Raw genomic sequence first — 115,343 nt, 5'->3', positions numbered from 1 at the left:
CGAGAAAATCTTCGCCATCCTGGATCACGAATGGCATGCGATCCGGGGCATCAGTCCCGGATGACGGGCCATGCTTTGTGATGCTTCAACTGCTCCGTCAGTTCCGCCTCCGGCAGTGGCCTGCTGAAGTAGTAGCCCTGCCCGCTGGTGCAGCCGATGCCCAGCAGGTACTCGGCTTGCTGGGCGGTTTCGATGCCCTCCCACACGGCGTTCAATCCGCACGCGCGGATCAGCTGCAGCACAGCGGCCAGCAGGGCGGGCTGTGACGGGTCGCTGCCCAGCGCGGCCAGCAGTGTGCGGTCAACTTTGACGGTGTCCACGGGCAAGCGGCGCAGGTAGCTGATGGACGAATACCCGGTGCCGAAATCGTCAATTTCCAAGCCGACGCCCAGCCTGCGCAGGCTGTTGAGCGTGTAGCGGTCCAGATCGTTTCCCTGGATGACGGCGGATTCCGTCAGCTCGAGGACCAGCAACGACGGATCCAGGCCGGAGGCTGTCAACGCCTCACGCACATCTTCAACAAATTCAAGGCGTTGCAGGTCAGCGGCTGAGACGTTGATGCGCATGCTGAAGTCGTGGCTCGCCGTCAGCGGGTCGCTGCGCCATTGCTTCAACTGCTCGACGGCGGTGCGGAGCACCCAGCCGCCAAGCTCGGAGATGATTCCTGTTTCTTCGGCGAGGGGAATGAACTGATCCGGCATGACGAGGCCGCGGGTGGGGTGGTTCCACCGGACCAAGGCCTCCACGCCTTCGATTCCCCGGGTGTCCAGCCGGATGATCGGCTGGTAAAAAAGCACCAGTTGTGAGCCGCTGATGGCCTCTTTGAGCTCCTCCACCAACTGGTTACGCATCTGGCGGGCGTGCAGCATCGCGGGTTCAAAAATCTTGAGCTTCCCGCGGCCGTCCGCCTTGGATTCGTACATGGCCACGTCGGCTTCAATCATCAGCTGCTCTGCCGTGTGGCCGGCATCTGTCATCCGGAGTCCCATGCTGGCGCCGCACCGCAGGTTCTGGCCTTCAATGGTTATTTGTTCCACAACGGCAGTGAGGATTCGGTTGCCTATGGCGGCAGCCTCGGCGGGGGTGGCCTCCGGGATGAGCACCGCGAATTCGTCGCCGCCCATGCGGGCCACCAAGTCCTGTTTGCGCACGGCTCCGCTGATCCTTGCAGCCACGGTTTCCAGCACTTTGTCGCCGATGGTGTGGCCCAGGGAGTCGTTGATGGCCTTGAAACCGTCCATGTCCAGCAGCAGGATGGCCGATCGCTGACCCTTGGCTGCGGTGGCCTGCGCTTCGCCCAGGGCGGTGGCAAAGGCAGAGCGGTTGTTCAAACCAGTCAAAGGATCGGTCATGGCCATGTGCTTCATGGCCTGGTGTGCCTCGTGGAGCTGCCGGGTCCGTGCTTCCACCCGCTGTTCGAGTTCTCCGTAAATGATCTCCAGGTCTTCGGCCAGGAGGTTGGTGCCCATGATCACGGCGTCAATTTCGTCGCGCGCGTCGGATACCTCGATCCTGGTGTCGAGGTCACCAGCTGCCAGGCGCACAATGCCATCCAGGAGGAGCCCCAAGCGGGGATCTTTATTCACTGAGTGTTCTTCCTCGGACATTTTCACCCCCCGTGTGGCTGGCCCCGGCGCTCATTTTCAAGCCGCAGGTGTTCGCGAACTGCCGCGCTGCGTTCGGGCAGGTTTGCTTGTTCGAACAGGGCAGCAGCTTGATCGAAGTTTTCCAATGCGTCCTCAAACCGGCCGGATTCGGTCAAACTCCGAGCCAGCAGAAAGTGTGCCTCGGCAGCGGTTTGAGTTGCCAAAATTGAGGACCTTTCGCAGAGTGGTCCCAGAATGGCTGTGGCTTGGTGCAAATCACCGCTGAGGAAATACCAATGGGCGCGGACCAAGGACATCTCCAGATGGTCGCGTTCCGAGCCGCCCACAATGTCGGTGGCAAGCTCCGCCCTTTCAATGCAGCGGAGCGTGGCAGCATCACTGACCTTGGCCTGCAGCCGCATTTCTGCCGACGCCCTGTTGAACCGCGCCCATAGATCCACGTCCTTGGAAGGGGACAGTCTTTCGGACGCCAGATCGTGGTAGCGCCCGCCGTCGACCACGCGGTCGGCAAGGAAAGCCACGTTGCCAATCACCCAGTAGCCTTTGCCCGCCGTATCCTCATCCACGTCGTCGGTCAGGAGGGTTTCCAGGACCAGGCACTCCTGCCAGGCTTCGTCCAGCAGACGGCTTTCAGCCAATGCGGCAATCAGGGCCCGCTGGGCAAGAATCCGGACATACAGCAGGTCAGGGTTCCACGCTGCGAGGTTTGCGGCCTCGTCCGCCGTCTCGGCAGCTTCCTGAAGCCGGCCCAATCCTTGGTAAGCCACCGCAAGCATGGTGCCGGCCTTTGCCCCCAGTTCGGGCGATGCCGCCGTGAGGGGGTGCTCCTTCAAGTCGATGGCAAGATCCAGGTACTCCTCAATCAGGCCCTGGTCCCGGAGGCATTCCGCTTGCAGGTAGCGCATGTCCCACCAAGCCTCGTCATCACCGGCTTCGGCGGCCTGCCGGGCAGCATCGTCCGCCAACCGGAAGGCTTCCTCGAAGTCGCGGTCCTTCCATTTTGAGCGGGCGTTCAGCCCGGCTACCAGGTGGGAGGCAAGGTGGGGGCTTTGCATAACCTCATTATCCATGTCATTGCAGAAGAAAAGCTCGTATAGTTTGCCTCGTGACTTTATTCAAGTCACACTCAACAAATTCGCATCAGTATGAAAGGGCATGGCGGATGAAAAAATTTGCGGCAACCCTGCTCATGGCGGCGGTTCTGGCAGTGACGGGATTCGCTGCTCCTGCAAACGCTGACTCCAAGCAGGACAGCACGGCTATCGGATGGTGGCCAAACAGCATCACCACGACGAAGACGAACACCACCAGCATCGGATGGTGGCCAAACTAAAATTGGGGGAGCGCCTCTCAAGGCCATATGACGTAAATTGATGCCCCGGGCCGTAGCCCGGGGCATCTCTTTTGTTTCTGAACATGTCGAGCATTTGTGACCGTCAGGCTCAAGGGTGGCTCCCGGCCGTGACACGTATGTCATATTCCGGGGAGGTCAGGGACCGCCCACCGGCAGCTCCACGGACACCGTGGTTCCGGCCCCCAGTGTGGAGTCCAAGTGGAGCCTGCCCATGTGCCGGCTGATGATGTCGTGGGCGATCGCCAGTCCAAGGCCACTGCCGGGAACCGCGGCCGAGGTGGCATTGGAGGCCCTGTAGAACCGGGTGAAGATGTGGGGAAGATCGTGCTCCGGAATGCCCAGGCCGGTGTCCGCGATCTTCACGGTGGCTGCGGGCCTGCCGTCCTCCGAGGCGGAAACGGAACTGGTGATCCCCACGCGTCCGCCCTCCGGGGTGAACTTGATGGCGTTGGCCACGATGTTGGTGAAAACCTGCTCCAGCTTGGCCTCGTCAGCCGTCACCTCGATGTCTTCGCCGCCCTCGGTGAAGGAGACGGACACGTGCCGTGATTCCGCCAGTGGCTGGAGTGTCGCCACCACCACTTGGAGCAGTGCGGCAATATCCACGGGTTTGAGGTCCAGGTTGCTGGCGTCCTGCATGGACACGGTGAGCATGTCCTCGATCAAGCGCCGGAGCCGATCGGAGTTCCGGGCTATGACCACCAGCATCTTGTTGATGCTGTCCGGGACCGGGCCTGCTGAACCGTCCTGGATCATGTCCAGGTAGGCGGTGATGGAGGTCAGGGGCGTCCGTAGCTCGTGGTTGACCGTGGCCAGGAAGTCGGTCTTGGCCTTATCCAGTTGCCGGAGCTGGTGCAGGACCCGTTGCTGGGCGCTGATGAGGTGTCCTTGGATGAGGCCGTGTGCCACGTTGCCGGCCACGTGTTGCATCAAGGCAACCTCGGCGCGGGTCCAGTGGTGCTCTTCTTCCACAGTGGACAACATGATGATGCCCATGGCGCTGTTTCCCTCGCCTACGGGAAGCAGCACCGTGGAAACGGGCCGGAGGCCACAGGACCATCCTCGTAGTGCTGTGGCAATCTCGGAGTCCGGGTCCTTGCGGTGATCGGAAACTGCCAGCACGTCGGCTTCAGCCCACAGCCTGTTGGTGGTGGCGGTGATCGCGGCTTCGCCTTCGCCCATCTTGTCCGGAAGCGGCGGTACGCCCTCACGGCTCCACTGGGCGCGGATGCTGGGAACCCTTTCGTCCTTGAAGGTGGCGAACCAGACGTGGTCAAGATTCATGGCCTCGCCGAAGCCCCGCACCACGTGATCGGCGATGCGTTGGGGATCGTTGGTTTCCCTTATGGCCGAGGAGACGTTCCGCAGGCTCTCGCGGAGGGCCTCGATCTCGCCGCGCGCCCGCGCCCGTTCGGTGGAGCGGCCAATCAGGGTCTGGACGCGGTGCACAACCTCATGGCCGCGCACCGGGGCCATGACGTAGTCCGCAACCCGCCACGATTCCATGTCGGCAAAATCAACGGAACGGTCACCGTCCAGAATGAGCAGAACGGGGACACCGGGGCTTACCAAGCCGTGCGCCACGCTGCTTTCGGCCACAATCACGACGGGCTGATGGGCGGGGAGTGAGCTGGCCAACGCGGCGGCATCGCTGACCGCAAGAACGTCAAAGCCGGCAGTGGTGAGAGCAGTCCGGACCGTGTCCAAACGCTCTGCATCCGGGTCCGCCACCACGGCCGCAAGGCCCTGCATTGCATCGGCAACGGTCTCGCCCACGGAGCCCCTTCCGTTCCAACGTTTCACCCATGGAAATTCCTGATGTGGCAACACCCTATCAGCGGCACCCAGACTCACAGCGTGCCAATGCCAAATGGTCCGGATGAGTCGTGGGCTGTCCCTTTACATTGCGTCCGGAATTGGACAATCTTGGGGAAAACGGGCCAATCAGGCGGCTTCAGAAGATATGGGGGAGGGCTGTGGATCAGCACGCGACATCACAGGACAACCAATCACAGGACAACCAACCACAGGACGGTCAGGAGACCGGCTTTGATCTGGTGTTGGAGGAGCGGGGCTTTCTCCGGCTGACCTGGCCCAGGGGCGCGCGGATTACGGAATCCGATGCCCAGCGCGCCATGGACAGGGTCAACGTGCTGTGCGGCGAGGACCGCCATCCCATGATTGTGGATATGGCCACCACGGATGATGTGACCCGCGGCGCCCGTTCCGTCTTCGCCAAGCCATGCCAAGCCAACCGGATTGCGTTGTGGGGATCGTCCCCGGTGGACCGGGTGATCGCCAATTTCTTCCTTGGAATCATGAAGCCGCCGTGCCCCACCAAGTTCTTCACGTCTGAAACCGAAGCTTTGGATTGGCTGGTGGAACGCTGAATCGCCTTATATTTAGAGGATGTTATCCAGCCTGGGAAAGTATTTGCTGATTCCGCGACTCATCAAGCTCTCCTCTGCTGCCCCCAAGGATCCGCTGACGGCGTGGGACCGGTACTGGGGTGACATCCGCTCCACCGGGGCTACGGGGGATGTCCTGTGGGACTCCGGCAGCGACCATGAGTTGAACAGTTACATCTCCAAGCTCAAACTGTTGGACCCTGCCCTTCCCATTGTTGATGTAGGTTGCGGCAACGGCAGTTTCACCCGGCTGCTTGCCCGGCACTTCCCCTTGGCCGTGGGGCTGGACTATTCCGCCAATGCCGTTGAACGGGCCCGCCGGGAAGCGGAGGGAATTCCGACGGCGTCCTTCGCCGTCTGCGATGGAACGGCACCGGATGCTGCGGCTACTATCGCTTCTGCCTTGGCCGTCGCCGGCTGGCACGGTGACGCGAATGTGTTCATCCGGGGTGTGCTGCATGTCCTGGATGCCAAGGGTCGTGCGGCATTGGCGGCCAATATGCTGCCGGTGGTTGGTGAACGCGGCGCAGTCTTCCTGGCCGAAACCAATTTCCCTGGCACCCCTGTTGACTACGTCAGCCACCTTGGAGCCACCCGGAAATCCATACCGGCTCCCTTGGAGTGGGCCATCAGGGGCTTGCCCATGCCTGGCCGCTTCGGCGCCAAGCAGCGGTCGGCCGCGTTTACGACGTCGGACTGGAACCTTGTGGAGGACGGCTCAGCGGGCATTGAAACCCGCCCGCTGAGCAATCCCGAAACCCCGGACGTGATTCCCGGGTACTTCGCGGTACTCCGCGCCCGCTGAACCGGCCTCCGGGGCCCAAGAACGCAGGGCCCCGGAAACCGGCAGCCCGGAATTACTTCAGGCCAGCGCCGGGAAGCAGTTCCGTGGCACCCAGTGAGTCGGCAATGAACGCATAGTCCCAAGCCCGTTCCCGCCATTGGACGTAACGTCCGGAAGCCCCGCCGTGTCCGCCGTCCATCTCGATCTTCATGACGATCGGCTGGGATCCCGTGGATACCGCGCGCAGGGCTTGCACCCATTTGGCCGGCTCAACGTACAGCACGCGCGTGTCGTTGAAGGACGTCACTGCTGCGATCTTGGGGTAGTCAACAGCTGCCACGTTTTCGTAGGGCGTGTAGGACTTCATATAGGCATAGGCCTCCGGGTCCGTGATGGGGTTGCCCCACTCTTCCCACTCCAGCGCCGACAGGGGAAGCTCGGGATCCAGGATGGTGGTGAGCGCGTCCACGAACGGTACCTGTGCCACCACGGCGGCGTACTTTTCGGGGGCCATGTTGGTAATGGCGCCCATGAGCAGGCCTCCGGCTGAGCCACCCATCGCGGCAATGCGTCCGGGAGCAACCCAGCCGGACTCCGCCAGCCAGTCAGTGGCGGCAATGAAGTCCGTGAAGGTGTTCTTCTTGGTGAGTTTCTTGCCGTCCTCGTACCACCGGCGTCCCAGCTCGCCGCCGCCACGGATGTGCGCAATGACCATCACGATCCCGCGGTCCAGCAGCGACAACCGGGCTACGCCGAATCCGGGGTCCATGCTCATTTCGTAGGAGCCATAGCCGTAGACCAAGCCAGCGGCGGTGCTGTCCTGCTGGACCGAGGCGTGACGCAGCACGGACAGCGGAACCCGGGTGCCGTCGTCGGCTGTCGCCCATTCGCGGGTGGCCACGTAGTCGGAAGGGGTGTAGCCGCCCAGCACCGGGCTTTCCTTGCGGAGCAGCAGCTCTCCACCGGGTGCAGAATCGGTGGGCAGCACAAAGTCGTACACGCGGGACGGCGTGAAGTAGGAGGTATAGCCCATGCGGATCACGGGTGCCTCATAGTCGGAACCAGCCACCCCGGCGGTGAAGAGCTCTTCCTCGAAGGCCGGTTCCACGGGCTGGCCCTGCCCAGGGGTGCCAAGGCCCGCCAGCGGGATGACTTGCACACGCTCAATGGTGTCCTGGCGGACGGAAAGCACCAGGTGCGTCGACGTAACGCCGGCGCCGTTGACGCGCACTTTGTCTGAGTGTTCGACGACGGTGCGCCAGTTCTGCCCGGACAGCGGCTTGGTAAGTTCTTCCGGATCCACCAGGCTCACCATGGAGTTGATGGCGTCCTTGTTGTGGGTGAGCAGCAAAGTTTCACGGCCGTCCAGCAGGAAGGGCTCGGCCTCGTAGAGAAGGTGCTCGTCGCGGGAGATGACGGTGCGCAGGCCGGCGTCGTAGCTGTCAAAGCTTAAGAGCCTGGTCTCGCTGAACTCGGAGCAGCCGATGCTGAGCACCAGGTGGCGGCGGTCCGAGGACAGGTCGAAGCCCAGCCACATGGCGACGTCGTCTTCCTGGTAGATGACCTGGTCCTCGCTGACGGGAGTGCCAAGGACGTGCGCCTTGACCTGGTAGGGGCGCCAGGAGTCGTCCACCACTGTGTAGAAGATGCGTGTGCCGTCCGGGGAGAAGGCCACTCCGTAGAAGATGTCCTCGATTACGTCGGGCAGGAGCTGGCCGGTGCGGAGGTCCTTGATGCGGAGGGTGAAGCGCTCATCGCCGGAGTTGTCCACAGCGTAGGCATAGAGGGTACCGTCCACAGTGACGGCGGCGCCGCCCACGCTGAAGAAGGGTTGTCCTTCCGCTTCCACGTTTCCGTCCAGCAGCACCTCTTCCCCGGGAAGTTCCACGCCTGCTTCCACGGCGGGCGGCGTCCAGTCCGCCACAGGATCCCCGGTGTTCCGGGCCGGGACGCGGCATTGGATGGTGTACTCCTTGCCCTCCACCGAGCGGCTGTGGTACCACCAGCCATCCTTGCGGTTGGGGACGGAGAGGTCCGTTTCCTGGGTGCGTCCCTTGATTTCCTGGAACATGGCTTCCCGCAGAGGTTCCTGATGGGCCGTTACAGCCTCCTGGTAGGCATTCTCCGACTTGAGGTGGTCCACCACTTCAGCGGATTCCTTGTCCCGGAGCCACTCATAGTTGTCTACAAAGACATCTCCATGGTGCTCGCGGCGCGTCGGCACCTGCTTGGCAACGGGTGGCTCAACTGCGGATTCAGGCGCGGAGGAAGGGGCTGAAGATATGTGGCTCATGGGGCCACTCTATAGACGGGGTGTGACAGGCAACCAGCAATTTCGCTCAGAGCGGCCCGCCCGGAAAGCTTGACTGAAATCGCCGCTTCCACATATCCTGAACGAACGGTCGGTAATTTATTAGGAGCAACCATGGCATCTCAGAATCTGCAGTCAGTGCCCGCTGAGCTGTCCCCGGAGGAGCAGGAGCGGGAGGCGGCTGGTCAGGCGTATTTTGATCGCATCATTTCAGAGGACTCACGCATCGAGCCCCGCGACTGGATGCCGGCGGCATACCGCAAGACTTTGCTGCGTCAGATCTCGCAGCACGCCCACTCGGAAATCATCGGCATGCAGCCGGAAGCCAACTGGATCACCCGCGCTCCCAGCCTGAAGCGCAAGTCCATCCTGATGGCCAAGGTCCAGGATGAAGCCGGCCACGGTCTGTACCTGTACTCCGCAGCAGAGACGCTGGGGCAGAGCAGGGACCAGATGATGGAAGACCTCATTGCCGGCAAGGCCCGGTACTCCTCCATTTTCAACTACCCCACGATTTCCTGGGCGGACATGGGAGCAATTGGCTGGCTTGTTGATGGCGCGGCCATTTGCAACCAGGTGCCCCTGTGCCGTGCCTCGTACGGACCCTACGGACGCGCAATGGTGCGCATCTGCAAGGAAGAGTCCTTCCATCAGCGCCAGGGTTTCGAAATCCTGCTTGAGCTCGCCAACGGGACGCCCGCCCAGAAGCAGATGGCCCAGGACGCAGTGAACCGCTGGTACGCGCCGTCGCTGATGATGTTCGGCCCGCCGGACGAGGATTCACCCAACTCCAAGCAGTCCATGGCCTGGAACATCAAGCGCTTCAGCAATGACGAGCTCCGCAGCCGCTTTGTGGGCATGATGGTGGAGCAGGTCCGGGTGCTGGGGCTGACCCTTCCGGATGAGGACATCCGTTTCAACGAAGAAACCAAAAAGTGGGAGCACGGACCCCTGGACTGGAACGAGTTCAAGGAAGTCCTGGCTGGCCGCGGCCCTTGCAACTCGCAGCGCGTTGAGCGCCGCCGCGAGGCGCACGAAAACGGTGCCTGGGTGCGAGAAGCCGCAGTGGCGTACGCCCGCAAGCAAGCAGAGAAAGTGAATGCAGCATAATGGCTCCCCACGGTAACCCCGACGCCCCGGCAAGCGCCGCCAGCGAGATCAACCGGGAGGCCCCCAAGGTTGCGGCCACCACGGAAGAGCACCAGGAAAGCCCCTGGTCCTTGTGGGAAGTGTTTGTGCGTTCCAGCCGTGGTTTGTCCCACGTGCACGCAGGCTCCCTGCACGCCCCGGATGCCGCCATGGCCTTGCGGAATGCCCGTGACCTCTACACCCGCCGCAACGAGGGCGTTTCCATTTGGGTGGTCCCGGCGGAGGCCATCTCGGCCAGCGATCCGGACTCCAAGGGTTCCTTCTTTGAATCCCCCCAGGGCAAGGATTACCGCCACGCCACGTATTACACCAAGAGCGAAGGCGTGAAGCACCTGTGACCTCCCACGAAACTGCCCACAACACGGACTTCGCCATTGACGGCCACGGTGATATCTCCGTAGGCGTCCATGGCGCAGGCGCATCAGGCGATGGCTCGGCCAGCGCCACGCGCATCACTCCAGGCAATGCACTGCGCCCCGAGGATATTGCCTTGGAGATCAAGCGCGGCGAAGTGAAGCCAAGCGAGGACATTGCAGAGTTTGCACTCCGCATTGGCGACGACGGCCTGATCCTCGCCCAGCGTTTGGGGCACTGGATTTCCCGTGCTCCGGAGCTCGAAGAGGACATTGCGCTCGGCAACATCGCCCTGGACCAGCTGGGCCATGCCCGCTCCTTCCTGACCTACGCCGGCGCTGCCTGGGGCAAGTCCGAGGATGACCTGGCCTACTTCCGCCGCGAGCACGAGTTCCGCTCTGCGCACCTCTTTGAACAGCCCAATGGGGACTTTGCCGTCACCATCGCACGGCAGTTCATTGTGAGCTTCTACCAGTACCAGCTCTACACCGCCCTCATGGAATCCAGCGACCCCACCCTTGCGGCCATCTCCGCCAAGGCTGTCAAGGAAGTGGATTACCACCGCGACCACAGCGCCCAGTGGGTGCTGCGACTGGCTGGTGGCACGGAGGAATCCAGGAAGCGGATCATCCAAGGCTTCAAGCTGGTGTGGCCGTACGTGGATGAGATCTTCGAAGACGACCAGCTCACCACGCGCTTGGCCGAGGCCAGGGTTGCCGTGCAGCCCTCCAGCCTCCGGGCAGCTTTTGATCGCCTCACCGGCGAGATCATGGAGCAGGCACAGCTGGACATCCCCAACGTTCCGCAGTCCCTGGGCGGCGGCCGCCGCGGGAAGCACTCGGAATTCCTGGGATACATCCTGGCTGAGATGCAGGTACTGGCCCGTGAGCATCCCGGCGCAAGCTGGTGACAACCGTGTCCATGGAGTCGCCAACACAGGCACCAACACAGGCATCAACACAGGTGCTGACCGCCGCGGAGCAGCAGGCCTGGGACCTCGCGTCCACGGTCTGTGATCCGGAGATCCCCGTGCTCACCATCGCGGATCTGGGGATCCTGCGCGGCGTGAACGTCAGCCAAGCACCTCCGGCAGACGGAACGCACGACGGCGGCAAGGCAAGTACCGCCGTCGAGGTCACCATCACGCCCACCTACTCGGGTTGCCCGGCCATGGACGCCATTGGCGATGACCTGCGGACCGCCTTTCGCAATGCCGGCTATGCCAGCGTGCACGTCAACCTGGTGTTGTCCCCTGCCTGGACCACGGACTGGATGACGGATTCGGGCAAGGCCAAGCTGGAGGAGTACGGCATTGCCCCGCCCACGGGAATGGCTGCGGCAGGGGGGCACTCGGGGCCGGTCCGTTTGAGCCTGGCCGTCAAGTGCCCGCAGTGCAACTCGCTGAACACCAAGGAACTCACCCGTTTTGGTTCCACGTCCTGCAAGGCGTTGTTCGTCTGCCAGGACTGCAAGGAACCGTTCGACTACTTCAAAGTCCTCTAAGGAATTCCATGACCACCGAAACCCAGACGGCCAGCCGCCGTCGTGCGTCTTTCCACAACCTGACCGTCGCGGAAGTCCGGCGCCTCACGGACGATGCCATTGAGGTCACGTTCGGTGTTCCAGCCGAGTTGGCCGGCCAGTACGATTACCTTCCCGGCCAGTATGTGGCCTTGCGCACCACGCTCCCTGATGAGCAGGGCGAGCCTCATGAAGTCCGCCGCAGCTACTCGATCTGCGCAGAGCCGCGCAGCTTCGAGGACGGCAGCAGCGAGATCCGGGTAGCCATCAAGAAGGACCTGGGTGGCCTCTTCTCCACGTGGGCCAATGCTGAGCTGAAGGCCGGTGACGTCCTTGATGTCATGAGCCCCATGGGTGCCTTCATATCCCGGCACGGCAAAGATGGTGCTTCCGTCCAGCACAACGTCATGAACTCCATGAACCACCCCGAGGAACTGGCGGGGGAGCCGGGCAACTTTGTGGCGATCGCTGCGGGCTCGGGCATCACCCCGGTGATCGCGATTGCCCGCACGCTGCTGGCAGCCAACCCGGAAACCACTTTTGACCTGGTGTACGCCAACAAGGCAGCCATGGACGTCATGTTCCTGGAGGAACTGGCGGACCTGAAGGACAAGTACCCCACGCGCCTGGCGCTGCACCACGTGCTGTCCCGCGAGCAACGGATCGCGCCGCTGATGACAGGCCGCATCGACTCTGAAAAGCTGCAGGCACTGCTCAGCAGCGCCATCCGGGCCGAGGATGTGGACGAATGGTTCCTGTGCGGTCCGTTCGAGCTGGTGCAGTTGTGCCGGGACACCTTGGCCGCGCGCGGGGTGGAACCGGATCACGTCCGCTTCGAGCTGTTCACCACCGGCCGCCCGGACCGTCCCGAAGGCAACGCAGGCCGTCCCGTGGTGGCGGACGAATCGCAGGATACCTACAAGATCACGTTCACGCTCGATGGCCTCACAGGTGACGTCACAAGCCCCACCCATGCACGCGAATCCATCCTCAACGCAGCTCTCCGCGTCCGTCCCGACGTGCCGTTCGCATGCGCCGGCGGCGTGTGCGGTACCTGCCGCGCCAAGGTGGTCACCGGTTCGGTGACCATGGATGAGAACTACGCCCTGGAGCAGGACGAGTTGGACAAGGGCTACGTCCTGACCTGTCAGTCCCACCCCACCAGCGAAGAAGTCACCGTCGATTTCGACGTCTAAGGAGTCCCCATGATCGAGCTCTCCATTGAAAACGGCATTGCCGAGATTGTCCTGGATGCCCCCCACAAGCTGAACTCCCTCAACGAGGACGCGCTGGTTGAGTTGGGCAAAGCGTACGACGACGCTGCTGCCGCCGCCTCGCGCGGCGAGGTGCGGGCGCTGCTGCTTCGCGGCAACGGACGTGCCTTCTGCGCCGGGCGTGACATCGCGGAAGTGACGCCCGAAACCGATGACGTCCAGGGTTACCTCGGCGGCCTCGTGGAACCACTGCTCAAGAAGATGGCGGCTTTCCCGGCACCCACTTTCGCAGCAGCCCACGGTGCGTGCCTGGGCGTGGGGCTGGGCTTGCTCCTGGCCACGGACGTTGTTTACGTTGCGGAGAACGCCAAGTTTGGTTCACCGTTCGCCAAGCTGGGTGCAACCCTTGATTCCGGCGGGCACTGGTACTTTACGGAGCGGCTCGGCATGCACCGCACGCTGGATCTGATCTACACCGCGGAGCTCATGTCCGGCACCGAGGCCGTGGCACAGGGGATGTTCAGCCGGGCCATGCCCGCTGAGACCTTGCTTGATTCCACCCGCGAAATTGTTGCCCGCGTTGCTTCCGGGGCCACGCAGGCCTTCACTGCGTCCAAGGAACTGGTGGCGCACATCCGCGATCAACGGGTGGGGCTGTGGGCGTCCATGGCTGAGGAAAACTCCGAGCAGGCGCGTTTGTGCGGCACGGAGGACTATTCGGAGGGGTTCCTTGCATTCCAGGAGAAGCGGACTCCGGTCTTCAAGGGGTAGGGGCTGCGGGCAGCCGCTTAAGTGAGGGCTTTCAGCAGTTGGAAACCTGCGATGCTTTTCTCGGATGAGATCACGGCCATCCCGTTGTCCACAGTGTCCACGTCAGTCAATGCGGCGTAGGTGTAACCCGTTGCTCGTGAGCCACTTTTGAGGCAAGGGAAAGCAATGCGCGATCCAGCCGACACGGCATCCTCGGGGAGGTCCGGGAAGGGGCCATTCGGGGGAGCGGTGTACGAGGTGTCTTTCCAACATACGAAGCCATCCAGGAAGCTCGCTCCGCGGAATTTTCCTGTGCGGGTATCCAAGAGAGTTGATTCCGCATAGAAGCCCGAGATCACCAGATCACCCCGGGATGCCATGGGGATAATTCCGGACGCGGTCCAAGCCCGTACTTCAATGGGATCCCCTTCCCATGCCGTCTCACCAGTGGTGGGATCGTAACCCACTACTTTCGAGTGGGCGCCGCGATACGTTCCCGTGGGGAACTGGATGAAGCCGTCCACGTACTCACAGCGGACCGGAAAGGCTTCCCCTCCCTCCAATTTGGTTTTAGCGGTTCCAACTGTTTTGGCGCACTCCAGTTCTGATCCCTCGGCTGTCCACAGGACGCGCGCGCTGGATGCCCGGAACCCCACGGCCTTGGTTGTCTCGCGCAGGTTCAACTGGAAATCGTGATCCGTGTACGTCCTGGGCTCAAAGTCCTTGGGATTGATACGGACTGAGCCCACAAACAGATCCAGTTTCCTTGAGTAGGTGAAGTGGCTGCCCATATCCGCGATGGCGCCCTTGCCGAACAATTTTTCGATCTCCACCACCCAGCGGACCACTCCGTGGTCCACCCGTGCCAGCGACTCCTTGGTGCCGTTGACCACCGAGTACAGTCCCTTTCCTACAGGCCGAAAGTTGCCCTCAAGGGGATTGACGTCGGCGCCGGACTCCTCATCGCCGGATTCAAGATCAACCCAGTGCTCCACAGAGTTCCACGACTCGTCATAAGCAATGAAGCACATGTCCAGTACTTCGTCGCAGGCAAAGGGGCGTGTTGTGACCATCTGGGCCTTGCCGCGGTGGATTTCCTTGCCTGTCTTCAAATCCACGGCCACGGGAGCCGTCCACCAAGCCATCCCACGGTTGTCGGCCGGCGGAGTGGCTGCCTGCAGGAAAATCGCAGCGCTTCTGCCGCTGGCCGTTTTAGTGACGGCGGGTTCCAGGGGGCTGACGAAGGAATCCATTCCGGGGTGGACTGGCTGGGTCCAGAGCTCCTTACCCGTAGCCACGGTGAAAGCGTGGGCAGCCACACCTGTTGCCGATTTCGCGTAAACCAGCGCCACGCCGTCCGCCACCACCGGCTGTCCGATGGGTTCCAGCGGTACTTCCCAGACCGCCGTCGCAACCTCTGTGTTTCTTTCAACTGCAGCGGCCGAGGGCGCTGGGGGAGTGGCTGTTGGCGTCCCGGGGACGGCAGTCGACGTGCAGGCTGACAGGAGTATTGCGACAGTCAGGACCGCGAGAGCGCGCAGGGCTGAACGGCGGTGTTTCAAGATTCCCCCAAGAACGTGACAGGCCCATCAACCGTTACGGGGTCTCTTGAACCGGACGGCCACTGCATGTGGCTCACCTAGAGGATACAACCATCGGAGCATTCACCAGCCGAAGGTTCTTGTGATGGCCCGGTCCGTCCTGAAGTCGGCTGCGTCCGGGTATGCCCAGCGCAGGATCTTGTAGGAATCGCCCCGCCGCACTGATTCCACGGCGACGAACTCCTGTTTGCCGGCGCGGTTGTATTCAATGACGATGCCGAGCATTTGGTCCTTGCCCGGGACCATTTGATAGATCTTGGGGCTCCACGGGATGGGCTCCGGGTTGGTTTTCAGCTGCAGTGCCTGCCGGGCTTCATCTTCCTTGCACCGTGCTGCATCGTCTGCTTTTGAGGTATCCAGAAGATCGCAGAATTTGCCGTCATGGCCAGCCAGCGAGTAGATGAAGCTGATTCCCAGATCCCGGGCTTTGGCCTCGTCATGTTCCTGGGAGCACGCGCTCAGTACCACTGCAACCAGGGCGACGACGGCAGCGACCACCGCCCGTGCTTGCTGTTTGCGTTTCAAGAATCCCCCATAGAGCCGTGACGAGCCCGCCGGTGGTTTCGGGGCGGCCATCCAGCTTGAGCCTACCCGTTGGAGCTGACACAGGCTGTTAACGAAAGCGTCCCGCCTGATGGGGGATCAGGCGGGACATTTCAATTGTAGGACTGTTAGCTGGCAATTGACCGGGTATGGGTCCATCTGTTCCATGCCCGACTTTCTTGGGCCGGGATTTGGATGGGTCACCTAGGCTTGATCCATGTTTGCCTTCGCCACCTTCACCAAAGTCCACAGGCGATGGCTTCAGGCGGCATTTGCTGTCTACCTGGTGGCTTTGGCCTTGGTGGTGTTCCTACCCTCGCAACAGGCCGGCACCGTGACAGGTTTTGTCGGTGTGATCGCGGGCTGGCTTTACTTCCTGGGCGTGCCGCGGAGCGATGCGGCCGTAGCAGTGGAGTTCGTGTCCAACATTGTCATGTTCATACCGTTTGGTGCGTTGCTGCGGTGCCTCTGGCCGGCCACCTGGAATTGGTGGCGCACTCTGCTTCTTTCCGCAGTGACGTCAACAGCCATTGAGCTGACACAACTCCTGGTCCCGGGGCGTGTGACAGCCCTTTCGGACGTCATAGCCAACTCAGCTGGTGGACTGATCGGCGTTGCGGCGGTCGCCTGGCTGGTCAGCCGTCGCAGCCGTTAGAGGTGGTGGCTCAAAACCGCAACGATGTCCTGGCTGTACCCGTTGATCCGTTGGGCCACATCGCGATGGACGGCCTCGTCGGCGTTGATGGGGTCTGGAATATCGTCTGCTGACGTCAACCCGGCGGTTGAACGGACCGCGGCCGTGCGCCGGACAAGCTCAGCTACCGGACTGCCCGTTGCCGTTCCTGTGACGGAAGCCCAACTGGGCGCTGCGGTCACTGCTGCGGCCTGAGCCAGGGGCAGCCCCTGACCCGCCCGGGCGAACTCGGCCATGGTGAACGTCCGTTGGGCGGCACCGGGAAACTTCTTGACCAGCTCATCCCGCTGCTTCAACGTCATGGTCAACACCAGCTCGGCTGATTCGATCGCTTCCAGTGTGATCTGCTTGCCATGGGAACCAGTGGGGTCTCCGCCCAGCTCCCGGGACAGCATGGCCGGGAGCGGCTCCATGGGGGCGTTGACTGCAGCGTGAAGGCCCGCGCTTGCAACCGTGAAACCGGCCACGCCGGATTGCTGTAAACGGTGCCGGATGACTTGTTCCGCCAGTGGCGACCGGCAAATGTTGCCGGTGCATACGGTCAGAATGGACGACGGCGACTTCCCACCTGTGTGGCTCAACGGCATCACAGTGCGTGCGTGCGTTCGCGACGGCGGCCGCGGCGCTGTTCGCCCAGTGGCTCCAGTGCCGTGGCTTCTACCGCCTTGGATTCGCCGACAGGAACGTGGGAGGCGCGTGCACTGTCCTCGCCTGATTCTTTCCGGTTGTAATACGTGTAGTACTGGTAACCGTAGTCCTCGCCCTTGGTGGACTTGCGGGACACGCCATTGATGATCAAGCCCAGTGGGCGTCCCTTGACGCGTTCAAGGTTCTGCAGGGCCCGCTTGAGCTGGTCGTACGTGGTTTTACCGGCGCGGCTGACCACCAACGCCCCGTCCGTGCGGGCCGTCAGAATGGCGGCATCCGTCACGGGAAGCAGCGGAGGAGCATCCACCAGCACGATTGCGTGCTTGGCGATGTCTTCCAGCATGGAATGCATGGCGTTGGATCCCAGGAGCTCGCTGGGGTTCGGAGGTACCGAGCCTGCACCCAGTACAAACAAATCGCCGCTCTCACCCCACGGCTGGAGGACATCATTGAGCGTGGCCCTGCCAATCAGGACATCGGTGAGGCCCACGTTGGTCAGCAAACCGAATGTCTTGGCTACGGTGGGCCTGCGGAGATCGCCGTCCACCACCACAACCCTTTGCCCGGACGCTGCTATGGTCTGGGCCAGGTTGGCCACCACCGTGGTTTTGCCTTCGCCGGGGAGCGCGGAGGTGACCACAATGATCCGGGGAGGCGCATCCACGTCCATGAACTGGAGGTTGGTGCGGAGCTCACGGATTGCTTCCGCCACGGCGTAGTCCTGGTGGTTCTTGTTCTCCAGATCGTTGCCGCCACGGGAGAGCACCAAGCGATTGACGCCGTCGAAGTTGGTGTGGAACGGCACGGTGCCGATTACTGCGACGCCGGTCTCGGACTCGAGCTGGGCTGCGGAGCGGACGCGGCGGTCGAAGATGTTGCGGAGGAGGGCGTAGCCGATTGCAAGCAGCAAGCCGGCTACGATGCCGATCATCAAAGCGAGTCTGGTGTTTGGGGACGTGGGGGACGTCGGCAGCTGGGCGGCGTCGAGGGATACGAAGCTGACAATCGACGTTTCGCCTGCTTTAGCGCCGCCTCTTTCGAGCTGGTCCACCTGCTGGCCTACGGCCCGCACCCATGCTTCAGCCAGGTCCCGTGCGGACTCCGGAGTGCTCGCTTGGGCGGTGAACTTCAGGGTCGCGGTGTCCTGTGGGTTCTGGGCGGAAATCCGGGAGATCAATTGCTCGGGGGTGGTGCCTTGGAGCTTAAGGTCATCAATGACGGTCTCCGCCACAGAACGCGATTTCGCAACGTCAAGGTAGGACTTGGCCCGGGACTTGGAGTAGCTTTCGCCGGCCATTGCCGTGCCGAGGTCCTTGTTGACCCCCACGGAGATGATGCCGGAGGCATCGGCGCTGTAAACCTTGGTTTGCGTCAGCGTCCAGCCGAAGGCAGCTATGCCGCCCACCAGGGTTATGGCGATGACCGAAACCCAATGTGCGCGGAGGACTTTCCAATAGTCCGTAAGCTCCATGAAATTGTCCCCCTGCTGCTGTGTTGCGTCGACACAAAAGAACGCAGCTGTTGCACTGCGTCCTTTATATCGTAACGTGCTGTTCTAAAGGGGCTACCCACCTTGAGGTGGGATGGGGGGAAATATGACAATGCAGGATACTGACCATCTCAGGTCTATCGAAGATAATTCGCCAGACGTTTCGGCCTTGGTGGAGGAACAAAAAGACTGCGTAATTGGTGCTGTTTCATTGAGCAGGCTTTCCGGTCCGTTGGGGGTCTTGGATGCCGTGGGACCACGCGAGAGCGTGGACATTTATTTTGTGAACTCAGGGTTTCTTCGTGATCCGTCCGGTGCGCTGGTTCCGGCCGCAGAAGCAGTGGTGGTGGTCCCTGGCGGACAAGGCCTCCCCATGCCTTTCGCAGGTGATGGTACTGCCCTCCGCATCCGCATCCAGAGGGCCACCGCGGAGACGTTTGTTCCCCACGCCCTCGACAGTCTGACGGTGAGCCTTGTTCCCTCCCGGTTGGATTCTGCAGCGGCTGCCTTTGTGGCTGCCATCATCGGTCAGCCGTCCCTTGACGGTTCAGCGATCGAGTCCTATGCCACTGAGCAGATTCTTCTTGAGCTGACCGGAAGCCTCCTCCTGGATCACTGCGGGATCTCGTGGAGTTCCAACACCCTGACCTCCGTCCTGAGGGATGAGGCAATGGCAGTCATTGCCCAGCGCTGCGCTGACCGGGAGCTGAATCCTGAGGCTGTAGCCAAGGCAGTGCAGTCTTCCCTAAGGCGGGTCCAGGCGGCCTTCGCTGAGGTGGGAAACTCCATCGCCGCTGAGATTCGCCGGCAGCGCGGGCGACTCGCCAAGAACCTCCTCAAGGATGCGCGCTACGACGTTTTGAGCGTGCAACAGATCGCGGAGCAGACCGGTTTCGGGACAACCGCGGCGCTACGCAGGGCCTTGGATGAGCTATATGGATGTGGACCCAAGGACCTCCGCGAGCGACGCGCGAAGCAGTGAATATTGCGTTGTTCCCTCCGGAATCGGTCAAATCGTGCAGACCTTGAATCATTCAGCGACAAACTCGGCGTTCGGGGCCTGATCTGGACTTTTGCCCCAAAATGCATGGGTAGTGTCTATGCCTGATGGGGGAACTCGGCATGTGCTGGATTCCAACCGATGGCATTCAACCTGAGTCGAAAGAAGAACATGAGCGACGAAATCAACGTTTCCAGGCCGCACTCCCGCCGCGCGGTCGTCAAGGGCGCAGCATGGTCCGTGCCCGTGATCGCCGCTGCTGTGGCAGCACCTGCAGCTGTTGCCTCAGTCAACACCCTGGGCCTCGCTTTCACGGCTTCGCAGACCGCGCTCCTTTCCCTGAACCTCCTTGACGGTGGTGGCGTCCTCACTGCACAGGCGCTGGTCACCGTGCCCACCACGGTGACCTTCACCAACGGTCCTGGTGCCGTCACTGAGAACGCAACAGTGACGGTCTCCGTTGCCCGCCCGGCCGGTATCAACCTTCCCGTTGGACGTGCGCGCGGCTTCGGCGTGTACTCATTCAACGGGGTCCCCACAACATCGGGCCAGCGCACCGCGGTCTACCAGAGCGCACCGATTGTTGGTCAGTTCGGTTTCCCGGCCACCACCTGGACCGGCACCAACGTCCCTGTCACTGTTGCAAGCAACGGCGCCCTGAACCTGCCGATCGTTTTCGGTCTGGCCGGCACAAGCACCGGTGTGACCATCAGCGCGTTGTCCAGCTTCGCCGTAACCATCCAGGTTGTTATCGGTGGCCGTACCCTGACAGCCACCACCAGCATTTCGGTACCAGTAGGCGCAGGCATTCTTTAGTTTCTACTCGTCGGTATTTGCGGAAACGCGTTGGTCCTTGTGGCCGACGCGTTTTCGTGTCTCCGGAACCCTGAATTAGTGTTTGAAGAGGGCCGTCAGTGGTTGCTTTTTTGGCATGGCGTCCATCTGAACAAAGGTAGGAACATGCAGGCAAATGACATCCTGGTAGATGCCCTGGGCAGTGTGGTGCGGGTTCGTTTTGATTATTCCTGCAATGGATACGATCCTGATTTATTCAGTAAGCTGACAACCCCTTGGTCCGACGCAGTTGTTGCACCTTCCGGTCTTAATGGGCCCGCCGGAGACAATGAAGCCGAAGTCCTGTGGCCCTTTCCTGACAGCAGCGGCCTGTCCGGATCCGTGGCCGAACTGTCCACCCACACCACGCTGGCTGCCATTGAGGCGCAGCGGGGACGCCTGCTGATGCTGCATGCGGCAGGTCTAACTGATGATGCCGGGCGGGTGCTGGTTCTGATTGGACCATCCGGACGCGGAAAAACCACCTTGGCTCGAACTCTGGGGACCAGCCTTGGCTATGTCACCGATGAAACTGTGGGCATCGAAGCCAACGGCATGATCCACCCCTACCGGAAGCCCCTCTCCGTTATCCGTTCGGGTGAGGCGTACAAAGAGCAACTTGCACCCTCATCATTGGGGCTGAGGGAACTGCCTCAGGAGCCCCTGCATCTGGGGGCCCTGGTGCTGGTGTCCCGCACGAATGACCATGCCGGAAAGCCCCGGATAACTGCCGTGGGCCTGTGTGCTGCCCTTGCCGCTTTGGTTCCGGAGGCCAGCTATCTTTCAGACATGGACCGTCCATTGCAGACCTTGGCCAGGCATGTTGATCGCTGCGGTGCCATCAAGGAAGTCATCTACGCTGAAGCCTCAGACCTGGTGCCGCTGGTGGAGGCCATGTTCAGCCGGGAAGAACCTGACCCCTGGGTGGCTGTCCTGCCGCAGGAGTCAGCGTACGGCACCGAGCACTCCTTGTCCGGAACACGGTACGTTCCAGCACCCGTTCTGGATGCTGTGGAGGCCGCTGGCCAGACCGCGATCCTCGACGCCAACCGAGTGGTAACAGTCCTTGATGGTGTTGCTCCGTTGGTGTGGAGTGGCTTGTGCCACGGCCTGGATTTCGCAGCGTTGACCCGCCACGTGGAGGCCCGGTTTGGCGCTCCACCGCACCAGGAACTGGATGACGCAGTGGCGGGGGTTCTGGAAGCCTTGGCGGAGGCTGGACTGGCACTGCGCGAAACCACTCTGCAGTCGTGACGCCCATGGCAACAAAAGAGCCTGTCCGTCGCCGTCGTTTCCTGCGTTCGCCGTGGTTCCACGCGCTCTTGGCGTTGGTAGTTGTTGCCTTGGTTCAGGGATTCCTGGTGAAGGTTTATCAGGTCCCTTCAGGTTCAATGGAGCAGACCTTGAACGTTGGGGACCGTGTGCTGGTCAACCGCATTGGGTACTCACTGGGAACACCCCAACGCGGGGACGTGGTGGTGTTCCGAAAGCCAGCCACGTGGGGAAAGCCGCCGGAACGTGGTTTTGTCCGTACCGCCGTCGGATGGTTTGGCGAGGTGACCGGCATCGGACCTGGCAACACCGAGTACCTGGTCAAACGGGCCATCGGGCTGCCCGGAGATACCGTGGAATGTTGTGACATCGACGGGAAGGTCTCGGTGAACGGCGAGGCCGTTGACGAACCTTACGTCTTTCAGGACCTGCCGTTTACGGCGGGTTCGCTTGATTGCACGACGGCGGTCAAGTCACCTCGCTGCTTTCTCCCACTGCACCTCGGCGCAGATGAATACCTGTTCATGGGCGATCACAGATCCAACTCAGAGGACTCCGTGGCAGGTTGCCGGTTCCCTGCCGCCACCGCGGAGTGCGTCAGGACTGTGCCGGCGTCGGACTTGGTGGGCAAGGTTGACTGGTTTATTTATCCGTTCAACAAGTGGGGCAGCAACGCTGACTTGACCGGTGTGCACTAGGCGGGACTTGGTTCCAGGATCTGGTGGGCCTTGGCCACGGAGCGGTATTTCGCGAAGAGCAACAGGCCGGTCACTGTTTCCACCACGGCCAGGCCCAGGAAGAGCAGCGCAAGCGAATCGCTGACGGTCAGGAGCGCCACGCTAACTGCCAGGTAGAGCAGGGAAGAAGCAACCCGGATCCAGAAGACCTGACCAACCAATCCAGCCCGGCGCAGGTAGGTGAAGGGCAGCGTGCTGGGGATGGTGATGAGCTTCCAGAGGCATGCCAGGGACAGCGCGCTCATGGTGACCACATTCCAGGCGGTGCCGAAGAGCGCGTTGAACACGCCAAGGACTTCGAGGAGCAGGATCGCAGCGATGGCCAGCACGCTCAGGCCGGACATTCCCAGAACCAGACTCCTGGAATGCGCACCCAACAGCCTGGTCCGCATGTATCCAAGAATGGGTTGGAGCGCTCCCAGGACTGTGATGGTTGCTTTGAGAGCCACTGCCTCGTCATTGCGCTGAAGCAGGTAGACCGTGGCTACGATGCCCAGCGGCACCAAAGCCACCATGGCAGTCTCCAGCGTGATCCAGGCGGTGGGGGCCAGTCGCGGCCGGCCGGAAGCCTTGTAGGGAGCCTTGATTGCACGGATCAGGATGGCCACGATCATAGCCAGTCCCAGGACGGAGACCGCCCAGGGTGACTTCTGCCCGGCCAACACCAGTGCACCTCCTGCCCCCAGCACCAACGCGGAGGCAGTGAGGGCCTCCATCCTCCATCCTGCCGTGAATGCTGCATGCATCCGGCCTATTTGGAGCGCCAGCATTGCGCATGGCAAACCTACGGCCATGGCTGCAACGGAGCCCGGGAAAATGACCATCCCCAGGGTGCCCGCCACGCCCAAAGCCGTTGCCCATAAAGGTATGTAGGTCTTCTCCATCAACGAGGTGTCAGCCATGCGCGGTTCCAGCAGCCCGGCTGCCAGGACTCCGGCAATGAAGGACCCGAAGCTGAGGAACAGTGCTATGTGGGCTTGGTCGTCAAGGGCAAAGAGACGGGCTGCCACGCCCTGGACGGCGGCCGGAACAATGGCTGTCACTGCTCCCGAGGCAACCATGATCAGTGACTGAAAAGCACCGCGGCCTGTAGCGGTAGCAGCGGTCATACTCTCACAGTCCGGGCTGCGGATTGGAGGCTTTGGGTCAGGGACTCCAGCGTGGCGTGACTGTTCGTTACGGCCTGGTTGATCGCGGCGTCGTAGTCAACCCGCGCATTCTCATCGGACAGAAGCCGTGTGAGCTGGCTGCTGACGGCGTGCGGGTCGAAGGAAAAGGCGTTGTGAACGTACTCCTGAAGCCCCAGGTCCGCGAAAGCTGCGAACCCCTTTCGCTCATAGGAAAGATGAATCACGTAGTGGCCGGCCTGGAGAGCCATGAGGGCTGCATGGAGCCGTACGGCAACCACAACGCGTTTGGTCGTGGCGTCGTTGAGGAAATCCTGACGCTCAAGGATTTTCCGAGGATGCAGGCTTTGCATGGGGGACAGGTCTTGGTTTCCACCCGTCTGGCTTTGCACGTAGCCGTCAAAGGAACCAATCAGTGACGCAAGCTCAGTGATGGGTTCAGGCAAGCCACCGCGGAGATTGCGCACGGAATACACCGGCACGGCCTCCACAGGGCGGGTGGTGCGCGATTGAACGCGCAGTACGGCCATGTCCGGAGACCGCTTTACAACAGACGGCAACCCGAGTTCATCAACCGTACGGTCATCGCGCGCCCAGACCCTGCTTAGCTTGCCCAGGTGTTTCCGGAACCACGGAGCGCTCCGAAGCCGCAGTGGGCCGATGCTTTGCGGCAGGTAGACCACCCTTGACCCGTGACGGCTGGCGGCCCGCAGTTGAACCCCGTGGACAAGCAATGCCTTGGCGAGCTCGACGCAAGTACCCCCGCGCAGGTAGCCCCCGCCAACCCCAACAACCAAGTCGAAAGTTTTCAGGTCCTTCAAGGTATGGAGGTATTCGCGATTGTAGCCACGCAGCGTGGGTTTGCTGCCGCGCAGGGTTACCCCCGGAAGGTCGAAGCTGTCCGGATCCGATGCCAGAACGGTGAGTTGGACATCCTCTGATGGAAATGCCTCGTTGATGAGTTCAATCGCCTCGGTCACCAGCATGCCGTCGCCGATGTTGTTGGCACTGTACGCGTGCAGGATCAGTACTTTCATCGCTGAAGAACCCTTTCATACACAGCGGTGTGAGCGTCCACGCTGCTGTTCCAACTGAAACGTTGTGCCCAAGCCGGGCCCGCTGCACGGACGCCCGCCAATGCCACCGGATCGCTGAGGGCGCCAGCTATGCCTCGCGCCAGCGAGCCGGCGTCGATCCCCTCGAAAATCAAGGAGGGCCCTGCGACCTCTTTGAGGGAACCCCTGTCCGAGCAAATAACCGGTGTGCCGGCAGCCAGAGCCTCGAGGACCGGAAAACCAAATCCTTCATACAGGCTGGGGAAGGCGAAAAGTTCAGCGTGCTGCATCAGTGCCACCCTTTCGTCGTCGTCCACAAACCCAAGGTTCACGACATCCGCGGAGTTAATTGCGGCCATTGACTCATCGGCGTTCCAAGCAGGCTTGCCGGCAATCACCAGCCTTACGCCGAGCTCCTTCAGAGGGGGCATCGAGAATGCACGGACCAGTTCAACGAGGTTCTTCCGGGGCTCGATATTGCCCAGGTAAAGCACATAAGGAGTGGCCGACAGATGCTGAAGCCGGTTGCTCAGGGGGCGATGCCGGGCGAAGTGCTCAGTATCAATACCGTGGGGAATGGTAGTGATGCGTGCAGGGTCCACCCCAAATACGTGGGACACGTCGTCAGCGCTGGAGTTTGAAACCGTGATGACCGCATCAGTGGACTGGATGGCGCGTTGGACCCTTGTGCGCCAGATCTTTTCCTGACGCGGTGAGCGGGCGGTGGTGATCCAACGGCTGGCTACGCCATGGACGGTAACAACAGAGGGGGCACGGGTGGGTAGCAAGGGACCTGTGTCGGCGCTGTAGTGAATCACGAAACCCGGTGATCGTGGCAGCGTCAGTCCCTGCCACGTTTCACCCAAGGCCGTCAGCGCGGCACGTTGTGTTGAGGCTAGCTCAGTGATTTCCACACCGCGTACCTTGAGCCCCTTCGCGATTTCCCTCGCATAAGTGGTGTTACCGCCCACATGTCGGGAAAGGATCCTAGAGGGGAATGCTACTCGTTGGAGTTGGTTCACAAGTCGCTGCCTTTCGGGGCATAGAGGTCACGAAGTGCGGTCTGGAGTGTTTGGCGGTTCATCCGGTCCAGGAGTTCCTGATTGGCTGCCTGCGCCAAGGTGTGTGCTTGAGGTGTGCGAAGAATCGAGTGGACAAGCTCAGCCACTCCGTCGGGATCGGGGGCCTGCAGTAGCCCGGAACCTTCGAACGCCGGTATTGCCCTTGCTGCCACCGGGATACCTTGTGCCGCGGCGTCCAGAACGCTCAGGGGGAAACCTTCATAAGCTGCGCTATGGACGTAAACCGAACTCGCGGCCAGGGCAGTCGCCACCTCGGTGGAGGGCAGCCACCCAGTGACCTCAATGCCTTCTTGTTCCAAATGCCCTCGCAGCACGGGATCACCATCACCAATCCACTGAAAGCGCGCATGGGGTATTTCACGGCGTACGGAAGCGGCGACTCGTTGAAAGAACAAAGGATCCTTCTGCCGGCTGATGCGTCCCACCATGCTGATGGTGGGGGACTCATCGCCTGCAGCCCTTTTTCCGGCAGCATCCGTCCTGGGGATGCTTGGCAGATTGGGAATTCGAACGCAGGTGGCCTCCGGTTTGAGCTCATGGACAAGACGCGTCTCATGCGATGTCAGTGTTCCGAACTTCCACGTCCGGCGGGCCAGGAACTTCTCCACCCGCTGGAACAGCATCCGTTGTAAAGCGGGTGTGTGGGGATCGTCATGTTTGAAGCAGTGCGGCTCGTAAACAACAGGTGAATCCAAGGGCTTAGCGCGCGCATAGAGGCCCGAAAAACTCGAATGGGCGTGAACCACCCTGGGGGAAACAATGTTCACCGTAGTTTTCACTGCTGCAATTCGCCCCAGCAGCCCTTGGCCAAGATCATGGTGGGCAATAACCAGGCCGTTCCAGACCGGCGCGGGACTGCCATTCACGAATGGAGAGAGAATAGTATGCTGGAATTCCGGAGGGCTGTTCTCAATGTAGCCACGAACCGCTTTCGGCACACCGCCGTCGATGCGGTCAACTACGTGAAGTATCTTGTCAGACGCACCTCGAATGACCATCGTGCTCCCCCAAATAAATAGCAAGTGAGACGCAGTCCCATACCAACTGCTGCCTCCGCTGTACACGAATACAAGGAAGTTTTTGGTTGGGGGAGAGTTGCGGTTCAAGTCCAGGTTCAAGGATACCGGATGTGGGCTGTATTTCAGATTACTGCGAAGCGGTCATGGTAAGCCTGCTGTTCAATTCGAAGTTTCGAATTGCGGTAGGTTTAACGGGTAATTGCCTGCCCGCGTGCGAGGGAATCATCAGCTGATCCCCGCCCGTCGCAAAGGCGTCCAAGGGGAGGACAGCGAATGACCAGGTGGGTAGCCATTGCCTACGGGGCTCTGGACCTCAGGGGATGGCATGAAAACCACGCCGGCGTTGAGGTAATGCTGTTGGCCACAGTGCCTTCGGAACCACTGGGACTGATCGGCGCCCCCGCTTCCCTTTGGCGGCGTTTGGTGGCAGGCCCGGTGGCGGACACTGCGCTGACTCCAGACGAGCGGCTTTTGGTTCGGGAGTTTGCTTCGGTGGGGCTTGCCTCAGGTGACGAGGGACATCCGGCACGGGTCAGGCGTCTGGAGAAGCCATGGCTCAGCTCGCCCCTGCATGAAATGGTGTATGCCCTGGTGGCCAGTGTTGCACGGGACATCCACATTGGGGTGGTGGCCATCAAAGGGCCCACCCTCCACCGCCAAGGCCTGCGGGACCGGGAGCACTCCGGGGATGTGGACATCTGGGTGCACCCGGACCATGTGGAGGTTGTCTGCCACGCCCTGGAGCAGTGGGGCTGGAACGGCCAAGCTGACCAGTGGTCCGGGCTCTCCTTTAATCACTCCACGGCGCTGGAACCCGGTGAGTGGGGTTGTGAGGTTGACGTCCACCGCCACATTCCCGGCTGTTCCCTAAGCGATGACGCGGTCTTCGCATCACTTGTGCAGAGCACTGAGACCACGTCATTTGCGGGCGTCGCCGTACTCACGCCGGACCTGCCGGCCCATGCGGTCCTGTTGGCACTCCACGAGTTGCGGCCGGAAGCCCGCCACGGTAAGCCGCCTGCACAAGCGCACGAAGTTGCGGAGAGGCTCAAGGTGGGTGGTGTGGACTCTTTGGACTTCGCCCGGGAGATCAAGGCGCTGGCCGTGTTGGAACCCTCCCTCCGGCTGGCCTTCCCGCGCCATTCGTTTGTTGTTGACCACAAGATTCCCCTGAACTGGAAATGGCGCGAAAGCAGGGGGTGGTGGCGTGCCTACTGGATGATCTTTGCCTCGCTTTCGCCGAGTGAACGCCGCCTTTTTGTGCAACGCGCGGTGTGGCCGCAGCGGGAAGTGCTGGCTGCCTCGGAGGCCCGGGCGGGACGGTCTAACGCTGGGCTCATTGGCGCGCGCGTGCGGAGACTGCGCAAACTCCTGCGGTGGTAGTGGGCGCCGCAAATCAGGCACGGCGGCAAGGCAAAAGAAACTTGGTATTGGGGGCCACGCAGGTGAGGGACTTGAACATGGGGATCAGCAGAACCGAAGAACGCGGAGCTGCGCTGGGCGTTACTGAAACAAGTGCTGAAGAAGCCCGGCCATCAGGTGACGGCCGGGCTACCAAGGTTTCCATACGGCAATTGGTAGCCACAGGTCCGTGGTTTCAGCGCTTCATTCTGCTGAGCGTTGTGTTTATGCCCTTCCAATATGCGCTGACCTTGTCAGTAGGTTTCCCTCTGAAGATCAGTGAGATATTGGCCGTCCTGGGCATCGCAACCTATGTCCTTGGCAAGCGATCCAAGCCCCGCCGCATGGATGTCGCCGGCGGTGCCGCGCTGTTCCTGGCAGTGGCCACCGTCCTTTCGGCGATCGTTAATCTCACCCCAACCGCATCCGGGCTCCGGACGATTGGGTATGAGCGAGGATTCCAGACCGACCTGCTGCTGTACAGCGGTTACGCCTTCCTTGCACTGACTTTTTGGGCTGTTTTGCGCCGGGTTGAACGCCCCAAAATCGTGCAGGCAACCGTACTGTCCATATGGCTTTGCGGTGCGGCCGTACTCCTTCAATGGGCGTCTTCCCTCACCGGAAATACGTCCATTATCGGGCTCCTAGGTTTCCGTACATTGGGTGTGGACGGCACCGTTGATACTTTGCGTTCCGGGCCGTTTTTGGAAGGTCAGCACCTGGGCTTTTATGCGGGCGCGGCAATCCTTGTTGCCTTGTACAACCGGAGCTATTCTGCAGCTGCGATAGCGGCGCTCTGCATCCTCTATTCACAGTCCACTACTGCTTATGCCGGCCTTGCTGCGGGCATCGCCCTGATTGTGGTGCTTAAGTTCTCCAAGGTGGTTGTACCTCTGATTGCCGCTGCATTAACGGGAGTGCTGGTACTGCTTTTCTCGGATACGCTCAGAAATACTCTGGGCCGGCAACTGGCCAAGCTGGGGTTCACGGAATTCGCACCGGACTATCAGTTCGCAACAACATCCCTCAACCAGCGTGGTGTCAAGACCGAAATATCTTTTGATATGAGTTTGGACAACCCCATTTTTGGGGTTGGTCCAGGGCGGTATGGCGCCTTTTTCGACCAGTACGTGAATGGTCGCCAACTCCCTTGGATCTACTCAACGGACCAGACCCGGCCGATTGCCGAGAATGCCTATGCACATGTTGCAGCCGAGCTGGGCTACTTTGCTTTGATCGCCTTCGGCCTGCTGGTTATCTGCCTGATTTGGCGCAACCGGCGGACCTCGCCCGTGTTGGTGATGGTCGCCATTTTTGTGGCTCTGGGTGTAGCCACGCAGTCGTCATGGACGTTTCTACCCATCTGGACGGTGTTCGGCTTGCTCGCCGCAGATGCTCCGGGCAAAGAACCTGATGCAGGTCCACCTGCGGCCGCCGTCCTTGGCTAGTAGGCCCCGTCCTTGGCGACAACGGCTTTGGCCGTCCTGAACAGGATGACTATGTCCTGAGCGAGTGACCAGTTCTCCACGTAGTAGAGGTCAAGTCGGATTGACTCTTCAAGCGAAAGGTCATTCCTGCCGCTCACTTGCCACAAGCCCGTCATGCCCGGTTTGACCAGCAGGCGGCGGACGGATGCGAAGTCGTACATCTCCACTTCGCGTGCAACCTGGGGCCGGGGACCAACCAAGCTCATGGTGCCATTGAGAACGTTGAGGAGCTGGGGGAGCTCGTCAATCGAGTAGCGGCGGATCCAGGCACCCAAGCGTGTGACGCGCGGGTCGTCCTTCATCTTGAAGAAGATGACGCTGTCCTGGCTCTGGGCCTGGAAGGCCTCCAGAAGCGTTTCGGCATCATTTCTCATGGAACGGAACTTGATCATCCTGAAGGACTGGCCGCCCTTGCCAATCCGCTCCTGAAAATAGAAGGCCGAGCCCGGACTGTCCAGCTTGACCATGATGGCGACGATCGCCATGGGGATGGCCAACATCGTCAGGAGAATCAGAGACAGGCCAATATCCAGGGCGCGTTTCGCGAAGGCTTTTACGCCACTGAGTTTGGGAGTGGTCACGTGAATCAGGGGCAGCCCCGCCACTGGCTGCATATGGATTCTGGGGCCGGAAACATCTGTGAGAGCTGGGGCGACGATCATTCCGACGTCGCGAGCTGCCAACTCCCAGCCGAGCCTGCGCAGGAAGGCAGGGTCCAGCTGGGCGCCACCGCACACTGCCACTGTATCGGCGCCCGATTCGGCGATGGAGTCCAAAACCATATCAACGTCTGGTGTGGTGCCCAGGACGCGGAGATCCTCGCGGACCGTCTTGCCTGTGTCGGTCAGCAGGGCTGCCACCGGTTTGTAGCCGGAAACGATGTGCTGGGTGAGGCGTCCGTAGAGGTGGTCCACGTTATTGGGTGCGCCGATCAACAGAACGCGGTGGAGGTTCTCTCCCTGGAGCCGGCTCTGGTGAAGATACCTTCTCTGGAGCAGGCGGACTACCAGGATGAGGGCCACGCCCAGCGGCAGTGCTACAGAAACGTAACCCCGTGCAGTCTGCAATTGGAAGACGTATGAAACTACAGCCAAGCCACCGAAGAGCCACAGCGATGAAACAGCCACACGTTTGTACTCGTCGGTTCCGGTTCCCAGGACCTTCCGGTCCCTTGTGCCGCCGAACTCCAAAATGCCCGTCCAAGCAATGATCAAAACCAAGGAGAGCGTTGTGTAGGACAGCTCTGTGTCTCCGCCGGCAACCGTGACGTCATCAGTTCCGAACCTCAGGAGATGGGCGCCGGCTACAGCCACCACCACACAGGCCAGGTCCAGGAAGCGCATCTTGATGCTCTGGGCGCGCAGCCACGTTGAATCGGTGCTGGTGACGGCAGCGGGGGCAGCTGATACAGCGGCGCTCATGCTAGCCCGAAAAGCTCGGAGACGTGGCGGAATCCGCCAGTTTATGTCCGCCGGGATGATCCAGCAAAGATATAGGTGTATTCACGATTTCAGCCCCCATAGCCCCCAATCGCCCATAAGGGCGAACGTAAATTACCGGCATAAGTCGGCGCTTGGCGCCTGACTTTACGTCGGTAATTTCCATGCTAGGCGCCAACGAGCTGCATCTCAAATTCTGAGTGAATGGTCAGCAGGATGTTAATCGACTACAAAAAACAAAGGAGTCTTTCGTGAATCATTTCGCGCAAAATATGCTAATTTCCGCGCAATGAAAGCATTCTTATATGCTCCAATTTGTGCAGGAAAAAGAACTCTGCGCGCAAAGGAAGCTGGCTTTGGGGCATGGAAAAGGCCCCCGGCTTCCTCGGCGTGAGCCGTGGAGCCGGGGGCCTCGGTCGGTTGCTTCCACCTGATGCCAGGCGGCGTTGATTTCGCTAGTTGCCCTTTTCCAAGGCGTGGGCGGTCACGTAAGCGCCCAGCTGATCCTTGGACAGTGCTGCTGCGATGTCGCTGATGGCAGTGGGATCCTTGACCACAATCGACTGCCCATCCGCAGACGTCCCCGTGCCCAGGGTTGGCAGGGTGAACATCACGGTATCGTTGGCCCGGAGGTCCTTCATCCCAACGGCCAAGCTGCCAATTGCACCAGCGTCAAACCCTTTGTCCACGCTGATGAAGGGGGAGACCGCGGAGACCATGTTGCTCACTGTGACCGGATTGGTCAGGGTCTCCTTGGCGATCGTCTTGCTGATGATCGATTTCAGGTAGGCCTGTTGGTTGCGTACGCGCTGGTAGTCGCCGTCACTGAACGACTTGCGTTCACGCACGAATGCCAAAGCCTCGTCGCCATTGAAGGTCTGTTTCCCGGCAGCGTAGTAGTGCCCCTTCATTGGCCCGGAATTGGGGGCGAACGGAATCTTCACGTCAACCTCCACGCCGCCCAGGGCATCGGTCAATCCCTTGAAGCCCTCGAAGTCGACCATGGCCACATGGTCAATCCGCTGCTGGAACAAAGACTCCACGGTCTGCACCATCAACGGCACACCACCGTAGGCCAGAGCTGCGTTGATCTTTGATTCGCCCCTGCCCGGGATATCCACCCAGAGGTCACGCATGAGCGACACAGCGTAAACGTTCTTGCGGTCGGCCGGAATGTGAACCAGCATCAGCGTATCCGCCCGCTGGTCGGTAGAGGCTTGGTTGTCGACGTCGATCTCCGCAGTTCCACGGGTGTCGCTGCCCATCACCAGGATGTTCATGGGAGCGCTGCCGTTGACCGGTTGGCTCTTTTGGGGACGTGTGGATTCTTCGGGGAAAGCGGCATCAATTTTAGTGGTGCCGGAGTTGAAGGTCTGTGCCAGATTGAAGATGTAGGCACCTCCAATGATGCCCGCAACCAGCACTACTGCGGCGAAGCCAAGAAGTACGTTCCGTGTGGTCTTTTTCCCGCTTTTTTGACGTCGGGGACGGGACTCTGCAGAGGGAGTATCGGTATCTGTCGGGAGCGTCATGTGTTCCTTGGTGTCGGCATCAGCAGTGACGATTCTATCAAGGTGCAATTAGCCCTTCGGCAAACTCTTGGTTCAGGCTGGCTCCCCATTGATTGGTGAGGTCCACTTTCAGGCTGGCCCCGGCGTCGAAATTGACGGCCTTTAGGTCCACGTCCAAGGTTTCCAATTGGGGGTTTCCCTCTGGGTCTTTGACGCTTTTTTTGTGGGTATCTGGAGACGCCGTGGTCCACTCCCGCGGCTGCCCGTCTTTGGAAGTCCCTTTCAGTGTTGTTTGGCCCCCGGCAATGTTGAAGCCGGTTATGGTCAAGCGGTCAGACGAACGGTCGACGGCGGCGCTGGTCACCACAGGGGTCTTGAATCCGGACGCCATTTGCTCCACGAGGGGTGTTCCCGTGCCTTTGCAGGTGAAATAGGGATCCCACATGAATGAAATTACTTTCGTGGCGGGTTCCATCTGCTGGAGTTGGCGCTCGATACGTTTCACGGTGGTTTGGCCACGGAGACTGTTGCTGCAGACGTTTCTGTCCGTGGCGGGTGCCATACCCTCCAAGTTGGCCCAGAGCACCGCGTTGGTCCCCTTGACGCCGGCCGCTGCTGCGCGGAAATAGTCCTTGTTGGGCGCGGCGTATTTCTCCTGCCACGTCCCGTGGCCCACGATCGTTGCGGCGAAAGAATCCACGGGAGTCTTGGCTTCGCTGTCCAGATAGGCGGCACCCTTTCCGGTGCCCATGCCGTCCTGGATAGCAATGTTCACCTTCAACCCTGCGGACGTTCCCGCGATGTTGCGGATGGCCTGTCCGGCCTCCGCGGGGGTAACGAAGGAGGTACTCTTCCGCGACTCTATGTAGGGGCTGATGACTGCCGATCGCGAGGGAAGGAGCTTGTGGATGGCCTGGTTTTGCAACGTATATAAGGACAGGATCGGATCGAAGAAGGGACTTGAACTCAGTGGCATCTCCACATGGTGGTAAAAACCGGCCAACCCGGGCACATCATTCTTTTCGGCCTGGAAGCGCAGGAACCGCTCCGTGAAGAGACTCAAGGTCTGCGTGTAGGAGAGGTCCGGCAAATACTCCAGATCCGTTCGCTTGACCGGGGCGGGAAGCCCCGCGTAGAACTGCATCTTCAAGTCGGTGGCCGCTGCGGCCAATGTCTGCGTGGGATCCGAGTCCGGTGACTTGGTTCCACCGGTCACCACGACGTCGTAGGTGCCACTGGGGGAGTTGCAACCTTGGCTGTCCGCGGGAAGCACCAATACCGCAAAGGTCTTCCCATTGGAAGTCAGGCTGCGATCCCGGGGGCATCCAAGCGCTGAGCCGCTCCATTGAGCGCCATCGGAATAGGTGAAGTAGCGATTTACTTTCAACGAACGAGCCGCGACATCGGCGCAGTTGATTCCCTCAATGAGGCAGTCTTGCGGCAAGCTCTCCCTGGAGGCCGGCCGGAGGAGTGTTCCAAAGGTGATGACGGTGTCACCTCCCAGAGCGTGGATGTCAGCCAATTTCTTACGGTTGGCTGTCGCCGAAGAATTGGCATAGATGAAGTATCCGGAGAGTGGGTACTGGGGGAGGGCTTTAGGTGTAGCCGAAGGTGGGGCGGGGGACTTCTGGGGGGTGGGCAGGAGTGAAATGGCCGCGGCAGTGACGACGGCTACTGCCAGGAAGGCGCCAACCAGCAGAATCAACAATCGGGGACGGGGCGAGCCTGACGTTCGGGAGGGCCTCACGGGTGACATGTCTTCCTCTGGAGCGGGCAATGGAGCCGACTCTACCAACCGCGGCCAGTGAGCGGCGTCAAGGTTCTTCCCAGCCTGATTTGGTAGTTGCGATAAACTATCTCAGGTTGCCCTCCGACAGGGGACGATCTGGCTCCGCCAAGTCTCGGGCGGTGGCGCTCTACAGAACGCTCAGGTTCTGCAATTTATACAACGGGGGGAAAGTTGGGCACCGTGATCAAACGTGTTCAAACCGTGCTGGTGGTTTTGGCGTTGGCTGTACTCGGATTTGTTGGAACTCAACCCGCTTTTGCCACCCAGACCGAGCCTGGCCCCGGGATGGAATCTCCTGCGCCGGGCGAGACGGAACCGCCTATCGTGGTGGAACCGCCCGTGGTTGTCCCCACTTTGGGCCCACCTGCTCCCACCACGGCTCCTTCGCAGCCAGAAACGCCGCCCTCCACGGATCAGCCCGTAGCCCCCGCGCCCGCCCCTCCCGTGGTTCAGCAGCCGGTAGCGCCGCCCGCTGTTGCGCCTGAAGTTCCGGCAGCGCCCGCACCCGAAGCGCCGGTTGAAACTCTCCCCACTCAGCAAGACGCTGGCGAATATCTCCCGGAACCTGAAGTGCCTGCCGAGGCTGAGACAAGTGCTGCGGCCGTGCCCACACCGGATCAAAGGCCAACGCAGACTCCAAGTAAGGCTGCCGCTCCGGTTGCCAGTGCAGACATAGCCGGCCCGTTGAAGGCCGCCATCGCTCCGGTGGCTGAAAACAGTCCGCTGGTCCAAGGCATCACGGTGCTGGTCCTGATCCTCCTTGGTGTGGCCTATTTCCGGGCCCTGCGCTACAAGGGGACAGCCAGGCCCCGCGCAAGCGGCAAGTAACCCATGAAACACCCGCTTCGTAGGGGTAAGACTGTCAAAAATCCTGCATCGCCAATGCGCCTCATGCTCCTTACCCACTCCTATTGGCCTGAGCACAGTCCCCCCCAACGCCGCTGGTCTTCCCTGACCCGCGAATTCAAAAAGGCTGGATGGGACGTGGATGTGATTGCCCCCGTGGCCCATTATCCAAATGGGAGGAGAGACCTTCCGCGACGCCAAGCAGGCTATGCCTTCAAAAGCCAGACTGGACCGCATGGAGAGAAGATCAGGCGGGTTCCCTACTTGCGGCATCTCGGTAAATCGCCTGTAGCCCGGTTGGTTGACCAGGTCTATTCTGCGGTGCTGTCCGTACCGGCCGGATTGATGGTGCAAAAGCCGGATGCAATTGTTGCCACCGCGCCCAGTCTTCCCACACTGGCAGCAGGGTACGCACTCTCCAAGCTTCGGAGAGTGCCCTTTGTTGTTGAAATGCGGGATGCTTGGCCGGACCTCGCCAGGGATGCGCGGCTTGTCCGCGGCAGCGTCAAAAGCCTGGTGGAGCGCGTGGTGGAGTTCCTGCAGCTCCGAGCAGACATGGTCGTCACCGTCACTGAGGGTTTTGCGGAGATTCTTAGGGCTCGCGGCTTGCAGAATGTGATGACTGTGAGCAATGGCCTGGATCTGAAAGCTGTTCCACTTTTGGAACCGCCCACACTGCGGCGGGATGTGTTCCATGCTCTTTATCTGGGCAACCATGGAAAGAGTCAACGTCTGGATGTCCTGATCAGGGCAAGTGCGCTGCTCGGCGACGGCTTTCACCTGACACTGGTGGGACACGGAACCAGTCGCTCGCAGCTGGTCAAGCTCGCCAGGGAACTTGATGCACCCGTGAGCTTTTATCCGTCATTGCAGGGACAGGCGGTGCTCAACAAGTACCGCGACGCCGACACCTGCGTTGTGTCGCTTCGGGATGACTGGAAGTCTTTTGAGGCCACTGTCCCTTCCAAAACCTACGAGGTGCTTGCCATCGGGCGGCATGTAACGGCGATAGTCCGCGGCGAGGCTGAACGCATCATTGTGGAGGCCAAAGGCGGCGACGTTGTTGCAGCAAACCCGGAGGCAGTGGCCAGGCTTTGGCGTGACCTGGCACAGAACCGGGAGCGTCTGGCCGCCGGGCACAGTGGTCGTGAGTGGGTCAAAGACCATGCCGACTATGCACAGCTTGGACGGCGCTATGTCGCCGGGATCTCACGCTTGGTCCTCGGGAGCCCATCGAATGTTGCGGAGGGTACCCGTGTTGATCCCCAAAGCTAGAAACTTGGCCTTGGCGGCCAGCACCATTACCGACCATCTGACCGAAGCTCCATTCGTCCTGGCTCTCCAAGTCCTCAGGAGGTTGCCGTCGTCGATCGTCCGTCCTTTGGCCCGTTCAGTGGCCGCGGTGGCCCCGAAGTCGGGACATCCCGTCTTCATGCTGGCGAGCCACGCCGCCGGTGATGAGTCTGGTCTGTTGGCGCGTTTTGAAAATCTGCTGACCAACACCGGCGCTCCCATCCGTTCCATCCGCGCAGCTGATGTTGCGCTTGCTGCCGGGCAGCCTGACTGGGCTGATGAGTTTCTTCAGCGGGTGCCTGACATCAAAAGGGCGCTCGGGACGATCGCCCGGCGCAAGTGGTACTCCGGAGACATGAGCGGGGCCGTGGAAGTCCTGGAGGGACAGACCGGGCATATCCGCAAGCAGCGGGAGCGACTGAGATCCGAGCGGGAGATTTTTCGGGGTTGGCGGCCGGAACTGAGGGGCGGAACAGCCGAGCCAAAGCCCACCCGGATCTTGCATCTTCTGACTAATTCCGTTCCCCACACCGGCAGTGGATACGCGCAGCGGTCTCACTCGATATTGACTGCTCAGAAAGCTGCGGGTTGGAATCCTCTGGCGGTCACGCGCTTGGGTTATCCAGTCCAAATTGGGGTCCTCAGGGCTGCAGGCGAAGACGTTGTGGACGGCATTCCCTACCAGCGACTCCTGCCACGCAAGATGGCGAAGTCCATGAGCGGACGTCTGCAACAGCAGGCAGAGGCTCTGTTAGAGATTTCCCAGCAGGTTCGGCCAAGCGTGATCCACACTACGACCCATTTTGTAAATGGCTTGGTGGCACATGAGGTTGCTCATGCGCTTGGTGTCCCTTGGGTGTATGAGGTTCGTGGACAGCTCGCCGATACATGGGCCTCCAGCCGCGGCGAGGACGCACGGCAAAGCGAACGCTACCGCCTCTTTATGGAACGGGAGGCCGAGGTCATGTGCAGTGCGGATCTGGTGGTTACGCTTGGTGAGTCGATGAAGCAGGCCATCCTGGCGGCGGGAGTGCCGGAGGAACGGATCCTAATCAGCCCCAACGCAGTAGGTGGAGGATACCTTGAGGAGCCCCTCCAACAGCAAGAAGCCCGGCAGGCTCTGGGGCTCGAAGGGAACAACCTTTTCATCGGAACAGTGAGCAGTTTGGTTGATTACGAGGGCCTCGACGACCTGGTCACATCATTTGCCTTGCTTGCCCCGCGGCTGCCAAAGTTAAGGTTGGTGGTGGTGGGCGATGGCACCGCCGCGCCGTCCCTTCGGAACCAAGTGAAACTTCTGGGCGTCAGCCACAAAGTGATCTTCACCGGGCGGGTCCCAGCTGAGAAAGCCCGTCTTTACCATCAAGCGTTGGATGTCTTTGTAGTGCCGCGTAAGGATCTCACCGTGACCCGCTCGGTTACTCCGCTGAAACCAGTCGAAGCGCTGGCCAGTGCGCGGCCTGTAGTGGCCAGCAGATTGGACGCCTTGACTGAGATAGTGCACGACCGTATCAACGGGCGTTTGTTTACGCCCGGAGACCCGGGGGACTTGGCTGATGTGTTGCAGGAACTCCTTGAAGACGAGGGGATGCGCCGGCGCCTTGGTGCAGCCGGAAGGCAAGGCGTGCTTGCGAACAGGACATGGGAAGCCAATGCCCTGGCCTTGGGCCGCGCTTATGAGACTTTGATTTTCAACAATGTAAGGAAGGCCAGCTGATGCCGGCAAAGAAAGCAGTCTTGCCAGAGCCGGCGGTGGTCCAGCCTCTGGCTGTGGACATGCGACGACTGACCCGTGTCGGCGCCAGGCCAGGGTTCCTGGAGTACCTCGTGCAGCTCTGGGACTTCAGGGAGTTCATTTTTTACGATGCCCGCGCGCGCGTGCAGAGCGGAACCCGGCGTGACCGCTTGGGGAGCGCATGGTTGTTGCTCAACCCCATTTTCAACGGATTGACGTACTACGTCATTTTTGGTCTGCTCCTCCAGACGGGCCATGGAATCGAAAACTACGTTGGTTATCTGGTCATTGGCATCTTCATCTTTCAAGGGACGTCGGGAGCCATCACCAGCGGTGCCAGATCGATCCACAGCAACAAAGCCGTGGTTCAAGCGTTCAACTTCCCGCGGGCCACGTTGCCGATCGGCGTGAACATACGCGAAATGATGTCGAATGTTCCGTTGATTCTCGCGATGCTTTTGATCATCACGTTGGTACCTCCCGTTGAGAAGATCACGTGGCTGTGGCTACTCATCATTCCCGCAATCGTCCTACAGTCGATCTTCAATCTTGGTGTCAGCCTGATCCTTGCCCGCGTTATCTCCCGGGTTCACGACGCGACTCACCTGATCCCATTCTTTATGCGGGCCTGGATGTACGGGTCAGCGATCTTTTATTCTTACGAGCGCTTCGTCACGCACCCTGATGTTCTGGCGATCATGAAGTTGAACCCCCTCTTCAACGTCATCGACATCGTTCGGAGCTGCGTTCTTTATGCACAAGCCCCTACATGGCAATCCTGGGCAACACTTGCCGTGTGGGCGCTCGGAACACTATTGGTCGGAATGATCTTCTTCTGGCACGGGGAGGAATCATATGGTCGCGGCTGAGCAGGTTTTGGATGTCGAAGGACATCCTTGTGTGGTGGTTGACCAAGCGGCCATGGAATACAGGGTGGTGACTTCGGATGCAAAGGCCATCGCTGAGGAGCGCAAAGAGATCGGCTTGCTCAGCCGCCTCACCCGACGTCCCAATACAGTTACCGTTCAGGCGCTCCATGAGCTCTCCCTGGTCGTCGAACGGGGAGAGTCTGTAGGCATCATTGGGCGGAACGGTTCCGGCAAAAGCACTTTGATGAAACTCATCTGCGGCCAGATAAGGCCTTCGTCTGGAGCCATTTTCGCTTCAAGTACACCGATCATGTTGGGCGTCAACGCGGCACTCGTCGGGGATCTGTCCGGACAGCAGAACGTCGTCCTTGGGTGCCTCGCCATGGGGATGAGCCGCCGCGAAGTAGCCGCAAAGTTCACGGGCATTGTGGAGTTGTCCGGGCTGAGAGATTCCATCTACCTGCCCATGAAGTCTTACTCCTCGGGTATGGCCTCGAGGCTCCGCTTTGCCATTGCGGCGAGTATCGATCCTGAGATCCTCCTCGTTGATGAAGCACTCAATACAGGTGATGCCCAATTCAACGAGCGAAGCAAGCGCCGTATGGACCAACTGCGCGAGCAGGCTGGTTGTGTATTCATCGTCAGCCACTCGCTGGACACCATCACCAGCATGTGCAGCAGAGTGGTTTGGCTGGATAAGGGCCACATGATTATGGATGGTGAACCGTCGGAGACCGTCAAGGCATACCAGGACTTCACCAGCAACCTCGCCAAGGGCAACGGGATAACGGCAGCCAGAATTCTTGATGAAGCACGAGCCAATTTACAAATGACAGAAGTTTTGGGCAGAAGTAAGATGCGTAGGAGCCGGGCATGATTTACACCGTAGAGAATTTACGGAAGGCCGCTTGGCACTTTCGAGCTGGAGGCGTCGCCCAGCTGCAGGCGTTTCACAGGCGCCAACGGGCTTTGGCCGTCAACAAGACTTCCAACAAAGACGTTCAGGCGCGAATGACATCGCAGAAAGCGACCAACGAAAAACGGCAGCTCACCTTTCCGGCATTCGACTACCCGTCCATCCCTTCACGCCGGGATGACCTGAACGTAGCTGTCATCTTGGATGATTTCTCCGCCAAGGCATTTGCTTTTGAGTGGAACCTCGTTTTCCTCACCAAGGACGGTTGGTTGCAGCAGCTTCAAGAGCAGCGAATCGACTTCGTTTTTGTGGAGTCGGCGTGGGAAGGCAACGGAGGCTCCTGGAGATACCAACTGACGGGGACCAGCGGCCCGAAGCCAGAGTTCCTGAACCTGATGCGCTGGTGCCGGGAGAATAATTTGCCCACGGTCTTCTGGAATAAGGAGGACCCACCCCACTTCCACGACTTCCTGCCCGCGGCACGCGAGTTCGACGTCGTCTTCACCTCAGATGAGAACAAGCTGCCTGACTACAGGCAGGAACTGGGGCATAACCGCGTGGATGTGCTTCCTTTCGCTGCACAGCCAGCCATCCACAATCCGATCCGCCCCAGAGAGGGCAGGCACTCCCGGGACGTGGCGTTCGCTGGCATGTACTTCGCGCACAAATACCCAGAGCGCCGTGAGCAAATGCGTCTTCTGCTTGACGGTGCAATTGCCGGCTCGGATCGAGTCAAACACGGGTTGGAAATCTTTTCACGGCAACTGGGAGGCAATCCGGACTACCAGTTCCCGGAACCTTATGCCTCCCACGTAGTGGGATCACTGACCTACGATCAAATGCTCACTGCATACAAGGCCTACAAGGTATTTCTGAACGTTAACTCTGTAGTCGATTCGCCCAGCATGTGTGCGCGACGAATATTTGAAATCACGGCTTCCGGGACGCCGGTAGTTACCACCCCCAGCCCATCTCTGCCAAGGTTTTTCCCCAACGGGGAGATTCACAGCGTTGAAACCAAAGAAGACGCTGCCTTCATTATGAGGGCGTTGATGCGTAGTCCCGAACTTAATGATCGTTCAGTGCATCTCGCCCAACGCCGGATTTGGGCTGAGCACACGTACGCGCACAGAGCCGAAAAGGTAGTGGGAATGGCGCTTCCCCAGCGGGTTCGTCCCGTGCAGCCAGAATCGGTAAGTGCTCTGGTATCCACCATTCGGCCCCACCAACTGGAGCATGTCTTCAAGACAGTCGGCTCCCAGCAAGGCGTGGATGTCGAGCTGGTTTTACTGACTCATGGTTTCAAAGCCAGCTGGTGGAAAATCTGGCGGTTACGCAGGAAATACGGAGTGCGGAAGGTGACCCTTCTCCACGAGCCCCGAACCGTCAGTCTGGGTACGTGCCTGAATTTGTGTGTCTCGGCCGCCAGCGGCGACATTCTCACGAAGATGGATGACGACGACTACTACGGTCCCAACTACCTCCGGGACCAAGTGAACGCCATGATGTTCTCGGGGGCAGACGTCGTCGGAAAGCTGGCTCACTACATGTATATCGAGAGCCGAAATGCCACCTTGCTGAGGTTCAACCATATGGAACATCGCTTTAGCCATATGGTCATCGGGGCGACGATCATGGCCAGGAAGTCGATGTTCGAGCGCTTTCCCTTCGAGGAGTTGGGACGTGGTGAGGACACCGCGTTCATGCGTGCGGTCAGCGATGCAGGGGGCAAAATCTATGCCTCCGACCGATACAACTACTACGTTCAACGTTCAGTCACGGGGCATACGTGGACTGCCACTGACGATCAACTGCTTGCGTCCGGGGACATCAAGTTCTGGGGCAATCCTGCTGAACACATCACTGTCTAGATCAACCAACAAAAAACGGGGAAATACATTGAATACAATTAATCGCGTTGCCGTCATCGGTCTTGGATACATTGGCCTCCCAACTGCTGCGATCCTTGCCACCAACGGCATCGAGGTCATCGGCGTGGACGTCAGTGAACGCACTGTTGACGCCGTAAACGCAGGACAGGTTCCATTTGTGGAGCCGGACCTGGGCGTGCATGTATCAGGAGCAGTCAGCCAAGGCCACCTGAAGGCAACCACAACTACGCCTCAGGCTGAGGCGTATATCGTCGCTGTGCCTACGCCGTTTCAGGAAGATCGCTCGGCTGATCTCAGCTACATTGAAGCTGCCGCCCGCGGTATCGCTCCCCAACTGCAGGGCGGTGAGCTTCTGATTCTCGAGTCGACCTCCCCTCCCGGTGCCACGGCCCACATGGCTAACTACATTTTGGACTTGCGCCCGGACCTGAGCCTTGACGGCTCGGATTCGCGCCCCGCCATCATGGTCGCCCACTGCCCGGAGAGGGTCCTTCCTGGTCGCGTCATGATTGAGCTGGTCACCAACGACAGAATCGTTGGTGGCATGACAACTGAGGCCGCGGAAGCCGCAAAGAACCTGTACTCGGTGTTCTGCCAGGGCGAGATCCTCACAACAGATGCTGTGACTGCCGAAATGGCCAAGCTCGTGGAGAACTCCTACCGCGACGTCAACATCGCATTCGCCAATGAGCTGTCCGTCATCAGTGAAAAGCTTGGCATAGACGTGTGGGAACTCATCCGACTGGCCAACCACCACCCGCGGGTTAACATCCTTCAGCCAGGTCCCGGTGTGGGTGGCCACTGCATCGCAGTTGACCCATGGTTCATTGTTGCCGCTGCGCCCGAGGAAGCCCGCCTGATCAGGACGGCCCGTGAAGTCAACGACGCGAAGCCCGAGTGGGTCTTCCAACAGGTCGTTTCGTCACTTGAGGGTCTTCCCGCAACCGCTGAGGTCTCAGTACTCGGCCTGGCCTTCAAGGCAAACATCGATGACCTTCGCGAGTCGCCGGCCATCGAAATTGCGGCACACCTGGCAGACGAACTGAGCGATCGCCGCATCAACGTCGCTGAACCGCATGTTGAGGTGTTGCCGAAGCAGCTGAGCGGACGCAGCAACGTCGAACTTATGGGTGTCGAGGAATCTATCGAACGCTCAAGCGTCGTCGTTCTTTTGGTTGATCATGACACCTTTAAGGAACTGCCTGATAATGTCCTTGACGGGAAAATCGTCGTCGATACTCGCGGTACTTTCGATCTCAGCCAGCGAGCAATGACAGGCATCCTTCAGCCGTGAAACAGGTCGAGATTGTTGCAAATGGCTCCGCATATCAAATCGTTCTACCCGATGCCGAGAACGACTATATTCAAAAGACGATAGCGAGCACCAAAAAACCTTACGAAGAAGCGATGTTGGTTGACATGGCCGCGATCGTGAAGCCAGGTGACCTCGTGCTGGACATTGGGGCAAATTGCGGAAATCATACGCTATTTCTCAGCTGTGTTTCCGGCGCCTTTGTCCATGCCTTCGAGCCGGACGCGGAGCTCTGCGCAGCAATCTCGACCAGCGTAGCAGCGAACGGCGCTGCGGAAAGGATTACGGTTCATCAAGTAGGAGTTGGGGATGCTAATGGGTTCGGACGGATCGTACAGACGGCTGAAAACAATAGAGGTGCCCAGCGCTTGGAGCGCACTTCAATGGATGAGCAATCCGTAGCAATCATCCGTCTCGATGATCAGGAGTTTGAGGCACCTGTAAAAGCCATCAAAATTGATGTTGAAGGTATGGAGCTCGACGTTCTCCGCGGGTCATCCGAGCTAATTCAACGTGATCATCCTGAAATGTACGTGGAGTGCCAGACCGTTCAGGACTTTGAGAAGATACACCAGTTCTTAGAGCCATTCGGGTATCGATATAAAGCAACATTCAATGCGACACCAACCCACCGCTTCGGTTTCGATGGCGCAGGAAGCAACACTGACCGGCTTGAACAGGTAGTCAAGCAGCAGGTTTCCGCAACCTATTATGATCGCAAGCTGATTGGCGATCTAAGACTCTCTTTGTCGCAGGCCAACCTCAAGTACCGAGAGTCGACTGCGCTCCTTGCACAGCTCAAGGAACGCCTCGAAGCAAATACCGCAACTCTAAAGCGTGATCAAGACCATATCCTCGATCTCCAAAACAAGTTGAATGCGAGCGAAGAGGCTTTGGTTGAGGCCCACTTGGCTCTGGAGAGAAAAGCCGATGAGGTCCGGGCTCTTGACGGAATATCGACTTCCCACGCGGATGCACTTCGTCAAGTCGCAGCGCTGAGGGAAGAATTGGCGGGTAGAGCCGCGCAGATCGTTGAACTGCGACTCCAGCATGAGCAGCGTCTGATTCTCTCTCCCGAGTATGAGAATCGCTTGGCCGCTGGCGCCCGGGCCCAGGAACAGTTGGCGAGTCTTGGCCAAAAGCTGGATGCGCAGGCATCGCACATTCATGATTTGGAAAGGAATGCCAAGCAAAATCATGACGAGCTGCGGGCGGTGGGCGATGCACTCGCTGTAAGCTCCCGGGCGAAGGACAAACTGGTTGCAGCAGCCAACACACGTTCAGCTGTATTGAGTGATGTAAGGTCGCGCCTGTCCTTTGAGAGGGGCAGGGTCAAAAGCGTTGAGAAGCTCATGGCTCAGATCAATAGTCTGAATCTCGCACTCAGGTCAGAGCTGTCTGACCAGCAGGCGATCTTGGACAGTGAGCGTTCGCGCTTTCAGTCAGAGCTAAACAATTCCGAGCTTCGCCTACGGCAAGTGCTGAAGCATGTTAAGCAGCTGCGGGCAAAACTTGCCACCACCAATTCCCGTGCTGAGGAACTGGAAACTCGACTCGCCGATTCAGTGGATCGCTTGAAGGTGAGCCAAGGCAAGCTCACCGATGCCCAAACGCGACTGTTTTCGGCTCAGCAATCCGTAGATGAAGGCGGGCGCAGGCTGACAGTTGAAAAAGGTCTTGTAGCTCGGCTGGAACGTGACCTGAAGGATGCACGTGCTCACAGCGAATCCCTGAAGATCGCCGAACAGGCTCTGATAGCCGCGCGTGACAAGTCCGAAGCCTCGCTCTCCAGCGTCTCAGCAGAACTCAAGTCCGCCAATGAGCAAGCTGACCGTCGGAATTTAGAGCGACAGAATGCCCTCAAAGAAGTTGAAAGTCTGCGCGACGAGCTCACAAATACGCGTTTGCAGTTGGCCCAGGCGGAGGAGAAGACCCGACTGCTTCGGACCAGTATCACTTACCGGCTTGGTCAGACCCTGAGGAATTCTCTCCAGTCACCGGAGGGCCTCCTCAAGCTGCCTGTGGCGCTTGGGGTGTTGATGAAAGAGAACAACCGGAAGAAGCTGAGCGCTGATGCCACACCGAAAGTGGCATCGACTCTGGTTGATCCGATTGCAGTCGCAACATCAAGTGCAAATGTTCCTGGTCTCGTAAACCGGGCCGCAGAGATTCGTCAGGACAGACGACTTCCCAACAGTGCCGCAACCGAGTCTCTTCGACTCAAAGAATCAGACAAGGTGAGGCGAACACGTGTCGCAGCCATCATGGATGCTTTCACTGTCCACTCATTTGCGCCGGAGTGCGATCTGCTGGAGCTGTCCCTTGGACGCTACATCCAAGAACTTGAAGACTTCAAGCCTCATCTCATTTTCCTTGAATCTGCATGGCGTGGCAGAGATGATGAATGGGGAAATAAGGTTGCCCAAACGGCTACGCAAGTACGAGAGATAATTTCATGGGCCAATCATCATAACATCAAAGTTATTCTTTGGAACAAGGAAGATCCAGTTCACTACTCGACCTTCTTGAACACGGCCAAGCTGGTCGATCATGTGTTCACTACAGATATAGATTGCGTACAGCGGTACAAGGGGGATTTGGGCCATGATCGCGTCCATTTCCTTCCCTTCGCCTGCCAGCCCTTCTCCCACAACCCCCTTGAGTTGTATAGCAGGGATTCAGGTTTGTGTTTCGCAGGGGCCTACTATCGGCGTTACCCGGACCGGACACGTGATCTTGAGTCGTTCATCGAAAAGATTCCTGAATACAGATCAATAGAGATATTTGACAGAAATTTCGGTAAAACTGATGAGCAGTATCAATTTCCCGCCGAATATCAGAAATATATCGTGGGCACCCTTGATAGTGCGGAAATAGACCTTGCCTATAAGGGTTATGATTACGCCATCAACCTGAACTCTGTTAAAGAGTCCCAGTCGATGTTTGCGCGAAGGGTCTACGAGCTCCTAGCTTCAAATACCACTGTTGTGAGTAACTACTCGCGCGGACTGGAGCTGATGTTTGGGGGTATACCGGTCATTTCAGACAGTGGTCAAGCTGTGGTCGAGGAGCTCCGCTCAGTCAGCGGTGAGCTAGAGGGGCGAAAGCGCCGCCTAGCGGGACTTAGGAAGGTCATGAGTGAGCACACCTACGCTCACAGGTTGGACTACATCCTGTCGAAAGTCGAGAGCCGGAGCAAGGTGTCCACTACGCCGATAGTTCACGTCTTTAGTCTGGTTTCCCGGGATGCGGAGATAGAGGCAGTTCGAAAATCGGCCGATCGCCAAGCCGGAGTGACAGCTTCTCTTCGCCTGTTTACCAACAATCCTTCGCTGGCCAGCCGTTTTGAGGACGTAGCTCTGACGTCAGATCTGCACGACGTGGAGCTTGCTCAGTTTGCGGAAGCTGGTGAGTTCGTTGGCTTCATGCACCCCGACGACTATTACGGTCCCTGCTATTTGTTGGATCTGGCTCTGGCAGTCCGCTACACATCCGCCCAGGTGGTCGGCAAGGCGACCTACATGCGAGCCACCAGAAGAGGACCTGCGAGTGTCGGCACTGAGCTTGCCTACACGGCTGTTGAACGCCTTCCAATCAGGTCAAGCCTTATCCTCGATCCAACGGCAGTTCAGCTTCGTGCTTCCGAGTGGATCAAGTCCGCAGCAAACGGGGACTACAGTGTTCCCGCGATGATGCAGACAGAGATCTTCGACTACTGCCGTGCCGGCGCAAAGCTCAAGCCCGGCTACGCTGCGACGGTCGACGGAAACTGGTCAGATATAGGCCTTAGCCTCGAGAATCTCACCAGCGCCTCAGACCGTATAAAAGCATCGGAGCTTTCGACTACAGATCTGAATACCCTTACTGGAAAAGACTTGTCCAAGATGTTCCTTGTCACGAAGCGACCAGGGGTGGACTCTTGGGTATCAGGGGACTCTTGGAATTTTGAGTCAACACTAGATGATGGTAGGCATGACTATATCTACTCGTCTGAAATGATCAACCTGCATGATATTGCAGATGATGACGGGCTGAAATTTCACGCCGAAAGTGATCCTGGTCTGAACTTACAGATCGCTATTATCTACTACAATAACGACACCAAAATCGCGGGACTTGTCCGAACAACTAATCAAAACCATACTCTCGATGTGCCACCAGAGGCTACGCACCTGAAGGTTGGTATCCGTATATTCTCGTCTGGCTCGGGAGCGATCCGGAGGGTACTGTGGGAGCATAAGGACATGACTCCCGAGTTCATCGCACAAACCGCCGATAACCTCGTGATCACGAACCGTTATCCTTCAAGCGTCGACCTATATAAAAACGGCTTCGTCCACACCCGTGTTCGACGCTACATCCAAGCAGGCGTGCCAACGGAGGTTTTCGTCCTTGATGAGACGGAGTCTCTTCGATTCCGAGAATTCGAAGGGGTTTCTGTCATCACAGGGAACTCTGAAACCCTCGATAGTTTCCTGAAGCAGGGTTTTCATAGGTCTATATCAGTTCACTTCATCACCGAGTCAATGTGGAATTCTGTTAGCCGACTGCCCCACCAACCACGTATAGCTATTTGGGCACATGGCGCAGACATTCAGAGCTGGTCGCGCCGGGAATTCTTGTACGATGAAGACTCCAAGGATGCAGCAAGGACACTCAGTGATGCCAGGTTGTCACTTTGGAGTAGGATATTCGCTGATTCCACCGAGAATGTCAAAGTCGTTTTTGTCTCCGATTGGTTGCGGCGAACGGCACTTGAAGACCTAGGACTGGAAGTGTCAGATAAGTCTGTTGTCATCCATAACCCGATCAATGCATCGATGTTTTCGTATAATCCAAAAGATGATCAGAAGAGACTGAAAGTTCTTTCTGTGCGACCTTATGCATCTGCAGTATATGCAAATGATCTGTCGGTTGAAGCAATCCGGTTGTTGTCGGATACCCCTCACTTCAATGAAATGGAATTCAGGCTTGTTGGTGACGGTCCGCTCTTTGATGAAATTACGAAGCCGCTTGAAGCGTTCGACAACGTGATCTTGGATAAGAGGTTTCTGACGCAAGATGAGATAGCAAAAATGCATCAGGAGTACGGTGTCTTTCTCTGTCCATCCCGCATGGATACCCAAGGTGTGTCGAGGGACGAAGCAATGTCATCCGGTCTTGTGCCTGTCACGACCGCAGTCGCTGCAATTCCAGAGTTTGCAGACGAGACATGTGCCGAGATTGTGGATCCGGAAGACGCGTCCGCCCTGGCCGATGCAATGCTGAGTCTTATTTCATCTCCCCGACTTTATAGGCGAAAGTCTCAGGCTGCGGCCAAGCGCGTCCGATCACAGAGCGATGCTGATGTCATCGTGCCAAAGGAATTGGCGGTTCTCGGCCGGGGCTGAACGCACTTCGGTCCAAAGCCGTAGGCGAAAGAGGGCCCCTCCACTGTCCATGGACAGTGGAGGGGCCCTTGTTTGGTTGCGATTCAGTCAGGCTAAGTCGTGAAGTTCGGTTCCATCAGGAAGGACATCGCCTATCCGGAGCCAGCTCTTCCCCAGGGCCGTTGTTCCATCCGAGCAGCTCTCAACCATACGATTGACTACGTCAGAGACGGACATGTCGGCGTCAATCATCAACTGAAGGGCAACTAACAGGATGTTTTCGGGAAGCGGCGCGTGCCCGTCCCCATAATTGGCAATCCAGACTTGATGGTTATCATCCGTAGCGAAAATTCCATTTCCCGCATGCTCAAAGTGGCCTCCTCGGAGGAACGGGACGGCGTGGACGGGTGTATGCCAATCGCTTCCATTTTGCATGTAGAGCAGACGTCTAGGCCGAGAAATAAGAACCTCGGTCTGGATTCCCCGTGTTGACGCCTTCGACTTCGCTACGGACTTCCAATCCACGCCGTGGAGTTCGTCGCCGACGCCAAGCGCCCGGGTGAAGTAATTCTTTGCAAAGGTCTCGTTGTACTCCGTGATGCTCGTCTGAGGATTCCAGACGAGCACGGATGCTTTCTGCGACAATCGGTTCCCGTAGTACAAAGAAGCGAAACCGCCGCCTGAACCACCTATAAAAAGCAATTCACGTTCTGCCCTTGATGCGATACCCCGGAGGATTGCATCGAGACTGTTTTGCAAATCCTGAAGTTTGTTTCCGGCATACCAAGCCAAACCCAGCGACGGGTCCAGGTTATGGGACGGGTCGGATACGGCGATGAAGCCGATACCGGCTGCCGCAGCAAGCTTTCGGCCCGAAAAGAAAGGCCCAACTTTGGACTCGCGATCGGAGACGGCCCCGTTGAAGAACACAGGTACAACGGCGGTTTCCGCGTCCAGCGGACTGCCGCTGAAGAACAAGTCGAGATTTGGCCCGGCCCCGATCGGTATCGTGTGTACTCCGTCGTCCCATGACTCTTGATTGAGGAAGTCAATCAGGGAGGGCCACTCGAAGTGGCCGCCAGGCCACGGCTGGTAATCGTTGCTCAGGAATGACGGCGCCAGAGCATCATTTTCGACTGGTTGCATCCAGCCATTCTATCGACCGTCAGTGTCGAGGGGACACAGGCCAATTTGCCGCTAGTCTGCAGGTCGGCGGCTTCACGCCATAAGCAGGCTCGGTGTTAGGTCAAGATCAGGCTATTAGGGGTGTGGCAGGGAATACGGTCTCGTTACTGATCAGAATCGAACCATATCCAACTTGCCACCCCAGAACTCTGACGCTCAGGCAAGTGACACCTTCAGGGATGTCGAATGTCTCATAATAAGACCGCTGACCATCTTGAATTTCTACATACCGAAAGTAGTCGATATCTGGTACGCCGGATTTTACTATTCGAGCAGAAACAAGTGATGTTTCATCTGGGTTTTCCAGCGACAGCGCGATCAGAACGTGCCGGCCCGTCGGGAGAGTACTCTTGGCTTCCAACTGGACACCAAATTTTTGCGTTCCGGGTAGAAGAAGGAACTCTTTGGGTTTGACCGTAGCATCTCTCCACGGGGACCTCAGTGCGGTGCTTCTGACCACCGTGTCCGCAGAGCGGGGAGACTCATTACTTTTTTCATTATCCAGCCTTTTGAACTGTGAGATTACCTCGTTGTAAACCGAATCCCGATAGTGGTATGGAGCAATTCCCCACTTGTGGAGAGTGGAAGCTATGGCTTTTTCCCACGAAACTTCGATGATCTTGACGTTTAGGTAGTCCTGAATCACAGTCGCATACCTAGCCAGCAAATTGTTTGCTTCGGCTGGAGAAAAATCCCAAGTCTTGCCAACAGCCCGCCCTTCTTCGTCGAAGAGAGCCCACGGCAAGTTGACTAGAATAATCTTTGTGTTTGGCAATACTCTGGCAGCGAACCTAGACAGTTTCCTGACCGACTCATGCCAAAGTGAGAAGTGTTCGTCGGTCCCAAACTTTATCCACTCAAGATCTCGAAGGTCATCCATCAAACCGCTCTGGGACAACTCCACGGACTTCGTTATGTATGTTTGTTCATCAACTTTGATGACCCCCAGCCGCTCATCAGTGAGGTCCCAGAAGATGTAATCTGTTTCCGGGGCAATCTCTTCCAGTGTTTGCAAGAGATTTCCGTCGAAGTCACCCTGAAGATTTCTGACCTGGAAGCGGCTTTCAAGTACTCCTGAGTCCGCCGCTACGCCGTAGGGCTGGCTGAATGCGCTGATAAGTGACTGGCGAGCGGTGTATCCAAGTAGCTGGTGGTGAGTTTTATCTATGAAGTCAAAAGAGTCCCTGGAGACGCAGCTTCCGTAGATGTAGATCTTTGCCATTTTGCTCACTTGCTTCTAGAAGATGCACTTCTCGATCTAGGCTGACCCTGCCGGAAGGAAATGGCCCGCCTCACCAATGTCTTAAGAAAAGCTTTCAATGCGGGCGCCTATGCCGAGGAGCTGGGCAACTGCGGCCACGGTACGGGCTGCGGCTTTACCGTCGCCGTAAGGGTTGACGGCGTTTGCCATGGCGTCGAAGGCATCCTGCTGATTGAGGAGACGGTCGACTTCCTTGACAATAGTTTCCTCGTCGGTGCCGATAAGGGCGACCGTTCCTGCGTCGACTGCCTCGGGGCGCTCAGTGTTGTCACGCATGACGAGGACAGGCTTGCCGAGGCTGGGTGCTTCTTCCTGAACTCCACCGGAGTCGGTGAGGACGATGTGTGCAAGGGAAAGGAGCCGTGTGAATTCACCGTAGGCCAAGGGCTCGGTAACAACCACGCTGTCCTTTCCTTCAAGTGCGGGGAGGACGGCCTCCCGAACCACAGGATTTTTGTGCGCCGGGAGGACTATGACCAGATCAGGCTCGGCCTCTGCGATCCGCGCAAGCGCCCGCCCGACTCCGCGCATCGCATCGCCCTGGTTTTCCCTGCGGTGGGTAGTCACCAAGAGAATCTTGCGGCCACTTGCCGCGAGTTCTTCCAACTGGGGGTCAGAGAACGGTATGTGCTTGTCCACGGTGGTGAGGAGTGCATCAATAACCGAGTTGCCGGTGACAACGATGTCTGCCTCTGCGATTCCCTCAGCCAGCAAGTTAGCTTTGCTGACGCTTGTGGGCGCCAAGTGAAGGCTCGAGATCTGACTGGTGATCTTACGATTAGCCTCTTCCGGGAAAGGGGAAAAAAGATCTCCACTGCGAAGGCCGGCTTCAACGTGGACCACGGGGATGCCGTGGTAGAAAGCGGCGATGGCTCCAGCGGTAGATGTGGTGGTGTCGCCTTGGACGATGACTGCGTCCGGCTTGTTCTCTGTGAACAGCTTGTCCAACCCGTCAATGGTACGGGTCATGATGGACGATAGTGATTGACGCTGCTGAAGGATGTTGAGGTCGTGGTCCGGCTTGATCCCGAACAGTTCATTGACCTGGTCCAGCATCTCGCGGTGCTGGCCGGTTACAGTCACAATGCAGTCAAAATCCTCGGACGCCTGGAAGGCGCTGACAATCGGTGCCATCTTGATGGCTTCAGGACGGGTGCCAAAGATTGGCATGACGCTGGGCATGGAATTTCCCCCGGGGTGGCGTTGAGTGACCCCCCGATGCTATCGCACGCCGCACCACTGCCATCAATTGGTTGCGACCAGGGTGGTCTTACTACTGGCCGAAAATCAGTGCCAGGGCCAGGACTGGCACAGTGATCGCGATAAGGATCACAATGATCAACGCCACCCGTCTTTTGCGGTGGCGCTCGGTATCGACGTCGGCTGGAATCCGGACCGCAGCCTCGGCTGGAGTCTGTCCTGCGACCTCAGATGACCGGCGGCTCGGCGCCTGTTTGGGTTTGTCAGGGCGGCGAAAACCGCCCATCATGCTCACCGGAATTTCCTTGCGGAAAGCCTTTCTGCGCAGGTGACGAGGTGCGGGCGACAGGGGCGTCGCCGGGCGGACGTGGTCCGTCACTTCTACTCCTCGATTCAGGCTGGCCGGTGCTGGGGCAACTCCAATTCTTGCATTACAACGGCCAGCTGCAACATCCGTGTGATCATCAACCTCGATCAGAGTAGAGCGCGTCGTTCTTTACTCCCGAGCCGTTGGTCACGTCTATGAAGTAGTTCTTCCCCGATCCCAGAGACGTAGAGCCGAGCTTCGCCGTAACTGATTCCAGCAGTGGATTAATACCCGCCTGCTTGCCATAAGAGGGGTTGTAGCTGGTAGCCGTAACAGTTTTGTCGTTGACCCGCCCCGAAGCATCCGTCCACTTCACTTGGACTGTGCCTCCGCTGAGGTTCTGGCCGGTGACCAAGACATCGCCGTTGCCGTAGAAAATGGAGTCCGTGATGATGGGCGTGTTGCTTCCGGCCTTGAGGCGGTCAATCATTGGTGCCCAGGTTCCACCGCAGGTGAAGTAGGGATCCCACATGAAAGAGATGACCTTCACAGGAGTATTTCCGAATTGCTGCAACTGCTTGTCTACCCTGGCCTTGGTCGTTTGCCCGCGAAGGCTGTTATCGCATGGGTTTTGGGATGTTGCCGGTGCCATGCCTTCCAGATTGGCCCAGAGGTCAGCGCCAGTACCTTGTACTCCTTCGGCTAATGCCCAGAAATAATCTCGTGTTGGTGCCAAGTACTTGCTGCCCCACGATCCGCTGCCCACAATCGACGCAGCCATCGAGTCCACGTTATTGCCGCTTTCACTGCCGAAGAAGGATCCACCCTTGCCAGTGCCCATGCCGTCCTGGACAGCAATGGACAGGTGAACGTCACCTGCCGTGTCAGCGATGTTTGAAATAGCATTTCTTGCTTGGTCAACCGTTACATGGCCCGAGAAGGCCGAACGGGAATCGATGTATGGGCTGACAACTGCCGAGCGGCTCGGTTGGTACTGCGCTATCCGGGAGTTCTGCATCCGGTAGAGGCTGAGAACCGAGTCCCATGCTGCACCATCGCTGAGCGGCATCTCCGTGTGGTGGTAGAAGCCCGCAAGGCCGGCCACATTGTTTACTTTCCCTTGATAAATAAGGAACCGAGCCGTGAACAGGGACAACGTTGCTTGGTACGACAGATCCGGCAGGTATGTCACGTCCGTCCGCATGATCGGGGCAGGCAGGCCAGCGTAGTACTTGATTCCAAGGCTGGTGGCGGCCTTCCCCAGTGAGACTGACATGGAGTTGGTCCCGCCAGTGATCACCACAACGTCATAGGTGCCGCTGGGTGAATTGCAGCCGCTGCCCTCGGTGGGAAGAACAAGAATCGTATAGACGTTGCTTCCACTGGTGACCGTTTTGTCTCGCGCGCATAGGAGTGCGGGACCCGCCCAAGTGTTGCCGTCCGAATAGGTGAAATAACGCTTCACCTTGACGCCCGCAGCAGCTGCCGTTGCGCAGTTGTTCCCGGAGATGGTGCACCCGGCAGGAACAGTGGCCAAGGTGGCTGGCTTGAGCCGTGAGCCGAAGGTAATGACGGTGTCTCCACCGACTGACTTGATGTCCGAGAGCTTTTGATTGTTCGCAGCATCGCTGGTGCTTCCGTAAATGAAGTACCCGCTGATGGGGAAGACCGGGGCCGCAGCTGCTTGTGCTGCAGGTACTTGGAGGAACCCGGCAATGAGGAGGAACGCGGTCAACAGGCTTACCGTAAGGTGCCTGGTCCGGCTGGACCTGAGAGGAATGGAGGGAGAGGTGATTCTTTCCATGGGGGATCCTTGGGCTCGTAGGGTGAGACCTTGGACCTATGGCAAAAGAATGACTTCCAGCCGCGCGAAACTCAATGACTTTACAAATTCTTTCGCATCAATATTTATCAGGAATGGCTGCTGTAATTAGTTGACGTCACTTACGGCTCGGCTAATTGCGGCCATGACAGATTCTGTCATCTTCGCTTCCCCCGTTCACGGGTATCTACCGTTATTCACACTCCGGCCGCATCCACGTGTCAATCAGGCCCCCCCGTTTCCACCACAAATCGATCGAGCCATGCGCCGGCAGAAAGGTCAGGAGGCGACCCGAACATCTGCACCTCGGCGGACGTGCATTGTTCAATGAGGGTCCCTGCCCGCATGAGGTGGTAGTTGGACGTCACCACGGTCACGGACTTCCAGCTGTGCTGGGCAATCAGGGCACTCAAAGATTCGGCTTCACCCCGGGTATTGAGGGGTGAGGGGCGAAAACATACCAGGTCAGGATCATCGGCGTTGTCGTCGCACAGCGCATCGCCTTCAACGTTCCCCGACAATCCTGTGGTCGAGACAACAAGGACGGGTATATCCAGCTGGGCCTGCAATTTCTCAGCCACGGGTAGCCGCTCTTTGCTCATGCCACCCAGGACAATAATTGCATCGGTCTTGTGTGGTTTGGCTTGAGGCGGATTGTAGAAGAACTGGAAAGCGGCAATTAGCCACAGCAGGAAAATCACCAAGCATGTTCCGATAGCGATGCCCAAGGCTCGGGTGGCGGAGACTTTTCTGGAGGGCACGGGGACATTCTAGGGTCCGAAAATGACCGTTCCCTCCAGCAAAACCCGGGAGTGGACTCTTAGCGGGTATCCACATCCTCAAATACAAGGAAAGTCTGGGTGTCCAGTACGCCGTCCATTGACTGCAATTGGTCGAAAATCACACGGCGGAGGTGGATGTTGTCTGTGGCGCGGACTAACAGGATGACGTCGAAGTCGCCGCCCACCAAGGCGATGTGGTGAACCTCGGGGATGGCCCTCAACTGCTCCTTCAACTCACGCCAAGAATGCTGTTGAACCTTAAGCGTCACGTATGCGGATGATCTAAGGCCGGCCTTGATGGGATCCACCAATGCCGTGAATTTTGTCAATACGCCTTCGCCTGTCAGCCGGGCAATCCGGGAGTAGGCATGGGCGCGGCTGATGTGCACGTTTTGTGCCACCTGGGTAACGGACATGCGCCCGTCTGTGGTCAGCTCTTTGATAATGTCCTGGTCCACAGTGTCCAGGGGGACGGCGGTCTGCTCCGCCTCTGCCTCGCTCATTGCTCTCCAAATCGTCTTCGGGAGGGTGCGTTACCCAGCTCACATTTGCAATTCGTCTTTCAGAATACGTGTCTCAGCTAAGTGCTTCCATGATTTCCGCAAAAGCTGGATACGAAACCCGGCACCAGAACATACTGGAAGCACATAGTGGCTATCGAAGGACGGACCAATGACGATCCATGCAGACCACTCTGCGCCGGAAACGGTGCCAGAGGACCAAGCTGCTGACGTTCGGACAAAATTCGGCATCAGCGTTGAGGACTACATGCTTCCCGCCCGGCACCAGATCCAAATGGTGAACCCGGACGGCAGTCTTCGCTCGCGGGACGAGCAAGGAACTGAACCAGGCCACGAATACCCCACGCCCGGCGATCAGCATCTGATGGACGCTTATGAGCAATTGGTCATTGGTCGACGGGTCAACGATCAGAACTCTGCGCTGGTCCGGCAGGGCCGTATGGCCGTCTACCCCTCAAGCCACGGCCAGGAAGCCTGCCAGGTTGCAGCCGCCATGTGCCTCAGTGAAGGCGACTGGCTGTTCCCCACCTACCGTGACGCCGTAGCCGTCATGACCCGCGGGGTGGACCCCGTGGAAGTGATGACCATCTTCCGCGGCGACTGGCACGGCGGGTACGACCCCACGGAGCACAACGTCGGCATCCAGTGCACCCCGCTCACCACCCAGCTGCTGCACGCCGTCGGTGTGGCCCACGCCGCCAAGCTGCGCGGTGAGAATACGGTAGTGATGGCCATGTGTGGCGACGGCGCCACCAGCGAGGGAGACTTCCACGAGGCCCTGAACTTCGCCGCCGTCTTCCACCTGCCCGTCATCTTCTTCGTGCAGAACAACAAGTACGCCATCTCCGTGCCGCTCAGCCACCAGTCCGTGGCTCCGTCGCTGGCCCACAAGGCCGTCGGTTACGGCATGGCCGGTGAGCGCGTGGACGGCAACGACCTCGTTGCGTTGCTGTCAGTGATGGACCGGGCCGTGAAGCTGGCCCGCGACGGATCCGGCCCGCTCCTGATCGAAGCCCACACCTACCGCATGCAGGCCCACACCAACGCCGACGACGCCACCCGCTACCGCCCGGACAGTGAAGTTGCCGAATGGCAGGCCAAAGATCCGCTGGCACGCATGAAGTCGTACCTCACTGACAAGGGTCTCCTTGACGAGGAGGCCAGCAACAGGATCGCTGAGCACGCCGAAGCCGTCGCCACCCAGCTGCGCGAAGGCCTGGGTGAAGATGTTCCCGTCCAGCCGCTAGACCTCTTCAAGTACGTCTTCGACAAGCAAACGCCGCAGCTGAAAGAGCAGTCAGAACTGCTCGCCGGCGAACTCGCCCGCGCTGGTAGCGCCGAAAACACCGGAACGGAGAGCGCAAAATGACCGTCACCACAACTGCCACCGGCACTACCACCGCAAATGTCAGCGCAGCCACCGCCAGCGCCGCCGCTTCTGCCGCGGCCACTGCCGAAGCCACCGGCCCGCAGAGCCTCACCATGGCCAAAGCGCTCAACACCGCCATGGCCGACGCCATGCGCAACGACCCGTCCGTCCTGGTCTTCGGCGAGGACGTCGGAATGCTGGGCGGCGTCTTCCGCATTACCGACGGCCTCATGGCCGAATTCGGCGAACAGCGCTGTTTTGACACCCCGCTGGCCGAATCCGGCATCGTCGGTATGGCGGTGGGCATGGCCATCAACGGCATGCGCCCGGTCATCGAAATGCAGTTCGATGCCTTTGCCTACCCGGCCTTTGAGCAGATCGTCAGCCACGTAGCCAAGATGCACAACCGCACCAAGGGCAAGCTCAAAATGCCCATGGTCATCCGTGTTCCCTACGCCGGCGGCATCGGGGGAGTGGAGCACCACTGCGACTCCTCCGAGTCCTACTACGCCCACACCGCCGGCCTGAAGGTCTACACCCCGGCTACAGTGGCCGACGGATATCGCATGCTGCGTGAAGCCATCGATTCTGACGATCCCGTCATGTTCATGGAGCCCAAGAAGCTCTACTGGTCCAAGGACCAAGTGGACCTGGGCGCCTTGCGCGCAGAGCACGACGCCGGAACCTCCACCGAGGGCCGCGCGGCTGTTGCCCGTCCCGGCACGGACGCGACACTGATCGCCTACGGCCCGTCCGTCCCCACCGCGCTGGCCGCTGCAGCTGCCGCCGCAGAAGAGGGCCGGTCCCTGGAAGTCATCGACGTCCGCACCCTCGTCCCCTTCGACGACGAAACCGTCTGCGCGTCCGTACGCAAGACGGGACGCGCCGTCGTGATCGCCGAAGCCCACGGGTTCGCCTCCGTGTCCTCCGAGATCGTGGCCCGCGTCCAGGAACGTGCGTTCCACTACCTCGCCGCGCCAATTCTTCGGGTGACCGGCTTCGATGTCCCTTTCCCCTCTCCCAAGCTGGAGCACTACTACCTGCCGAGCGTCGACCGTATCCTCGACGCCGTCGACGACCTTCAATGGGAGGACTGACCATGAGCTCAGATATGCAGGTCTTTAAACTGCCCGATCTTGGGGAGGGCCTCACCGAGGCTGAACTGGTGAACTGGCTCGTTGCCGTGGGTGACGAGATTGTGGTTGACCAGCCCATCGCCGAGGTTGAGACCGCCAAGTCCATGGTTGAGGTGCCCTCGCCATACGCCGGCACCGTTGCCGAGCTGCACGGTGAGGCCGGTCAAACGCTCGACGTCGGCAAGCCGCTGATCTCGATTTCAAAGGGGGGCGCCGCGCCGGATGGTTCGGTTGCTGCGGAGACGTATCGCACGGAGGAGAAGGCCGGTTCCGGCAACGTGCTGATCGGCTATGGCACTCCGGGTGGAGCGACAGGAGGACGTACCCGGCCGCGCAAGGCAAGCCTCGCCGTCGTCAATCCAGTAGCCGTTCCAGAACCAGCTGCTGAACCGGTGATGGAGCCGGCGGTTGCCGGGACGCGAATCCCGGGAAAGCTCAGTGCCGTCATCTCGCCCTTGGTGCGCAAGATGGCTCGTGATCACGGTGTTTCGCTCGACGCGATTGAGGGTTCAGGTGCGAGTGGGCTGATCATGCGCAGGGACATCGAAGCTGCGATCTCTGCGCCAGAGGCTCCTTTTGCCGCAGCGCCTGCTGTCGTTGCTCCTGCCGTTGATTCGGGGGCTGTTGATAGTCGCACTGGCTTGGCCGTGTCTGCCCGGACACCCGTACGAGGAGTCCGGAAAGCCGTTGCCGCGAACATGGCGAAGAGCCGTTCGGAGATCCCGGAAGCCACTGTCTGGGTGGATGTTGATGCTACGGCGCTGCTGGACATGCGGGCAGACCTGAAGAAGCGCGCTCCGAACGATACGCCAGGCCTCTTGGCCTACATCGCTCGTTTTGTCACGGCTGGGTTAAAAAAGTACCCGGCGCTGAATACCCGGTTCGAAACAACCCACGACGGCTCACAGGAAATCGTAGGCTTCGACGGCATCAACCTCGGTTTTGCTGCCCAGACCAATCGCGGGCTCGTGGTCCCGTCGGTCCGCAATGCCCACAAATTGAGCGCGCGGGAACTGGACGCTGAGATCAGGCGACTCACCGCCGTCGCCCGTGAAGGTAAAGCGACGCCTACGGAGCTTGGCTCCGGCACCTTCACGTTGAACAACTACGGAGTGTTTGGCGTCGACGGCTCGGCCGCGATCATCAACTACCCCGAAGTTGCCATGCTTGGAGTGGGTCGCATCATCGACAAACCCTGGGTAGTGAGCGGTGAGTTGGCGGTCCGAAAGATCACCGAGCTCACCCTCGCGTTTGACCACCGCGTGTGCGACGGCGAGACCGCCGCAGGCTTCCTGCGGTACGTGGCCGACGCGATTGAGAACCCCGGCGGCGCGCTGGCCGACATGTAACACCGCAGGGAGCAGGATCTTGGGCGAAAGCAGCCAGGGTCCTGCTCCCCGGCGTTGAGTCATAAATTTTCCATTGCAACACGGCTGCCTGAGTCTCCCCTTACACTTATCTGGGGGTCAGCTGGTGGTCTCCAGTTGCCGCGCTCAGAATCGACTCTGGCGCGATGTCCCAAGGAAGCCCTCATTATGGTCCTCAACGCCCGAATGCACACCCTGCGAGCTGCCGGTTTGACCGTAGCCTCGCTGCTGATTTGCGGAGGCTTGGCTGTCCAGCCTGCAGCCGCAGGCGACTTCGACACTGTTCCCTCCAAGCCACAGGTCCTTCAGCCCGAGCCCGATACAGGCACGGATCAATTCATTGTTGGCGTTAAGGACAATGCCGCAAAAGCTGCCAAGGCAACAGTTGACGTTGCGGCTGAAAAGGCCGCCGGAAAGCTGGGAGCTGCCACTGAGAGCACCCGCGAGAACGCAACGGGTGGCCATGTCATCAAGCTCAGCCAAAAACTCTCCGCTGCGGCAGCAGAGACCTTTGCGCAGACGCTGCGTTCGGATCCGAGCATCGCTTACGCAGAACCTGATGCCATCATGCACCCGGCCTCCGGCGCCACGGACCCCGGTTACCCCAGCCAGTGGAGCCTCTGGAACTCCGTTGGTGGTCTGCGCATTCCCGGTGCATGGAATTACAACCATGGTGAAGGCGTAGTGGTAGCAGTGGTGGACACAGGGATCACCAGTCACCCGGACCTCAATGGCAACGTTCTGCCCGGCTACGACATGATCTCTGATGCTGCTGATGCCCGTGACGGCGACGGCAGGGATCCGGACCCCACGGACGTGGGCGACTGGGAACCAGCAGGGGTCTGTGAAGCCGGCAGCCCTGAGAACAAGTCATCCTGGCACGGCACTCACGTTGCCGGAACCATTGCGGCGGTGGCCAACAACGGAGAAGGCATCACCGGTGTGGCCCCTGGTGCAAAGATTCTCCCGGTAAGGGCCATGAGTTTCTGCGGCGGATATACATCCGACATCGCTGATTCGATTGTGTGGGCTGCCGGTGGGGTAGTGGACGGAGTTCCTGCAAACCAGAACCCGGCCAAGATCATCAACCTCAGCCTCGGCGGCAAGCGGGCTTGCTCGGCCACCTACCAGAACGCCATCAACTTCGCCCACAACGCTGGGGCAGCTGTGATCGTGGCTGCAGGCAACTCGAACCGCCCAGCAGCTGAATACAGCCCGGCAAACTGCCAGAACGTGATCACCGTGGCCGCCAGTGACAAGTCCGGCGCCCGGGCACCTTACTCCAACTACGGAAGCACTGTGGATGTCACCGCCCCTGGCGGAAACATGTCCAGTGATTACCTGAACGGCATTGTGTCCACCTCCAACTTTGGGACCAGCACAGCAGCAGCCCCTGCCTACTCATGGATGCAGGGCACGTCCATGGCAGCGCCGCACGTGGCCGGTATTGCCGCGTTGCTCTACTCCGCCGAAGGCGCCAACCTGACTCCGGCCCTGCTGGAACAACAACTGAAAAACGCGTCCAGGCCCCTTCCCGCAGGATGCCCGGCCGGTTGTGGTGCTGGCTTGATCGATGCCACGGCGGCGTTGAAGGCTTCAGGGGCAGGTATCAAAGCCGGTGCGGGAAAGAAGAACAACGACTTTGATGGTGACGGGACCGCGGACGTACTGGCCCGAACTCTGGACGGGGCACTGGTGCTCTACCAAGGCAACGGCTCTGGTGGGTGGCGCCAGGCGTACCAGATTGGTTCCGGCTGGAACGGGATGACCGCTATTGAGCTGGCCGGCGACTTCAATGGTGACGGCATGAGCGACGTTATTGCCCGTGCCAGTAACGGTGTGTTGTGGCTTTACCCCGGTAACGGTGCTGGTGGCTGGCTTCCGGCCCAGCAGATCGGTAGCGGCTGGAACGTCATGACAGCCATCGAAGCCCCAGGCGACTTCAACGGTGACGGCAACGCTGACATCATTGCCCGTGCCAGCAACGGTGTGTTGTGGCTGTACCCCGGAAACGGGCTGGGTGGATGGCTTCCTGCCCAGCAGATTGGATGGGGCTGGGACGTCATGACCGCTATTGACGGCGTGGGGGACTTCAACGGTGACGGCAACGCTGACATCATTGCCCGCAATTCCTCCGGTGGGCTGTTCCTCTATCCCGGCAATGGCTCGGGTGGCTGGCTTCCTTCCAAGCAAATCGGTTGGGGCTGGAACGGCATCACTGCAATTGAAGGTCCCGGCGACTTTGACGGCGACGGCAAGGTGGATGTCCTTGGACGTACCGCATCCGGCGATCTGGTGCTCTACCGCGGCACTGGTTTGGGTAGCTTTGCCAACTCGTACCGCGTTGGCGCCGGCTGGAACGTCATGAACGTCATTCTGTAGATCAAGGCGGCGTGCGCGTTTGTTCCGCTGGCTCCCAGCTTTCCGTGGGTAGAGTAGAGGCCTGAACATCGCCGGATTGCACTGTAAACGGAGAATCAATTGTCAGCTTGGCTAGAACTCGGACCCGACAACTACGTCCTGAAAACCGAGGGGTCGTTACTGAACACCGGCCTGGTGGTGGGCTCAGAACTCGCCATGGTCATCGACACTGGCTGCGGCCCACGACAGGGCCGGGAGATTCTGGCAGCAGTCCGCGAAAAGACCCAACTGCCGTTGGTGGTAGTCAACACGCACGCCCACTACGATCACTTCTTCGGCAATGCGGTTTTTGCCGAAGACGGCGTCACGGAGTTCTGGGCGCACGCCAACTGTGCTGCGGCCATCGAGAAGGACGCCGATAACCAGCGACGGTTTGTGGCCACCATCGAACCAGAGATGGCCGCGGCAGAAGGCGACTCCGTTGAGGTAGTGGTACCTAACGCGCTGGTACATGATCAGCCCGTGCTGGTGGACCTCGGCGGAGTAACCGCAACCCTGTTCTACCTGGGCCGGGCCCACACGGACGGCGACCTGCTGGTGGGGACCAGCTCCACGCTCTACGTGGGCGATCTGGTGGAGCAGGGTGCGCATCCGTCCTTCGAGGACTCGTACCCCGAAGAGTGGGCTGACGCGCTGCGGCACATTTCTGCGCTTCGGCACAGGTATGAGCACCTGGTACCGGGCCACGGTGAACCCGCCAGCGATCAGTTTGTGAAAACCATGGCCAACACCATGAGCACCGCTGTCCGGCAGGCAACCCAATCAATCCGGGATATGCCAGCTGACGCAACCAAGGCTATTCCAGTGCTGCCGTATGGCCCGGAGCAGTCCCGCTGGTTCATCAAGCGGCTGCAGGAGACAAACGCGCAAAGCAAGGGATCTCTGGGTGCTCCGGATTTCGGCCCTGGCAAGACGGGCCCCTACCCGTCCTGAGTTGATGGTTCGAGTATCCGCAGACTACAAAGAGTCGGTCCGCCACCTGATCAGGGGGCGGACCGACTATGTTTGAGGTCTCGCTATGGTGAACTGATTCTCATGGGCCAGCCCCTAGAGGCCGACGCCTGAGTTCGAGTATCCGATCTGAATTGTGGATCCGGTGGGCAAAGCGCCGATCGGCTGGTTGAGCACTACCTCAATCATGGTCACCACAATTGCGTTCGAAGACCTGGTGACTTTGTGAAGAGTAACTCGTCCCAAACCCGCTACTTGTACCACTGTGTTGGGGGCGACTGAGGCGTTAATCGCGGGCAGTCCCGCAATTCGTAGATTGGTGAACGTTGAGGTATCCGTCAGCGTCGCTGCCGTTGCCCCAGCTGGCAGGGTAGCGCTCGTCTCCGCCTTGATGGCATCGACTTGAATGAGACCATTCAGCACATTCAGTCCAGCGATATTGTTCGTAACTGAACTCTTGGCTTGGGGGGTCAAAACGCCAGTTGTCGTTGTGGATGCCGCTCCTGCGGTTGCAAGACCTGGGATGTTGAGCCCAGCTACCTTTGCGGAAGTGGTGCCGGCGCCGCAGCGAGTGTATGCGAGCGCTGTCGGTCCGGAGTTGATGAGTCCGTTGGCAAGTGATGCTTTAGTGCTGAACCCGCCACCGGTGAAATAGCCTGATTGGGGGGCTGTCAGGTTTGCAGTAGTGACCCCAAGGCTAATGTCAGTCCCGGCCTTGATGCCAGGCAGCCCGACCTTCAGGACTTCCACTCGAAGGGCAGTTGTGGATACCTGGAAAACGCCGTTAACTAAGCGTTTTTCCTGCCCGTTCAGGGTGACTTTCCCGACTGTGCCGACCAGCGGCACCGACAGGTCCAACACCGTGTTGGCGCCAGGGTTGGCGTTTACCCCGACGCCCAGAACCTTCAGATCGGCGATGGTTGTCTTGTTTGTTCCGACATTGGCTCCAGTGGTGTCCTTTTCAGCGGTGCTTTCGGACGTAATGGCGCCAGCGGTAATCAGCCCACCAAGCAGGTTGGTCCCCGCAATCGTTGAGCGGCTTTCAATCCGTTTGCCCGTTGTCGTGAGCAGTGTCTTGGAACTCGTCGTGGCCGCTCCTACATTGCCTACAGCGGGAACAGTCAATGCCGCGGCGGTGTTAGAGGAAGATTTCCCGGTGGCACCCGTGCAACTGATGCTGGAGCTGGCGGTTGGACCAGAGGTCAGAGTCTTGTCGGTATTGAAAATGTACGACCCATAGGCAGATCCGGAGAACCCCGTTGTGACTTGGGCTGGTGTGGTTGCTGCGACCGCCGGCATTGCCGGTCCTGCTAGCGTGAGTGTGAGTGCCCCCAATATGGCAACATGCGAACGTTTCATGTATTTCTCCCCAGAATGATGTACACGATCCCGTAAGTTGCTTACGATTGCGCCAACGGTACCGCCCTGAATTGCGCCAGAACAAGAGATTCTGAAAATTCTGTCTCCACCTGCGGCTGATTTTCATAGGGTTTTGAAATTTCTTTACTTCCAGCCATGGACTAATTCGATGGCAGCGTTTTAGGATGGTGGCGACCGTTGGTTCGCGACTACCTGGGGGTGTCCGAGATGGGGGTTTCACGCGTGTTCCCGCGTGCTGCCGGCATTCTCCGCTCTGTCATGGTCGCGGGTGCTGGAACGGTATTCTGGCTCACCCTCTCGGCTACCGCGGCAAGTGCCGATGACGGGGCAGTGAACACCACCCCAACCACGGTGAATTCCACAGTGAGCCTCTCGGTCCCCGTGCCAAAGACTTCGCTGCCAGCGCCGATTGCAGCGCTGGCACCCACCAGTCCGGTCAAGATCCCGCTGCCAGCCGTCACCCCAGTGGTCCAGGAGGCTGGTCATGCTGTGGATGGCATCATCGGGGGCCTGCCCGTGGTCAACACTGCGCTTCCGGTGGGCACCAAAGGACAGGTTGTTGAGGCCGCAGTGGTGCCTGTCACGGGGAAAGCAGACGAATTAATTGAGGTGGTGGTGCCACCCATTAACCAGGCAACTGCGCCGATTCTTCAGCCAGTTGTGGATGCAGTGGACACTGTAATTCTGCCAGCTGCGCCGGTGGTGCTCCCAGCAGAACCCGCACTTCCTATCGCGCCCCAGCCAACAGTGCCCGGCGAAGGCGGAGTGCAGCTCATGCCCGATATCGCCGTAGTGCCGCCTGGCTTGACAGCCGGCCGGGAAAACCCTGATGGGAACGACGTCGATAGTGGAATCGCTTCCGCCAGCGGGCAATTACTTTTGTCCGCCGGCGCACCGCTGAAAATAGACAATCCGTCCATTTCGAACGCAGTTTCCGCAAACCAAGACACCCCTGTAATTGGCAGGATTCTGGATTTGCGGGAGATCAAAATACCCCCAGCAGAGCACACTGCTTCGAATACAGAGAATCCAATGGAATTTCCTGCGGACCTTGAGGCAGTACCTGCCGCCGCCACCGGTGCAGGATCCGGCAACTCCCATAATGGTCCGCCCAGCTCTGCCGCAGCAATACTGAACGGCGCCCTGGTTTTTCCCAACAATTCACTTTCAGGCTTGGCTGCAGCCGAGAATGAACAACATCCCAAGCCGGTCAGCTTCGACCCCGGTTCCTCTCCTGACTAGTTTCCCCTCCGCGCCGCTGAACCATCGCGGCAGACGGTCCAACGGACCATCCCGCCCCGGGACGTCCCAGGAAACTGAACCTTCAGGAGTAGATCACCATGAACACCACTCTTCGCAAGTGCCTGCTGGGCACATGCTTTGCCGGGGGCATGATTGTCCTCAGCGCGACCGCGGCCAACGCCGCAGACACCACCAGTGGCAAGGACGGGATTCTTTCAGGAACCCAGGTTGTGGCGCCGGTTTCAGCGCCCATCAACCTCAATGCCACGTCTCTGGGAATTCTTGGCAACTCTTCATCCACTGCATCCGGCGGGGCGCACTCCGCAGGTACGGGAAGCAGCCCTACCGTCCCTGCCGCCAGCACCAGTGGATCCAACAGCATCGGCTCGGGAACGCAAATTGTCGCCCCGATCACGGTGCCCATAAACCTGGGCTCGTCGTCAGTGGGTCTGCTGGGGGGTTCCACTGCGAGGAGCTCAGCCCCACCCGCCGCGCCACCGTCACCAAGTTCGACGCCGGCGAGCACCACCAACGGCAACGGTGGCATCGGTTCGGGAACCCAAGTGATTGCACCGGTGACGGTTCCCATCACGCTGGGTGCAACCTCGGTGGGCGTACTGGGGAATTCCTCAGCGTCGTCCGTGTCCGCGCCGTCGACACCAGCAGCTCCTGTCCCAGCACCGTCAGTGCCAGCGGCGGTCCCGGGTCAGGCAACCACGTCGGGGGGAGAGAGTATCGCGTCCGGCGCTCAGGTAGTGGCTCCGATTTCGGTCCCTGTTAACCTCGGAGCCACTGCTGTGGGTGTCTTGGGCGACTCAAGCGCCACGTCCACGTCTGCTCTTCCATCCACCCCGGCCCCGGCGGGGGCAACCAACGGCGCTACAACATCGGGTAATGGCGGAGTCCTCTCCGGTACCCAGGTGGTCCTCCCTATCACGGTCCCCATCTCCACCGGGGCAACGTCGGTAGGCATTGGCGGAGAATCCACCAGCACCGTGCATCCGCCGGTGGTTACGCCTCCTGTGGTTACGCCTCCGGTGGTGAATCCGCCTGTGGTGAACCCGCCGGTGGTTACGCCTCCGGTAGTGAACCCGCCGGTGGTTACGCCTCCTGTGGTGAACCCGCCGGTGGTTACGCCTCCTGTGGTGAACCCGCCGGTAGTCGCTCCGCCCACCACCGTCACTGACACGGCGACGCCGACCACCGGGATCACTACCGCCGCGCTGGTGACCAGGAGTGCTCCCACCGGCACGGCGAGTGGCGCCCAAGGCGCAGCTGCAGCAGCGGCCACAGCCGCCGTCGGAAGTCCCGCAGCATTAGCCAGCACAGGCCTGAACCCGGTGTTCGTCTTCCTTGCCGGGGCCATGATGCTCATGGGATTGCTCTTGACAACCCTTGGACGCCGCAAGGCGGCAACCAGCCGCCGTTAGGCACTTCTGATCACCGGATGTTGCGGCTCCGTCCGGGGCCGCAACATCTGGCAGTCATTGCAAAACGCAATGCGGCAGGTCCCCGGAAAATGTCAGTCATATGATGAACGGGATGACAAACACCAAAGTAGACACCGATTTCAGCCTCCGCAGCATAGCTCTCCCCGCCTTCGGGCCGGCGCTGCTGTTCTGTATCGGTGAAGGTGCTGTCCTTCCGGTGATTGCGCTTTCCGCCCGGGACCTCGGCGCCTCCGTGGCTGTCTCGGCGCTCATCGTTACTCTGATCGGACTTGGTTCCTGGATATTCAACATCCCGGCATCAATCATTACGGAGAAGTTCGGGGAGCGGTGGTCCATTGTGGGGGCCGGAGCCCTGGGGGCGATTGCCTTGGGTGCTGCGACCTTCGCACCGCACATGGAGAACGGGCTGTGGCTGCTGGCTGCGTCCATGACCCTGGTGGGAATGTCCGCCAGCGTCTTCAACCTGGCCCGGCAGAAGTTTCTCACCGAAGCCGTGCCGGTGGTCTTCAGGGCCAGGGCGCTGTCCACCCTGGGCGGCGTGACCCGGATCGGCATTTTCATTGGGCCGTTCGTGGGTGCCGCTGTGATGCAGTTCGCCGGAATCAGTGGAGCGTACTGGGTGGGGTTCGCCGGAATGATGGCGGCCGCCGCCTTGTCCCTCACTATTCCGGACCTCGTGGTGCCGGAGTCGGGCGACAGCGGGCTGCGTCCGCCGGCGTCTACTTTGCGGACCGTGGCGGCTTCGCATGCCGGAATCTTCTTGACGGTGGGGTTCGGCATCCTGCTTTTGAGTGCGCTGCGTGCTTCACGCCAAGTGGTTATCCCACTGTGGGCTGATCAAGTGGGCTTGGATGCCACGCATGCCTCCCTGCTGTTCGGCCTGTCCGGAGCAATAGACATGCTGGTGTTTTACCCTGCCGGTAAGTTGATGGACCGGAAGGGGCGGCAATGGGTGGCGATTCCATCCACTGTGATCATGGGCACGGCTCTGTTGCTTATACCCTTCACCGGTGGATTCACCTCACTGCTGTTGGCGGCTTTGCTGATCGGTTTCGGCAACGGCATCAGCTCCGGGCTCATCATGACGCTGGGGGCGGACTTCTCACCGGACAACGGAAGGAGCCATTTCCTGGGAATCTGGCGGTTTATCGCTGATTCCGGGGCCACGGGCGGGCCGGTGCTTTTGTCAGGATTGACGGCAGCGGTCTCCCTGTCCGCCGGTATCTGGGCCATAGGTGTCCTGGGCTTCGCGGCAGCCGTTGTGTTCGCCGTTTCCATTCCGCGGTTGAAGCACCGGCGGAACTATTAGGTTCCATCTGCTGGGGTAGCATTCCGGGCCGGACTGTTGCCGCGGCTAGACTACCGGGGTGCCAGATAACCCAGCAGCTGAAGCGCCCACGCCCTCAAAGTACCCGGACTTGGGTTCCTTCCTTGGGGCAATGGAGGTACCTGAGGGGCGGATTGATATCCAGCACAACGGTTTGCCGCTGGAGATCCTTAACGTCCCAGCAGGCTCGAACACCACCTTGGTGTGCTTCCACGGTGCGGCAGAAAAGGACGTCCGGCTGCCGTGGTTCCTGGGGCAAGGCGTCACGGCTGGCTTGCCGGTCAACAGGATCTTCATCTCTGACCCGAGCCTCCGGAAGTCGAGGGACTTCAATATCGGTTGGTACGCGGGCTCCCTGGATCAACCGGATTTGCAGGAGATCCTGGCAGATGTGATTCGCAGGATTGTCCGCGAAACCGGGGGTTACAACGTGGTGTTCTTTGGCAGTTCTGCCGGAGGTTACGCAAGCCTGGCCCTCTCGAGGTTCTTCCCGACGTCCTTGGCGTTGGCGGTGAATCCGCAGACATCCATATCCAAGTTCTATCCGGGGGCAGTGGAACGCTACCTCACCCACGCTTGGGACATCGAGGGCAACGACATCTCCCGCTTGCCGTCATCCGTTGCCCACGATCTGATTCCGGCGTATTCGGCGGGTTTTGACCACACTGTTGCGCTTATTCAGAACGCCAAGGACTGGTTCCACATCCAGAACCACCAACTGCCGTTCGTTGACGCAATTGGGGATTCTCCGGACCTGTACATGCTGATGGACCGGTGGGGTCCGGACAGTGGTGATGGGCATATCCCACCTCCCAAGGAGCTTCTCCGGGAGTGTTTTGAAGCCTTGGGGGCATGCAACGGAGACTGGGCCGCCGGACTGGCTGCCGCTGGCTTCCAGACGGCAACCACACGCCAGGACGTCCGGCGTCGAGTCATGGACACCGCGCCCGCCCCGGCGGGCTAAGCCAGCGTCCGCGGCGTCTTCCACGTCCGCCCTGTTACTCTGCCGGTCACCAGTGCCACAGCCGCCACCAAGAGAACCAGGCCCCACGTGGCGTTCGCGGTATCCAGCCCGCTCCGCATCACCACAAATGGGGGAATGACGGCCAGCACGGTACCGGCAGCGATGCGCCACATGGCCGGCCTCGGAGCGCCGGGAGCCAAGGCCGTGGTGGCCAGTTCCAGCCGAACCAGGGGTGTTGATACCAGCAGCACCAAGGCCCAGGCTGCCACGTAGAACAACGGACGGGTCAGCCACCATTCGGCGCTGGCGGGTTCCGGGAACGGCAGCCGGAGTACCAGCGCAATGCCGAACATGGCGATGATCAGGGGCAGGTGCCACAGGTAGATGGTCATGGCCCGGCTGCCCACCACGAACATCACCTTCTGAACCCAGCCGACCTGGACGAATCGCTGCAGGACCGGGTATACAGCCTTGACCAGCAGCACATGGGCCAGGCCCACCAGGATCAGCGGGAACATGGGCGGATTCTGGTTGGTCAGCATGTCCACCGGGTACGGGCCGGCGTGGGTCAGCGGGATCATCGCCACGTAGCAGGCAATGGCGGCAAGGACCAGGTGCCACCGCGCAAAACGGTCAAAGAACCCATCTGCGTACAGGAAACCCAGCTGCTGCAGCATGCCCCACACGAACACCATGTTCAGCAGCCCGATGGGGTTCGAATCGAACCCCCACGGGTTCTGCTCCAGCCCCAAACGCACAACATCCACGACGACGGCGCCCGCGGCCAACGCTGCGAGCGTGCGGTAGGGTGCCTGCTCGTGAAACCTGGCCATGAGCGGAACCATCGCTTGGCAGATCAGGTAGGCAGCCAGGAACCAAAGCTGAACTCCGGCGCCAACAGCGATCACTGACAGCAGATCACCCGGGACGCCGGCCGCCGTCGCAATCCACAACGCTGCAGCAAGGAACGCGTACAAGGCGACTGTGGGCCGGACCAGGCGCAGGACCCGGTTGCGGAGGTAGTCCCCGGCGTCCCCGCCCTTGCGCCGGAGGCTGCGCCAGGACGTGATGGATGCGAAGCCACCCACAACAAAGAACAACGGCATGACTTGGCCAAACCAGGTTCCCTGCGCGAACCAGCTCAGGGAGGTCAGTGGGTTACCCACGCCTATCCCGGCCCGGTCCACGCTGATGCCCATCATGAGCAAGTGGACGGCGACAACGGCAAACATGCAGGCAACACGAATGAAGTCCACCACCAGATCGCGGGTGGCAGGACCGGAGCCGTTGAGCGCCGGGTGGGTGGTGCTGGAGCCAAGGGTGGAAGACATGGGTACTCCTGGGATTGCACTGTTTATCCATCGATTGGACTAACTTTAGCGCAAGGCATGGTGCGGCGTCGACGTCATCCCCGGAAAGGTTTGGGATTCCGGGTGGGAATGGCGGTGGCCGGGCGTAGTCTGAACGAAGAGGACCCCGTACCAAGCCCCGAGAGTTTGTTGCAGCGCATTGTGGGAGTCCTCTAAGCCCTCCAACAAAGAACGGCAGCGCTGATTATCATGCACATCAGGGAATTTTGGACCCAACTTTCACCGGACACGCAGCAGTGGCTCATGGACAACCCGGGAAGCATGATTGTGCCGCGGACCATGACGGCAATAGTCAACGGGGAAACGGGGGAGAACGGGGCTGTGGATATCCATGGCGGCACGGCGCTCACCGCCGATGACCAAGTTTTTATTCAGGGCCAGGCCCGGGGCCGCGGAGGGCGGAGCTAGGCCTTCCGCGCCGCCAACCCGAACAGCCACGTGCCGCCCAGCGCCGAAAGATATCCGGCCATCACAATGAATGCGGTTCCGGCCCAGAAGTAATCCACGGTGCTGTCGGTGCTAAGGCCCGGTACTTGAAGCAATGAGTACGCGGCCACCACGCCGGCCGCAAGCAATGCGGCGATGGTGAGCCATACCCACAGTCTTGATGCTGCCCAGTGCTCGCCGTATCCCTTCCACACATTCCAGCTGCTGCCGGTCCTGAGGATGAGCCATCCCGCGGGAAGCATGAAGGCGCCCACCAAGAGGAAGGCGGCAACGACGTCGGCAGGTCGGTGCCATTGGTTGATCAGGGTGGAGACGCCGGTGGCCACGGCAAAAGTGCTGCCGAGGAAACCGGCCAAGGGGCGCCACCTGGGCGAGACCATGAGGAACACCGCGGCGGCGGCGGATGCGGCCAGGGTGGTGTGTCCCGAGGGGAGGGAGTTGAGTTCCAGTGTCTGCACCCCGCGATCCGGTCGGTCCGGGATGAGGAATTTGAGGATCTGGGTGGCCACGTTGGCGGCAATGCAGGCCGCAACGGCGATTCCGGCGGCTTTCCACCGCCGGCGCGCCACCGTCACAAAGAGAACCACTACTGATGAGATCACCAGGCACAGCATGGGGAGCATATCCAGGAGGCTGGTGGAGGCTCGGCCTGCCGTCCCGCCCAGTTCCGTGGCTTCCACCAGCGCGGACTCGTCAATGAATTGGCCGGCCGTTGTCCGGACGAAGAAGTAGTAGGTGCCGGCAAGCCCCACGGCGCAGGCGATGGTGGTCAGGGCAAACAGGATGCTGGTGCCGACGCTTGGCCCGCGTCCCTGGAGTGGCCGTCTGCTCGACCTTCCGCTGGTGCGGATTTGCTGGGAACTCATTCAGACAAGATTGCCACAATTCGCTGAACAGCTCATGTGAAGTCCGCGCGACGCGGCGGCGATGGTGAGCTCCCCGCAACAATCCTGTGACGCTTGACACGTGTTAGGCGACGAGCGTACGCTTCCTAACACGTGTTAGGGAAGGAAATCTACATGCCGGGAACCAATGGGGCTTTGCGACAATTCACACGCAGAACAGCCCTCACAGCCCTCGGTGCCGGAATCGTTGGAGTAACCGCGGCGTCGTGGCCGCGCTTAACCGGAACAGACATTCCAGGCCGGGGAGACAGCAGCCTCAGCATCGCCATCATGGGCACGGCAACGGACGCCGCGGCCCGTCAAAAGGTCATTGACGCTTTCTCCAAAGTCCACCCGGACATTAAAGTGAAGGTCCAGGCGATCCAAGCCGTCGATTGGAAGGACTTCTTCACCAAGATCCTCACCATGGTGGCCGCCGGAACCCCGCCGGACGTGGTCTACGTGGCAACGGAAGGCGCCCAGCTGTTCGCCGAAAAGCTGGCCCACCCTTTGGATGAGTACCTTCGCCGCGATGCAGCGGATATGAAGGAGTATTTCGAAGACGTCCACCCCAGCCTGGTGGAGGCCTTCATGTACAAGGGAAGCCTGTTTCAGCTGCCCATCGACTGGAACGCGGCCAACATGTATTACAACACCACTGCGCTCAGTAAGGCCGGCCTGGAACGGCCCGCCGACGATTGGACCCACACAGATTTTCGCGCCACCTTGGCGGCCATGAAGAAATCCAACCCCAAGGACTTCACGCCGTACTACTGGACCAACCGACTGTTCGGGGGAGTGGTGCCGTGGCTCTACGCCAACGACACCAGCTTCCTCAAGGAAACAAAGTCGCCCGGTGGCAACTGGCTGTGGGACAACTTCTACGCCAACGATCCCTCCCGCAGCCTCCGCTCCGGCGGCTACCAGTGGCTGGAACCCAACGCTGATGACCCCCGGGTCTTCGAATCCTTCGATTACCTCCGCGGCCTCGTCAAAGATGGCTTGGGAGTCCGGCCCGAGGAAGGCGGCGGAAGCTCACTGATTGGCCTCTTCGCCTCCAACAGGATAGGTACGACGCCGGCCGGCGGCTACTGGGTGCAAGGCCTCCATGAAACCGGGATGACCGAGGATGGGTTCGACGTCCAGTTCTTCCCCAAATGGCGCAGCCAACGCCACCAGTTCGGCACGGCGGGATACGCCATCATGAGGACAGCCAAGGACAAAGACGCCGCCTGGGAATGGGTGAAGTTCAGCTCCAGCCTCGAGGCGATGCAGATTGTGTTCCCCACGCCCAACACAACACCTGCCCGCCGTTCCATGGTGAACGAGCAGCTCTACGCAGGCACCGGCCCGCGTCACTGGAAGGTCTTCTACGACACCCTGGACAGGTTCCCCACCACAGGTCCCATTCCAGCGCCACCCCAGCAGGCCGCCGTCGAGACCGCCCTCATGAAAAACGTATCCCTGGCTGTCAGCGGTGATGAGCGCCAACTCAAAGATGCCCTCAGCTCCATGCAGCGCGACCTCGAACTTGCCCTGAGGAGGCAGCCATGAGCACCGCAACCAGCACGCCCACCGGCGCGGGAGCCAAGCCGTCCCACAAGCGGGAATCCCAGCCCACAAAGCGGGGCCGCGTGCAACAGCGGTGGCTGCCCTGGGCCTTCCTGGCTCCCACCATCGCAGGGATGGGCATCTTCACCCTGCTGCCGATCGTCGCCTCGATTGCGCTGGCGTTCTTCAGGTGGGACATCATCTCCGCGCCCACGTTCGTGGGTTTCGACAACTTCGCAGAAGTGGTGCAGGACCCCACCGTCCGGGTTTCCTTCCTGAACACCATCGTGTTTGTGATCATCGCGGTGGCCTTGCAGTTGGGCCTGGCACTGGGTTTGGCGATCATGGTGCAGGAGAAGCTCCCGGCCTGGCTGCGGGTGTTCTTCCGCTCCGCTTTCTTCTTCCCGCTGATTCTCTCCGCAGCCTCAGTGTCGATTTTCATGCGTTACCTCTTCAACGAACAGTTCGGCGTAGTGAACTGGTTGCTGTCCCTCATTGGCATCCCAGCGGTACCGTGGCTGACCACGCCAACCGGGTCTGCCGCCGTCGTGATTCTTGTGTATGTGTGGCAGAACTTCGGATTCTCGTTCCTGCTGTTCATTGGCGGTTTGGCCTCCATCCCGGTGGAAACGTACGAGGCAGCGTCCATTGATGGCGCCACCGGCTGGCGCAAGCATTGGTTCGTGACGCTGCCCCTGCTCAGCCCCACCACCTTGGTGGCCTCGGTGATGGCCATCATCAACGCGCTCCAAGTGTTCGATCAGCCGTACGTCCTGACCCGTGGCGGGCCAGGTGACTCCACCCGCACAGCAGTGATGGTCATCTTCGAGTCCGCATTCCAACGCCTCGAATTCGGCCAGGCTTCCGCGATCGGCGTGATCCTGACACTGATCATCATGGCCATCACTGCCGCGCAGTTCCGGCTCAGCAAACGATTCGTCTTCTACCAGTGAGGCCCGCCATGACCACCATTTCAGACCGCACTGAGGCTCCAGCTCCTGTCCGCCCACGGAAGAAGCGCGACTGGTCAGTGGCCGTCCGCGTCATCGTCCTGCTGATCGCGTCCGTCTTTGTCCTGGGTCCCGTTCTGTGGACGCTGTCAACATCGCTGCGGCCGCCGTCGGAATCATTTCAACTGCCGCCGGCGTTCCTGCCGCTCAACCCCGATTTCACCTCCTACGCGCAGGTATTCAAGCAGCTCAACATCGTGCTCCTGGTGCTTAACAGCGCCCTGGTCACCGGCCTGATCGCCGTAGGGCAGATGGTCACGGCAGCACTGGCGGGTTACGCCTTCGCCCACCTGCGTTTCCGGGGGCGCGGTGCGCTGTTCTCGATCGTGCTGGCCACCATGATGGTGCCTGCCCAGGTGACGATCGTGCCCGTGTTCATGCTCATCCGCGGCGTGGGGCTTTCTGACACGCTGCTCGCGTTGATCATTCCGGCCATCCCGACGGCGTTCGGCACCTTCCTGATGCGGCAGTACTTCCTGGGGTTGCCCGGTGAGCTCGCTGAAGCGGCAGCCATCGATGGCGCCTCACCGTGGCGGACGTTCCGGTCCGTGTATGCGCCGCTGGCCGTACCGGGGTTGGCGATTGTTGGGATTCTGGCGTTCAACTTCCACTGGAACGAATTCTTCAGGCCGCTCATCATGACCATCTCCGAGCAGAACTTCACCCTCCCGCTGGGGCTGGTGTCCCTCCAAGGCAACTTGGGCACAGGAAGCATCTCCGTGGTGCTTGCCGGTGTTGTCCTCTCCATGATTCCCGCGCTGGTGGTGTTCATGTTCGGCCAGCGCGCGCTGCAGGACGGGCTCACCGCCGGCACGGGCAAGTAGTTCCCTTCTCCTCTTTGAAAGGCATTTCTCTTGACGGACCTTGCAGTATCTTCCGCCCTGGCCGCCGCTGCCACGCACCCTGACCCGGCATTCCCGCGGTTCCACCCCAGGCCCGCGCAAGGCTGGATCAACGATCCCAACGGGGTCAGCTACATCAACGGGCAGTACCACGTGTTCTTCCAATACAACCCACTGTCCGCGCGGCACCACCAGATCCAGTGGGGCCATGTGAGCTCGCCGGACCTGGTCCGGTGGGAAGAACATCCGGTGGCACTGGTCCCACAGCAGGGCGGGCCCGACTCCGCCGGATGCTGGACGGGCGTGGTCACGCTGGACGGTGGCGTACCCACCGCTGCCTACTCCGGCATCAAGGATCACGGAGGCCACTCGCAGGTAGTGATCGCCCGCGGGTCCGCCGACTTGGTGTCCTGGGAGCAGGACGGGCACGTTGCCGCCTCCATGCCGGCAGATCCCTTGGTCACCGCAGTACGGGATCCCTTCATCTTCATGTTTGAGGGTGTGCGCTATGCCATGCAGGGCGCCGGGCTCTCCGATGGCCGGGCTGCACTGCTGCTGTACACGGTGTCTGACATGGACGCGTGGGAGTACCACGGTATTTGGCTGACCAGCGCCGACCCCGTAGCCGCTGTCCACACACCCGCCGAGATTTGGGAATGCCCGCAGCTGGTGCAGGTCCCAAACACCTCCGGTGAGTCAACGTGGGTCATGATGTTCTCCCTGTGGCTCTCCGGAGACGACCACGAGCACGCCAATGGGGTGGGGCACCTGATCGGTTCCCTGACGGCCGACCCTACCTCCGGGCTCCCCGTGTTCACCCCGTCCGCTGGCGGCAGGTCAGACCTGGGCCGCGACTTCTACGCACCCCAGATTGTCCAGATCGCCCACGGTTCTGCGCCTTCTTCTGGGCCTGCTTCTTCGCCTGCGGCGCTGCTGTGGGGTTGGGCCAACGAAGGCCCCGGACGGGACGGCCGGCGGGGCCGGTCCCAGCAGGAAATCGACGACGCCGGGTGGTCGGGTGTGCTGACGCATCCTCGCGTTTTGTCTGTGGCCTCCGGGGAATTGGTGGTTGCTCCCGCTCCCGAAGTGTCCGCATACAGGGGCCCTCTCGTCGCTTCCGCGGCCGGGGGAGCCGTGGCCGTACCGGCTTTTGCAGAGGTGCTGGTATCCGGTTCCGGTCCTGTGGAACTCACCCTGGGGTCCGGCGGGCAGGTGGTCTACGCCGGGTCAATCGTTGACGGGGAAGAACTCCGCATCTTCATCGATACCTCACTGGTGGAGGTCTACCGGACGGGCTCTGTTGCCACCACTGTGCGTGCCTACCCGGCTCCGGGGGAGGAATGGCAGCTCACCCTGCCCGCTACCGCGACTGCCGACGTCTGGGAGTTGACGCTGCCCGAGTAGGCGGCAGGCCGGCGTCGTACGTCTGTTGGGCCGCCGTACCGTTGCTGGCCCGCTATACCGTTGCTGGCCAGCTATGCCGTTGCTGGCCCGCAACGTGTGAGCGGGTTGACGACGCATTCGCGGGCTATCTGGGTACGGGGCCGGTGGAGTCCCGGGTGACAAGGCGGCAGGGGACCATCGTTTCCATGGTGGTTCCCTCCGCTCCCGTCCCGTTCTCGATCGCGTCAAGGAGCGTGGTCATTGCGGCCCGGCCAATCTCGCGCAAAGGCAAGGCCATGGTGGTGAGGGCGGGGACCATGGTGTCCGCAATCCTGGCCTCATTGTCATAACCCATCACGGACAGATCTTGCGGGATGCTGAGTCCCAGGCGGGCGGCTGCCAGGGTCACGCCGATGGCCAAGCGATCGTTGGCGCACATGATGGCGGTGGGCCGGTCAGCCGGGGAAACGCCGTCGAGCAGTTTCATGGCACCGTGGAAGCCGGCGTCGATGTCCCACCCGGCCATGAAAATGCGGCCCTCATTGACGGTAAGTCCGGCTCCGAGGTACGCCTCCCGGTAGCCCTGGACGCGCAGGGGAGCGGCAGGCGACTCCACGGAACCTGCCAGCAGCGCGATGTCCGTGTGGCCCAACTGCAACAAATGTTCGGTGGCTTCCCGGCCTCCGGCCACCTCATCCGGAATGACATGGTGCAGCTGGGGCTGAGGGTGTTCGTCATAGCAATTGGCCAGGACGGACGGAACCCGAAACATCCCCGGCGGCACGGCAAGCGGCTTCAGGCCCACGGTCACATACATGAGGCCATCAACCTGCCGGTCCAGCAGGGTCTCAATGGCGCTCGCATCCCTGGACGTATCGCGCTCAGTGTCCATGACAACGGTGACGAATCCGCGGCTCCGGGCAACGTCGTCAGCGCCGCCGATGATGTTGCCGTCGAACGGGCTCACCACAACTTCGTCCGAGAGAATGCCGATCACGCGGGATCGCTGGTTCCGGAGGCTCAGGGCGATCGCGTTCGGCGTGTACTTCAGTTCCTCGGCAGCCTGGCGGATCCGGTCCTGGCTTTCCTTGGCCACGTTCCCATCGCCCCGGCCGTTCAGAACCAGGGAGACCGCGCTCCTTGAGACGCCTGCCCTCTTGGCGACGTCCAGTGCGGTGGCCTTGCGGTTCATGGGAACGCCCTTCCGTGCGTGGTTCCCTGCAGTCTACCTAACGCGTGTGAGGGCGTGGGGTTCAGTATCCCAGTTCGTAGAACACCGATTGCATGAAGGGCAGCATTTTGGCGAACCCGGCCACAAAGTAAAGGCCCCAGCCGGAAACGATGACCGCGATGGGCCACAGCCCTCTCCGTGGGGCAACCTTGTGAATTATCACTGCTCGACCAATGACATAAGGCACTCCGCCGGCGAACGACCAAGCCCAGCTGAAGGGACGCACGACGCCTTTGCGGGAGAGCCACCTGTAATCGAACACAGCGAGGACCACAGTTGCGCCGTACGTGAGGAGCAAGCCGATCACGGTCGCGAAATAGCTTGCAGTGAAGATGTAGGTGCGATCGATGGACAGGTAGCCGGTGCTGGCAATATATGTGTGAACTTCCGGGTTCCACGTCAGCATCAGGATGCCCACACCAAACGGGAGGCAAGAGAGCAGCCAGATGAACGCGTTGCCAACTGCCTGTTCTTCGGCCAACATGGGCCGTGGCGTTACCTACGGCGGATACCAGCCAGGTGCTGCTGTCACGCGTTGACCGAGTAACCCAGCTGGTTGTACATGGATTGCATCATGTTGGTGCTCCAGATTCCCGCCACCACAATGCTGAGGATCACCAGCGCGATAGTCACCCAGATGGGCCACAGCCCACGCTTTGGGGCCACCTTATTGACAACCACGGAACGGCCAATGATGTAGACCGCTGAGTTGAGGAACGTCCAGGCCCAGTGGAAAGGACGTTCGACGCCGGCCTTCAGCAGGCGCTGACGGTCCAGGAAAGCGAAGAACACCGACAATCCATAAGCCACAAAGCTGGACCCGATCAGCAGGAAGTATGCGGGGGTGTAGATGGAGAACGGATCAATTGTCCGGACACCCTGCCGGGTGGTCATCATGCGGAATTCAGGCTGCCAGCTCAGCATGAAAATTACCGATACCAAGGGCAGCAACGTGATGGCCCAGATGAACGCGTTGTACACCGGCGTCTGCTCACTGATCTCGCGGCGCCGCGGAAGGACGGGCGCCTGGTACTGCATGGCGCGCGGAGATTGATGGGCAGTCCAGGAGGTACCATCCCACCAGCGGACAAACCGTGCGTCTGAAGGGTCCGGGTACCAGCCGGGAGGTGTTGCAGAACCGGGCGTTGATTGAGTCATGATGTCCCCACATTGAGTCGTGACTTCGAGAATATCGCGGTTGCTGGCTCTCTCTTGTCAGGCGGGACTCCCATGACGCGGCGGGGCGGTGTATGGATTGACTATGAGCTTCTTCGAACACCTCCCGGAGCCCCCAGCCCGGACCACCCCGCCGCAACCGATTCGTCCGGCATGGTCCGGTCCGCCCACGGACGAACTGCCGGGAACAGTGGACATCGGCGAATTTCTTCACCGCGGTGAACACACTGTCCTGGCGGTGAAGACGCTGGAGGTTTACAGCACGGGGTGTTTGCTGACTCTGGTGTGGTCCGTTCGCCGGGGCAATGAATCGGACGGGCAATGGCGGGAACTCGCGGAAGAAAGTTTCAATCGCCCTCTCTCAGGAGTTGGATCGGGACTGGAACTGGGGGTGAAGCTGGCCGATGACCGCAGAGTTGCAGCAACCTTCCATGACGCCTCCGCACGCGAAGATCCCGCAGGGCCGGTGCTGACCGTTTTGGGTGGCGGGGGAAGCGGCAGCAATGACTTCCACGTTCAAGGTTCAGGCCGATACTGGCTTTGGCCGCTCGCGGCAGGAGGCGACATCCTACTGGTGGCCCGTTGGGCCGGGCTTGGGATCGACGAGTCCACTGTGGTCCTCCCCTGGGAGCCCATTGATCAAGCTTTAGGCAGGGTGCGCAACTACTTTTCCACATAGCTTCACTGGTGGGCATTGCGGGTGAAGAGCCGCCGGTACAGTGACAATATGCCTGCTCACCTGCCTGCTCTCGAAGAACTTCTCGACTCCGCCCACGTCGTTTCGCTGCCCATGAGGGTGAAATTCCGCGGCATCATGGAGCGCGAAACACTGCTGCTGCGGGGTCCGCTCGGCTGGGGCGAGTTCTGCCCTTTCCCGGAATACGGCGACCATGAGGCGTCCCGGTGGCTGGCGGCAGCGATAGAGGCCGGGTGGAAGGGATTTCCAGCTCCGCTGAGGCAGAGCATCCCTGTTAATGCGACTGTTCCGGCTGTAGGGGCCGAGCGCGTTCCGGAGGTGCTGGGAAGGTTTGGGCGGGTGGATGCCGTCAAGATCAAAGTGGCCGAACGCGGTCAGGAGTTGGCGGAAGACGTTGCCCGCGTCAACGCGGTCCGTGAAGCGTTGCCGGACGCCGCCATCCGCGTTGACGCCAACGGTGGGTGGGACATCGACACCGCAGTCACGGCACTTGGTGCGCTGTCCGGCGTCGGCCTGGAATACGCCGAACAACCCGTACCAACCATCGACGGTCTTGCCGAGGTCCGCCGCCGCCTCGCAGCAGCCGGCACACCCGTCCTCATCGCCGCGGATGAGAGCGTACGGAAAGAATCAGATCCCCTCCGCGTCGCCAGGGCCGGCGCGGCGGACCTCATCGTCGTCAAGGTGGCACCACTCGGGGGAGTGCAGCGCGCACTGGAGATTGTCCAGCAGGCCGGGCTGCCCGCCGTCGTAAGTTCCGCATTGGACACCTCCGTGGGTATCCGTGCCGGGCTGGCGCTTGCCGCCGCGCTCCCTTCACTTCCCTACGCGTGCGGCTTGGGCACCGTTTCGCTCTTCACCTCGGACATCACCCTGGACCCTCTAGTGGCCGACGACGGCACCATCCGGCTGCGGGACGTCGCAGCGGACGCTGGGCTGCTGGAACGGTACGCAGCGTCCGGCGATCGGCGGGACTGGTGGCTTGAGCGCCTCCGCAGGGTGCACGCCGTGTTGGACGGAGAGCCCGACGGTTTGTTCACCCGCGATTAACCCGGGCGTCCTCTCAGATTCGGTTTGCGCTGACAAGCTCACCGGGAACCTCGTATCCCCTCTGGAAGGTCCCCCCATGTCTGAAACCACCGGACGCTCATTCCCATTGCTGCCCATGCTTGGGCACACCAAGGGCAAGCGCAGCGCCGTGACCTGTGCGCTTAAGTGTGACAACGCCTGCTCCGGCGATGTCTGCAACACCAGCGCCAACGGCTACTTCCGCGACATCGCCTCAACAGCCATGTCCCGCCGCGCAGCACTGGGACTTGGCGCTGCAGGCGCGCTCGCCGTCGTTTTCAGTGGCGCCCTTTCCGGCGGCGACGCAGCAGTGGCGGACCCGGGCAATGGTTTGTCGGACGCGGCGAAGAAGGGCTTCGACAAAGCCAAACTGAAATTCACGCCCATCAAGCCCGTGGATGCAGCCGTGGATGCTTTCACAGTTCCGGAGGGATTCGGCTGGAACCCCATCATTCGTTGGGGCGACCCCCTGTTTGCCGATTCACCGGCCTTCGACCTCAATAAGCAGACGGCTGCTGCCCAAGCCCGCCAGTTTGGCTACAACAACGACTACACGGACATACTCCCCATCCCTGATTCCAAGGACCGGCGGGCCGTGCTCTTCACCAACCACGAGTACACCAATGAGAACATCATGCTGCCCGTGGGATTCGACCCCGCCGAGGCCCGGGCAATCGGCCGTGCTGCCCATGGCTTGGCCGTGGTGGAGCTGGAGCGCAAGAACAAGAACAAGCCGTGGAGCTACGTCCAGGGTGCTGCCCTCAACCGCCGTTTCCTCACGGACACCGTGTATGAGCTGACCGGTCCCGCCGCCGGCACCAATTTGGTCAAGACCATTGACGACCCCGCCGGCCGTTGGATCAAGGGCACCTTGGGTAACTGCTCCGGCGGCACTACACCGTGGGGCACCATCCTGTCCGGCGAAGAAAACTTCAACGGCTACTTTGCCTCCCCGGGAACCAGCGACGGCGACAAGCGCTACGGTCTCTCCGCCAAGCCCACCACCCGTCAGTGGGAGCTGGACGAGCCGCGCTTTGATACCCGTAACTCCGGGTACGCCAACGAGAGCAACCGCTTTGGCTGGATCGTGGAAGTCGACCCCTTCGACCCCACCTCGACGCCCAGGAAGCACTCCGCCATGGGTCGTTTCAAGCACGAGGGCGCCAACGTCATTGTTGCTCCCAACGGCAAGGTAGTGGCCTACATGGGAGATGACGAGCGTTTCGATTACCTCTACAAGTTTGTCTCGAAGGGGAAGTACCAGGCCGGGGATTCCAAGGCGGCCCGCAAGAACAACATGAACCTGCTCTCCGAAGGTGACCTTTACGTGGCCCGGTTCACGGGGGACTCACCGGCAGCCGAGATCGACGGCACCGGCAAGCTTCCCAGTGACGGAGCTTTCGATGGCTCCGGCGAATGGTTGCCTCTGGTGGTTGGTGGCGCCTCGGCAGTTCCTGGAATGTCCGTTGCCGAGGTCCTGGTTTACACGCGCCTGGCCGCAGACAAGGTTGGCCCCACCAAGATGGACCGCTGCGAGGACGTCCAGCCCAACCTCCGCACGGGCAAGGTCTACGTCGCCTGCACCAACAACTCGGATCGCGGAAAGGCCGGCAAGGAAGGCGCCACGGAGGTCAACCCCCGCGCCCTCAACCGTGACGGCCACATTGTGGAAATCACCGAAGGCAAGGACCAGGTTGGCACCAAGTTCAACTGGACCCTGCTGCTGGTTGCTGGCGATTCGTCCAAGAACGCCTCCACGTACTTCTCAGGATTCCCGGCTGACAAGGTCTCGCCGATCTCGTGCCCTGACAACGTGGCCTTCGACTCCGTAGGAAACCTGTGGATCTCCACCGACGGCGCTCCGTCCACCATCGGCTACAATGACGGCCTGTTCAAAGTCACCCTGGAAGGTCCGGAGCGCGGCAAGGTGGAACAGTTCCTGGCCGTCCCGCGTGACGCCGAAACCTGTGGCCCGATTGTGCACGACGACGAGCGCACAGTGTTCGTAGCCGTCCAGCACCCGGGCGAGGAAGGCACGTTCGAAGCTCCGCACTCCTTCTTCCCGGATTATGTACCGGCTGGCTCAGCACCCGCAGCAGGAGCTGTCCGCGCACCGCGTCCCGCCGTGGTGCAGGTGTTCCGCAAGTAGCACCGGAATCTCCGGCCAGATCAGTGTTCTCCCGCCCAGCCGTCCTGGGCGGGAGAACACCCACCACTGTCCCTCTCTCACATCCCACCCTTTTTCCCGGGTCCTTCTCTCACATCCCGCCCTTTTTCCCGGGTCCTTCTCTCACATCCCGCCCTCTTTCCCGGGTCCTTCTCTCACATCCCGCCCTCTTTCCCGGGTCCTTCTCTCACATCCCGCCCTCAACGACTCTGGTAGGCCGACCGGCTCAGGCGTAGGGTCAGTCCCACCATGACTGAACAACAGCCCTATGACCGGGTCCAGCAGTATGCCCACTTTGAACTGCGCCGATATCCCAAGCACGTTCTTGCCGAAGTGCACGTGAACGCCAGCTTCGATCGCGCAGGCAATGAGGCTTTCCGATACCTCTTCAACTACATCAGTGGCAGCAACAGGGCTCAACGTAAGCTGTCCATGACTGCCCCGGTGGTACAGGAATCAGGGTCCTCAGAAAAATTGTCAATGACGGCGCCGGTCCTCCAGAGCGGTCCATCCGGCGGAGGTGCAGACAACGACTACACGGTGGCATTCGTCCTGCCAGCCGGACTGACAGCAGAAACGGCACCCATTCCAGACGAGCCCAGGGTGAAAATCCGTGAGGTGCCAGCGGCGTTGGTGGCTGTAGCACGCTTCACCGGAAACGGTTCGGCCGAGGCCTTCCAGCGCCACACCGTCGCGTTGAATGAGGCGCTGAAGGTGGCAGGCCTGATTCCCCACGGATCACACAGATTTGCACGCTTCGATCCGCCCTTCAAGCCGTGGTTCTTGCGCCACAACGAAGTCATGATCGACGTCGAGGAACAGTAACCGCAGGGACGTGAGAGAGGGACGGTGGTTTGGGGTGGGGATGTGAGAGAGCGATGGGGGAAGGGCGTCGGGATGTGAGAGAGCGATGGGGGAAGGGCGTCGGGATGTGAGAGAGGGACCGTGGGGCGCCAATAGACTGGAACGGTGACTTCCCAGGACTCTCTGACATCCCTCGGCGCTGCGAGGATCGCAGTAACAGCTCTGCTGGACGGCGGTGTGCGGCACGTGGTGGTATCGCCCGGTTCACGGTCTGCGCCCATGGCCTATGCCCTGGCCGAAGCAGAAACCTCGGGCCGCGTCCGGCTCCATGTCCGGATCGATGAGCGCGACGCCGGCTTCACCGCACTGGGCTTGGCCCTGTCCACCCAGGCGCCCGTGGCGGTGGTGACCACCTCCGGCACAGCAGTGGGAAACCTGCTGCCCGCCGTGATGGAAGCCAACCATTCAGCTGTCCCTGTGGTGGTGGTTTCCGCTGACCGGCCCCAGGAACTTCACGGAACCGGGGCCAACCAAACCACCATCCAACTGGACCTTTTTGGCGATCACGTGAGGTTCGCCGTCGACATCCAGGCAGGGGACCACCCCCAAAAGGCTGTTGCCACCGCCCTTTACGCTGCCACCGGAGCACTTGCGGACACACCTCCCGGGCCAGTCCAAATAAACCTTGCCTTCCGTGATCCACTGGTACCGGAGGTGGGGGATGCCCTCCCCGCAATGGAGGGCAGGGGCGTGTTCCATTACGACGCCGGTCCCCGGACTCTCGATCTCCCGCCGGCTTCCAGCGAACTCGCTGAGCGTCGGACGGTGGTGGTGGCCGGTCATGACGCCGGTCCCGTGGCCGAAGCATTTGCCAGAGCCCATGGGTTGCCGTTGCTGGCCGAACCGTCATCCAACGCGCGCTTCGGCCCCAACGCCATTGGCCCCTACCGGCTGCTGCTGGAACACTTCGGACGGACATCGCACGCCCCGATCGAACGCGTCGTCCTGTTCGGCCGTGCCACGTTGTCCCGGCCGGTCTCGGCATTGCTGGCCGATGAAACCGTGGAATCCGCCATTTATCAACCGGTGCCCGTGGCGTGGTACGAGGCTGGCCGACGCAGGGAAACTCCCCTGGAGACACTCCCGGAACTGGCGGAATTTGCCGGGCGTGGTTCTGCCGAATGGTTGGATTCCTGGCTCCTTGCGGGCGCGGCGGCCCAGCATGCCCTTGATTCAACCCTGATGGCCGGGAGCACAGCAACCGGCCCCTCAGTGGGCGCTGCGGTGTGGAAGCATGCGCGCGGCCAGTTGGTGCTGGGCTCCTCCAACGGCATCCGGGATGTGGACCTGGCCGGTCAACCGTCCGCCGAACCCCTGGCCACGGTGCACGCGAACCGCGGGCTGGCCGGCATTGACGGGACCATTGCCACAGCTACCGGAGTTGCACTGGGCAGCGGCCGCGAAACCACCGTGTTCCTGGGCGATGTGACCTTCCTGCACGACGCCGGCGGCCTGCTCCTGGGCCACGGTGAACCTGTGCCGGATCTGCGGATAGTGGTGCTCAACGACTCCGGCGGGGCCATCTTCGGCCTGCTCGAGCACGGTGCGGTGGACAGCTCAGGCGCCTACGGCACCGCCGTCGAGCGCCTCTTTGGCACCCCGCACTCAGTGGACATCTCCGCACTCGCCACCGCGTACGGCGTCGGACACAGCGCGGTCAGCACGACGGCGGAACTCGCCGACGCGCTGAAGGCACCCCTGAAGGGACGCAGCATTGTGGAGGTGCGCGTGGACCGGGCAGGCCTCAGGACGCTGCACGCGCGCATCAAGGAAGCCGTGGGCTCAGCTGTGAGGCAGGTCCTGAACGCCGGCTGACACGCTGGGCGGCGTCGCTACCCTTGGCGCCGTTCGCACCGAGTACCGCGGGTGCGAACGGCGCGAAAGGGTGCGCCATAAGTGAAACTACGCTTCTTCCACACCAATGTGCGTGGGATCCAGGACGCGTCGCAGGAATTCCTTGGTACGCGGCTGGGTAGGGGCGCTGATGACGTGCTCGGCAGGACCTTCCTCCACCACAACGCCGGCATCCATGAAGACCACCCGGTCCGCCACTTCTCGGGCAAAGCCCATCTCGTGGGTAACCACCAGCATGGTCATGCCTTCCTGGGCCAGCTTGCGCATGACGGCCAGGACATCGCCCACGGTTTCCGGGTCCAATGCTGACGTGGGCTCGTCAAAGAGCATCAGCTGCGGGTCCATGGACAGGGCGCGCGCAATGGCAACACGCTGCTGCTGGCCACCGGAGAGCTGATCCGGGAAGCGGTCGGCCAAGTGTCCCAGGCCAACGCGCTCGAGGTTGTGGCGCGCTACGTCGCCGGCCTCGGACTTGGAACGCTTGAGGACCTTCATCTGCGAGATGGTGCAGTTGTCCAGCACGCTCAAGTGCGGGAAGAGGTTGAAGTGCTGGAACACCATGCCAACGCTTTGGCGCATTTTGTTGAGGTCAACATCTGGGTCCGTGGCCTCGAACTTGCCCACGTTGATGGTGCCCGCATTGGGGTGTTCCAGCAGGTTGACGCAGCGCAGGAGTGTTGACTTTCCAGAACCCGACGGGCCGATCAGGCAGACAACCTGTCCGGGTTCGACAGTGAGCGAGATGCCCTTGAGGACCTCGTTGCTGCCGTAAGACTTGCGCAGGTCCTTGATCTCGACGCCCGCGGCACGGACGCCTGCAGTGCTCCCAGTGGAGTTATTCATGACTGTCCTGCCTATCGCTTTGTCCGCGCGGAGCGGCTTTCGAACTTCCGTGCCAGGAGGCTCAACGGGATGGTGATGACCAGGTAAAAGGCACCGGCCACCAGGAGCGGAGTGAGTCCCGCGCCAAGGCTGGAGATGCCGTCGCGGCCGAACTTGGTGAGTTCGTACTGGGAAGCAGTGAGGCCCAGGACGTAGATCAGCGAGGAGTCCTTGGTGAGCAGGATGATCTCGTTGGTCAGCGGGGGCAGGACAATTTTGAATGCCTGGGGGATGACGATTGAAACCATGGCACGCCACTGCGGCATGCCCAGTGAGCGGGCAGCTTCCATCTGGCCCTTGGGCACGGCCTGGAGGCCTGCGCGGAGGGTTTCAGCGATGTAGGCCGAGGCCACCATGCCCAGCGAAACCATGACCACGATGTTGACGTCCCACTGGACACCGAAGGCCAACGGAACACCGTAGCCAAAGGCGATGAAGACCAGCAGGGCGGGAACGCCGCGGAAGAACTCGATGTAGCCGGTGGCCAGCCAACGGTACAGGGGGAAGGAGGAGAGCTTCATCAGGGCCAGCAGCAGACCGCCGGACAGGCCCACAACAAACGCAAGCGCAGTGTAGATGAGGGTGTTCTTGAGGCCCACCAGGAAGATGTCCGGGAACATCGGCCCGATCTTGCCGAAGTTGAAGACGCTGGTACCGATGGTCTTCCAGTCCACGGCAAGGATTACCGCCACCAGGACTACAACGAAGATCCCGGCTTGGACATACAGACTGACTTTGGCGCGTTGACGTGCAGTCATTGCCATGGTGTTCTCACATTCGTGTTGCGCAGGTGGGCCCCGAAACAACATGTGGTTTCGGGGCCCACCTGCGTGGATCTCGGGAGCCGGGGCTCGGACTACTTGGTGGCTTCGCCGAACCAGGTGGTCTCGAACTACTTGGTGGCTTCGCCGAACCAGGTGGTCTCGAACTTCTTCAGGGAACCGTCATCGGTGATGCGCTTCAGGGTGGAGTTCACGGCGTCGGCCATGGCGGTGTTGCCCTTCTTGATGGCAATGCCAAGCTTCTCGCCCGTGGCGTAGTCTTCAACGCGCTTGAGGTTGGAGTCATCCTTGATGGCGTAGCCCAGGACGGACTGGTTGCCGATTGCGGCGTCAATGGTTCCGGCCTTGAGGGCCTGGACCAGGAGGCCGGAATCCTCGAACTGCTGTGCGTCGATGCCCTTGTCCTTGGCGTACTGGGCGCCGGTGGTTGCCTGCTGGACGCCCACCTTCTTGCCCTTGGCGCCGTCAATGTTGTTGATGCCGGAGGAGGACGTGGCCACGAGGGTCAGGTCGTCGTCCAGGTAAGGGGTGGAGAAGTCCATGACGCTCTTGCGGACGTCCGTGATGGAGATCGAGGAAATGGAGACGTCGCAACCGGTCAGGGCGGTGCCGGTCTCGATTGCTTCGAAGGAGCTGTCCACCACATTGAGTTCGGTCTTGGTGTCCTTGGCAATTTCGGCCGCGATGTCCATATCGAAGCCAACGATCTTGCCGTCCTTCTGGAATTCGAAGGGCTCGTAGGGAACATCCGAGCAAACGGTCAGCTTGCCGGCGTTGATGAGCTTGAGGCCGGTGTCGGAGGAGGCGGCCGGGCTGGAGGAACCACCGCAGGCGGTCAGTGCCAGGGCGCCGGCTGCGAGCACGGCGGCAATCTTGGTGCCGGACAGAACCGAACGGGAGATCTGCATGTTGTTTACCTTTTGTTGCAATGGATGCTGAACTGAGTCGGTTTTAGTGTAGCGCCGAACGTGAGATGTACATCACAGGAAACTTTGTTTCACTATTGGATAACTACTTTACCCATTTTGCAACCACCCAAAGCAGGTAGCAGTCTGGAATCCCAGATTCAGCGGCGGATGCCCAAAGCCTCGAGCATCGGACGGAACTTGGCCCACGTTTCGGCCAATTCGGCCTCGGGCTGCGAGCCCTCCACAATGCCGCATCCGGCGTAAAGGCGAACGGTGTTGGCGTCTTCAATGACCGCCCCACGAAGTGCAATGCCCCACTCGCCGTTGCCGGCAGCATCCAGCCAGCCCACAGGTCCTGCATACGGGCCGCGGTCCAGATGTTCCAGCTTCCGGATCAGTGCGCCGGCCACCATGGTGGGCGTGCCGCAAACAGCCGCCGTGGGATGCAGCGCATTGATCAGCGCCAGGCAGGTGGGGACGTGGCCCTCAATATCGGCAAGCTCAGCCTTGACGTCCGACGCCAAGTGCCACACGTTGGGCAGCTCCAGGATGAAGGGCTCGCTGTGCGCGTTCATGGCCTCGGAGAAGGGAGCCAACTGGCGCGTCAGGGAGTCAATGGCAATCTCATGCTCGTGCCGCTGCTTTTCCGAGCCCGCCAGGACCCGCTCGGCGTATTCCATGGGAGAGCCTTCCACGCCCTCGGCATCGCGCCGGTCAAGGGTGCCAGCCAGCACGCGGGCCTGGGCTGTCCTGCCCTCCACCTGGATCAGCATCTCTGGCGTGGCACCCACCAGCCCGTCAACGCCGTATGTCCAGCACTCCCTGTACCGGGCAGCAAGCTGGCGCAACACTTCGGCCGCATTGACGCCGTCGGGCAGGGTGGCCACAACATCGCGTGCCAGCACCAGCTTTTCCAACTTGCCCGCGCGGATCTCCTCCACGCCATCGGAAACGGCTTTCATCCAGGCGGCTTCACTCAGGGAACCGTGGCCAAGGTAGCCGTCCGCGGTGGCAGCGGCAGGTGAGGGCCCGACGTCGGACCCTCCTGCCGCGGTGCCCTCACCGTTGGTGCCGCGAAGCCAATGGTCCACGGAATCGAGGACACCGGCCTCGGTGAGGGGGCCGTCGTCGAACGTCAATTGGGTGGCCCACGCGCGGCCGTCGCGGATACCGATGACCAGCTCCGGGAGGATGAGCCGCGAAACATGCGGGGAGGTTTTGGAGAAGGCGAACGAACCAAAAGCCACCGGACCAGTGCCCGGAAGGTCAACGTGGTCCGTGATGTTGGCCTCAAGAATCAGGTGCCGCCACCAGATATCTGCCTCAAGAAAACGCTCGGGACCGGTGGCGTTGAAACGGGTCAGCTCCCCGTAACCGACGAGGCCGGCTTCGCGCCGTGACCAGCAGAGGACGTCATCCCGCACCAGAAACGACGGCAGCCCCCCTGAGGATGGATCAACATCGAGGGGGACTGTCAAGGTGCGAAGCGTGCTCGTCATGATGGAACAACAGTACTCCCGCGGACAAGCAGTTTCTCAGCCGACTTCTACAGCGCAGCAAAGTCGGCTGAATGTCTGAGACAATTACAGGGTGAACCGAGCATCCTTGGAAAAGCGTCCGGACGAAGTTGCGACGATGTTTGACGATGTCGCGCCAAAATACGATGTCGTCAATGACGTCCTGTCCATGGGGCAGACCCGGCGTTGGCGCCGGATCGTGGTGGACGCCATGGATGTGAAGAAGGGCCAGAAGGTCCTGGACCTCGCCGCCGGAACCGGCACGTCAAGCGAACCGTACGCTGATGCAGGCGTTGACGTGGTTGCCTGCGACTTCTCCCTGGGCATGCTCAAGGTAGGCAAGCGCCGCCGCCCGGACATCGACTTCATTGCCGGTGACGCCACCAACCTGCCGTTCGCGGACAACAGCTTTGATGCCTCCACCATCTCCTTCGGCTTGCGCAACGTTGTTGAACCCAAGAAGGCCCTGCAGGAAATGCTCCGCGTTACCAAGCCCGGTGGACGCCTGGTCATCGCCGAGTTCTCCCACCCCGTGGTGCCGCTGTGGCGCAACCTCTACACCGAGTACCTGATGCGTGCGCTTCCCGCGATCGCCACCAAGGTGTCCTCCAACCCGGACGCGTACGTATACCTCGCTGAGTCCATCCGCGCCTGGCCGGACCAGGACCACTTGGCCCAGTGGCTCACCGAGGCCGGCTGGACTGACGTGACCTACCGCAACCTCAGTGGCGGCATTGTTGCCGTGCACCGTGCGCAGAAGCCCGCCGAGCACCGCGAAAGTGTTCCCGTGGCCAAGCTGCGCCGCCAGATCAAGCCCCGCCACCAGGCCGACTGACTTTTTCTGCCTGCTGATTTAGGACGACGTGAAAGTACTGATTGTTGGTGCGGGCCCGGCCGGGTCCACCGCCGCGTATTACCTCGCCCAGGCCGGCATTGATGTCACAGTCCTGGAAAAAACCGCTTTCCCCCGCGAAAAGGTCTGCGGGGACGGACTCACTCCCAGGGCTGTCCGCGAGATCCAGAAGCTCGGGCTTCCGCATGCTGTGGAGGAGGGGTGGCGGCGCAACAAGGGCCTCCGCCTGATCGCCGGCGGGCGCACCATTGAACTGCCGTGGCCCGAAGTCGCCGATTTCCCCACGTACGGCCTGATCCGCACCCGCTTGGGCTTCGACGAGGACTTGGCCCGCCACGCGCAGGCCGTCGGAGCCGCCGTGCTGGAACGCCACAGTGTCACGTCCGTGCTGCGCGCCGACGACGGCCGGGTCATCGGCGCAACCGCCGCGATCCTTCACGAGTCCGGACGCAAGACGGGCCAAACGCAAGACTTCCACGCCGACGTCGTGCTCGCTGCGGACGGCAACTCCACCCGCACGGCCGTCTCCATGGGGATGCACAAGCGGGACGATCGTCCGCTGGGCGTCGCAGTCCGCACCTACTTCACCTCGCCCCGCCACGAGGACGACTGGATGGAAGGCTGGCTGGAACTGCCCGGCAAATCCGGCAAGCCACTGCCCGGCTACGGCTGGGTCTTCGGCGTCGGGGACGGCACCTCCAACGTAGGCCTGGGCATCCTGAACTCCTCCAAGGAATTCGGGAAGCTGGACTACAAGCAGGTTCTGCGCGAATGGACTGCCGGCATGCCCTCCGAGTGGGGCTTCACTCCGGAAAACCAGGTAGGGGAGATCCGCGGCGCTGCGCTGCCCATGGGCTTCAACCGCACGCCGCACTACTCACCGGGCCTCATGCTGCTGGGCGATGCCGGCGGAATGGTGTCCCCGTTCAACGGTGAGGGCATTTCCTACGCCATGGAGTCTGCACGGTTCGCGGCTGAGTTCATCATTGATGCTTCTTCGCGGTCGGCTTCAGCCGGTTGGTCCACGCACGACGCCGATACCCACCTTTCGCGGTACGCGGACTATGTGCGGGACCAGTGGGGATCGCACTTCACGCTGGGACGGCTCTTTGCCTCGCTGATCGGAAAGCCAGCTGTGATGAAGCTGGCCCTGAGGACCGGCATGCCCATTCCGGTGCTGATGCGCTTTGTGGTCCGCATGCTGGCCAACCTCACGGACCCCTCCGCCAAGGGCTTCGAGGACCGTGTGATCCGGGTCCTGGAGATGCTTGTTCCGGCCACGTCCAACACCTCTTCGTCCGGCGTCTTGACGGCCGCTGGCTCCGACACCGCGGTTTCCGCAACAACTAGTTAGGGTTAACCCGTGACGAACTCTGCCGAACACAGTTGGACGCATGCCGGGCACGGCTTGCCGGACTCCACCGAGCCCTCTCTGGACACCACTGCCATAGCCACGGGGCTCCAGCTGCCTGCCGGTTTTGCTGCCATCGCAGCCGATGCCGAACTCGGCCCTGCCATCACCAACAACCTCGCCCGGGTTGAAAAGAAGCTCCGCGAAGCGATCTCCAACTCGGACCCCTTGGCCGATGCCACCTCGCGGCACCTGGTGGAAGCCGGGGGCAAGCGGATCCGTCCGCTGCTGGCCCTCCTCTGCGCACACCTCGGCGATGATTCGCGTCCGGAAGTGGTCCAGGCGGCCGTTGTGGTGGAGCTGACCCACCTGGCAACGCTGTACCACGACGACGTCATGGACTCCGCGCCGTACCGCCGTGGTGCTCCCACAGCGCACGAAGTGTGGGGCAACTCAGTCGCCATCCTCACCGGTGACCTCATCTTTGCCCGCGCCTCCATCCTGGTGTCAGAGCTCGGCTCCCGCGCACTGGGTATCCAGGCCCGGACGTTCGAACGCCTGTGCCTGGGGCAGCTCCACGAAACCGTGGGACCGCGCGAGGACGAAGATCCCGTGGAGCACTACCTCTCCGTGATCGCGGACAAGACCGGCTCGCTGGTAGCCGCGTCCGGCCAGTTGGGTGCGATCTTCTCCGGCGCCGACGAGTCCTACGAAGACCTCCTGGTGGAATACGGCGAGAAGGTTGGCGTGGCCTTCCAACTTGCCGACGACGTCATTGATGTCACCGGCGTGAAGGTTAAGTCGGGCAAATCCCCGGGCACGGACCTCCGCGAAGGCGTACCCACCCTCCCCGTGCTGTTGCTCCGCCGTGATGCTGCCGCGGGGGACACCTCCGCTGCAGCACTCCTGGAACTGATCGACGGGGACCTGTCCTCCGACGCCGCCTTGGCCGAAGCTGTGGAAGGGCTGCGGGAACACCCCGTCACCAATGAGTCTTGGAAGATCGCACGGCAGTGGGCTGCTGAGGCCGTTGCCGCTTTGGCCCCGTTGCCTGAGGGAATCGTCAAGGACTCGCTCACCAACTTTGCCCACGCTGTGGTGGACCGCAGCAGCTAACACCTACGCACCGCTTCGCAAAGGCAGGTGTCCGGCCCTCCAAGGCCTGGATGCCTGCCTTTGTTGTTTGCCGGGGTGGGGTGGGGCCTTGGCACCCGTTCCGCCACCACCAACTTTGACCGGCTGGCCCACGGAACAGCGGCGGATGGGCGGTGTGTCGTGCTCCAGAAGTTCCAAAGTGGGTGGTGGCGGCACAGGGAAATCCGAGTGGAAGCCAGCCGCCTTGAAGGTAGGGGGTGTTAAACGGAATGGCCCCGGTCCGCTGCAACGTCACGAGTCATACGCTGCACCGAACCGGGACCACAATCTCCGTTCGCATCAGATCCACCGGAGGCATTTAGTGGATCCGTGAATAGCTTATGACAACCCTGTCATAAATGCAACGCGCAGGGTCAAATGATTTTCTTGGAAGTCGCACAGAGGATTACAGGCAGGGGCTTGCCTCAGCCACCTACTTTGAACTGGCGGGAGCCGCGACACGCCGTGCCACAGGACCAAAGGAGCCCAAAGGCGTGCAAAGTGGGTGGCGGCGGCACGGGGGAGTTATCCACATACGTTGAATCGCACATCCCTTTGGCTGCACAGGGATGCCAATCCTTGGCACATGGACATCACAGATTTCCTCAGGAGCCGCCACGGCGTAGCCACCACTGGCTCCCTCCGCAAGGCTGGATTCACTCGGCGGGCGGTGGCCAGCGCCTTGGATGCTGGGTTAATTGGCCGGCTCCATCGGGGCGTGTACACAGGTCAGGATGCAGATACGGATGTCGAGGCTGCCTTCCGGGCCAATGGCCTCATTACCTGCGTTTCAGCAGCTCGTTTCTATCGGCTGTGGAGCCTCGGCAACCCCGGCTCTCTCCATCTGAGCTGCAGCACGGGCCTGAAACGGAGAAACATCATCCACCACGGCGCGTGCCTTCACCCGGCCCACTCGTATCTACCTGTTGCAGGGGTGGCGGATGTCCTGCTTCATGCCATCAGGTGCCTGCCGGAGATTGAAGCGTTGGTCATGGTGCAGAGCGCGGTGTCCCAGGCCCTGCTGTCCGTCCCCTTCCTGGCGGACAAGCTGAATGGCAACAGGAATGGGAAGGCGCGGGAACTACTGGACCTGGTCCTTCCCCGTGCGGACTCGCTACTTGAGGTGCTGGCCCATACACACTTCACTCGAGCAGGTCTCCGGGTCCGTATGCATGTGGACGTGCCCGGGGTGGGAGAAGTGGACTGTCTGGTCAATGAATGCCTGATTGTAGAACTCGACGGCGGCACCCACCTGGAGCCGAGACAGGCCAGGAAGGATCAATACCGGAACAACGCAGGCATGAGTGGTGGACTGCTGAGCCTCCGCTACTACTACGCAGACGTGGTCCATCATCCTCAGCGGATGGTGGACGAAGTCCTGGTGGTTCTTCGGAACAGGGAGGCCGGCCGTTTCGGCCCGGTCCGGTGGTGGCGGATTGAGGAGGGGAACAAAACAGCCCCCGCCGGACCCGTTGAGGGACCAGCAGGGGCTGCCTGAAACAGGGTGTACCTAGTCTTCGTCGTTGAATGCCCAGTCGAACATGTCAAAGACGAACTCGGAGAAGGTGCCTTCCTCGCTCTTCCATTGCCCGCGGGCGTTGTTCCTGCGCCACACAATGGGATCCGGGACGCCGAGGTCCACGGTGCGGAAGCCCCACGTGAATTGTTCGTCCTCGTCCTCCAGGAACATGAGGAAGCCTTCGTCATCAACTTCAAGTTCCTCGGGGTCCCAGAAGTAGTGGTATGCCTCCATGATGTCCTCGCAACCGCCCACGGCAAGGTAGAACTCGCGCAGGACCAGTGGGATGGTGAAGGAGTGATCGGCCAGGGAATCGTCCAGTTCGCCGGGCGTCAGGCCGTCTTCTTCCTGCCATTCATCCTCGAGATACTTTGGGACCAGAGCGCGGAACTTCTCGAGGAACATGTCAGTCATGCTCTAATCCTAACTAATCCCGGGTGCCCGAAATTGCGCCCGATCCGCTGCCGGGCCTATGCCATCCGCGGACAGCCAGCGGCACGTACCAGCTGCGTCGCCAAGCGGTGACCCGGAAGGCGAAAACCACCGCGGCGATCAAGCACGCAGTGAGTCCGGTGAACACTCCCAGGTTCCACAACAGGGTGGTCAGTCCGGCGCCCACAAAGGCGGGGAGGGCGTAAATGTCGCGGTTATTGAACAGGGTGGGAATCTCGTTGGCGGTGATGTCGCGCAACAGGCCGCCGCCCACGGCCGTGGTGACGCCCAAAAGGATGGCGGCAACCGGGTTCATGCCCGCGCCGATCGCCTTCAGCGTTCCGGTGATGCAGAACAGCGCCAACCCGCCGGCGTCGAACAGTGTCAGCAGTGAGGTGTACCGCTGCACTGAGGAAAACAGGAAATAGACCAACAGCGCGGCCAGCAACGGGGGAGCCAGGTACGCCGGATTGGTGAACGCGATGGGCGGGCCCGTGTTGATGATGATGTCGCGGATCACGCCGCCGCCCAAGGAAACGATCGAGGCGAGCAGGACCGAGCCCACAATGTCGAACTGATTGCGGGCTGCCAGCAGGGACCCTGAGACCGCGAAGAAGAACACGCCCACCAAATCGAGCCACAAAAGAACAATGTCAATGGAAATCAAGGTGGCGGTTCTTTCTCAGCGTGCTTCACAACAGGTGCTGGCTCAACGTTACGCTAGCTCCCATGAACAGCCCTGTTTTGATTGCCTGCGCCCATGGAACCCGCAACCCGGTTGGCCAGGCGGCTATCCGCAAAGTCATGGCCGAGATCGGGGAACTGCGCCCCGGACTTCAGGTTGTTGAGGCTTACGTCGACGTTCAGGAACCCGAGTTGGGCGGGGTGGTGGAGGGCCTCCCGGAGGGGACCGACGCCGTCGTCGTGCCGTTGTTGCTGTCCACTGGTTTCCACATCAAAGTGGACGTCCCCAAGGCGATCAAGAGCCGGCCCGAGGTTGTGGCCGCAAGGCCGCTGGGGCCTGATCCGCGGCTGGCCGAGCTGCTTGCCACCCACTTGCGGGCGGCCGGCCTGGAGGAGAACGACGGCGTGTTGCTGGCTGCCGCCGGATCCTCCCTTCCGGACGGCTCCATTGATTCGGAAGAGCAGGCGCGCCTCCTCGGCGGCTTGCTGCCCAACAAAGTACGGGTTGCGTACGGCGCCAGCGCCCAGCCAACGGTGCCCGACGGCGTTGCCTCCTTGCGCGCCGAACTCGCCGCGGACGGGAACAACGGAAGGGTCTTCATTGCTTCCTACCTCCTGGCGACCGGTTACTTCCACGATCAGCTGGCCAAATCCGGCGCGGACGTCATCGCGGCTCCGTTGCTGCCTTCCAAGGTGCTCGCGGAGATTGCACTGGAAAGGTACGACGCCGTCCTTGCAAGGCAATAGGGGCATTCGTGACGAAATGTTTCCCTAGGTGACTTAGCATTTCCGGACCTTTGCTGGCGAAAACTGGCCACACCTACCCTCGATATATGACAGATACAGCTGTAGCCGGTGGGTCCGCGGAGACCGCCAAGCGCCCGGCGCGCACCCGCCCTGCCGCCAAGCCCCACGGCCAGTGGAAGGTTGACGGCACCACGCCCCTCAATGCCAACGAAACCTGGAAGCAGGATGACAACGGGCTCAACGTCCGTGAGCGCATTGAGTCTGTCTATTCCAAAGAGGGTTTCGACTCGATTGAAGGTACAGACCTGCACGGCCGCTTCCGCTGGTGGGGCCTGTACACGCAGCGGAAACCCGGGATCGACGGCGGCAAGACGGCCACGCTGGAGCCGCACGAGCTCGAAGACAAGTACTTCATGCTGCGCGTTCGCATCGACGGCGGTGCGCTGAGCACCGAGCAGCTGCGAGTGATCGGCCAGATTTCCGTGGACTTTGCACGGGGTTCCGCTGACCTCACGGACCGACAGAACATCCAGCTGCACTGGATCCGCGTTGAGGACGTCCCGGAGATCTGGCGACGCCTTGAGGGGATCGGCCTGTCCACCACTGAAGCTTGCGGCGACGTTCCCCGCGTCATCCTTGGCTCCCCGGTGGCGGGCATCGCAAAGGACGAGATCATCGATCCCACGCCGCTGATCCACGAGCTCGCCGAGCGTTTCATTGGCGACCCCGAGCTGGCCAACCTGCCGCGCAAATACAAGACCGCCATCACCGGGCACCCGTCCCAGGACGTGGTGCACGAGATCAACGACTTCGCACTGGTTGGCGTGATCCACCCCGAACTTGGCGCCGGCTACGACCTCTGGGTTGGCGGCGGCCTGTCCACCAACCCCCGCTTGGCCGAACGCCTGGGTGTGTTCGTCTCCGCTGACGTTGCCGCTGAAGTATGGCTGGGCGTCACCAGTATCTTCCGCGATTACGGTTACCGCCGCATGCGCACCAAGGCACGCCTGAAGTTCCTCATGAACGACTGGGGACCGGCCAAGTTCCGCCAGATCCTCGAAGACGAATACCTCGGCTTCAAGCTTCCCGACGGTCCGGCCGCGCCCAAGCCAACCTCGCCCGGTGACCACATTGGTGTCCACGAACAGAAGGACGGCAAGTTCTTCATCGGTGTGACCCCCACTGTTGGGCGCACGTCCGGCGAGGCACTTGTTACGCTGGCGGACACTTTGGAGAAGCACGGCAGCTACCGCCTGCGCACAACTCCCCACCAGAAGCTGGTGATCCTGGATGTTGCCAAGGAACAGGTGGAGCCGCTCATCGCCGAACTGGACACCTTGGGCCTTTCCGCCCGGCCGTCCGTGTTCCGCCGTGGCACCATCGCCTGCACTGGCATCGAGTTCTGCAAGCTGGCCATCGTGGAAACCAAGGTCACCGCAGCCACTGCCATCGCTGAACTGGAACGCCGCCTGGCGGACCTGGTGGAGACCAAGCAGCTTCCCCAGGCACTGTCCCTGCACATCAACGGCTGCCCCAACTCCTGCGCCCGCATCCAGACAGCGGACATCGGTTTGAAGGGCATGATGCTGCCGACGCCCGACGGCGACCCCACCCCGGGTTTCCAGGTCCACCTCGGTGGCGGGCTGGCCAACAACGAACGCGAAGAGGCCGGATTGGGGCGCACCGTCCGTGGCCTCAAGGTCACGGTGGAAAACCTGCCTGACTACGTGGAGCGTGTGGTCCGTAAGTTCGTCGCCGTGGGCGCCGAGGGCCAGACCTTCGCCGAGTGGGCACACTCCGTAGATGAAGGAGACTTGCAGTGACCGTAGCTGTAGCCCTCAAGCGTTCCAACGACGAGCTCAAGGCCCTGGCTGAAGCAGGCGCGGCCGAGCTCGGCTGGAACGCCACCGCCTCCGAAGCGATTGCCTGGGTGGCCCGCAACTTTGAACTGCCCGCCGTCACGGTGGCTTGCTCCATGGCCGACGCCGTCCTGCCGGCGCTGGTGGCGGACCAGCTTCCCGGCGTCGACGTCTTGTTCCTGGAAACCGGCTACCACTTCAAGGAAACGCACCAGACCCGCGATGAAGTGGCAGCAAACCTGCGCGTCAACGTGGTGGACGTCCTTCCGGGGAACACGGTGGAGCAGCAGGACCGGTTGCTGGGCAAGGACCTGTTTGCCCGCGACCCCGCCCAGTGCTGCGCACTGCGCAAGGTCCAGCCCCTGCGCCGCTCCTTGACTGGCTATGAAGTATGGTTCACGGGTGTCCGCCGCGACGAGGCACCTACCCGGACCAACACGCCAATCATCACGTGGGACGAAGGTTTCGGCCTGGTCAAAGTGAACCCGATGGTGGACTGGACCTTCGATCAACTGATCGAGTACTCCGAGGACAACATCCTCCCCGTCAATCCACTCCTGAGCCAGGGTTACCCATCAATCGGTTGCCAGCCCTGCACCCGCCAGGTTGCCCCGGGAGAAGACCCCCGCGCCGGCCGCTGGTCAGGATCCGACAAGACAGAATGCGGACTACACACATGAGCACCTTCACAAGCAGCGAGGACCTCGCGTTGAACCAGCGCCTCTCCTCACTGGACACCCTTGAGTCCGAGGCCATCCACATCATCCGCGAAGTGGTTGCCGAGTTCGAAAAGCCCGCGCTGCTTTTCTCCGGTGGCAAGGACTCCGTGGTCATGCTGCACCTGGCCACCAAGGCATTCTGGCCCGGCAAGGTTCCGTTCCCGGTGCTGCACGTGGACACAGGACACAACTTCCCGGAGGTCATCGACTTCCGTGACCGCACCGTTGAGCGCCTTGGCCTGAAGCTTGTGGTGGGTTCCGTGCAGGAGTTCATTGACAGCGGCGAACTGGCCGAGCGTGCCGATGGAACCCGCAACCCGCTGCAGACAGTTCCCTTGCTGGACGCCATCCAGAAGAACAAGTTCGACGCCGTCTTCGGTGGCGGACGCCGCGACGAGGACAAGGCCCGCGCCAAGGAACGCATCCTCAGCCTCCGCGACGAGTTCGGCCAGTGGGACCCGCGCAACCAGCGCCCCGAGCTGTGGAACCTGTACAACGGCCGCCACACTGTGGGCCAGCACGTCCGCGCGTTCCCCATCAGCAACTGGACCGAGCTGGACATCTGGCGCTACATCGAGCGGGAGAACATCGAGCTTCCCGGCCTCTACTACGCCCACGAGCGCGACGTGTTTGCCCGCGACGGCATGTGGCGTGCGGTGGGCGAGGTTTCCCAGCCGCTGCCGCACGAGGAAGTCATCACCAAGCTGGTGCGCTACCGCACGGTGGGTGACATGTCCTGCACAGGTGCTGTGGAATCCGATGCCCGCACCGTGGCCGACGTCGTTGTTGAAGTCGCCGCCTCCACCCTGACCGAACGTGGCGCCACCCGAGCAGATGACCGCATCTCCGAGGCAGCCATGGAAGACCGCAAGAAGGACGGCTACTTCTAAATGAGCACCGAGACACTGGCTGGCGCGCTGGAAACAGCACTGCCCACAACCCTGTTCCGTTTTGCCACTGCCGGATCGGTGGACGACGGCAAGTCCACTTTGGTGGGCCGCCTCCTTCACGACTCCAAGGCCATCCTCGCCGACACTCTGGACGCAGTGGCACGCACCTCTGCGGACCGAGGCTTCGGTGGCGAAAAGGGCGGAATCGACCTGGCTCTCCTCACGGACGGCCTCCGCGCCGAACGCGAGCAGGGCATCACCATCGATGTGGCCTACCGCTACTTTGCTACCGATCGCCGCAGCTTCATCCTGGCGGACTGCCCCGGCCACGTTCAGTACACCAAGAACACGGTGACCGGCGCGTCTACTGCGGATGCCGTCGTCGTGCTCATTGACGCCCGGAAGGGCGTACTGGAGCAGACGCGCCGACACCTGTCCGTGCTGCAGTTGCTGCGGGTTGCCCACGTCATTGTGGCTGTGAACAAGATCGACCTGGTGGACTTCAGCGAGCAGGTGTTCCGCGACATCGAAGCGGACGTGCAGAAGGTTGCCCGCGAGCTTGGCCTTGGACGCGAAGATTCAACTGCGGGTGGCGTCACCGATCTTTTCGTGGTTCCTGTGTCAGCACTGGATGGCGACAACGTGGTGGACCGCTCGGATCGCACCCCTTGGTACTCCGGTCCGGCGCTGTTGGAGGTCCTGGAGACCCTGCCCGCGGCGGACGAGCTTGAGGCAGACCTGGAGAGCTTCCGCTTCCCCGTGCAGCTGGTGATCCGTCCGCAGGGCGCGCTGGCACCCGATGCTGTTGCCGCCGGGCTGGATGTGGAGGAGTACCGCGACTACCGCGCCTACGCCGGCCAGATCACCGAAGGTTCGGTGAAGGTGGGTGACGCCGTGAGCGTCATCAGCCCGGGCCATGAGCCGCGCACCACCACGGTGGTTGGCATCGACTTTGCCGGCCAGTCGCTGGACGAGGCAGCAGCTCCGCAGTCAGTGGCAGTGCGGTTGGCTGACGAGATCGACATCGCCCGCGGCGACACCATTGCCGCTGCGGGGACGGTGCGCGAGAGCACCGCTGACCTGTACGCATCGCTGGCCTGGCTGTCGCCAAAGCCACTGCGCGAAGGCCAGAAGGTGCTTGTGAAGCACGGTACCCGCACGGTCCAGGCTTTGGTCCGCAACGTCACCGGCAAGCTGGATTTGGCCACGTTCAACGTTGAGCCTGCGTCCACGCTGGAGCTCAACGACATTGGGCATGCCCAGCTTCGGCTGGCCGCGGCGTTGCCGTTGGAGAACTACCTGCACCACCGCCGCACCGGAGCTTTCCTGGTGATCGACCCCATTGATGGAAATACCCTTGCCGCCGGACTGGTCAAGGACCACCCCGGTGACCATGAGGACGAACGTTACGTCATCTAGGGTCACACGTCGTCACAAACCGCAGCTTGTCCGCGGCTCCCACGTGGGGTCCGGGCAGGCTGCGGTTCTGCCTTAAGGAGCATGCATGCCACAGAACACCACCCTCAGCACCCTCGTGGACGCCGGCGAACGCCTGGTCCTGGATGGCGCCCTGGCCACTGAACTTGAGGCCCACGGCTGCAACCTGGAGGATCCGCTGTGGTCCGCCAAAGTCCTTTTGGAGCAGCCGCACCTGATCAAGCGGGTGCACCGGGATTATTACGACGCCGGCGCCTCGGTGGCGATCACGGCCAGCTACCAGGCAACTCCGGACGGTTTTGCCCGCCGCGGGCTGTCGGCGCAGGAATCACTGGACCTGGTGGCGCTCAGTGTCCGATTGGCTGATGAAGCCCGGCAGGAATACCTGGCGGCCAACCCCGGATCCCGCCCCTTGCTGGTAGCGGGTTCCGTGGGGCCTTACGGGGCGTACCTGGCCGACGGGTCCGAGTACCGCGGCGATTACACGCTTTCTCCCGCGGAATTCCGGGATTTCCACCGCCCGCGTATTGCTGCCCTGGTGGAGGCTGGCGCAGATTTCCTGGCCTGCGAGACCCTGCCGTCGTTCGCGGAAGCCGAGGCGTTGCTGGCTCTTGTAGGCGAGTTCGACGTCGAAGCCTGGTTCACGTTTACGCTGCGGGACAGCGCCCACATCAGCGATGGAACGCCGTTGGTGGACGTCGCTGCGCTGCTCGCCGCGGAACCGCGCGTTGCCGCCGTCGGAATTAACTGTGTGCCGCTGGAACTGGTGACGGACGCCCTTGGCACGCTGCAGGAGTTTTCCGATAAACCCCTGGTTGCCTACCCGAACTCGGGCGAGACCTATGACGCCGTCACCAAGACATGGGGGCCGGCCCAGGGCCTCCACGGCGGGGGAACCCTGGCCGGAAACGCGGGCGCATGGCAGGACCGGGGCGCCCTTCTCATAGGTGGGTGCTGCCGCACAACACCGCACGACATTGAAGCTCTAGCGGCCAATATGACGCCAAGTGACCCTGCGTGAACCTTGGTTTCTGCGGGATTGAAGCCGAAATATGACAGTCCCTACTGTGAAGGCATGACCTCTCCGGAATGGTCCTCGCTTGCCCTCGACGGGCGATGTCACGGGGCCTGATCTTCGCCCCGCACGCATCCCACATCTCCGAAGGACCCCATCATGTCGAACACCCCCGAGTCACCCAACCCCGGCACCACCCGCATCGTCGCCGGTGAGACCGCCAAGCCAAAGCGCCGCCGCACCCTGGAGATCGGACTGGCCGTAGGCCTGGTCCTGCTCATCGGCGCGGGCGCCGCAGTTGCATCAGCCGTCAACAACAACAACCAAGCGGCTCCGGCACCCACCACGTCTCCGGCCGCGGAACTCAAGCTCGGTTACTTCAGCAATGTGACCCACGCTCCCGCACTGGTGGGCACCAGCAAGGGCATCATCGCCAAGGATCTTGGCGAGACCAAGCTCAGCACGCAGATCTTCAACGCCGGCCCGGCCGCCATTGAAGCCCTGAATGCCGGCGCAATCGACGCCACCTACATCGGGCCCAACCCGGCCATCAACTCCTACGTCAAGAGCAACGGCGAGTCCATCAGCATCATCGCCGGCGCAGCGTCCGGTGGTGCCCAGCTGGTGGTCAAGCCGGAGATCACATCCGCAGCCGACCTCAAGGGCAAGGTGCTCAGCACCCCGCAGCTCGGTGGCACCCAGGACGTTGCCCTTCGCGCCTGGCTGACGGACCAGGGCTACAAAACCAACGTTGACGGCAGCGGGGATGTGAACATCAACCCCACCGAAAATGCGCAGTCGCTGAAGCTCTTCCAGGACGGAAAGCTCGACGGCGCGTGGTTGCCTGAGCCGTGGGCGTCCCGCCTGGTGCTCGAAGCCGGGGCCAAGGTCCTGGTGGATGAGAAGGACCTGTGGGAGAAGGGTGACTTCACCACCACCATCCTGATCGTCAACAAGAAGTTCGCCGCAGAACACCCGGAAACCGTGAAGGCGCTGCTCAAGGGCCACGTGGAATCCGTGAACTGGCTCAACACGGCTTCGGCCGAGGAGAAGGCCACCACCATCAACGCCGTCCTCAAGGACACCGCAGGCAAACCGCTTCCGGCCAACGTAATTGAACGGGCGCTCCAGAACATCAAGTTCACCACCGACCCGCTCGCTGGAACCTACAAGAAGCTCTTGGATGACGGCGTGAAAGCCGGAACCACCAAGCAGGCAGACATCAATGGCATCTTCGACCTCCGGACCCTGAACGAGGTTGAAGGCAAGAAGACCTCGGCCGCGGGTCTTGGCCAGGACTAAGCACTGACAGGCCGGTCCGCTTCCCTCTCCACGAGCGCGAAGCGGGCCGGCCTTCAGCCACATCAGCTCTACCAATCAACACGAAGGACGGGACCATGCCAGTCGTACTCGAGAACCTGGGCAAGCGCTTCGGCAGCGGCGCCCCGGTGCTGGACGACGTCAATGCCACCATCGCGCAGGGCGAGTTCGTCGCGCTCCTCGGTGCGTCCGGCTGCGGCAAGTCCACCTTGCTGAACATCATGGCGGGACTGGAGAAGCCGACGTCGGGCGCCTTGGAGGTTCCCAGCGACGGCGCCGCCTTCATGTTCCAGGACGCCTCCCTCTTTCCGTGGTTGACCGCGCGCGGCAACATCGAACTCGCGTTGCATCTGGCCGACAAGTCCAGCACCAAGGCAAGCCGGCGCCAACGTGCCGGTGAACTGCTGGAACTGGTCCACCTGGGCGGAGCCGGTGACAAGCGCCCCCACGAACTGTCCGGCGGCATGAGGCAGCGCGTTGCCCTGGCCCGTTCCCTGGCCCAGGACCGCCAACTGCTGTTGATGGATGAGCCTTTTGCTGCCTTGGATGCGATCACCCGCGACCTCCTGCACGACGAGCTTGAGCGCATCTGGAAGGAAACCGGCCGGACCATCGTGTTCGTGACCCATAACGTGCGCGAAGCCGTCCGGCTGGGCCAGCGCGTGCTGCTGTTGTCCTCGCGTCCGGGCCGGGTGGTGGCCGAATGGGAAGTCACCGAGGAACACCGGACGGATGCTGGCCGCGCCGGGGAGCTGACCGGTGTCATCACCCGCCGCCTTCGCGAGGAGATCCGCCGCCATGCCAAGTAACCCCATCACCACCGAAGAGCGGGAGCTTGCCGTGACTGACTCCAAAGAACACATCACGTCCCCGTCGCTCAAGGGCAACGCCTCGGAACTGCGGGACCTCGAGGCCGGACTGGACAACCTCCAGTCGGACAACGGCCGTAAGCGCGGCATCGACTGGAAGCGCGTGCTCCTGCCGATCGCCGCCTTGGTGGTCTTGGTGCTGGTGTGGCAGTTCTACGTTTCCCTGGGACTGAAGCGCCGCGACCAGGTCCCCGGGCCGTTGGATGTCCTGGGCCAGCTGGGCGTTCTGTGGAGTGAGGGGAAACTGCAGGAATCCGTGTGGACTTCCCTGCAGAGAGGCCTGGTGGGCTTCCTGATCTCCGTGGTGGTGGCCACGCCTGTGGGGTTGTTGTTGGCACAGGTTGCTCCGTTGCGGCGTGCCTTTGGTCCGCTGATATCCGGCCTTCAGGTGCTGCCGTCCGTGGCATGGGTTCCCGCCGCCATCATCTGGTTCGGACTGACGGACGCCACCGTCTACTTTGTGGTGCTCATGGGCGCGATTCCGTCCATCATCAACGGCCTCATCTCCGGCGTGGACCAGATCCCGCCGCAGTACCGAAGCGTTGGGACAGTCCTCGGGGCGAACCGGCTCCAGATGGCTTTGCAGATTGTCCTCCCCGCCGCACTTCCCGGGTACATCGGCGGGCTGAAGCAGGGGTGGGCCTTCTCCTGGCGCTCCCTGATGGCGGCCGAAATCATCGCTGTGGGAGGAACCATCGGCTTCGGTTTGGGTTCGCTCCTTGACCAGGGGCGTGTGCTCTCCGACATGTCGATCGTCATGGCCGCGATCCTGTTGATCCTGGCCGTGGGCATCCTGATCGAGCTGCTGGTTTTCGGTCCGATCGAGAAGCGCCTGCTGCAGCGCCGCGGCCTCCTGGCCGGCAGCTCCCGCTAACGCCCCTCTCTCACGTCCCGCCGCTTTTTGGCGGTTCCTCTCTCACGTCCCGTCGCTTTTTGGCGGTTCCTCTCTCACGTCCTGCCGTCTTTTGGCGGTTCCTCTCTCACGTCCCGTCGCTTTTTGGCGGTTCCTCTCTCACGTCCCGCCTCCTTCTAGCGGTTCCTCTCTCACGTCCTGCAGTTTGACGCCCGACGGCGACATCCCGCCGTCGGGCTTCTGCGTCACCGGCGCCCTCTGGCCCGGCCCTTTTCGCCCGCTTCTCTCCTGGGGAGTAACGGCGGAAAGGGGGTGTTATGTGAGAGAGGGATGGTGGGGTGGGGGTGTTTTGTGAGAGAGGAACGGCGGAAAGCGGGTGTTATGTGAGAAAGGAACGGCGGAAAAGGGGTGTTATGTGAGAGAGGGGCGGAATTAGACTCGGCGGATGGGCATCCTAACGTTCAGTATCAACGTGACCCTGGACGGCTGCGTCGACCACCGGGAAGGGATCGCGGACGACGAAACGCACGCGCACTTCACCCGGCTCCTGGAACAGGGCGGAGCGATGCTGTGGGGACGCACCACGTACGAAATGATGGAGAGCTACTGGCCCCTTGTGGCGCGCGGGGAGGTGGATGCCCCGCTGGCGCTCCGGGATTGGGCGATCACCCTGGAAGACAAACCCAAGTACGTTGTTTCCAGGACAAGAAGCGACTTCCCTTGGAACAACAGTCACCATCTGGTGGGGGACCTCCGGAGTTCGGTCCAGGCACTCAAGGACGCGACCCCCGATGGTGTGCTTGTTGGAAGCGGGAAGCTGGCCACGGAGCTGGACCGGTTGGACCTGATCGATGAGTACAAGTTCCTGGTCCAGCCCATGATCACGGGCCACGGTCCTACTTTGTACCAGGACGGATTGCCGGGCACCCGGCGTCTCACACTGATCTCCGCCGAACCCTTGAGCAACGGCACAGTGTCCATGCACTACGGGCGGGCAGACTAGGTTCCCGAAAAGAGCAGGCGGCAAAGGGGGCGAAGGAATGCCTCGGCACCAATCCGCGTTATCCCGAACATGCACAACAAACGGATCGGATTCCTTTCTTTCGGGCACTGGGCACGAGTCCCCGGCTCACTGGTACCAACGGCCGGAGACGCCCTGAAACAGGGGATCGACCTTGCCGTGGCCGCGGAAGAGCTGGGAATCGATGGCGCTTTCTTCCGGGTGCACCACTACGCGCGGCAGCAGGCTTCCCCTTTCCCACTGCTCGCCGCCATCGCTGCACGGACCAGCCGCATCGAGATGGGTACCGGCGTGATCGATATGCGTTACGAGAACCCGCTCTACATGGCCGAGGAAGCAGCGGCCACGGACCTCATCAGCGATGGCAGGCTTCAGCTCGGCGTGAGCCGTGGTTCACCCGAGCCCGCCCGGAACGGCGCAGCCACGTTCGGGTACGTTCCTGCTGATGGCGAAGATGGCGGTGACATGGCCCGGCGCCACACGGCCCTCTTCAGGAAAGCCATCGCCGGGCACGGCATTGCGGAGGCGGACAGCCGTTTCGCAGGGGGTGCCAGTGGTTTGTTGCCCATCCAGCCGCAGTCGCCCGGTCTCGGAGAAAGAATCTGGTGGGGCGCCGGAACCCGGAAAACCGCAGTGTGGGCAGCAGAGCAAGGCATGAACCTGATGAGCTCAACCCTGCTGACGGAGGACACGGGAGTTCCGTTCGACCAACTCCAAGCCGAACAGATCAGCCTTTTCCGTGAAGCCTGGGCCGCAGCCGGACATGACTTCGAGCCACGGGTTTCCGTCAGCCGAAGCGTCATTCCCATTGTTGATGACCAGGACAACCACTTCTTCGGACTCCGTGCCCAAGCGGACAGCCAGGACCAGGTGGGCATCCTGGACGGCGCGCAGTCCCGGTTTGGCAAGAGCTACATTGGTGACCCGGACACGTTGGCAGAAGAGCTCGCCAAGGACGCCGCAGTCCAGTCCGCTGATACGGTGCTGCTGACCGTGCCCAACCAACTTGGCGTTGACTACAACGCCAAGCTGCTGGGCAACGTGGCCAAGTACGTCGCTCCGGCTATTGGATGGAGCGCCAATATCGCCGTTCAATGACGAGCGGCCAAAGTAAAGGGTGACCATTGGACATACAGAACCTCCTGGAAGACATCGTGGGAGCGGTTCAACCGCACATCGGCCAAGGCAACGTGGCGGATTACATTCCCCAATTGGGCGCGGTGGACCCGGAGCAGTTCGGCATATCGCTGGTCACCAAAGAGGGCGAAGTCTTTTCGGCCGGGGATGCCCACGTTGAGTTCTCCATCCAAAGCATCTCCAAGGTGTTTGCGCTGGCCTTGGTGCTGGCCGCGGACGGCGACCGCATCTGGAGGCGGGTGTTCCGTGAACCTTCCGGCAACCCGTTCAACTCCTTGGTCCAGTTGGAGAGCGAAGACGGCATTCCCCGCAACCCCTTCATCAACGCCGGTGCAATAGTGGTCACGGACCGCTTGCTGAGCCTCACCGGGGATGCGGCCCACGCTGTGCGCGGAATGATGCGCCAGGAGACGGGCAACAGCGCCGTGGACACGGATCAGCGGGTGGCGTTGTCCGAGCTGGGCAAGGGACACCGGAACGCATCCCTGGCACACTTCCTGGCGAGCTGCGGCAATCTGGAAAACCCGGTGGATGAGGTGTTGGACTCCTACGCGCGCCAGTGTGCCCTTGCCATGACGTGCGAGGACCTGGCGTTGGCCACCCGTTTCCTGGCATCCAATGGCCTGGGCGCGGATGGGCACCTGCTCCTTTCGCCTGCCCAGACCAAGAGGATCAACGCAGTGATGCTGACCTGCGGTACGTACGACGCCGCTGGCGAGTTTGCCTACCGTGTGGGCCTCCCGGGCAAGAGCGGAGTGGGCGGTGGAATCGTGGCCGTGGTGCCCAACAAGTGCGCCATCAGTGTGTGGAGCCCCGGACTTGGACGTTCAGGCAACTCTGTGGCGGGAGTGGCGGCCCTGGACGAGTTCACCACCCGCACGGGGTGGTCCGTCTTCTAGGAGTCACCCGGAATTGGACCAGTAATTTGTGACGTTGGATTACCCAGCGTTACCGGGTGTTTCCGGGCCTTTGAAGCATATTACGGCCCAGCCCTACAGTTTTTTCATGGCAATACAGGACATTTACCCCACCGCGCTGCGGCTGCTCGGCCGCCCGGTGCTGGTGGTGGGCGGCGGACCGGTGGCGGAACGCCGCGCCAAAGGGCTGCTCGACGCCGGCGCGCTGGTCACCGTGGTCGCCCCCGTTGCCACTGAAAACCTCAAAGCACTTCACCACTCGGGCATCCTCACGTGGGAGCCGCGCGAGTACCGCACGGAAGATCTCGACGGCGTCTGGTTCGTTCAGACGGCCACTGGCACTGCCGCCGTGGACACCCAGGTGGCGTCCGACGCCGAGGCGCAGCGGCTGTGGTGCGTCAACGCATCGAACCATGAAGCATCGGCTGCGTGGACGCCGGCCGTGGCGGTGGTGGATGACGTCAGGATCGCCATCAATGCCGGGGGAGACCCGCGCCGCGCCATGGCACTTCGCAACGCCGTAGCCACAGCGCTGGAAACCGGTGACCTGCCTTTGCGGCGTCATCGTAAGCCGGAAACCGACGGCAAGGCCCCGGCCGGTTCGGTGGCCCTTGTGGGCGGCGGTCCCGGCGACTCGGGACTCATCACCGTCCGCGGACGGCGCCTCCTGGGCCAGGCCGACGTCGTGGTGACTGATCGTCTTGGCCCCCGCGAGCTGCTCAACGAGCTGGCCCCGGATGTCCGCGTCATTGAAGTTGGAAAGACCCCCGGCCACCACCCCGTCCCGCAGCTGGAGATCAACCGCATCCTGGTGGAGGAAGCCTTGAAGGGCAACCGGGTGGTCCGCCTCAAAGGCGGCGACCCCTACGTCTTGGGCCGCGGTGGCGAGGAAGCAGAATTCTGCCGGCAGAACGGCGTCGAGGTTGAAGTGGTGTCCGGCGTAACGTCGGCCATTTCCGTTCCGGCGGCAGCCGGCATTCCCGTCACGCACCGGGGCCTGGCCAAGGGGTTCAGCGTGGTCACCGGGCACGAAGAGTTGTCCGAGGTCCCCGCCCGGCCTGACCACACTGTGGTGTTGCTCATGGGAGTGGCCCAATTGCGTGATTCTGCCGCCGCGCTGGCAGGCTCGGGTCTGCCTTCGGACACTCCAGTAGGTATCGTTGAGAACGGGTATTTGCCGGATCAGCGCGTCACCATCGGTACGTTGGGGACCATTGCGGACCAGGCGGAAGCGATCGGCGTGGCCAATCCAGCGGTCATCGTGATCGGCGACGTCGTCCGCGTCAGCCCCTTCGCGCCGCAGCATTTCAGGACCGCTGACTACAGCACCATCACCCCTAATCGCCCGCGCGTTCGCAGTAACTGAGAAGAAGAAGGAACACAGCCGTGTCAATTAGCACTCCCGTAGGTTCTGCGGACCGTCCGCTCCGCGTCGCCGTGATCGGCTCCGGCCCGGCCGGCGTGTACGCAGCAGACATCCTGACCAAGAGCGAGGCCGTGAAAAGCGGCGAGCTCACGGTCAGCATTGACCTCTTTGACCGTTACCCGGCACCCTACGGCCTGATCCGTTATGGCGTTGCCCCGGACCACCCCCGCATCAAGGGGATCGTGAACGCCCTCCACAAGGTGCTGGACCGCGGCGACATCCGATTCTTCGGCAACGTTGATTACGGTACGGATATCTCCATCGAGGACCTCCGTAAGCACTACGACGCCATCATCTTCGCCACGGGCGCCATCAAGGACGCGGACCTGAATATCCCGGGTATTGAGCTTGAGGGTTCCTTTGGCGGCGCCGACTTCGTGTCCTGGTACGACGGGCACCCGGACGTATCCCGCGAATGGCCGCTGGACGCCAAGGAAATCGCCGTGATTGGCAACGGCAACGTGGCACTGGACGTGGCACGGGTGCTGTCCAAGCACGCCGACGACCTCCTGGTCACGGAAATTCCGGACAACGTGTACGCCGGCTTGAAGAACTCCCCGGTTACCGACGTCCACGTTTTTGGCCGCCGTGGCCCGGCGCAGGTCAAGTTCACCCCGTTGGAGCTGCGTGAGCTCTCGCATTCCAAGGACGTGGACATTGTCCTCTACGCCGAGGACTTTGAGTTCGACGAGGAATCCGACCGGCAGATCCAGACCAACAACCAGACCAAGACCATGGTTGGCACCCTCACCAACTGGATTGCGGAGCAGCCGGAGGATCTCTCTGAGCTCACCGCGTCCCGCCGCCTGCACCTGCACTTCCTGCACAGCCCGGTGGAAATCGTGGATTCCGCTGAAACTCCGGGCAAGGTTGCCGGCATCAAGTTCGAGCGCACGGAGCTGGACGGCACCGGCAACGCCCGCGGCACCGGCGAGTACATCGACTACCCGGTCCAGGCCGTGTACCGCTCCATCGGCTACTTCGGCTCTGCCCTGCCGGACGTCGAGTTTGATCACAAGAAGGGCGTAGTGACCAACGACGGCGGCCGCGTACTGGACGCTGACGGCCAGCACGTCCCGGGCCTCTACGCAACGGGTTGGATCAAGCGCGGACCGGTCGGCCTGATTGGCCACACGAAGGGCGATGCCCTGGAAACCGTGACCTACCTGTTGGAAGACCGCAGCAACCTGCCGGTGGCTGAGGTTCCCGCTGCAGACGCTGTGGTGGATCTCTTGGATTCCCGTGGCGTGAAGTTCACCAGCTGGGAAGGCTGGCTGGCGCTGGATGCCCACGAGCTCGCCTTGGGCGCATCGGCTACGGAGGCCGGCACCTCGCATGGTGTTGAGGTCAAGCGTGAGCGCATCAAGGTTGTTCCCCGCGAGGACATGGTGAACATCTCCCGAGATGGGGTTTCCGCGCAGGTCTAAGCGCAGTCCCGAGTTCCTGTAAGGACGTGGTGAAGCCGCTGTTCCGTTGCTTGTCAGCGACGGGATAGCGGCTTCACGACGTTGTCAGGGGTTCAGATTCAGGGGTTCCGCGCAGAAGTCCAGGTTCCGGTACACCGTGGACACCGCGGCCTCGGGATCGCGGGCTTCCAGTGCGGACAGCAGGTCCTCGTGGCCTTCCCGTGGCAGGCCGTTGAACCCTTCTTTGCGTTGCTGCCGCAGGAGGTCGTTGTGGAAGACCCCGCCGAAGGAAACGTAGAGCTGGTGGAGCAATGGGTTGCCTGATGACTTGGCCACGCATTCGTGGAATTCCCAGTCGGCCCGTGCCCAGGTGGGGTAGTCCTCGGAAAGCCACGCGTCGCGGCGCAGGGTCAGGAGCCGCCGCATTTCCGTGAGGTCGGATTCGGTTGCGTGCTTGGTGGCCAACCGTGCAGCTTGTGTGTCCAGGCCCAGGCGCACTTCCACGATGTGCTCCTGCGTGTGTTCCAGGTACATACGTTGGGCTGCGCCGGACATCTCGCTGTTGGCACGAACATAGGTACCGTCCCCCCGCCGGACTTCCAGCATGCCGGAATGGGCCAGGGCTTTGATGGCTTCGCGGAGGGTACCGCGCGAGACCCCCAGAGTGGACATCAGCTCGGGCTCGGCCGGTATGCGTTCCTGCAGTGGCCATTCACCGGATTTGATCATGTCCCGCAGCTTGGCGGTGATTTCCTCAGCCAGTGCCGGGCGGTGCGAAGGAGTAAGGGTCATGCTGTCCTCGGTCCGGTCTTGGTGGCTGTTTTCTTGCTGGTCAACAGGTGGCAGGTCACCATCAGGGCCACCGCCACGATCGACAGCAGGCTAAGGGGAAGTACCCAGCCTCCGGTGGCGCTGTGCAGCAAGCCCATGCCGAACGGGCCAATGGCTGCGATCAAGTACCCCAGCGACTGGGCGATGGTGGACAGCGCGGTGGTCTCCGCCGTCGAACGTCCGCTGCGGCTGATGATCACCAACACCAGGGGGAAGATGCCCAGGCCGAGTCCAAAAAGCACGGCAGGAACAACAGCCAGCGAGGTGGGAAGCCAGATCATGGCCGCGATGGCCAGGAGCGTGGAGCTGCTGGCGAGGTACAGGGCCGGCCGCAGCATCCCTGGCCTGGAACCGAAGGCCAAGAGAATCATGCCGGCAGCAACGGACACCAGCTGCATCACGCCGAACTGCAGGCCGCTTTCGGAGGCGCTGAGGCCCTGGGACGTGAGGATGTAGGCAAACCAGCTCATCACGGCGTAGGCCAGGAAAGCCTGGAACGTGAAGATCGCGGTGATCAGGATTCCCAGGCGGGTCCGCAGCAGGGGCCACATGGACACGCGGGGACGATCGGTCTTGGTGGAGTTGCGGTGGCTGTGGAGGACCACTGGGAGGAAACCCAGGAGCGCGGCCACACCAAGGAGGCCCCAGGCAGCGAGGCCCATGGAAGGGGAGCCCAACTGTTGGGCCAGCGGAACACTGACCGCCGCTGCGAAGGTGGCGCCACCGGACATGGTGAAGGTGTACAGGCCGGTCATCATGGAGGTGCGGTCTGCGTAGTGCTCGCGAATGAAGGACGGCATGGCCACGTTGCACACGGCGAGCCCGGACATGGCCAGGACAGTGCCACCAAGCAGTGCCCCGGTGGCAGGAATACCCCGGACCAGCAGCCCTCCTGCCAACAGCGCAAGGGCAATGGCGATCGCCTTCTCGACACCCACCCGGCGCGTCAACCATGACGTCGCCAGGCCCGCCACCGCGAAGCTCAGCAGTGGAATGGACGGCAGGATCGAAGCCACCAAGGCCCCGTAGCCCAGTACCTGCTGCAGCTCATGGAAGAGTGCGGCGGCGCTGGTGATGCCCGCGCGAAGGTTGAGCCCGATGAGCACCACGGCAATAATGCCGACGACGGCCACCACCCCGGTTTTGCGGGCGGCCGGGGAGGGGGCAGCCGGGGGAGTCGTGGGAATGCTTCCCGTGGTGGGTGTCAGAGGGGTCGTCGAAGCCATATTTAAAGGTTAGACGTTTGACGTCTAATGTCTACACTTCTGTGGCGAAGCTCTCCGCGCATCCTCCGCCTGGGGCCTCAGCGCGGGTTGCGTGAACCCAGTCTTTGCACGGCCAAAGCCAACCAAAGCTGCACCCGGTCTTGGGTCTGGGAGGGGTCATATCCGGTGAGCTCGGTGATCTGCGCCAAGCGGTACCTCACTGTGTTGCGGTGCAGCGTCAAAGCCTCGGCCACGGCGGCCACGGAACCGTTGTGGTTGAGGTAGCTCTCCAGGGTGGCCACCAGCTCAGCTCCGTGGGCGGCATCGAATCTTCTCAGGGGAGTCAACGATTCACTGGCCATGTCAGCCAGGGGGACGTCCTCGCTGGCCAGCAACAGGGAAGTCAGGCTCAACCGTTCGGGTTCGTTGACCGGCAAGCCGTGCGCCACGGCATCGCGCGCTTCAAAGTAGCTCCACCTCAGGCCGTTCGGCTTGGTGTAGGCGCCGCCGATCCCGATCACCGCATGGATGCCGGCCTCCTGCAAGTGGTCGCTGAGGCTTTTGGCCAGAGCGGCGGCCGAGCTGCCGTCGTCGTTGATTACCGTCACGAGGTCCTTGCCGACGACGGCGCTGACGCCGGCTTCCAGCGCTTGGGGCAGCGAGATGCTGACCAGTTGTTTGTGGTGCGCCGTGGACTCCGCCACCAGCACCACGTTCTTCCGTGTGCTGTTGATTCCCACGCCCGCAAGGCGCCGGGCGGCTTCAATGGTTTCCAGTGTGCCGTGGATGACGTCGTCCAGGACCTGCCCTGCCATGGCCCGCTGGGACTGCCGCTGCTTGACCATGTTGTTGAGTTCTACGCTGATCAGGTTCTGGGCATAGCTCACAATGCCGGAATCCGCGAAGGGCTGCCGCAGCCAGAGAGTGCAGGCATCCCTGCGGCCGGTGGGAATCGGGTACGACGACCAACCGTCCGCCGTCGGCGCCGGCTTTCCCACCACGCTGTTGTACAACTGTGCGCTGAACTGGGTCAGCACAACGTCGGTACGCAGCATGCTGCCCAACTGCTTGAGCAGTTCGTTCAGGCCGCCGCCGGTGAGAAGTGAGCGGGCCAGGATCTGGTGCCCGGCCAGAAGGCGTTCCAGGTTGGAATAGTGGTCAGCCGAGTGGGACTCCGCCACCAGCTTGCCGATGGCGATGAACGGGATCTCGTACGGCACTTCCACCAGGGGCAGTCCCCACCTGTTGGCCTCGGCGATCAGTGCCTCCGGGACGGACTCGTGGGTCAGTCCGATCCCGAAGCCGATGCCCACGGCCCCTGCGCGCTGGGCCTGCCGGACGAAGCGGCGCTGGTCGGCGGCGCTCTTCAGGCGCAAGCCGGTGGTGAGGACCAGTTCGCCGCCGCTCAGGAAACGCTGGGGGTCTTCGAGTTCGGTCACGGCCACCCAGCTGATGTCCTGGTGGAGGGTGGTATCCGCGCTGCCTGCCTGACGGAGTTTCAGCGACGGGACAGCAACGAGGGAAGCGAGGGACATGGCCATGATTTAAGGGTAACCCGGCGCTGGTCAAGCGCACTAAGGGCAGGGGCGCTCTGTGTGCAGCTGACTATTCCACCGACCCCCTCCCTGGCATAGGCTCTGATCAGCTCAATCCATGCCCAAATCATCGAAAGAGGGTTGCACGCCGTGGTTCAAACCTTGCAGAACTTCATCAATGGCGAATTCGTCACGCCGGCCGGTACGGGTCTTCTGGACATCGTCAATCCTGCCACCGGGGACGTCGTCGCACAGTCCCCTGTTTCGGTACAGGCTGACGTGGACGCCGCCATGACCGCGGCCAGCAACGCCTTCAAGTCCTGGAAGAAGGCCACCCCGGCCCAGCGCCAGCTCATGCTCCTCAAGCTCGCCGACGCCGTCGAGGCCAACAGCGATGAGCTGGTGGAAGCACAGCACCGCAACACCGGACAGGTACGCTCCCTGATCGCTTC

100 protein-coding genes (2 of these 100 only partly in view) are annotated in these 115,343 nt (G+C 61.2%); 63 read left to right on the top strand and 37 right to left on the bottom strand.

The features are described 5' to 3' along the window. On the top strand, positions 1-64 hold the 3' portion of the coding sequence (locus JOE60_RS14125; RefSeq protein ID WP_167263903.1) for a GNAT family N-acetyltransferase. Its footprint begins 506 nt before the window's first position; 64 of the gene's 570 nt are visible here — the last part of the coding sequence; its start codon lies beyond the left edge, outside the window; it ends in the stop codon at positions 62-64. Here JOE60_RS14125 and JOE60_RS14120 read toward each other — a convergent pair. Further along, complete coding sequence (locus JOE60_RS14120) at positions 51-1,469, bottom strand: putative bifunctional diguanylate cyclase/phosphodiesterase (RefSeq protein ID WP_239529094.1); 1,419 nt, start codon at positions 1,467-1,469, stop codon at positions 51-53. The genes JOE60_RS14125 and JOE60_RS14120 overlap by 14 nt on opposite strands. Before the next feature lie 140 nt (positions 1,470-1,609). Next, positions 1,610-2,662, bottom strand: a complete 1,053-nt coding sequence (locus JOE60_RS14115; protein ID WP_167263899.1) for a tetratricopeptide repeat protein — start codon at positions 2,660-2,662, stop codon at positions 1,610-1,612. A gap of 107 nt (positions 2,663-2,769) precedes the next feature. Here JOE60_RS14115 and JOE60_RS14110 point away from each other — a divergent pair, with 107 nt between their 5' ends. Beyond that, complete coding sequence (locus tag JOE60_RS14110) at positions 2,770-2,940, top strand: hypothetical protein (protein ID WP_167262716.1); 171 nt, start codon at positions 2,770-2,772, stop codon at positions 2,938-2,940. A gap of 156 nt (positions 2,941-3,096) precedes the next feature. Here the strand turns inward: JOE60_RS14110 and JOE60_RS14105 are convergent, their stop codons facing one another. After that, positions 3,097-4,737, bottom strand: a complete 1,641-nt coding sequence (locus tag JOE60_RS14105; RefSeq protein ID WP_167263897.1) for an ATP-binding protein — start codon at positions 4,735-4,737, stop codon at positions 3,097-3,099. Between the two features lie 200 nt (positions 4,738-4,937). Here JOE60_RS14105 and JOE60_RS14100 point away from each other — a divergent pair, with 200 nt between their 5' ends. Beyond that, positions 4,938-5,351, top strand: coding sequence for a DUF7793 family protein (locus JOE60_RS14100; protein WP_167263895.1), 414 nt, complete (start codon positions 4,938-4,940; stop codon positions 5,349-5,351). Positions 5,352-5,370: 19 nt separating this feature from the next. After that, positions 5,371-6,174: a class I SAM-dependent methyltransferase gene (locus tag JOE60_RS14095; RefSeq protein ID WP_167263893.1), complete on the top strand. Its 804-nt coding sequence runs from the start codon at positions 5,371-5,373 to the stop codon at positions 6,172-6,174. A gap of 52 nt (positions 6,175-6,226) precedes the next feature. Here the strand turns inward: JOE60_RS14095 and JOE60_RS14090 are convergent, their stop codons facing one another. Next, positions 6,227-8,446, bottom strand: a complete 2,220-nt coding sequence (locus JOE60_RS14090; RefSeq protein ID WP_167263891.1) for a S9 family peptidase — start codon at positions 8,444-8,446, stop codon at positions 6,227-6,229. Between the two features lie 132 nt (positions 8,447-8,578). On the opposite strand from JOE60_RS14090, the gene paaA reads away from it, so the two are divergent. The 6 genes from paaA to JOE60_RS14060 are packed head-to-tail and all read left to right on the top strand — an operon-like array spanning position 8,579 to position 13,473. Beyond that, entirely contained in the window at positions 8,579-9,574 is a 996-nt protein-coding gene (gene paaA, locus JOE60_RS14085) for a 1,2-phenylacetyl-CoA epoxidase subunit PaaA (protein ID WP_167263889.1), read from the top strand. Continuing rightward, positions 9,574-9,951 carry a 1,2-phenylacetyl-CoA epoxidase subunit PaaB gene (gene paaB / locus JOE60_RS14080; protein WP_167263887.1) on the top strand — a complete coding sequence of 126 codons (378 nt, stop codon included), beginning with the start codon at positions 9,574-9,576 and terminating at the stop codon, positions 9,949-9,951. The genes paaA and paaB overlap by 1 nt, the downstream gene beginning before the upstream one ends. Next, on the top strand, positions 9,948-10,877 hold the full coding sequence (gene paaC, locus JOE60_RS14075; protein ID WP_167263885.1) for a 1,2-phenylacetyl-CoA epoxidase subunit PaaC: 930 nt from the start codon (positions 9,948-9,950) through the stop codon (positions 10,875-10,877). The genes paaB and paaC overlap by 4 nt, the downstream gene beginning before the upstream one ends. Positions 10,878-10,888: 11 nt before the next feature. Next, positions 10,889-11,470: a 1,2-phenylacetyl-CoA epoxidase subunit PaaD gene (gene paaD / locus JOE60_RS14070; RefSeq protein ID WP_167263883.1), complete on the top strand. Its 582-nt coding sequence runs from the start codon at positions 10,889-10,891 to the stop codon at positions 11,468-11,470. Positions 11,471-11,478: 8 nt separating this feature from the next. Continuing rightward, a complete protein-coding gene (paaE, locus tag JOE60_RS14065) occupies positions 11,479-12,684 on the top strand; it encodes a 1,2-phenylacetyl-CoA epoxidase subunit PaaE (RefSeq protein WP_167263881.1) in 1,206 nt (401 codons plus the stop codon). 9 nt (positions 12,685-12,693) lie between these two features. Then, positions 12,694-13,473: an enoyl-CoA hydratase/isomerase family protein gene (locus tag JOE60_RS14060; RefSeq protein WP_167263879.1), complete on the top strand. Its 780-nt coding sequence runs from the start codon at positions 12,694-12,696 to the stop codon at positions 13,471-13,473. 17 nt (positions 13,474-13,490) lie between these two features. Here JOE60_RS14060 and JOE60_RS14055 read toward each other — a convergent pair whose 3' ends face one another. Together JOE60_RS14055 and JOE60_RS14050 are read right to left on the bottom strand one after the other, a co-directional pair. Further along, positions 13,491-15,014 (bottom strand): hypothetical protein, encoded by a 1,524-nt coding sequence (locus tag JOE60_RS14055; RefSeq protein WP_208381133.1) that lies wholly within the window; start codon positions 15,012-15,014, stop codon positions 13,491-13,493. A gap of 102 nt (positions 15,015-15,116) precedes the next feature. Next, the gene (locus JOE60_RS14050) at positions 15,117-15,578 is read right to left on the bottom strand and encodes a hypothetical protein (RefSeq protein ID WP_167263877.1); all 462 of its coding nucleotides are present in this window, start codon (positions 15,576-15,578) and stop codon (positions 15,117-15,119) included. Between the two features lie 235 nt (positions 15,579-15,813). Here JOE60_RS14050 and JOE60_RS14045 point away from each other — a divergent pair, with 235 nt between their 5' ends. After that, positions 15,814-16,251 carry a VanZ family protein gene (locus JOE60_RS14045; RefSeq protein WP_167263876.1) on the top strand — a complete coding sequence of 146 codons (438 nt, stop codon included), beginning with the start codon at positions 15,814-15,816 and terminating at the stop codon, positions 16,249-16,251. On the opposite strand, the gene JOE60_RS14040 is transcribed toward JOE60_RS14045, so the two are convergent. Further along, positions 16,248-16,871 carry an arsenate reductase/protein-tyrosine-phosphatase family protein gene (locus JOE60_RS14040; protein WP_167263874.1) on the bottom strand — a complete coding sequence of 208 codons (624 nt, stop codon included), beginning with the start codon at positions 16,869-16,871 and terminating at the stop codon, positions 16,248-16,250. The genes JOE60_RS14045 and JOE60_RS14040 overlap by 4 nt on opposite strands. A 5-nt stretch (positions 16,872-16,876) precedes the next feature. After that, positions 16,877-18,409: a tyrosine-protein kinase domain-containing protein gene (locus JOE60_RS14035; protein WP_167263872.1), complete on the bottom strand. Its 1,533-nt coding sequence runs from the start codon at positions 18,407-18,409 to the stop codon at positions 16,877-16,879. 301 nt (positions 18,410-18,710) lie between these two features. On the opposite strand from JOE60_RS14035, the gene JOE60_RS18540 reads away from it, so the two are divergent. From JOE60_RS18540 to lepB, 4 genes are all read left to right on the top strand, one after another. Beyond that, complete coding sequence (locus JOE60_RS18540) at positions 18,711-19,409, top strand: helix-turn-helix domain-containing protein (protein WP_167263870.1); 699 nt, start codon at positions 18,711-18,713, stop codon at positions 19,407-19,409. A 189-nt stretch (positions 19,410-19,598) separates the two neighbouring features. After that, the gene (locus JOE60_RS14025) at positions 19,599-20,243 is read left to right on the top strand and encodes a hypothetical protein (protein WP_239528867.1); all 645 of its coding nucleotides are present in this window, start codon (positions 19,599-19,601) and stop codon (positions 20,241-20,243) included. A 144-nt stretch (positions 20,244-20,387) separates the two neighbouring features. Continuing rightward, positions 20,388-21,515, top strand: coding sequence for an ATP-binding protein (locus JOE60_RS14020; protein ID WP_167263868.1), 1,128 nt, complete (start codon positions 20,388-20,390; stop codon positions 21,513-21,515). A gap of 5 nt (positions 21,516-21,520) precedes the next feature. Further along, a complete protein-coding gene (gene lepB, locus JOE60_RS14015; RefSeq protein WP_167264204.1) occupies positions 21,521-22,231 on the top strand; it encodes a signal peptidase I in 711 nt (236 codons plus the stop codon). On the opposite strand, the gene JOE60_RS14010 is transcribed toward lepB, so the two are convergent. From JOE60_RS14010 to JOE60_RS13995, 4 genes are all read right to left on the bottom strand, one after another. Then, positions 22,228-23,379, bottom strand: coding sequence for a hypothetical protein (locus JOE60_RS14010; RefSeq protein WP_167263866.1), 1,152 nt, complete (start codon positions 23,377-23,379; stop codon positions 22,228-22,230). The two genes, lepB and JOE60_RS14010, sit on opposite strands and share 4 nt — an antisense overlap. Continuing rightward, positions 23,376-24,434: a polysaccharide pyruvyl transferase family protein gene (locus tag JOE60_RS14005; protein ID WP_167263864.1), complete on the bottom strand. Its 1,059-nt coding sequence runs from the start codon at positions 24,432-24,434 to the stop codon at positions 23,376-23,378. Before JOE60_RS14005 ends, JOE60_RS14010 begins: the two co-directional genes overlap by 4 nt. Then, a complete protein-coding gene (locus tag JOE60_RS14000) occupies positions 24,431-25,366 on the bottom strand; it encodes a glycosyltransferase family 4 protein (protein ID WP_204814933.1) in 936 nt (311 codons plus the stop codon). The genes JOE60_RS14005 and JOE60_RS14000 overlap by 4 nt, the downstream gene beginning before the upstream one ends. A gap of 104 nt (positions 25,367-25,470) precedes the next feature. Then, a complete protein-coding gene (locus tag JOE60_RS13995) occupies positions 25,471-26,640 on the bottom strand; it encodes a glycosyltransferase family 4 protein (protein WP_167263861.1) in 1,170 nt (389 codons plus the stop codon). Between the two features lie 186 nt (positions 26,641-26,826). Here JOE60_RS13995 and JOE60_RS13990 point away from each other — a divergent pair, with 186 nt between their 5' ends. Beyond that, a complete protein-coding gene (locus JOE60_RS13990; RefSeq protein WP_167263859.1) occupies positions 26,827-27,936 on the top strand; it encodes a nucleotidyltransferase family protein in 1,110 nt (369 codons plus the stop codon). After that, entirely contained in the window at positions 27,930-29,402 is a 1,473-nt protein-coding gene (locus JOE60_RS13985; protein ID WP_167263857.1) for an O-antigen ligase family protein, read from the top strand. The genes JOE60_RS13990 and JOE60_RS13985 overlap by 7 nt, the downstream gene beginning before the upstream one ends. Here the strand turns inward: JOE60_RS13985 and JOE60_RS13980 are convergent. From JOE60_RS13980 to JOE60_RS13970, 3 genes are all read right to left on the bottom strand, one after another. Further along, positions 29,399-30,862 (bottom strand): sugar transferase, encoded by a 1,464-nt coding sequence (locus JOE60_RS13980; protein WP_239528866.1) that lies wholly within the window; start codon positions 30,860-30,862, stop codon positions 29,399-29,401. The genes JOE60_RS13985 and JOE60_RS13980 overlap by 4 nt on opposite strands. 473 nt (positions 30,863-31,335) lie before the next feature. After that, a complete protein-coding gene (locus JOE60_RS13975; RefSeq protein ID WP_167263855.1) occupies positions 31,336-32,412 on the bottom strand; it encodes an LCP family protein in 1,077 nt (358 codons plus the stop codon). A gap of 37 nt (positions 32,413-32,449) precedes the next feature. Continuing rightward, a complete protein-coding gene (locus tag JOE60_RS13970; RefSeq protein ID WP_204814932.1) occupies positions 32,450-34,147 on the bottom strand; it encodes a hypothetical protein in 1,698 nt (565 codons plus the stop codon). Between the two features lie 213 nt (positions 34,148-34,360). Here JOE60_RS13970 and JOE60_RS13965 point away from each other — a divergent pair, with 213 nt between their 5' ends. The 8 genes from JOE60_RS13965 to JOE60_RS13930 are packed head-to-tail and all read left to right on the top strand — an operon-like array spanning position 34,361 to position 48,433. After that, positions 34,361-35,008, top strand: a complete 648-nt coding sequence (locus tag JOE60_RS13965) for a hypothetical protein (RefSeq protein WP_167263851.1) — start codon at positions 34,361-34,363, stop codon at positions 35,006-35,008. 3 nt (positions 35,009-35,011) lie between these two features. Next, positions 35,012-36,301: a glycosyltransferase family 4 protein gene (locus JOE60_RS13960; RefSeq protein WP_338112514.1), complete on the top strand. Its 1,290-nt coding sequence runs from the start codon at positions 35,012-35,014 to the stop codon at positions 36,299-36,301. A 10-nt stretch (positions 36,302-36,311) separates the two neighbouring features. After that, the gene (locus tag JOE60_RS13955; RefSeq protein ID WP_239528865.1) at positions 36,312-38,036 is read left to right on the top strand and encodes a glycosyltransferase family 4 protein; all 1,725 of its coding nucleotides are present in this window, start codon (positions 36,312-36,314) and stop codon (positions 38,034-38,036) included. Continuing rightward, positions 38,036-38,923, top strand: coding sequence for an ABC transporter permease (locus JOE60_RS13950; protein WP_167263844.1), 888 nt, complete (start codon positions 38,036-38,038; stop codon positions 38,921-38,923). Before JOE60_RS13955 ends, JOE60_RS13950 begins: the two co-directional genes overlap by 1 nt. Then, positions 38,910-39,800 (top strand): ABC transporter ATP-binding protein, encoded by an 891-nt coding sequence (locus tag JOE60_RS13945; protein WP_167263842.1) that lies wholly within the window; start codon positions 38,910-38,912, stop codon positions 39,798-39,800. Before JOE60_RS13950 ends, JOE60_RS13945 begins: the two co-directional genes overlap by 14 nt. Next, positions 39,797-41,710, top strand: coding sequence for a glycosyltransferase family protein (locus tag JOE60_RS13940; RefSeq protein WP_167263840.1), 1,914 nt, complete (start codon positions 39,797-39,799; stop codon positions 41,708-41,710). The genes JOE60_RS13945 and JOE60_RS13940 overlap by 4 nt, the downstream gene beginning before the upstream one ends. Before the next feature lie 28 nt (positions 41,711-41,738). Further along, positions 41,739-43,025 (top strand): UDP-N-acetyl-D-mannosamine dehydrogenase, encoded by a 1,287-nt coding sequence (wecC, locus tag JOE60_RS13935; RefSeq protein WP_167263838.1) that lies wholly within the window; start codon positions 41,739-41,741, stop codon positions 43,023-43,025. Further along, positions 43,022-48,433, top strand: a complete 5,412-nt coding sequence (locus tag JOE60_RS13930; protein WP_167263836.1) for an FkbM family methyltransferase — start codon at positions 43,022-43,024, stop codon at positions 48,431-48,433. Before wecC ends, JOE60_RS13930 begins: the two co-directional genes overlap by 4 nt. Positions 48,434-48,520: 87 nt before the next feature. Here JOE60_RS13930 and JOE60_RS13925 read toward each other — a convergent pair whose 3' ends face one another. The 7 genes from JOE60_RS13925 to JOE60_RS13895 all read right to left on the bottom strand — a co-directional run bounded on the left by JOE60_RS13925 (position 48,521) and on the right by JOE60_RS13895 (position 55,472). After that, the gene (locus JOE60_RS13925) at positions 48,521-49,558 is read right to left on the bottom strand and encodes a hypothetical protein (protein ID WP_167263835.1); all 1,038 of its coding nucleotides are present in this window, start codon (positions 49,556-49,558) and stop codon (positions 48,521-48,523) included. A gap of 106 nt (positions 49,559-49,664) precedes the next feature. After that, positions 49,665-50,819, bottom strand: coding sequence for a DUF6270 domain-containing protein (locus JOE60_RS13920; protein ID WP_167263833.1), 1,155 nt, complete (start codon positions 50,817-50,819; stop codon positions 49,665-49,667). An 81-nt stretch (positions 50,820-50,900) separates the two neighbouring features. After that, positions 50,901-52,040, bottom strand: a complete 1,140-nt coding sequence (wecB, locus tag JOE60_RS13915) for a non-hydrolyzing UDP-N-acetylglucosamine 2-epimerase (protein WP_167263831.1) — start codon at positions 52,038-52,040, stop codon at positions 50,901-50,903. Between the two features lie 91 nt (positions 52,041-52,131). Then, positions 52,132-52,437, bottom strand: coding sequence for a hypothetical protein (locus JOE60_RS13910; RefSeq protein WP_167263829.1), 306 nt, complete (start codon positions 52,435-52,437; stop codon positions 52,132-52,134). Between the two features lie 85 nt (positions 52,438-52,522). Continuing rightward, positions 52,523-54,169 (bottom strand): hypothetical protein, encoded by a 1,647-nt coding sequence (locus JOE60_RS13905; RefSeq protein WP_167263827.1) that lies wholly within the window; start codon positions 54,167-54,169, stop codon positions 52,523-52,525. A gap of 239 nt (positions 54,170-54,408) precedes the next feature. Further along, complete coding sequence (locus JOE60_RS13900) at positions 54,409-54,888, bottom strand: YdcF family protein (protein ID WP_338112517.1); 480 nt, start codon at positions 54,886-54,888, stop codon at positions 54,409-54,411. A 119-nt stretch (positions 54,889-55,007) separates the two neighbouring features. Continuing rightward, complete coding sequence (locus JOE60_RS13895) at positions 55,008-55,472, bottom strand: Lrp/AsnC family transcriptional regulator (protein ID WP_167263825.1); 465 nt, start codon at positions 55,470-55,472, stop codon at positions 55,008-55,010. Between the two features lie 169 nt (positions 55,473-55,641). On the opposite strand from JOE60_RS13895, the gene pdhA reads away from it, so the two are divergent. The 5 genes from pdhA to JOE60_RS13870 all read left to right on the top strand — a co-directional run bounded on the left by pdhA (position 55,642) and on the right by JOE60_RS13870 (position 62,716). Further along, positions 55,642-56,859, top strand: coding sequence for a pyruvate dehydrogenase (acetyl-transferring) E1 component subunit alpha (gene pdhA / locus JOE60_RS13890; RefSeq protein ID WP_167263823.1), 1,218 nt, complete (start codon positions 55,642-55,644; stop codon positions 56,857-56,859). Next, positions 56,856-57,956: an alpha-ketoacid dehydrogenase subunit beta gene (locus tag JOE60_RS13885; RefSeq protein ID WP_167263821.1), complete on the top strand. Its 1,101-nt coding sequence runs from the start codon at positions 56,856-56,858 to the stop codon at positions 57,954-57,956. The genes pdhA and JOE60_RS13885 overlap by 4 nt, the downstream gene beginning before the upstream one ends. A gap of 2 nt (positions 57,957-57,958) precedes the next feature. Then, a complete protein-coding gene (locus tag JOE60_RS13880) occupies positions 57,959-59,344 on the top strand; it encodes a dihydrolipoamide acetyltransferase family protein (protein ID WP_239528863.1) in 1,386 nt (461 codons plus the stop codon). 186 nt (positions 59,345-59,530) lie between these two features. Then, entirely contained in the window at positions 59,531-61,744 is a 2,214-nt protein-coding gene (locus JOE60_RS13875; RefSeq protein ID WP_167263817.1) for a S8 family serine peptidase, read from the top strand. A 99-nt stretch (positions 61,745-61,843) separates the two neighbouring features. Then, entirely contained in the window at positions 61,844-62,716 is an 873-nt protein-coding gene (locus tag JOE60_RS13870; RefSeq protein WP_167263815.1) for an MBL fold metallo-hydrolase, read from the top strand. Positions 62,717-62,830: 114 nt separating this feature from the next. Here JOE60_RS13870 and JOE60_RS13865 read toward each other — a convergent pair whose 3' ends face one another. Next, complete coding sequence (locus tag JOE60_RS13865; RefSeq protein ID WP_167263813.1) at positions 62,831-64,093, bottom strand: choice-of-anchor P family protein; 1,263 nt, start codon at positions 64,091-64,093, stop codon at positions 62,831-62,833. Positions 64,094-64,321: 228 nt separating this feature from the next. On the opposite strand from JOE60_RS13865, the gene JOE60_RS13860 reads away from it, so the two are divergent. From JOE60_RS13860 to JOE60_RS13845, 4 genes are all read left to right on the top strand, one after another. After that, positions 64,322-65,356: a hypothetical protein gene (locus JOE60_RS13860; RefSeq protein ID WP_167263811.1), complete on the top strand. Its 1,035-nt coding sequence runs from the start codon at positions 64,322-64,324 to the stop codon at positions 65,354-65,356. 98 nt (positions 65,357-65,454) lie between these two features. Continuing rightward, positions 65,455-66,786, top strand: coding sequence for a RodZ family helix-turn-helix domain-containing protein (locus JOE60_RS13855; RefSeq protein ID WP_167262714.1), 1,332 nt, complete (start codon positions 65,455-65,457; stop codon positions 66,784-66,786). Between the two features lie 112 nt (positions 66,787-66,898). Further along, positions 66,899-68,116, top strand: a complete 1,218-nt coding sequence (locus JOE60_RS13850) for an MFS transporter (protein ID WP_167263809.1) — start codon at positions 66,899-66,901, stop codon at positions 68,114-68,116. 58 nt (positions 68,117-68,174) lie between these two features. Continuing rightward, positions 68,175-69,098 carry a hypothetical protein gene (locus JOE60_RS13845; RefSeq protein WP_167263807.1) on the top strand — a complete coding sequence of 308 codons (924 nt, stop codon included), beginning with the start codon at positions 68,175-68,177 and terminating at the stop codon, positions 69,096-69,098. Here JOE60_RS13845 and JOE60_RS13840 read toward each other — a convergent pair. Further along, the gene (locus JOE60_RS13840; RefSeq protein ID WP_167263805.1) at positions 69,095-70,429 is read right to left on the bottom strand and encodes an acyltransferase family protein; all 1,335 of its coding nucleotides are present in this window, start codon (positions 70,427-70,429) and stop codon (positions 69,095-69,097) included. The two genes, JOE60_RS13845 and JOE60_RS13840, sit on opposite strands and share 4 nt — an antisense overlap. 282 nt (positions 70,430-70,711) lie before the next feature. Here JOE60_RS13840 and JOE60_RS13835 point away from each other — a divergent pair, with 282 nt between their 5' ends. Continuing rightward, on the top strand, positions 70,712-70,876 hold the full coding sequence (locus JOE60_RS13835; RefSeq protein ID WP_239528862.1) for a hypothetical protein: 165 nt from the start codon (positions 70,712-70,714) through the stop codon (positions 70,874-70,876). Here JOE60_RS13835 and JOE60_RS13830 read toward each other — a convergent pair. After that, complete coding sequence (locus JOE60_RS13830; RefSeq protein ID WP_167263802.1) at positions 70,873-71,781, bottom strand: phosphatase PAP2 family protein; 909 nt, start codon at positions 71,779-71,781, stop codon at positions 70,873-70,875. The genes JOE60_RS13835 and JOE60_RS13830 overlap by 4 nt on opposite strands. 153 nt (positions 71,782-71,934) lie before the next feature. Between JOE60_RS13830 and JOE60_RS13825 the strand changes: the two genes are divergently transcribed. From JOE60_RS13825 to JOE60_RS13810, 4 genes are read left to right on the top strand one after another with little or no spacing between them, the layout of a single operon-like run. After that, positions 71,935-73,353 (top strand): ABC transporter substrate-binding protein, encoded by a 1,419-nt coding sequence (locus JOE60_RS13825; RefSeq protein WP_167263800.1) that lies wholly within the window; start codon positions 71,935-71,937, stop codon positions 73,351-73,353. Next, on the top strand, positions 73,350-74,303 hold the full coding sequence (locus tag JOE60_RS13820) for a carbohydrate ABC transporter permease (RefSeq protein WP_167263798.1): 954 nt from the start codon (positions 73,350-73,352) through the stop codon (positions 74,301-74,303). The genes JOE60_RS13825 and JOE60_RS13820 overlap by 4 nt, the downstream gene beginning before the upstream one ends. 8 nt (positions 74,304-74,311) lie before the next feature. After that, the gene (locus JOE60_RS13815; protein WP_167263796.1) at positions 74,312-75,184 is read left to right on the top strand and encodes a carbohydrate ABC transporter permease; all 873 of its coding nucleotides are present in this window, start codon (positions 74,312-74,314) and stop codon (positions 75,182-75,184) included. A gap of 30 nt (positions 75,185-75,214) precedes the next feature. Beyond that, entirely contained in the window at positions 75,215-76,606 is a 1,392-nt protein-coding gene (locus tag JOE60_RS13810) for a glycoside hydrolase family 32 protein (RefSeq protein ID WP_167263794.1), read from the top strand. A gap of 124 nt (positions 76,607-76,730) precedes the next feature. On the opposite strand, the gene JOE60_RS13805 is transcribed toward JOE60_RS13810, so the two are convergent. From JOE60_RS13805 to JOE60_RS13795, 3 genes are all read right to left on the bottom strand, one after another. Further along, the gene (locus JOE60_RS13805; RefSeq protein WP_167263792.1) at positions 76,731-77,777 is read right to left on the bottom strand and encodes a LacI family DNA-binding transcriptional regulator; all 1,047 of its coding nucleotides are present in this window, start codon (positions 77,775-77,777) and stop codon (positions 76,731-76,733) included. A gap of 61 nt (positions 77,778-77,838) precedes the next feature. Then, the gene (locus tag JOE60_RS13800; protein WP_167263791.1) at positions 77,839-78,300 is read right to left on the bottom strand and encodes a DUF2510 domain-containing protein; all 462 of its coding nucleotides are present in this window, start codon (positions 78,298-78,300) and stop codon (positions 77,839-77,841) included. Between the two features lie 44 nt (positions 78,301-78,344). Further along, positions 78,345-78,974: a DUF2510 domain-containing protein gene (locus tag JOE60_RS13795; protein ID WP_167263789.1), complete on the bottom strand. Its 630-nt coding sequence runs from the start codon at positions 78,972-78,974 to the stop codon at positions 78,345-78,347. A 103-nt stretch (positions 78,975-79,077) separates the two neighbouring features. On the opposite strand from JOE60_RS13795, the gene JOE60_RS13790 reads away from it, so the two are divergent. The 5 genes from JOE60_RS13790 to menD all read left to right on the top strand — a co-directional run bounded on the left by JOE60_RS13790 (position 79,078) and on the right by menD (position 85,603). Continuing rightward, the gene (locus JOE60_RS13790) at positions 79,078-79,671 is read left to right on the top strand and encodes a hypothetical protein (RefSeq protein ID WP_239528861.1); all 594 of its coding nucleotides are present in this window, start codon (positions 79,078-79,080) and stop codon (positions 79,669-79,671) included. Positions 79,672-79,719: 48 nt separating this feature from the next. Then, complete coding sequence (locus JOE60_RS13785; RefSeq protein WP_167263787.1) at positions 79,720-80,739, top strand: o-succinylbenzoate synthase; 1,020 nt, start codon at positions 79,720-79,722, stop codon at positions 80,737-80,739. A gap of 76 nt (positions 80,740-80,815) precedes the next feature. Further along, entirely contained in the window at positions 80,816-82,906 is a 2,091-nt protein-coding gene (locus tag JOE60_RS13780) for a PhoX family protein (protein ID WP_167263785.1), read from the top strand. Positions 82,907-83,173: 267 nt separating this feature from the next. Next, the gene (locus JOE60_RS13775) at positions 83,174-83,749 is read left to right on the top strand and encodes an SOUL family heme-binding protein (protein ID WP_167263783.1); all 576 of its coding nucleotides are present in this window, start codon (positions 83,174-83,176) and stop codon (positions 83,747-83,749) included. Positions 83,750-83,893: 144 nt separating this feature from the next. Continuing rightward, positions 83,894-85,603, top strand: coding sequence for a 2-succinyl-5-enolpyruvyl-6-hydroxy-3-cyclohexene-1-carboxylic-acid synthase (menD, locus tag JOE60_RS13770; protein WP_167263781.1), 1,710 nt, complete (start codon positions 83,894-83,896; stop codon positions 85,601-85,603). Between the two features lie 87 nt (positions 85,604-85,690). On the opposite strand, the gene JOE60_RS13765 is transcribed toward menD, so the two are convergent. The 4 genes from JOE60_RS13765 to JOE60_RS13750 form a co-directional block, all read right to left on the bottom strand. Next, positions 85,691-86,485 carry an amino acid ABC transporter ATP-binding protein gene (locus tag JOE60_RS13765; RefSeq protein ID WP_167263779.1) on the bottom strand — a complete coding sequence of 265 codons (795 nt, stop codon included), beginning with the start codon at positions 86,483-86,485 and terminating at the stop codon, positions 85,691-85,693. Positions 86,486-86,496: 11 nt separating this feature from the next. Then, entirely contained in the window at positions 86,497-87,288 is a 792-nt protein-coding gene (locus tag JOE60_RS13760; protein WP_167263777.1) for an amino acid ABC transporter permease, read from the bottom strand. 128 nt (positions 87,289-87,416) lie between these two features. Continuing rightward, positions 87,417-88,214 carry an ABC transporter substrate-binding protein gene (locus JOE60_RS13755; protein ID WP_167263775.1) on the bottom strand — a complete coding sequence of 266 codons (798 nt, stop codon included), beginning with the start codon at positions 88,212-88,214 and terminating at the stop codon, positions 87,417-87,419. 158 nt (positions 88,215-88,372) lie between these two features. Then, positions 88,373-89,713 (bottom strand): isochorismate synthase, encoded by a 1,341-nt coding sequence (locus tag JOE60_RS13750; protein WP_167263773.1) that lies wholly within the window; start codon positions 89,711-89,713, stop codon positions 88,373-88,375. A 91-nt stretch (positions 89,714-89,804) separates the two neighbouring features. Between JOE60_RS13750 and JOE60_RS13745 the strand changes: the two genes are divergently transcribed. The 4 genes from JOE60_RS13745 to JOE60_RS13730 all read left to right on the top strand — a co-directional run bounded on the left by JOE60_RS13745 (position 89,805) and on the right by JOE60_RS13730 (position 94,567). After that, positions 89,805-90,566, top strand: a complete 762-nt coding sequence (locus JOE60_RS13745) for a demethylmenaquinone methyltransferase (protein ID WP_167263771.1) — start codon at positions 89,805-89,807, stop codon at positions 90,564-90,566. Between the two features lie 28 nt (positions 90,567-90,594). Then, entirely contained in the window at positions 90,595-91,938 is a 1,344-nt protein-coding gene (locus tag JOE60_RS13740; protein ID WP_167263769.1) for a geranylgeranyl reductase family protein, read from the top strand. A gap of 9 nt (positions 91,939-91,947) precedes the next feature. Next, the gene (locus JOE60_RS13735; RefSeq protein WP_167263767.1) at positions 91,948-93,051 is read left to right on the top strand and encodes a polyprenyl synthetase family protein; all 1,104 of its coding nucleotides are present in this window, start codon (positions 91,948-91,950) and stop codon (positions 93,049-93,051) included. Positions 93,052-93,655: 604 nt separating this feature from the next. Then, positions 93,656-94,567, top strand: coding sequence for a type IV toxin-antitoxin system AbiEi family antitoxin domain-containing protein (locus JOE60_RS13730; protein ID WP_167263765.1), 912 nt, complete (start codon positions 93,656-93,658; stop codon positions 94,565-94,567). Between the two features lie 12 nt (positions 94,568-94,579). Here JOE60_RS13730 and JOE60_RS13725 read toward each other — a convergent pair whose 3' ends face one another. Together JOE60_RS13725 and JOE60_RS13720 are read right to left on the bottom strand one after the other, a co-directional pair. After that, positions 94,580-95,002: a hypothetical protein gene (locus tag JOE60_RS13725; RefSeq protein WP_167263764.1), complete on the bottom strand. Its 423-nt coding sequence runs from the start codon at positions 95,000-95,002 to the stop codon at positions 94,580-94,582. Positions 95,003-95,015: 13 nt separating this feature from the next. After that, entirely contained in the window at positions 95,016-95,687 is a 672-nt protein-coding gene (locus JOE60_RS13720; protein ID WP_167263762.1) for a trimeric intracellular cation channel family protein, read from the bottom strand. Positions 95,688-95,749: 62 nt separating this feature from the next. Between JOE60_RS13720 and JOE60_RS13715 the strand changes: the two genes are divergently transcribed. The 14 genes from JOE60_RS13715 (at position 95,750) to JOE60_RS13650 (ending at position 111,341) form a co-directional block, all read left to right on the top strand. Continuing rightward, positions 95,750-96,451: a sirohydrochlorin chelatase gene (locus JOE60_RS13715; RefSeq protein ID WP_167263761.1), complete on the top strand. Its 702-nt coding sequence runs from the start codon at positions 95,750-95,752 to the stop codon at positions 96,449-96,451. Positions 96,452-96,537: 86 nt separating this feature from the next. Beyond that, a complete protein-coding gene (locus JOE60_RS13710; protein ID WP_167263760.1) occupies positions 96,538-98,274 on the top strand; it encodes a nitrite/sulfite reductase in 1,737 nt (578 codons plus the stop codon). Next, positions 98,271-98,990 carry a phosphoadenylyl-sulfate reductase gene (locus JOE60_RS13705; RefSeq protein ID WP_167263759.1) on the top strand — a complete coding sequence of 240 codons (720 nt, stop codon included), beginning with the start codon at positions 98,271-98,273 and terminating at the stop codon, positions 98,988-98,990. Before JOE60_RS13710 ends, JOE60_RS13705 begins: the two co-directional genes overlap by 4 nt. After that, positions 98,987-99,919 carry a sulfate adenylyltransferase subunit CysD gene (gene cysD, locus JOE60_RS13700; protein WP_167263758.1) on the top strand — a complete coding sequence of 311 codons (933 nt, stop codon included), beginning with the start codon at positions 98,987-98,989 and terminating at the stop codon, positions 99,917-99,919. The genes JOE60_RS13705 and cysD overlap by 4 nt, the downstream gene beginning before the upstream one ends. Further along, positions 99,920-101,338 (top strand): sulfate adenylyltransferase subunit 1, encoded by a 1,419-nt coding sequence (locus JOE60_RS13695; protein ID WP_167263757.1) that lies wholly within the window; start codon positions 99,920-99,922, stop codon positions 101,336-101,338. Between the two features lie 85 nt (positions 101,339-101,423). After that, positions 101,424-102,377, top strand: a complete 954-nt coding sequence (gene mmuM / locus JOE60_RS13690; RefSeq protein ID WP_167263756.1) for a homocysteine S-methyltransferase — start codon at positions 101,424-101,426, stop codon at positions 102,375-102,377. A gap of 153 nt (positions 102,378-102,530) precedes the next feature. Further along, a complete protein-coding gene (locus JOE60_RS13685; RefSeq protein ID WP_167263755.1) occupies positions 102,531-103,673 on the top strand; it encodes an ABC transporter substrate-binding protein in 1,143 nt (380 codons plus the stop codon). Positions 103,674-103,768: 95 nt separating this feature from the next. Beyond that, on the top strand, positions 103,769-104,500 hold the full coding sequence (locus JOE60_RS13680) for an ABC transporter ATP-binding protein (RefSeq protein WP_167263753.1): 732 nt from the start codon (positions 103,769-103,771) through the stop codon (positions 104,498-104,500). Further along, complete coding sequence (locus tag JOE60_RS13675; RefSeq protein ID WP_167263746.1) at positions 104,490-105,434, top strand: ABC transporter permease; 945 nt, start codon at positions 104,490-104,492, stop codon at positions 105,432-105,434. The genes JOE60_RS13680 and JOE60_RS13675 overlap by 11 nt, the downstream gene beginning before the upstream one ends. 424 nt (positions 105,435-105,858) lie before the next feature. After that, positions 105,859-106,416: a dihydrofolate reductase family protein gene (locus JOE60_RS13670; protein WP_167263744.1), complete on the top strand. Its 558-nt coding sequence runs from the start codon at positions 105,859-105,861 to the stop codon at positions 106,414-106,416. Between the two features lie 69 nt (positions 106,417-106,485). Next, complete coding sequence (locus JOE60_RS13665; RefSeq protein ID WP_167263742.1) at positions 106,486-107,532, top strand: LLM class flavin-dependent oxidoreductase; 1,047 nt, start codon at positions 106,486-106,488, stop codon at positions 107,530-107,532. A 26-nt stretch (positions 107,533-107,558) separates the two neighbouring features. Continuing rightward, positions 107,559-108,470 (top strand): glutaminase, encoded by a 912-nt coding sequence (locus tag JOE60_RS13660; RefSeq protein ID WP_167263740.1) that lies wholly within the window; start codon positions 107,559-107,561, stop codon positions 108,468-108,470. 106 nt (positions 108,471-108,576) lie between these two features. After that, positions 108,577-109,854: a uroporphyrinogen-III C-methyltransferase gene (cobA, locus tag JOE60_RS13655; RefSeq protein WP_167263738.1), complete on the top strand. Its 1,278-nt coding sequence runs from the start codon at positions 108,577-108,579 to the stop codon at positions 109,852-109,854. Positions 109,855-109,874: 20 nt separating this feature from the next. Beyond that, on the top strand, positions 109,875-111,341 hold the full coding sequence (locus JOE60_RS13650) for an FAD-dependent oxidoreductase (protein ID WP_167263736.1): 1,467 nt from the start codon (positions 109,875-109,877) through the stop codon (positions 111,339-111,341). Between the two features lie 84 nt (positions 111,342-111,425). Here JOE60_RS13650 and JOE60_RS13645 read toward each other — a convergent pair whose 3' ends face one another. The 3 genes from JOE60_RS13645 to JOE60_RS13635 form a co-directional block, all read right to left on the bottom strand. Continuing rightward, the gene (locus tag JOE60_RS13645; RefSeq protein ID WP_167263734.1) at positions 111,426-112,112 is read right to left on the bottom strand and encodes a FadR/GntR family transcriptional regulator; all 687 of its coding nucleotides are present in this window, start codon (positions 112,110-112,112) and stop codon (positions 111,426-111,428) included. Then, positions 112,109-113,377, bottom strand: coding sequence for an MFS transporter (locus JOE60_RS13640; protein ID WP_167263732.1), 1,269 nt, complete (start codon positions 113,375-113,377; stop codon positions 112,109-112,111). Before JOE60_RS13640 ends, JOE60_RS13645 begins: the two co-directional genes overlap by 4 nt. 77 nt (positions 113,378-113,454) lie before the next feature. Continuing rightward, positions 113,455-114,897 carry a PucR family transcriptional regulator gene (locus tag JOE60_RS13635; RefSeq protein WP_167263730.1) on the bottom strand — a complete coding sequence of 481 codons (1,443 nt, stop codon included), beginning with the start codon at positions 114,895-114,897 and terminating at the stop codon, positions 113,455-113,457. A gap of 144 nt (positions 114,898-115,041) precedes the next feature. Between JOE60_RS13635 and JOE60_RS13630 the strand changes: the two genes are divergently transcribed. Beyond that, positions 115,042-115,343 carry the 5' end (the start) of a gamma-aminobutyraldehyde dehydrogenase gene (locus JOE60_RS13630; protein WP_167263728.1) on the top strand. It continues 1,129 nt past the right edge of the window, so only the first 302 of its 1,431 coding nucleotides appear in the window; its start codon is at positions 115,042-115,044; its stop codon lies off the right edge, out of view.

The organism is Paenarthrobacter ilicis, assembly GCF_016907545.1.
Lineage (GTDB): Bacteria > Actinomycetota > Actinomycetes > Actinomycetales > Micrococcaceae > Arthrobacter > Arthrobacter ilicis.
Note: the sequence above shows the minus strand (reverse complement) of the source record. Positions and strands in the feature narration are given on the sequence as shown.

Coding starts and splice junctions, on each gene's coding strand:
- JOE60_RS13820 (WP_167263798.1), top strand. CDS start 73,350: ATGAGCACCGCAACCAGCACGCCCACCGGCGCGGGAGCCAAGCCGTCC.
- JOE60_RS13775 (WP_167263783.1), top strand. CDS start 83,174: ATGACTGAACAACAGCCCTATGACCGGGTCCAGCAGTATGCCCACTTT.
- JOE60_RS13940 (WP_167263840.1), top strand. CDS start 39,797: ATGATTTACACCGTAGAGAATTTACGGAAGGCCGCTTGGCACTTTCGA.
- JOE60_RS13920 (WP_167263833.1), bottom strand. CDS start 50,819: ATGGCAAAGATCTACATCTACGGAAGCTGCGTCTCCAGGGACTCTTTT.
- JOE60_RS13640 (WP_167263732.1), bottom strand. CDS start 113,377: ATGGCTTCGACGACCCCTCTGACACCCACCACGGGAAGCATTCCCACG.
- JOE60_RS13905 (WP_167263827.1), bottom strand. CDS start 54,169: ATGGAAAGAATCACCTCTCCCTCCATTCCTCTCAGGTCCAGCCGGACC.
- JOE60_RS14010 (WP_167263866.1), bottom strand. CDS start 23,379: ATGACCGCTGCTACCGCTACAGGCCGCGGTGCTTTTCAGTCACTGATC.
- JOE60_RS13725 (WP_167263764.1), bottom strand. CDS start 95,002: ATGACTGACATGTTCCTCGAGAAGTTCCGCGCTCTGGTCCCAAAGTAT.
- JOE60_RS13680 (WP_167263753.1), top strand. CDS start 103,769: ATGCCAGTCGTACTCGAGAACCTGGGCAAGCGCTTCGGCAGCGGCGCC.
- JOE60_RS13945 (WP_167263842.1), top strand. CDS start 38,910: ATGGTCGCGGCTGAGCAGGTTTTGGATGTCGAAGGACATCCTTGTGTG.
- JOE60_RS14095 (WP_167263893.1), top strand. CDS start 5,371: ATGTTATCCAGCCTGGGAAAGTATTTGCTGATTCCGCGACTCATCAAG.
- JOE60_RS13760 (WP_167263777.1), bottom strand. CDS start 87,288: ATGGCAATGACTGCACGTCAACGCGCCAAAGTCAGTCTGTATGTCCAA.
- JOE60_RS14120 (WP_239529094.1), bottom strand. CDS start 1,469: ATGGGCACCAACCTCCTGGCCGAAGACCTGGAGATCATTTACGGAGAA.
- JOE60_RS13885 (WP_167263821.1), top strand. CDS start 56,856: ATGACCGTCACCACAACTGCCACCGGCACTACCACCGCAAATGTCAGC.
- JOE60_RS13750 (WP_167263773.1), bottom strand. CDS start 89,713: ATGACGAGCACGCTTCGCACCTTGACAGTCCCCCTCGATGTTGATCCA.
- JOE60_RS13950 (WP_167263844.1), top strand. CDS start 38,036: ATGCCGGCAAAGAAAGCAGTCTTGCCAGAGCCGGCGGTGGTCCAGCCT.
- JOE60_RS13805 (WP_167263792.1), bottom strand. CDS start 77,777: ATGAACCGCAAGGCCACCGCACTGGACGTCGCCAAGAGGGCAGGCGTC.
- paaA (WP_167263889.1), top strand. CDS start 8,579: ATGGCATCTCAGAATCTGCAGTCAGTGCCCGCTGAGCTGTCCCCGGAG.
- pdhA (WP_167263823.1), top strand. CDS start 55,642: ATGACGATCCATGCAGACCACTCTGCGCCGGAAACGGTGCCAGAGGAC.
- JOE60_RS13730 (WP_167263765.1), top strand. CDS start 93,656: ATGGACATCACAGATTTCCTCAGGAGCCGCCACGGCGTAGCCACCACT.
- JOE60_RS14045 (WP_167263876.1), top strand. CDS start 15,814: ATGTTTGCCTTCGCCACCTTCACCAAAGTCCACAGGCGATGGCTTCAG.
- cobA (WP_167263738.1), top strand. CDS start 108,577: ATGGCAATACAGGACATTTACCCCACCGCGCTGCGGCTGCTCGGCCGC.
- JOE60_RS13925 (WP_167263835.1), bottom strand. CDS start 49,558: ATGCAACCAGTCGAAAATGATGCTCTGGCGCCGTCATTCCTGAGCAAC.
- JOE60_RS13815 (WP_167263796.1), top strand. CDS start 74,312: ATGACCACCATTTCAGACCGCACTGAGGCTCCAGCTCCTGTCCGCCCA.
- JOE60_RS13835 (WP_239528862.1), top strand. CDS start 70,712: ATGGACAACCCGGGAAGCATGATTGTGCCGCGGACCATGACGGCAATA.
- JOE60_RS13865 (WP_167263813.1), bottom strand. CDS start 64,093: ATGAAACGTTCGCATGTTGCCATATTGGGGGCACTCACACTCACGCTA.
- JOE60_RS13895 (WP_167263825.1), bottom strand. CDS start 55,472: ATGAGCGAGGCAGAGGCGGAGCAGACCGCCGTCCCCCTGGACACTGTG.
- JOE60_RS14110 (WP_167262716.1), top strand. CDS start 2,770: ATGAAAAAATTTGCGGCAACCCTGCTCATGGCGGCGGTTCTGGCAGTG.
- JOE60_RS14025 (WP_239528867.1), top strand. CDS start 19,599: ATGAGCGACGAAATCAACGTTTCCAGGCCGCACTCCCGCCGCGCGGTC.
- JOE60_RS13840 (WP_167263805.1), bottom strand. CDS start 70,429: ATGTCTTCCACCCTTGGCTCCAGCACCACCCACCCGGCGCTCAACGGC.
- JOE60_RS13710 (WP_167263760.1), top strand. CDS start 96,538: ATGACAGATACAGCTGTAGCCGGTGGGTCCGCGGAGACCGCCAAGCGC.
- JOE60_RS13765 (WP_167263779.1), bottom strand. CDS start 86,485: ATGAATAACTCCACTGGGAGCACTGCAGGCGTCCGTGCCGCGGGCGTC.
- JOE60_RS13635 (WP_167263730.1), bottom strand. CDS start 114,897: ATGGCCATGTCCCTCGCTTCCCTCGTTGCTGTCCCGTCGCTGAAACTC.
- JOE60_RS13715 (WP_167263761.1), top strand. CDS start 95,750: ATGAACAGCCCTGTTTTGATTGCCTGCGCCCATGGAACCCGCAACCCG.
- JOE60_RS14115 (WP_167263899.1), bottom strand. CDS start 2,662: ATGCAAAGCCCCCACCTTGCCTCCCACCTGGTAGCCGGGCTGAACGCC.
- paaB (WP_167263887.1), top strand. CDS start 9,574: ATGGCTCCCCACGGTAACCCCGACGCCCCGGCAAGCGCCGCCAGCGAG.
- JOE60_RS13790 (WP_239528861.1), top strand. CDS start 79,078: ATGAGCTTCTTCGAACACCTCCCGGAGCCCCCAGCCCGGACCACCCCG.
- JOE60_RS13665 (WP_167263742.1), top strand. CDS start 106,486: ATGCACAACAAACGGATCGGATTCCTTTCTTTCGGGCACTGGGCACGA.
- JOE60_RS13850 (WP_167263809.1), top strand. CDS start 66,899: ATGACAAACACCAAAGTAGACACCGATTTCAGCCTCCGCAGCATAGCT.
- JOE60_RS13800 (WP_167263791.1), bottom strand. CDS start 78,300: ATGTTGGCCGAAGAACAGGCAGTTGGCAACGCGTTCATCTGGCTGCTC.
- JOE60_RS13880 (WP_239528863.1), top strand. CDS start 57,959: ATGAGCTCAGATATGCAGGTCTTTAAACTGCCCGATCTTGGGGAGGGC.
- JOE60_RS13990 (WP_167263859.1), top strand. CDS start 26,827: ATGACCAGGTGGGTAGCCATTGCCTACGGGGCTCTGGACCTCAGGGGA.
- JOE60_RS14060 (WP_167263879.1), top strand. CDS start 12,694: ATGATCGAGCTCTCCATTGAAAACGGCATTGCCGAGATTGTCCTGGAT.
- paaE (WP_167263881.1), top strand. CDS start 11,479: ATGACCACCGAAACCCAGACGGCCAGCCGCCGTCGTGCGTCTTTCCAC.
- JOE60_RS13960 (WP_338112514.1), top strand. CDS start 35,012: ATGAAACACCCGCTTCGTAGGGGTAAGACTGTCAAAAATCCTGCATCG.
- JOE60_RS13675 (WP_167263746.1), top strand. CDS start 104,490: ATGCCAAGTAACCCCATCACCACCGAAGAGCGGGAGCTTGCCGTGACT.
- wecB (WP_167263831.1), bottom strand. CDS start 52,040: ATGCCCAGCGTCATGCCAATCTTTGGCACCCGTCCTGAAGCCATCAAG.
- JOE60_RS13670 (WP_167263744.1), top strand. CDS start 105,859: ATGGGCATCCTAACGTTCAGTATCAACGTGACCCTGGACGGCTGCGTC.
- JOE60_RS13795 (WP_167263789.1), bottom strand. CDS start 78,974: ATGACTCAATCAACGCCCGGTTCTGCAACACCTCCCGGCTGGTACCCG.
- JOE60_RS13755 (WP_167263775.1), bottom strand. CDS start 88,214: ATGCAGATCTCCCGTTCGGTTCTGTCCGGCACCAAGATTGCCGCCGTG.
- cysD (WP_167263758.1), top strand. CDS start 98,987: ATGAGCACCTTCACAAGCAGCGAGGACCTCGCGTTGAACCAGCGCCTC.
- JOE60_RS13645 (WP_167263734.1), bottom strand. CDS start 112,112: ATGACCCTTACTCCTTCGCACCGCCCGGCACTGGCTGAGGAAATCACC.
- JOE60_RS13695 (WP_167263757.1), top strand. CDS start 99,920: ATGAGCACCGAGACACTGGCTGGCGCGCTGGAAACAGCACTGCCCACA.
- JOE60_RS13875 (WP_167263817.1), top strand. CDS start 59,531: ATGGTCCTCAACGCCCGAATGCACACCCTGCGAGCTGCCGGTTTGACC.
- JOE60_RS14020 (WP_167263868.1), top strand. CDS start 20,388: ATGCAGGCAAATGACATCCTGGTAGATGCCCTGGGCAGTGTGGTGCGG.
- JOE60_RS13980 (WP_239528866.1), bottom strand. CDS start 30,862: ATGAGCGCCGCTGTATCAGCTGCCCCCGCTGCCGTCACCAGCACCGAT.
- mmuM (WP_167263756.1), top strand. CDS start 101,424: ATGCCACAGAACACCACCCTCAGCACCCTCGTGGACGCCGGCGAACGC.
- JOE60_RS13825 (WP_167263800.1), top strand. CDS start 71,935: ATGCCGGGAACCAATGGGGCTTTGCGACAATTCACACGCAGAACAGCC.
- JOE60_RS14035 (WP_167263872.1), bottom strand. CDS start 18,409: ATGGAGCTTACGGACTATTGGAAAGTCCTCCGCGCACATTGGGTTTCG.
- JOE60_RS14090 (WP_167263891.1), bottom strand. CDS start 8,446: ATGAGCCACATATCTTCAGCCCCTTCCTCCGCGCCTGAATCCGCAGTT.
- JOE60_RS14005 (WP_167263864.1), bottom strand. CDS start 24,434: ATGAAAGTACTGATCCTGCACGCGTACAGTGCCAACAACATCGGCGAC.
- JOE60_RS13785 (WP_167263787.1), top strand. CDS start 79,720: ATGCCTGCTCACCTGCCTGCTCTCGAAGAACTTCTCGACTCCGCCCAC.
- JOE60_RS13855 (WP_167262714.1), top strand. CDS start 65,455: ATGAACACCACTCTTCGCAAGTGCCTGCTGGGCACATGCTTTGCCGGG.
- JOE60_RS13860 (WP_167263811.1), top strand. CDS start 64,322: ATGGGGGTTTCACGCGTGTTCCCGCGTGCTGCCGGCATTCTCCGCTCT.
- paaD (WP_167263883.1), top strand. CDS start 10,889: ATGGAGTCGCCAACACAGGCACCAACACAGGCATCAACACAGGTGCTG.
- JOE60_RS13780 (WP_167263785.1), top strand. CDS start 80,816: ATGTCTGAAACCACCGGACGCTCATTCCCATTGCTGCCCATGCTTGGG.
- lepB (WP_167264204.1), top strand. CDS start 21,521: ATGGCAACAAAAGAGCCTGTCCGTCGCCGTCGTTTCCTGCGTTCGCCG.
- JOE60_RS13970 (WP_204814932.1), bottom strand. CDS start 34,147: ATGTCACCCGTGAGGCCCTCCCGAACGTCAGGCTCGCCCCGTCCCCGA.
- JOE60_RS13685 (WP_167263755.1), top strand. CDS start 102,531: ATGTCGAACACCCCCGAGTCACCCAACCCCGGCACCACCCGCATCGTC.
- JOE60_RS13830 (WP_167263802.1), bottom strand. CDS start 71,781: ATGAGTTCCCAGCAAATCCGCACCAGCGGAAGGTCGAGCAGACGGCCA.
- JOE60_RS13975 (WP_167263855.1), bottom strand. CDS start 32,412: ATGACGCTCCCGACAGATACCGATACTCCCTCTGCAGAGTCCCGTCCC.